The 87,358-nt window shown below is 34.6% G+C and carries 85 protein-coding genes, 3 pseudogenes and 4 other annotated features; of the genes and pseudogenes, 29 read left to right on the top strand and 59 right to left on the bottom strand.

The annotated features are described in order from the left end of the window. Nucleotides 1–17 precede the first annotated feature (17 nt). The 5 genes from DN410_RS08020 to DN410_RS08000 form a co-directional block, all read right to left on the bottom strand. On the bottom strand, nt 18–737 hold the full coding sequence (locus DN410_RS08020; protein WP_149176106.1) for a lysophospholipid acyltransferase family protein: 720 nt from the start codon (nt 735–737) through the stop codon (nt 18–20). 112 nt (nt 738–849) lie between these two features. After that, nucleotides 850–1,485: an FMN-dependent NADH-azoreductase gene (locus DN410_RS08015; RefSeq protein WP_001991934.1), complete on the bottom strand. Its 636-nt coding sequence runs from the start codon at nt 1,483–1,485 to the stop codon at nt 850–852. Between the two features lie 242 nt (nt 1,486–1,727). Next, nucleotides 1,728–3,713 (bottom strand): penicillin-binding protein 3, encoded by a 1,986-nt coding sequence (gene pbpC / locus DN410_RS08010; protein ID WP_149176105.1) that lies wholly within the window; start codon nt 3,711–3,713, stop codon nt 1,728–1,730. 157 nt (nt 3,714–3,870) lie between these two features. Further along, nucleotides 3,871–4,359 (bottom strand): dihydrofolate reductase, encoded by a 489-nt coding sequence (locus tag DN410_RS08005; RefSeq protein WP_149176104.1) that lies wholly within the window; start codon nt 4,357–4,359, stop codon nt 3,871–3,873. A 19-nt stretch (nt 4,360–4,378) separates the two neighbouring features. Next, nucleotides 4,379–5,335 (bottom strand): thymidylate synthase, encoded by a 957-nt coding sequence (locus DN410_RS08000; protein ID WP_149176103.1) that lies wholly within the window; start codon nt 5,333–5,335, stop codon nt 4,379–4,381. 198 nt (nt 5,336–5,533) lie between these two features. Between DN410_RS08000 and DN410_RS07995 the strand changes: the two genes are divergently transcribed. After that, nucleotides 5,534–6,991, top strand: coding sequence for a serine hydrolase (locus tag DN410_RS07995; RefSeq protein WP_149176102.1), 1,458 nt, complete (start codon nt 5,534–5,536; stop codon nt 6,989–6,991). Between the two features lie 52 nt (nt 6,992–7,043). Here the strand turns inward: DN410_RS07995 and DN410_RS07990 are convergent, their stop codons facing one another. The 6 genes from DN410_RS07990 to DN410_RS07965 form a co-directional block, all read right to left on the bottom strand. Continuing rightward, on the bottom strand, nt 7,044–7,976 hold the full coding sequence (locus DN410_RS07990; RefSeq protein ID WP_149176101.1) for an aminoglycoside phosphotransferase family protein: 933 nt from the start codon (nt 7,974–7,976) through the stop codon (nt 7,044–7,046). Between the two features lie 11 nt (nt 7,977–7,987). Further along, nucleotides 7,988–8,374, bottom strand: a complete 387-nt coding sequence (locus DN410_RS07985) for a VOC family protein (RefSeq protein ID WP_001094649.1) — start codon at nt 8,372–8,374, stop codon at nt 7,988–7,990. 1 nt (nt 8,375) lies between these two features. Then, a complete protein-coding gene (locus DN410_RS07980; RefSeq protein ID WP_149176100.1) occupies nt 8,376–9,011 on the bottom strand; it encodes an HAD family hydrolase in 636 nt (211 codons plus the stop codon). A gap of 107 nt (nt 9,012–9,118) precedes the next feature. After that, nucleotides 9,119–9,706 carry a YpjP family protein gene (locus DN410_RS07975; protein ID WP_149176099.1) on the bottom strand — a complete coding sequence of 196 codons (588 nt, stop codon included), beginning with the start codon at nt 9,704–9,706 and terminating at the stop codon, nt 9,119–9,121. 281 nt (nt 9,707–9,987) lie between these two features. Beyond that, nucleotides 9,988–11,187 (bottom strand): ABC transporter permease, encoded by a 1,200-nt coding sequence (locus DN410_RS07970; protein ID WP_149176098.1) that lies wholly within the window; start codon nt 11,185–11,187, stop codon nt 9,988–9,990. Beyond that, on the bottom strand, nt 11,180–11,890 hold the full coding sequence (locus DN410_RS07965; RefSeq protein ID WP_149176097.1) for an ABC transporter ATP-binding protein: 711 nt from the start codon (nt 11,888–11,890) through the stop codon (nt 11,180–11,182). The genes DN410_RS07970 and DN410_RS07965 overlap by 8 nt, the downstream gene beginning before the upstream one ends. Nucleotides 11,891–12,043: 153 nt before the next feature. Between DN410_RS07965 and DN410_RS07960 the strand changes: the two genes are divergently transcribed. Further along, nucleotides 12,044–12,475 carry a GNAT family N-acetyltransferase gene (locus DN410_RS07960; RefSeq protein ID WP_149176096.1) on the top strand — a complete coding sequence of 144 codons (432 nt, stop codon included), beginning with the start codon at nt 12,044–12,046 and terminating at the stop codon, nt 12,473–12,475. Nucleotides 12,476–12,504: 29 nt separating this feature from the next. Beyond that, nucleotides 12,505–13,032: an HAD-IIIA family hydrolase gene (locus DN410_RS07955; protein WP_149176095.1), complete on the top strand. Its 528-nt coding sequence runs from the start codon at nt 12,505–12,507 to the stop codon at nt 13,030–13,032. A 196-nt stretch (nt 13,033–13,228) separates the two neighbouring features. Here DN410_RS07955 and DN410_RS07950 read toward each other — a convergent pair whose 3' ends face one another. The 7 genes from DN410_RS07950 to DN410_RS07920 form a co-directional block, all read right to left on the bottom strand. Continuing rightward, entirely contained in the window at nt 13,229–13,714 is a 486-nt protein-coding gene (locus tag DN410_RS07950; protein WP_149176094.1) for a DUF2975 domain-containing protein, read from the bottom strand. Between the two features lie 185 nt (nt 13,715–13,899). Further along, on the bottom strand, nt 13,900–14,340 hold the full coding sequence (locus DN410_RS07945; protein WP_149176093.1) for a GNAT family N-acetyltransferase: 441 nt from the start codon (nt 14,338–14,340) through the stop codon (nt 13,900–13,902). Beyond that, complete coding sequence (locus DN410_RS07940; RefSeq protein ID WP_149176092.1) at nt 14,337–14,810, bottom strand: SAM-dependent methyltransferase; 474 nt, start codon at nt 14,808–14,810, stop codon at nt 14,337–14,339. Before DN410_RS07940 ends, DN410_RS07945 begins: the two co-directional genes overlap by 4 nt. Nucleotides 14,811–14,908: 98 nt before the next feature. After that, nucleotides 14,909–15,598, bottom strand: a complete 690-nt coding sequence (locus tag DN410_RS07935; RefSeq protein ID WP_149176091.1) for an aspartate/glutamate racemase family protein — start codon at nt 15,596–15,598, stop codon at nt 14,909–14,911. A 177-nt stretch (nt 15,599–15,775) separates the two neighbouring features. Further along, nucleotides 15,776–16,984 (bottom strand): iron-containing alcohol dehydrogenase, encoded by a 1,209-nt coding sequence (locus tag DN410_RS07930; RefSeq protein ID WP_149176110.1) that lies wholly within the window; start codon nt 16,982–16,984, stop codon nt 15,776–15,778. An 87-nt stretch (nt 16,985–17,071) separates the two neighbouring features. Then, on the bottom strand, nt 17,072–18,511 hold the full coding sequence (locus DN410_RS07925; protein ID WP_149176090.1) for a GntP family permease: 1,440 nt from the start codon (nt 18,509–18,511) through the stop codon (nt 17,072–17,074). A gap of 216 nt (nt 18,512–18,727) precedes the next feature. Next, a complete protein-coding gene (locus tag DN410_RS07920) occupies nt 18,728–19,393 on the bottom strand; it encodes an HAD family hydrolase (protein WP_149176089.1) in 666 nt (221 codons plus the stop codon). Between the two features lie 194 nt (nt 19,394–19,587). Between DN410_RS07920 and DN410_RS07915 the strand changes: the two genes are divergently transcribed. After that, nucleotides 19,588–20,385 carry a lipid II flippase Amj family protein gene (locus DN410_RS07915; protein WP_149176088.1) on the top strand — a complete coding sequence of 266 codons (798 nt, stop codon included), beginning with the start codon at nt 19,588–19,590 and terminating at the stop codon, nt 20,383–20,385. A gap of 24 nt (nt 20,386–20,409) precedes the next feature. Further along, the gene (locus DN410_RS07910; RefSeq protein ID WP_149176087.1) at nt 20,410–20,985 is read left to right on the top strand and encodes a nucleotidyltransferase family protein; all 576 of its coding nucleotides are present in this window, start codon (nt 20,410–20,412) and stop codon (nt 20,983–20,985) included. Between the two features lie 36 nt (nt 20,986–21,021). Here the strand turns inward: DN410_RS07910 and DN410_RS07905 are convergent, their stop codons facing one another. Then, nucleotides 21,022–21,933 carry an alpha/beta fold hydrolase gene (locus DN410_RS07905; RefSeq protein WP_149176086.1) on the bottom strand — a complete coding sequence of 304 codons (912 nt, stop codon included), beginning with the start codon at nt 21,931–21,933 and terminating at the stop codon, nt 21,022–21,024. A gap of 45 nt (nt 21,934–21,978) precedes the next feature. After that, nucleotides 21,979–23,319: a sodium-dependent transporter gene (locus tag DN410_RS07900; RefSeq protein ID WP_149176085.1), complete on the bottom strand. Its 1,341-nt coding sequence runs from the start codon at nt 23,317–23,319 to the stop codon at nt 21,979–21,981. Between the two features lie 116 nt (nt 23,320–23,435). After that, nucleotides 23,436–23,684, bottom strand: a binding site (T-box leader). 221 nt (nt 23,685–23,905) lie between these two features. Between DN410_RS07900 and DN410_RS07895 the strand changes: the two genes are divergently transcribed. Together DN410_RS07895 and DN410_RS07890 are read left to right on the top strand one after the other, a co-directional pair. Continuing rightward, nucleotides 23,906–24,832, top strand: a complete 927-nt coding sequence (locus DN410_RS07895; protein WP_149176084.1) for an ABC transporter permease subunit — start codon at nt 23,906–23,908, stop codon at nt 24,830–24,832. After that, complete coding sequence (locus tag DN410_RS07890) at nt 24,825–25,790, top strand: peptide ABC transporter permease (protein WP_149176083.1); 966 nt, start codon at nt 24,825–24,827, stop codon at nt 25,788–25,790. The genes DN410_RS07895 and DN410_RS07890 overlap by 8 nt, the downstream gene beginning before the upstream one ends. Nucleotides 25,791–25,825: 35 nt before the next feature. On the opposite strand, the gene aspS is transcribed toward DN410_RS07890, so the two are convergent. Continuing rightward, nucleotides 25,826–27,124 carry an aspartate--tRNA(Asn) ligase gene (gene aspS, locus DN410_RS07885; protein WP_149176082.1) on the bottom strand — a complete coding sequence of 433 codons (1,299 nt, stop codon included), beginning with the start codon at nt 27,122–27,124 and terminating at the stop codon, nt 25,826–25,828. A 105-nt stretch (nt 27,125–27,229) separates the two neighbouring features. Then, nucleotides 27,230–27,441 (bottom strand) — a binding site (T-box leader). 215 nt (nt 27,442–27,656) lie between these two features. Between aspS and DN410_RS07880 the strand changes: the two genes are divergently transcribed. Next, on the top strand, nt 27,657–28,136 hold the full coding sequence (locus DN410_RS07880) for a hypothetical protein (RefSeq protein WP_149176081.1): 480 nt from the start codon (nt 27,657–27,659) through the stop codon (nt 28,134–28,136). 107 nt (nt 28,137–28,243) lie between these two features. Here DN410_RS07880 and DN410_RS07875 read toward each other — a convergent pair whose 3' ends face one another. The 10 genes from DN410_RS07875 to DN410_RS07830 all read right to left on the bottom strand — a co-directional run bounded on the left by DN410_RS07875 (nt 28,244) and on the right by DN410_RS07830 (nt 44,733). Continuing rightward, the gene (locus DN410_RS07875; RefSeq protein WP_149176080.1) at nt 28,244–29,755 is read right to left on the bottom strand and encodes a M36 family metallopeptidase; all 1,512 of its coding nucleotides are present in this window, start codon (nt 29,753–29,755) and stop codon (nt 28,244–28,246) included. Nucleotides 29,756–30,003: 248 nt separating this feature from the next. Continuing rightward, a complete protein-coding gene (gene ileS, locus DN410_RS07870; RefSeq protein ID WP_149176079.1) occupies nt 30,004–33,105 on the bottom strand; it encodes an isoleucine--tRNA ligase in 3,102 nt (1,033 codons plus the stop codon). A 54-nt stretch (nt 33,106–33,159) separates the two neighbouring features. Continuing rightward, nucleotides 33,160–33,399, bottom strand: a binding site (T-box leader). A 99-nt stretch (nt 33,400–33,498) separates the two neighbouring features. Then, the gene (locus DN410_RS07865) at nt 33,499–37,701 is read right to left on the bottom strand and encodes a bacteriocin-processing peptidase family protein (protein ID WP_149176078.1); all 4,203 of its coding nucleotides are present in this window, start codon (nt 37,699–37,701) and stop codon (nt 33,499–33,501) included. 342 nt (nt 37,702–38,043) lie between these two features. Further along, complete coding sequence (locus DN410_RS07860; RefSeq protein ID WP_149176077.1) at nt 38,044–38,838, bottom strand: endonuclease/exonuclease/phosphatase family protein; 795 nt, start codon at nt 38,836–38,838, stop codon at nt 38,044–38,046. Then, on the bottom strand, nt 38,832–39,752 hold the full coding sequence (locus tag DN410_RS07855) for a class I SAM-dependent methyltransferase (RefSeq protein ID WP_149176076.1): 921 nt from the start codon (nt 39,750–39,752) through the stop codon (nt 38,832–38,834). Before DN410_RS07855 ends, DN410_RS07860 begins: the two co-directional genes overlap by 7 nt. A gap of 133 nt (nt 39,753–39,885) precedes the next feature. Next, nucleotides 39,886–41,574 carry an arginine--tRNA ligase gene (argS, locus tag DN410_RS07850; protein ID WP_149176075.1) on the bottom strand — a complete coding sequence of 563 codons (1,689 nt, stop codon included), beginning with the start codon at nt 41,572–41,574 and terminating at the stop codon, nt 39,886–39,888. A 45-nt stretch (nt 41,575–41,619) separates the two neighbouring features. Next, nucleotides 41,620–41,834 (bottom strand) — a binding site (T-box leader). 40 nt (nt 41,835–41,874) lie between these two features. Beyond that, nucleotides 41,875–42,651, bottom strand: a complete 777-nt coding sequence (locus tag DN410_RS07845) for a class I SAM-dependent methyltransferase (protein WP_149176074.1) — start codon at nt 42,649–42,651, stop codon at nt 41,875–41,877. A gap of 49 nt (nt 42,652–42,700) precedes the next feature. After that, complete coding sequence (locus tag DN410_RS07840) at nt 42,701–43,135, bottom strand: BrxA/BrxB family bacilliredoxin (protein ID WP_000063705.1); 435 nt, start codon at nt 43,133–43,135, stop codon at nt 42,701–42,703. 83 nt (nt 43,136–43,218) lie between these two features. Further along, the gene (locus tag DN410_RS07835) at nt 43,219–43,602 is read right to left on the bottom strand and encodes a thiol-disulfide oxidoreductase DCC family protein (RefSeq protein WP_149176073.1); all 384 of its coding nucleotides are present in this window, start codon (nt 43,600–43,602) and stop codon (nt 43,219–43,221) included. Nucleotides 43,603–43,605: 3 nt separating this feature from the next. After that, nucleotides 43,606–44,733 carry a conserved virulence factor C family protein gene (locus tag DN410_RS07830; RefSeq protein WP_149176072.1) on the bottom strand — a complete coding sequence of 376 codons (1,128 nt, stop codon included), beginning with the start codon at nt 44,731–44,733 and terminating at the stop codon, nt 43,606–43,608. Nucleotides 44,734–45,026: 293 nt separating this feature from the next. Here DN410_RS07830 and DN410_RS07825 point away from each other — a divergent pair, with 293 nt between their 5' ends. Continuing rightward, nucleotides 45,027–45,803, top strand: coding sequence for a hypothetical protein (locus tag DN410_RS07825; RefSeq protein WP_149176071.1), 777 nt, complete (start codon nt 45,027–45,029; stop codon nt 45,801–45,803). A gap of 105 nt (nt 45,804–45,908) precedes the next feature. Here the strand turns inward: DN410_RS07825 and DN410_RS07820 are convergent, their stop codons facing one another. From DN410_RS07820 to DN410_RS07800, 5 genes are all read right to left on the bottom strand, one after another. Further along, a complete protein-coding gene (locus tag DN410_RS07820) occupies nt 45,909–46,244 on the bottom strand; it encodes a single-stranded DNA-binding protein (protein ID WP_149176070.1) in 336 nt (111 codons plus the stop codon). Between the two features lie 157 nt (nt 46,245–46,401). Next, nucleotides 46,402–46,656, bottom strand: coding sequence for a DUF4318 domain-containing protein (locus DN410_RS07815; protein WP_149176069.1), 255 nt, complete (start codon nt 46,654–46,656; stop codon nt 46,402–46,404). A gap of 105 nt (nt 46,657–46,761) precedes the next feature. Beyond that, nucleotides 46,762–47,493: a Bax inhibitor-1/YccA family protein gene (locus tag DN410_RS07810; RefSeq protein ID WP_149176068.1), complete on the bottom strand. Its 732-nt coding sequence runs from the start codon at nt 47,491–47,493 to the stop codon at nt 46,762–46,764. Between the two features lie 75 nt (nt 47,494–47,568). Beyond that, entirely contained in the window at nt 47,569–49,464 is a 1,896-nt protein-coding gene (locus DN410_RS07805) for an ABC-F family ATP-binding cassette domain-containing protein (protein WP_149176067.1), read from the bottom strand. Continuing rightward, entirely contained in the window at nt 49,461–50,108 is a 648-nt protein-coding gene (locus DN410_RS07800; protein ID WP_149176066.1) for an HD domain-containing protein, read from the bottom strand. Before DN410_RS07800 ends, DN410_RS07805 begins: the two co-directional genes overlap by 4 nt. 109 nt (nt 50,109–50,217) lie before the next feature. Here DN410_RS07800 and DN410_RS07795 point away from each other — a divergent pair. The 6 genes and pseudogenes from DN410_RS07795 to DN410_RS07770 all read left to right on the top strand — a co-directional run bounded on the left by DN410_RS07795 (nt 50,218) and on the right by DN410_RS07770 (nt 54,572). Then, nucleotides 50,218–51,058: pseudogene (locus tag DN410_RS07795) on the top strand (hypothetical protein). 482 nt (nt 51,059–51,540) lie between these two features. Next, nucleotides 51,541–51,816: a TIGR04197 family type VII secretion effector gene (locus tag DN410_RS07790; RefSeq protein ID WP_149176065.1), complete on the top strand. Its 276-nt coding sequence runs from the start codon at nt 51,541–51,543 to the stop codon at nt 51,814–51,816. A 41-nt stretch (nt 51,817–51,857) separates the two neighbouring features. Further along, a complete protein-coding gene (locus tag DN410_RS07785) occupies nt 51,858–52,223 on the top strand; it encodes a DUF3958 family protein (protein WP_149176064.1) in 366 nt (121 codons plus the stop codon). Beyond that, nucleotides 52,220–52,834 (top strand): immunity protein Imm33 domain-containing protein, encoded by a 615-nt coding sequence (locus tag DN410_RS07780; RefSeq protein WP_149176063.1) that lies wholly within the window; start codon nt 52,220–52,222, stop codon nt 52,832–52,834. Before DN410_RS07785 ends, DN410_RS07780 begins: the two co-directional genes overlap by 4 nt. A 738-nt stretch (nt 52,835–53,572) precedes the next feature. Next, entirely contained in the window at nt 53,573–53,914 is a 342-nt protein-coding gene (locus DN410_RS07775) for a YolD-like family protein (RefSeq protein ID WP_149176062.1), read from the top strand. A 370-nt stretch (nt 53,915–54,284) separates the two neighbouring features. Next, nucleotides 54,285–54,572, top strand: coding sequence for a hypothetical protein (locus DN410_RS07770; protein ID WP_255446691.1), 288 nt, complete (start codon nt 54,285–54,287; stop codon nt 54,570–54,572). On the opposite strand, the gene DN410_RS07765 is transcribed toward DN410_RS07770, so the two are convergent. Beyond that, a complete protein-coding gene (locus DN410_RS07765; protein WP_149176061.1) occupies nt 54,560–54,940 on the bottom strand; it encodes a hypothetical protein in 381 nt (126 codons plus the stop codon). The two genes, DN410_RS07770 and DN410_RS07765, sit on opposite strands and share 13 nt — an antisense overlap. 897 nt (nt 54,941–55,837) lie before the next feature. On the opposite strand from DN410_RS07765, the gene DN410_RS07760 reads away from it, so the two are divergent. Continuing rightward, nucleotides 55,838–57,835 carry a YVTN family beta-propeller repeat protein gene (locus DN410_RS07760; RefSeq protein WP_149176060.1) on the top strand — a complete coding sequence of 666 codons (1,998 nt, stop codon included), beginning with the start codon at nt 55,838–55,840 and terminating at the stop codon, nt 57,833–57,835. A gap of 508 nt (nt 57,836–58,343) precedes the next feature. On the opposite strand, the gene DN410_RS07755 is transcribed toward DN410_RS07760, so the two are convergent. The 3 genes from DN410_RS07755 to tnpA all read right to left on the bottom strand — a co-directional run bounded on the left by DN410_RS07755 (nt 58,344) and on the right by tnpA (nt 60,651). Then, nucleotides 58,344–58,619 (bottom strand): stage V sporulation protein S, encoded by a 276-nt coding sequence (locus DN410_RS07755; RefSeq protein WP_000427793.1) that lies wholly within the window; start codon nt 58,617–58,619, stop codon nt 58,344–58,346. A gap of 535 nt (nt 58,620–59,154) precedes the next feature. Then, nucleotides 59,155–60,243: an IS200/IS605 family element RNA-guided endonuclease TnpB gene (gene tnpB, locus DN410_RS07745; RefSeq protein ID WP_149176059.1), complete on the bottom strand. Its 1,089-nt coding sequence runs from the start codon at nt 60,241–60,243 to the stop codon at nt 59,155–59,157. A gap of 3 nt (nt 60,244–60,246) precedes the next feature. After that, nucleotides 60,247–60,651, bottom strand: coding sequence for an IS200/IS605 family transposase (gene tnpA / locus DN410_RS07740; protein ID WP_149176058.1), 405 nt, complete (start codon nt 60,649–60,651; stop codon nt 60,247–60,249). A 188-nt stretch (nt 60,652–60,839) separates the two neighbouring features. Between tnpA and DN410_RS07735 the strand changes: the two genes are divergently transcribed. Then, nucleotides 60,840–61,388 carry a preprotein translocase gene (locus DN410_RS07735; RefSeq protein ID WP_149176057.1) on the top strand — a complete coding sequence of 183 codons (549 nt, stop codon included), beginning with the start codon at nt 60,840–60,842 and terminating at the stop codon, nt 61,386–61,388. 197 nt (nt 61,389–61,585) lie between these two features. On the opposite strand, the gene DN410_RS07730 is transcribed toward DN410_RS07735, so the two are convergent. From DN410_RS07730 to exsG, 3 genes are all read right to left on the bottom strand, one after another. Then, on the bottom strand, nt 61,586–63,139 hold the full coding sequence (locus DN410_RS07730) for an esterase/lipase family protein (protein ID WP_370456784.1): 1,554 nt from the start codon (nt 63,137–63,139) through the stop codon (nt 61,586–61,588). Nucleotides 63,140–63,419: 280 nt separating this feature from the next. Next, nucleotides 63,420–63,629, bottom strand: a complete 210-nt coding sequence (locus DN410_RS07725; protein ID WP_149176055.1) for a hypothetical protein — start codon at nt 63,627–63,629, stop codon at nt 63,420–63,422. A 215-nt stretch (nt 63,630–63,844) separates the two neighbouring features. Further along, nucleotides 63,845–63,997 (bottom strand): exosporium protein ExsG, encoded by a 153-nt coding sequence (gene exsG, locus DN410_RS07720; RefSeq protein WP_076537190.1) that lies wholly within the window; start codon nt 63,995–63,997, stop codon nt 63,845–63,847. Between the two features lie 208 nt (nt 63,998–64,205). On the opposite strand from exsG, the gene DN410_RS07715 reads away from it, so the two are divergent. Beyond that, on the top strand, nt 64,206–65,114 hold the full coding sequence (locus DN410_RS07715) for an excalibur calcium-binding domain-containing protein (RefSeq protein ID WP_149176054.1): 909 nt from the start codon (nt 64,206–64,208) through the stop codon (nt 65,112–65,114). Between the two features lie 169 nt (nt 65,115–65,283). On the opposite strand, the pseudogene DN410_RS07710 reads toward DN410_RS07715, so the two are convergent. The 4 genes and pseudogenes from DN410_RS07710 to DN410_RS07700 all read right to left on the bottom strand — a co-directional run bounded on the left by DN410_RS07710 (nt 65,284) and on the right by DN410_RS07700 (nt 67,754). Further along, a pseudogene (locus tag DN410_RS07710) lies at nt 65,284–65,705 on the bottom strand (STAS/SEC14 domain-containing protein). Nucleotides 65,706–65,874: 169 nt separating this feature from the next. Beyond that, entirely contained in the window at nt 65,875–66,012 is a 138-nt protein-coding gene (locus DN410_RS28160) for a hypothetical protein (protein WP_218947467.1), read from the bottom strand. Beyond that, nucleotides 66,009–66,926, bottom strand: coding sequence for an AEC family transporter (locus tag DN410_RS07705; protein ID WP_149176052.1), 918 nt, complete (start codon nt 66,924–66,926; stop codon nt 66,009–66,011). The genes DN410_RS28160 and DN410_RS07705 overlap by 4 nt, the downstream gene beginning before the upstream one ends. Nucleotides 66,927–67,011: 85 nt before the next feature. Continuing rightward, nucleotides 67,012–67,754: pseudogene (locus tag DN410_RS07700) on the bottom strand (amidohydrolase family protein). A gap of 464 nt (nt 67,755–68,218) precedes the next feature. Between DN410_RS07700 and DN410_RS07695 the strand changes: the two are divergent. From DN410_RS07695 to DN410_RS07685, 3 genes are read left to right on the top strand one after another with little or no spacing between them, the layout of a single operon-like run. Next, entirely contained in the window at nt 68,219–69,181 is a 963-nt protein-coding gene (locus tag DN410_RS07695; protein WP_149176051.1) for an AAA family ATPase, read from the top strand. Next, nucleotides 69,181–70,395, top strand: a complete 1,215-nt coding sequence (locus DN410_RS07690; RefSeq protein ID WP_149176050.1) for a DUF58 domain-containing protein — start codon at nt 69,181–69,183, stop codon at nt 70,393–70,395. Before DN410_RS07695 ends, DN410_RS07690 begins: the two co-directional genes overlap by 1 nt. Further along, nucleotides 70,392–72,620: a transglutaminase TgpA family protein gene (locus DN410_RS07685; RefSeq protein WP_149176049.1), complete on the top strand. Its 2,229-nt coding sequence runs from the start codon at nt 70,392–70,394 to the stop codon at nt 72,618–72,620. Before DN410_RS07690 ends, DN410_RS07685 begins: the two co-directional genes overlap by 4 nt. Before the next feature lie 83 nt (nt 72,621–72,703). Here DN410_RS07685 and bsaA read toward each other — a convergent pair whose 3' ends face one another. Further along, a complete protein-coding gene (gene bsaA, locus DN410_RS07680) occupies nt 72,704–73,186 on the bottom strand; it encodes a glutathione peroxidase (RefSeq protein ID WP_088230439.1) in 483 nt (160 codons plus the stop codon). A 223-nt stretch (nt 73,187–73,409) separates the two neighbouring features. On the opposite strand from bsaA, the gene DN410_RS07675 reads away from it, so the two are divergent. From DN410_RS07675 to DN410_RS07655, 4 genes are all read left to right on the top strand, one after another. Further along, nucleotides 73,410–73,619: a DUF3925 domain-containing protein gene (locus tag DN410_RS07675; RefSeq protein WP_000844994.1), complete on the top strand. Its 210-nt coding sequence runs from the start codon at nt 73,410–73,412 to the stop codon at nt 73,617–73,619. A gap of 96 nt (nt 73,620–73,715) precedes the next feature. After that, on the top strand, nt 73,716–74,687 hold the full coding sequence (locus DN410_RS07670) for an MBL fold metallo-hydrolase (RefSeq protein WP_149176048.1): 972 nt from the start codon (nt 73,716–73,718) through the stop codon (nt 74,685–74,687). Between the two features lie 85 nt (nt 74,688–74,772). Continuing rightward, nucleotides 74,773–75,207 carry a hypothetical protein gene (locus tag DN410_RS07665; protein WP_149176047.1) on the top strand — a complete coding sequence of 145 codons (435 nt, stop codon included), beginning with the start codon at nt 74,773–74,775 and terminating at the stop codon, nt 75,205–75,207. A 239-nt stretch (nt 75,208–75,446) separates the two neighbouring features. Then, nucleotides 75,447–75,692: a hypothetical protein gene (locus DN410_RS07655; protein WP_149176046.1), complete on the top strand. Its 246-nt coding sequence runs from the start codon at nt 75,447–75,449 to the stop codon at nt 75,690–75,692. A 54-nt stretch (nt 75,693–75,746) separates the two neighbouring features. Here DN410_RS07655 and DN410_RS07650 read toward each other — a convergent pair whose 3' ends face one another. After that, nucleotides 75,747–76,427: a DUF3600 domain-containing protein gene (locus DN410_RS07650; RefSeq protein WP_149176045.1), complete on the bottom strand. Its 681-nt coding sequence runs from the start codon at nt 76,425–76,427 to the stop codon at nt 75,747–75,749. Beyond that, nucleotides 76,424–77,002: a sigma-70 family RNA polymerase sigma factor gene (locus DN410_RS07645; protein WP_149176044.1), complete on the bottom strand. Its 579-nt coding sequence runs from the start codon at nt 77,000–77,002 to the stop codon at nt 76,424–76,426. The genes DN410_RS07650 and DN410_RS07645 overlap by 4 nt, the downstream gene beginning before the upstream one ends. Before the next feature lie 208 nt (nt 77,003–77,210). On the opposite strand from DN410_RS07645, the gene DN410_RS07640 reads away from it, so the two are divergent. Continuing rightward, entirely contained in the window at nt 77,211–78,197 is a 987-nt protein-coding gene (locus DN410_RS07640; RefSeq protein ID WP_149176043.1) for a quinone oxidoreductase family protein, read from the top strand. Between the two features lie 29 nt (nt 78,198–78,226). Beyond that, nucleotides 78,227–78,865 (top strand): zinc dependent phospholipase C family protein, encoded by a 639-nt coding sequence (locus tag DN410_RS07635; protein ID WP_149176108.1) that lies wholly within the window; start codon nt 78,227–78,229, stop codon nt 78,863–78,865. 44 nt (nt 78,866–78,909) lie between these two features. Here the strand turns inward: DN410_RS07635 and DN410_RS07630 are convergent, their stop codons facing one another. The 5 genes from DN410_RS07630 to DN410_RS07610 form a co-directional block, all read right to left on the bottom strand. Then, nucleotides 78,910–79,293 (bottom strand): VOC family protein, encoded by a 384-nt coding sequence (locus tag DN410_RS07630; RefSeq protein ID WP_149176042.1) that lies wholly within the window; start codon nt 79,291–79,293, stop codon nt 78,910–78,912. Nucleotides 79,294–79,415: 122 nt separating this feature from the next. Beyond that, entirely contained in the window at nt 79,416–80,585 is a 1,170-nt protein-coding gene (locus DN410_RS07625; RefSeq protein ID WP_149176041.1) for a DEAD/DEAH box helicase, read from the bottom strand. A 19-nt stretch (nt 80,586–80,604) separates the two neighbouring features. Further along, entirely contained in the window at nt 80,605–81,132 is a 528-nt protein-coding gene (locus tag DN410_RS07620; protein ID WP_140417337.1) for a hypothetical protein, read from the bottom strand. A gap of 90 nt (nt 81,133–81,222) precedes the next feature. Next, complete coding sequence (locus tag DN410_RS07615) at nt 81,223–82,911, bottom strand: formate--tetrahydrofolate ligase (RefSeq protein WP_149176107.1); 1,689 nt, start codon at nt 82,909–82,911, stop codon at nt 81,223–81,225. Between the two features lie 94 nt (nt 82,912–83,005). Continuing rightward, nucleotides 83,006–83,686: a class I SAM-dependent methyltransferase gene (locus DN410_RS07610; protein ID WP_000160023.1), complete on the bottom strand. Its 681-nt coding sequence runs from the start codon at nt 83,684–83,686 to the stop codon at nt 83,006–83,008. A 204-nt stretch (nt 83,687–83,890) separates the two neighbouring features. Between DN410_RS07610 and DN410_RS07605 the strand changes: the two genes are divergently transcribed. Then, nucleotides 83,891–84,229, top strand: a complete 339-nt coding sequence (locus DN410_RS07605; protein ID WP_001253194.1) for a hypothetical protein — start codon at nt 83,891–83,893, stop codon at nt 84,227–84,229. A gap of 29 nt (nt 84,230–84,258) precedes the next feature. Here the strand turns inward: DN410_RS07605 and DN410_RS07600 are convergent, their stop codons facing one another. From DN410_RS07600 to ytfJ, 4 genes are all read right to left on the bottom strand, one after another. After that, nucleotides 84,259–84,471, bottom strand: coding sequence for a hypothetical protein (locus tag DN410_RS07600; RefSeq protein WP_000711202.1), 213 nt, complete (start codon nt 84,469–84,471; stop codon nt 84,259–84,261). Between the two features lie 69 nt (nt 84,472–84,540). Beyond that, nucleotides 84,541–84,861, bottom strand: a complete 321-nt coding sequence (locus DN410_RS07595) for a hypothetical protein (protein WP_149176040.1) — start codon at nt 84,859–84,861, stop codon at nt 84,541–84,543. A 51-nt stretch (nt 84,862–84,912) separates the two neighbouring features. Further along, nucleotides 84,913–85,689: an oxalate:formate antiporter gene (locus tag DN410_RS07590; RefSeq protein WP_149176039.1), complete on the bottom strand. Its 777-nt coding sequence runs from the start codon at nt 85,687–85,689 to the stop codon at nt 84,913–84,915. A 160-nt stretch (nt 85,690–85,849) separates the two neighbouring features. After that, nucleotides 85,850–86,275, bottom strand: coding sequence for a GerW family sporulation protein (gene ytfJ, locus DN410_RS07585; RefSeq protein WP_149176038.1), 426 nt, complete (start codon nt 86,273–86,275; stop codon nt 85,850–85,852). A 132-nt stretch (nt 86,276–86,407) separates the two neighbouring features. Between ytfJ and DN410_RS07580 the strand changes: the two genes are divergently transcribed. Further along, entirely contained in the window at nt 86,408–87,193 is a 786-nt protein-coding gene (locus tag DN410_RS07580) for a GNAT family N-acetyltransferase (RefSeq protein WP_149176037.1), read from the top strand. The last annotated feature ends 165 nt before the right edge of the window (nt 87,194–87,358 follow it).

Here is an 87,358-nt window from a genome sequence, read left to right as displayed (position 1 = left end):
AGCTGAAACCTTTTTTATTACTTATGTAATTGAGATGCGATGACATCTTGAGTATGCTTTGTTAATTCTTTAATATCCATATCCGCATATTCTTCAGATGTAATTGGCTTAGAAATCGTTACTGTTGCATGCGCTCGCTTCATGCGATTTCCATTCGCTTCAAACATTTTATATGTCCCATCTAATGTTACAGGTAAGATTGCTACACCAGATTTTACAGCAAGATGAAAACTCCCAGCCTTAAACTCTCCAATTTCGCCACCCTTACTTCTCGTTCCTTCAGGGAAAATTACGATAGAATGCCCATTCTTCAATAGTTCAATTCCATCTTTAATCGCTTGAAGTGATTGGCGACGATCGCTACGGTCCATAAATACACAATTCATAAGTTCCATCCAAGTTGGTACAACTGGGAACTTTTTAATCTCTGCCTTTGAAACGAAGCCAATTGGTTTATTCAAATAACCTAGTAAAACAGGGATATCCATATTACTCTGGTGATTACTTACAACTAGTACCGGCTTGTCTTTCGGAACATTTTCAAGTCCTTTAACTTCTACTGTCCCCCCAGCTACACGTACCATTTTCTTACCAAACCAATTTGTCGTTTTGTACACAGCATTATCTTTTTCTTGTGGCAACATCGTATTTACTTGTCTTTTAAGACGCCACATTCTCGGTGTAATCGCAATTACGATTAAAATTAAATAAAAGATTTTAAAAAACGTTTGAATCATACAGAACCCCCACCTATTATCATTCCGACCTTCATTATACTAGACAAACGAAGGAAAAAGAAGAAAAAATGTCCAAACAACAAGTGTTTGGACATTTTTTAAGCATTCTATATTAGAAACGTTTTGCTAATTCACGAGCATTAGCAATTGCTGCTTCTTTAATTTCTTGTGCTTTTTCAGGGTTTGCATTCATACCTTCAACTGCAATATATTCAGTATCATTTACACCGACAAATCCTAATACAGTTTTTAAGTGATTGCGTCCGAAGTCTACAGCTGCGTATGCTCCTTCAGAATATACGCCACCTGTTGCTTGAATGTGAAGTGCTTTTTTACCTTCTAATAAGCCAACTGGACCATTTTCAGTATATTTGAATGTTTTACCTGCGATTGCTACGTTATCTAAGTATGCTTTTACTACTGGTGGGTAGCTAAAGTTCCACATTGGAGTTACGAATACATAACGATCTGCATGCATAAATGTTTCTAAGTTTGTGTTCATTGCTGCAACTTTTTGTTGTTGAGCTTCAGTTAAAGTTTCAAAGCCTTCACCTGCTGCAAATTTACCCCAAGCAGCAAATACATCTGCATCGATTGCTGGTACTGTAGTGTTGAATAAATCAATTGTTACAACTTCGTCTTGTGGATGTTCGTTTTTATAAGCTTCGATGAAAGCTTCCCCTACTGCCATTCCGAAAGAACCTTCTGCTGAATTTGGATTTGCTGTAATAAATAGTACTTTTGTCATTGTATTCTCTCCCTTTTTACACCTTATCTTCAATTCGAGATTTATAATTTATAAGTAAATAACTTACCTTATGTAAGTATAATACAAAAGGTTACACTCGATGTCAATAAAAAAATAGCTACTTTTTTTTCGTAAGTTAATGATTTATTTTGTTTCCTTAAAATTTAGTATACAGATATTAAGAATCCTTTCACACAAAAAGGCTACCTCTACAAATTATAGAGATAGCCTTCTATTACATATTATTTTTGAAATACATGTTTTACTTTTTCTGCAGGAATATTACTTCCGCCTCTACCTTTTACATCTTCTATCATCATTGTAATGACCATATCCGGCGCATTTAAATCAAATGCAGCAAACCAGCCTAGTTCTTTTCCTTCTGCCTCTTTTGATACTTTTAATTCCGCTGTACCTGTTTTTCCAGCTAGCGTCATACCATCAATTTTAGCAATTTTCCCTGTTCCATCTGGATCATTAATTACTTTAGTCAAAGCAGTTTTTAATATATCCTGATTTCCTTTCGAAATTACATTCTCTTTCCATGCTTTTGGTTGTTTATCTGTTTTAATAATATATGGAGAAGGTATGTTTCCGTCATTAACAATTGGTGCGTACGTTAATGCTAGATGGAGTGGCGTCATTAATACTTGCCCTTGTCCATAACCTGTGTCTGCCATTTGAATATCATTTTTAATACCATCATTTGCAATTTTAGAAGCTGGGAATCCATATTCAATTGGTAATTTCTCATCGAATCCGAATTTTTTCGCTTCACTCATAAATTTGTCTTTTCCAATTTTCAAAGCTTCTTGTGCGAAATAAATATTATCCGAGTATTTCATCGCCTTATCAAAGTCAATCGGATTTGCATCTTTTACGCGCGTTACATAATAATTGCCCCAAGAAGAATCTTTTGTCCATTTCAATCCTTCAATTTTCAATTCTTCTTTCGGATCAATTGTTTTCGTTTCAAGACCAATTGCACCTGTAATAGGTTTAAATACAGAACCTGGAACTGATAATTGTGTAAATCGATTTGTCATCGGTTTCTTCGGATCATTATTTACCGCATCGCGTTGCGCCTTTGACGCCCCTCTTGTAAGGGTATTTGGATTATAAGCTGGCGTGCTCACAAGTGCAAGTGTTTCTCCAGTCTTTGGATTAATTGCTGCACTTGATCCTACCTCATTTTTCATTTCATTATAAATTTCGTCTTGAACAGCACTATCAATTGTTAAAGTTACATTTTCTCCATCAACAGCATCTGTTTTTGCTAGATTTTTAATTTCTTTTCCTTGTGCATCTTCTACAAAGACACGGCCACCTTTTTTACCACGTAGCTTTTCTTCCAGTACTTGCTCCAAACCAGCTTTACCTACTGGATCATCCGCTTGATAGCCTTTCTTTTGTAGCGTTTTTAAATCTTCAGCATTCACTTTTCCGATATAACCAGTAAGATGTGCTGCTGCTTCTCCTAATGGATATGAACGAACATTTACTGGTTTTGTTGCAACACCCGGTAGATCAATGTACGTATTTTGCGTTGCCCCTTCAGGTAATATTCCAATTGGTACAAGGTAATTTGGTTTTACCCATTTAGCTGCTAGTTTTTGATCAATTTCTTCTACAGACATATTTAACAACTTTGCTACTGTTTCTTTCGTTTGCGGAGCAGCATCCCCTAATTTTTCTGGAATCATTCCAATTTCAGAAGCTTTACCATTTACCGCAAGATATTTACCGTTACGGTCATATATTTCTCCACGTTTTGGCTCTGTCGTTTGCATACGCACTTTACTATCTTTCGTCATGCCTGGGAATATAAAATCAGGAGTCCAATCTATTTTCCAAGATTCTTTATCTCCATCTTTTTCCTTCACCATTTTTGCTTCATGGCCAAAAGTGATTGTACCACCAACTGTATCCATGCTTACTTTAAAAGGAACAGGACCTTCATCTTTTTTATCTTCTTTTACTTCTCCTGTTTCTACTTTTAAGTTCTTCACTTCAATGCCAGAATAAATTTTTTCATATTTCTCAGTGAACTCTTTCTTTGAAATATCTTTTTTCGCATTTTCTGATAATTGTTCATACATATCTGCAAACTTTTGTTTATTCCATGCTTTTGCATATGTATCAAACGCTTCTTGTGGTTTTTCTTCTTTACCGCATCCGACTAACATGAATGTTAAGCAAAGAAAAAGAATCCCCCATATCTTTTTCAATCGATTCTCCTCCTCTTTCTATACTAGTGCTTTTAAAAATTTTAGCATTTTTTTACATGCTATCTTTTATTATAGCACTATCGAATCTCATCTATAAACTTATATTTATGAATACAAATAAAAAGATTGATGTGAATTTTCACATCAATCTTTTTGATTATTGTTTCTTCTCATATACATGGTAGTAATACGTATACGGATTTTTTTCATCTGTTAAACCTTTTTCCACAAAAACTTCTTCCCAATTTGTCATATCCATTTCTGGGAAGAATGTATCTCCTTCAAATGCATAATGGATTTTTGTTATATATAACTTGTCTACATAAGGTAAAAAGAGATCATAAATTTGCGCTCCGCCAAAAATAAAAATCTCTTCTTCATTTTTGCATAGCTCAAACACTTCTTCTACAGAATGTGTTACTTCACAGCCTTCAACATGATACCCTTCATTGCGAGTTACAATAATATTACGTCTTCCAGGCAGTGGTCTACCAATTGCTTCATAGTTCTTTCTTCCCATAATAAGTGGGTGACCCATCGTTGTTTTCTTTACATACTGTAATTCACTTGGTAAACGCCAAGGTAAATTATTATCTTTACCAATTACTCTATTCTCGTCCATTGCGACCATAAATGAAACTATCATCTTTTCATCTCCTCTACAATTACACTGCAACTGGTGCTTTAATTGCTGGGTGTGGATCATATCCTTCAATTGTTAAATCTTCCATTTCAAAATCAAACACAGATTTCACATCTGGATTTAATGTAAGTTTTGGGAATGGACGTGGTTCACGTGCCAATTGCTTTTCTACTTGCTCAAAATGATTCGTATAAATGTGTGCATCTCCAATTGTATGAACAAATTCTCCCACTTCAAGTCCGCATTCATGTGCAATTAAATGTGTTAGTAGTGAGTAACTTGCAATGTTAAATGGAATTCCAAGGAATATGTCACCACTTCTTTGATATAACTGACAAGAAAGCTTTCCATCTGCTACATAAAACTGGAATAGCGTATGACAAGGCGGTAAGGCCATACTTGGTACATCTTCTGGATTCCAAGCAGAAACAATTAAGCGACGTGAATCAGGCGTTTTCTTAATCATATCAATTACATCTTTTAGCTGATCAAGTGTTTCACCAGCTGTCGTTTTCCAAGCACGCCATTGTTTTCCGTATACGTCTCCTAAATATCCAAATTTCTTGGAGAATGCATCGTCTTCTAAAACGTTCTTTTTAAACAATTCCATTTGCTCATCGTATTGCACTTTAAACTCTTCATCTTGTTGTGAGCGAAGACCGAAATCAGTCATGTCAGGACCAGTATACTCGTCACTTTCTATCCAGCTCTTAAACGCCCATTCATTCCAAATGTTATTATTATGTTGCAATAAATAACGAATATTTGTATCACCTTTCATAAACCAAAGCAGTTCACTTGCTACAAGGCGAAATGGTACTCTCTTTGTCGTTAATAAAGGAAACCCTTTACTAAGATCAAAGCGCATTTGATATCCAAATACAGATACAGTTCCTGTCCCTGTACGATCTTCTTTCTTCGTACCGTTCTCCATTACATGACGGCATAAATTTAAGTATTCATATTCAGCATGTTTCATATGTAAAAAAACCTTCTTTCAATCTTATATGCAATTTATCATAACATGAAAAACCATAAATTTAATAATCCTAATTAATAAAATTTCTTGCAGTAATTCTTACAAAATTATTAACTTTCTATATTTAAAAAGGTTTTCATTTTCTATTACCGAAAGTATAGTGCGGTAGGGAAAAATTTATATTTGGAGGTTAGAAGTATGTCTAAAATTGAAACGCCTGTTATGACTTCTTTACAAACAACGGTTGAAAAAATGATGAAGGATTTAAAAGTTCCTGGCGCTGCTGTAGCAATTATAAAAGACGGTGAAGTTATTATTTCAGAAGGTTTTGGCTATCGAAATATAGAGACAAAAGAGCCTGTTACACCAAATACTTTATTCGCAATCGGTTCCTCAACGAAAGCTTTTGGTACACTCTCATTAAGCTTATTATCACAACAAAAAAAGTTTAATTGGGATACTCCTGTCCAGTCTTATATACCTAACTTCTCTTTATCTGACATACTAGCTAGTTCACAAGTTACAGGGCGTGATTTAGCTTCCCACCGCACAGGAGTAAGTCGTCACGATGCCCTCTGGTACAGTTCTTCTTTAACTCGTAAAGATTTAGTAGAAAAAATAAAACATTTATCACTTGATGCCCCGTTCCGCACAGCATTTCTATATAACAACTTAATGTATGCGACAATTAGCTATATTGTGGAAAACATTACGAATCAAACGTGGGAACAATACGCTACAGAACATATTTTAGAGCCGTTACATATGAGGCATACAAACTTCTCTATTACAGATTCACAAAATACAGCTGATTACGCATTACCTTACGCTAAAGAAAATGGTGAAATAAAAGAAATACCATTCCGAAATATCGATACAGTTGGAGCTGCCGGATGTATTAACTCTACCATTGAAGATATGGCAAAATGGGTCCAGCTCCATTTAAACGAAGGGAAAATAGAAAATCATGATTTAATTTCTACTGAACTACTCCAAGAAATGTATACACCGCATACACCAATCCCGGATCAGCCAATGCTAGCAACAAGTGAATCACCATTAAACAGCTACGGATTAGGTTGGTTTATTAGCGCTTACCGCGGTTATAAACTTATTCATCATGGTGGTAATATTGATGGATTTTCTGCACTTGCGTCATTTATGCCAAACGAAAAGATCGGTATTATTGTACTAACAAATTCCGGGCAAACTTTACTCCCTACTTACATTACAAAACATATATATGACGAACTTCTCGGACTAGAATTTATCGACTGGCATGAACGTGCTGTAGAAGATAGTGAAAAAATGAGAGAAATGATGAAGGAGACATTAGAATCACTTCCTGAAGCAATAAATGGAACTACACCTTCTCACAAATTAGAGGACTACACCGGTACTTTTGAACATCCTGCTTATGGAACATTACAAGTATACAAACGAGATGAATCCCTATATGTACAATTTATGGAGATGGAGATTCCATTGCAACATCATCACTACGACATTTTCACTGCACCAATCGACTTATTCCAAATGAAAATGAGCCTATTATTTGCTTATGAAATGAATGTAAGTGGTGAATTCCCATCCCTTCAGTTGCATGTACCTGCTATGTTAAGTACACAGCCGCTTGCATTTACGAAAGCTAAATAGTTTATTTAATAATAATCAAAAAAGTAGGTGTGAAATTACACACCTACTTTTCCTATTTTTCATTTATTATTTCACTATCAAACCAAATTGGCTTCGACAGTTCAAAATTTTTATGATCTTCTAACACAATAGTAAGACGCTCTAACATATCATCCAACATATGCGGTGCTGCTCGTAATGTCCAGACAACTGATGAGAAAACTGTCATGCCAACGTACACCGCGTATAATTTCCAGAACTCCTCTGGTATTTTCCTATTAAAGTATCCTACTATTTGTCCGATTGAATACGGAATACTAATATCCCTTGCAAACAGTGCAATCTTTACAAAATCATGAAGTGGGTCGCCCCAGTCGTAGCCATTAAAATCAACAACACCTACATATTTTCCATCCCGTACAATTATATTTTCTAAATGAAAATCATCGTGTTGAAATCGATTCGGGCGGTTCTTTAAATATATTTCATTTTCATCTATAAACTTTATGATGTTATCATCATTTTTTATGTTTATTCCGCATGTTTTGTATGCCTCTACATATTTACTATGTTTCTTCATTGCTCTTTCATACCATGGAAGTATATCCTTAGGAGCTTCATATGTATGCATTTTTGCTAAATCTTTTCCTGCCTCTATACCAATATCATATTGTTCTTTTGGTGAATACGTAGGCAATAGCTTCTTCGCATCTTCTCCTTCTAAATATGAAAAAATACTATAGCATACACCTTCTTCTTCCAATATACCTATTTCAATTGGCCTTTGTGCCTGTACGTTACGTTTTACCATTTCATTTAAAATTTGAAACTCTATTTTCTTTCTTTCATACTCTTTTATATCGCCTGTCCGAAATAAATATTTTTCATTATTTGCATTCGTAATTACATATTTCTTATCTGGAGAGAAACCTTTAGAAATTTCTTCAATATTCGCTGCATCTTTTACAATTTGTATATTGTTTTGCCGTGCTGTAATTATCTTCACATCTATTCCCCTTACATTTCTGCATTTGGTGTATAGGCAACTTCTACAATAAATCCATTCGGATCGTAAAAATCAATCGTATAGTAACCTTCCGAATAATGATTCATTTCAATTGGACCACGTATTACCTTCACTTTCGTACTTGAAAGAAAATCTGCTACTTCATCAACTACTTCTCTATGAATAGCTTGATAACAAATATGTCTAGGCCCTAACGTCCTTACGATTTCCTCATCTACTTCTTTAAAATATATTTCACTTTCTCCTGTGCTATATGCTACTTCATTTAACTTTCTCCATCCAATTATGGAAAACAACTTATTATAAAAACAAATGGACTCCTCCAAATTCGCTACCCAAAATTCAATATGATGAATACCTGCTCGAAGTGTATTCATATTAAGAATACGCCCCTTGTACTACTTGTACAATTTCCATCGGCGTATGAACCATAAAATCTGGTGCATCTTTTTTCACTGTTTCAATGACATCATATCCCCAAGATACCCAAATTACGTTCACCCCAGCCTTTTTACACGCTGCTACGTCTCGCTGTTCATCACCGACATATAACATATCTTTCTCTGTTATTTTTTTCGATTTTAAAAACCTTTTTATCATTTTATCTTTACCGAACAAATTTTTAGAACAATACACTTCTTGTATATTTTCTATATCATTATTGTGTAAAAATGCCCGAATATGCTCTTCTGAGTTCGATGATATGACTGCAATTCCGTAACCTTTTTTATGTAGTTCATCTAATACCTCTTTCATCCCATGAAACAAAATGAGATCTTTTATAGCAGGTTGATACAATTTATAAAACTCCAGCGCTAATATTGGTAGTTTATACAGCGGTACATCAAGTTGTTTACATCTTTCTGGCATCGTTAATTTACGTAAATACTCAATTTCTTCTTCTCTTACCGTTTTATATCCGTGCTTTTCAGCAAGTTGATTATAAATTGGTACAAATATATTTTGTGAATCTACTAATGTGCCATCAAAGTCAAAAACAATATATTTTTGCATTGCCATACTCCCTTTACTTCTTTTTTCTAAACCTATCTTATTCAACAACATAGTCGTCTTACCCTTCTATAAACATAAAAAAAGAACAAGATTTTCTCTCGTTCTTTTTAAGAAAGCCATTTTGGCGGCACATTCGTATTCCAATAAATATTTCCTAACTCATGATGTCCTGAGTACCCATCGTCAAAACGGTGATAGTGGAAATTAAAATAATAACCATCTTGCGGTGGATGATCTCTTCTTACGTGGAAACGCAATAAGTCATTTCCTGTTTTCGTATCGTAAACGTGAAAAATCTTTTCATTACTTCCACCAGCTGGTTTTTGAGAAATCGCTAATGATTGTAACGAATCTTCCGGTACATCATTTGCCAGTTCAGCAATTGCCTCTTCAATTTTCGGTAAAATTACATCTTTAAACTCATCTTCAATTACTGGACCAATTTTAGTACCAAACTTTTGCATCGACTGCTTCTCTGCTTCTTGCATTGCATAAGTAATAAAAGTATCGGTGGTTAACCTGTCATTCGTTTCTTCATATGTATAGGACGTACTCTCCAAATTTTGTTGCCTAGCTGTGCTTGTAGGCTTGTCCGCAGCTTTGGCATTATCAAGCAATATGGAAGGAGGCGTCACTAAACCAAATGTAAATACGGTAATTAATGCGACTAAGGTTTTTCTAAACCAATTTGGCATTTATGTTCCCTCCCCTTTCACTCATTATATTTTATATAACGGTTGTTTCTTCTATTATACAAAATGATTGTAATTTTTGCACTTTACAATTTTGTTAACGTTCACATATTTTTCACTTGAATATGAAATTGTAAGATTTCATACACTATAAATAATAACAATGAGGAGGCGACCAGATGACTTTAGATGTCATGTATTCTGCCGCAAGCATACTCGTTCTAGTATATTTTATTTATCAATGTGTTACAGACTAGAAAAAGAGCCATTTTCAGGCTCTTTTTCTATGGTAAAAATACAATCCAACCCATCAATACTATAAAAACAACCCCGGCGATTACAGCTGGCAATAAATAAAAATAAGAAAGTATTACGATTCCATACAAAAGTATGGCTGGAAGTAGTAAATAACGATCCGCCTTCCACCTTAACAAAAGTAATTTCCCTTCTTCACAATATAAATGAAGAAACATTTTTTGCGTAAACGCATTCCAATAATCACGTGCATAACGTGAAATTGCAAATAAAGCAAATACGAGAATTATAGCTGCAATCCACCTTGGAGTCATAATAATACTTACAGTGCTTATACATACAATTTGAATATAAAATATTCGTGCACTACTTGTACGGAAAAATTCTTTCAAAAAAGATTCAACAATACGAGAATCGGCTTTCTTCCTTAAAAACCTTTTAGAACGTGGAAACATCCACGGTTTTTTGTTCGAACTACTCGGCTTAACAGTATGGCCACCAACTTGTATAATACCAGTCGTCCAGCGCATGCTTTCTTCTTTTTCTTTCTCGACTTCTTTGTAAAAGTAATTTTTATAATTCATCTTCTCTTTTACTAATACAATAATTAAAGAAATTGCTAGACTGATAAATAGAATTGAATAAAATGGATTTATATAAATAAAAAATAGACTAATTACAAAAAAGGATACACTCATAGAAAATATTATATTTTTTACAACCCATAAAACCCATCGTTTCCCAACACGTACATGAATAAATCTCGTCAACAACGACAACAAAAATCGAAATACAGTAAAGAATGCCCAAAGTAATATGACTTGTATCTCTGTTGCCCCGATACTTTTCATCAACACTGGTAACATAATAACGACTACTATTACATTCGTTATCGCTATTCGAACAAATGTGTAAATCATGCCATACTGAACTAATTTTTGCATATGAGCTGGATACGAAATTAAAAATAAACTATCTGCTTGTTCAAAAAATGAGCGAACTCCTCTCGAATATGTTACAAGATAAAATGCGAGTAACCCTAATACGAAGTAAATCGTCTCTTCCATTGATAATTCATTTATCCATAGTGACCGGTAATAGATTCCCATAAATATAAATGCTGGAATAATAATATAAAACGCAACTGTCCAATCTGTTACCGAACGTATAGACTTCCATTTCCGCTCAAGTTCATGGCGCAATCTTTTATAAAACTGTTGTTTAATCATGTTGTTCACGCCTTACAATTGCATCAAAGCAGTCTAATAATGGACTCTCCGGCATTTCAGCTAATGTTTGAATCGAATGTAAGTTCCCATCTGCTATTAACGTTCCTTGCGAAATAAGCAAAAATCTCTCACAAATTCTTTCAGCAGTATCTAATACGTGCGTACAGAGTAAAATCCCTGCCCCGCGTTCTTTCTCTTTATATAGATAACTTAAAAATTCTTTTGTAGCTACTGGATCTAAGCCGATAAAAGGTTCGTCAATTATATAAAAATCTGGTTCCGTTAAAAACGCCAATATGAGCATTGATTTTTGTTTCATACCTTTTGAAAACTTTGATAAATACTCATGCTTATGCTTATCCATTCGAAATGTATGTAATAATTGCTCCGCCCGTTCTTCCCAGCTTCCAATTTCACTTCCACGAGCTGCCATTAATAATTCAATATGCTCCCAAAGCGTCAAATAATCATAATATGTTGGATGTTCTGGTACGTATGCATAAGAATTTTTCTTTTTACCAAATGATATTTCACCATTCATATTTATAAGTAATCCGAGCATCGTTTTAATCGTCGTACTTTTCCCGGCACCATTTGCGCCAATAAGAGCAACTAACTCACCCTTTTCGATGGAAAAAGCAATATCATGAATTGTTTTTTCGCCTACTTCATATCCAGCAGAGCGGATATTTACTTTTAACATACATTCCCCTTCTTTCCATTTTCAATATAATCAAGGAAAAGAATAACATACAACTATCTATATATCATTATAAAATATTTATTTTTATGGCAGGAAAAAACGTTTTTTAACAGAATATTAAATGTTTGATTACATTTTATTGGAGTGGATAGTATGTCTTTTCAAATTCGTGAAGCGACGATAGACGATATTGATGCACTTTGCTCTTTAACGAAAGAATTAAAAGGTTCCTCTATTTCCTATGAAGATATGAATAACCGATTGCACTTCGTACAAATGAGTCCTTTTGATTTTTTATATGTTTACGAGGAAGAAGAAACTATATTTGGATTACTTGGGTTTCGTATACGTGAAAATTTAGAAGATGTAACTCGGTATGGAGAAATTTCAATTATTAGCGTTGATTCAACAATAAGGCGTAAAGGCATTGGACAAGTGTTAATGGATTATGCAGAGCAATTAGCAAAGAAGCATAATTGCATTGGCACATGGCTAGTTAGTGGAACAAAAAGGGTAGAAGCTCATCCTTTTTACAAAAAATTAGGATATGAAGTAAATGGATATCGATTTGTAAAACATTTTTAAACTACTTATAAATTGAAAGGACTATAACTATGACAAACATCGAAGCTATTTTCATTGATCGTGACGGTACAATTGGCGGCGACACTACAATACATTACCCAGGCTCTTTTACATTATTTCCTTTTACAAAAGCAGCCTTACAAAAACTAAAAGCTCAAAATATAAAACTTTTCTCTTTCACAAATCAACCGGGTATCGCAGATGGAATAGCGACTGTAACTGATTTTGTACAAGAATTAGAAAGTTTCGGTTTTGATGATATTTACCTATGTCCCCACAAACACGGTGATGGTTGTGAGTGCCGTAAACCAAGTACAGGTATGCTTCTTAAAGCAGCGGAAAAACATGGACTAGATTTAACGCAATGCGCTGTAGTTGGTGATCGATGGACTGATATTGTTGCAGGAGCAAAAGTAAACGCGACAACGATTTTAGTACGAACGGGCGCTGGATATGATGCTTTACATACGTACCGAGACAAGTGGGCACATATTGAGCCACACTACATTGCAGAAAACTTTGAAGATGCCACAAACTGGATATTAAATCAACTATAAAACAATTTAAAAGAGACGTTTCACTCTGTAAAATAAAAAAATAGCAATACATATCCTCTCTTACAAAAACAAGAGAGGATATGTATTGCAGGTTTTGATTCACACGCCACAATGTAAAACATGGTTTATATTGCCTTTTGAGAAACAAACATTACAAATAACATCGATATTAACAATAATTGTCATACCTTCCATCTCAGACTGTCAAATCATTTTCTGATTTTATATTAATCGCTTCTTGTAGAAGCCTTTGGAGGATGGCAGCAAAAACAGCAATAACGAGCGCAGCAAAAATGATGATGAATCCCATTAATCCAATTGGAGGATCAACTTTCTTCGCTATAAAACGAAAGAGTGGTATAGCTACTATATACAAACCACTAATTGTAATTGCACAACACTTTATGTTCTTTAACGCCTTTACAGATAATCCCGAGAAAGCTCTGTTCCTGTCAATATATTGCAAAAGATTAAAAGCCTGATGAAGAGCAATGTAAAAAGGTACAGCCGCTCCATACATGACAATGAAAACAAAATATTTCATCAGGATAATATTTGGATACAGCTCTGTCGCGAAATTCGCCATTTTGGGCACTAAAAATATACATAAAGCAAACACTGCAATTCCAGCCAGAAAAAGAATTACTTTTAAGAAAGTAGTTGAACCTCGTTTAACATTCATTTACAATACCTCACTTATTTGATGACAATATGATTTTATCACTATTTTTATTGTTTTACAATAAATTAATATCGTTTTTTATTATAACATTATTGTTATAACCCTGTTTTTTGACAAAAATAAAAAGAATTTCTCATTACAAAGAAATTCTTTCACTTGAAAATGTCTCTTTAATTTTATATATTTTAAAACGTTAATTCATAATGGAAATAACGATTATCTCTTAAATAACCATTTTCAGCGTATAATCGCTGCGCTGATAAATTATCAATCTCTGTTTGTAATTTTACACCTTTTGCGCCATTTTCTAATGCGAATTTTTTAGCAGCCTCTAATAATTTTTTACCTGTTCCGGCTCCGCGCTTCGCCTTTTGTACAAACAGATCATTTAATATCCATAACTCTTTCATCGAAATTGAAGAAAATGATGGATATAATTGCGTGAATCCAATATATTCACCCTCTTCAACTGCCACGAAAATAACGGATTCTTTTCTCTCGATGCGATTTCGTAAAAATGCTTTTGCGCCTTCTATATCTGAATCTTGTTTATAAAACATACGATAGTTATTAAATACTGATGCTAGTCCATCTAAATCTGCAATTGTTGCCTCATATATTCTCATTTTACTCCATTCCCCTTCCAATACTGTCTCATTATATCTGTTGCCCATTTAGGCTGTTGTATGTCCTCTTTCGGCATAAACTCTTTCATTATTGGCTTTATATCCAATATAGGGGTGCCATCAATAGCATCTAATCCCTCAACAATAATTGATTTACCTTCTCTTTTTATTACTTTTACAATTGTCACACCTATGCGATTCGGACGATTTTTTCCACGCTGTGCAAAAATACCTACTTTAGGATAAGCATTATTATTTCTAGGATGTCTAGCTAAATATTGAATTTGTTCAGCAGTTACCTTATGAAAATAAAAAACAATTTCAATATGAGAAAAATCTTCAATTCCCTGTATACTTTCTTCTGTATACATATCAGTTAAAGTAATGCAGGATCTAACTTCTCCCCACTCATCATCTTTTATTTCCTTTCTTTCATTATGTACAAATGCGATTGGTTGAACTGAAAACATACGCATTCCCCCTTAAATGTAACCACTTACATTATAAAATATTTTCTGAATGTTTTCCAGATAGATGCACTAAGTTTACATAACATAATTATAATCTATTATTCTAAAGAGACATTTACAGCTTCTATTGCATGTATATGAGTAGTATCAAATACTGGGACTGGTACGTCTTCTTGCTTTATTAATAACCCTATTTCTGTACAACCTAATATGATTCCCTGTGCTCCTTTTTCCACTAACTCTTCTATGACTTTTTTATAACATTCTCTAGATTGAGATACTATTTTTCCTAAACATAATTCTGTATATATTACTTCGTTTACTTTTTCTCTATTTTTTTCTGATGGTACTAATACTTTTATATCGTTCTCTTCTATTCGTGACTTATAGAAATCTTGCTCCATTGTATATCTCGTTCCAAGTAGACCGACTGTTTGAATGCCTTTTCTTTTAATTTCTTTTGCAGTTGCATCAGCAATATGCAAGACTGGAATATTAATATTTTCCTTTATTTTGTCAACTACCTTGTGCATTGTATTTGTACAAATGATTATAAAGTCTGCTCCTCCTATCTGCAGTGAATATGCCGCCTTCCCTAATACTTCTCCTGCGCCATTCCAATCTCCGTTAGACTGGAATCGTTCAATCTCTTCAAAGTCAACGCTACTAATCATACATTTTGCTGAATGTAATCCTCCTAATCTCTCTTTTATTTCTTCATTAATAATTCGATAATATTCAGAAGTTGATTCCCAACTCATACCACCTATAAGACCTATCGTTTTCATATAAACACCTACCTAAACTATTTTTATAAAACTAATAACAACATTTTATTGTGTATATTATACATAATAAAACAAGACTTTAAGTTTATAATATAAAGTCTTGTTTTAACTAAATTTAAGATGTCAATAATGAAAGTTAATTCTATATTCATTTCCAAGGAAATTTTTATAGAATATTCAGAAATTATTTTCCGATGTTTTTATAGAATCTTCATATTTGTAATTAAAACATTCTCGATACAACTGTTCGATTTCATCATAAGAAGGTACTCGTGGATTATTACCCGGGCTACCACTTACAATTGCATCTTTCGCCATTTTAGTAATAGCATTTTCAAATTCAACTTCATTAATTCCGTATTCTTTTAAATTTGGAATACGAAGATTAAAACAAAGTTTCTTTATCTCAGCAAGCGTGTAATTCGCTACTTCTTCATCAGAATATGAGTGCAAATCTTTGTTTAAACTACGTCCAATCTCTGCTAACCTTTTCACTGCACTTGTTTTTGTAAACTCTAAAACTGTAGGTAATAGTATGGCATTCGATATACCATGTGGTACATGAAATAATGCCCCCACTGGCCGAGACATTCCATGAACTAATGTAACGGATGCATTGGAAAATGCGATTCCAGCTTGTAATGAGGCAATCATCATCGCTTCTCTTGCTTCCATATTATCTCCATCTTCATATGCAATACGTAAATATCTCATAATACTTTCAATAGCTGAAAGAGCAAGTACATCTGTAAGTGGCTGTGAAACTTTAGAAATATATGCTTCTATTGCATGGCACAATGCATCTATTCCTGTTGCTGCCGTAATCTGGGGTGGTACCGAACATGTTAATATAGGGTCTATAATTGCTACTTGTGGTATAAAACTCGGATGCTTCATCATCATTTTCACATCTGTTTTTTTATTCGTAATTACTGCTACACTTGTTACTTCTGATCCAGTACCAGAAGTTGTTGGAATTGCAATAAGTGGTAGTGGATCATTTTCTATTTCGATATTCTTTTGAACGTAATATTCAATTTCTCCACCATTAGTATATAACACTGCTACCGCTTTCGCAGCATCAATACAACTCCCACCACCAATACCGATAATAAAATCACACTTTCCTTCTTTACAAATAGTTAACGCTTCTAATACGTGTATATTTGTAGGCTCAGCATTCACTTTATTATATGTAATAACAGTAATACCTTTCTTATTTAGTTGTTTTATACACCTTTCAACATAACCTAATTTCTCCATAATTGTATCAGTAACTATAAAAGCTCTTTTCCCTAACTTTTTCGATTGTTCTCCCAGTTTTTCAAGCGAATTTCTTCCATATAATACAGACTTCGGCATACGAAACTCAGCAACTTCTTGCAAGTATTCCACCCCTTCTTACCCTAATTAATATTTTATGAAATAAACTATCGATTTGATGAATCTTTACTATTGTAATTCCAAATATTTTTAATAGATTCCTGTTAAAGTATAGAATGCGATGACTGCAAATACAGCAACCGTTTTCAAAATTGTAATAGCAAATATATCTTTATATGACTGTTTATGTGTTAATCCTGTTACTGTCAGAATAGTAATAATTGCACCGTTATGCGGTAATGTATCCATACCTCCTGATGCCATTGATACAATACGATGCATAACTTCTAATGGAATATCAAATTGATTGGCTGCTGCAATAAATTTATCTCCCATAGCACTCAAAACAATTCCCATTCCTCCTGATGCGGATCCTGTAATACCTGCTAGTATATTCGTCGTTACCGCTCCATTCACTAAAGGATTCGTGAACGTTGCAGAAATACTATCTCTCATTATCGCAAAACCAGGAAGTGCTGCAATCACACCACCAAAGCCAAATTCAGCCCCTGTATTCATTGTTGCAAGTAGTGCTCCCCCAATACTTGTATTTAATCCAGCCTGAAAACCAGTTACTACTCGTTTCCAATATAATAAAAGTGTTGAAACTATCCCAATAATAAGCGCCAACTCTACTGACCAAATCCCTACTACTGCACTTAATTCTACCTTTCCAAATGCTTTCATACCAATTGCAGAAAAATCAAAACCGTTCGGATACCACTTCGGTATCATGATTGTGAAAACTTTATTCATTACACCTACTAAAATAAGTGGTACAAACGCAATTACTTGCTGTACTTTCGTAATTTCAATACCGCTCATTACTGGCATAGCTTTTTGTTCTAATTGTAAAGATGACGCCATTTCATTATTCCCATCATTAAATCCGAAATACCCTTCTCCTGCTGCCTTAGCCTTTTTACGTCTACTCTCTAAATATAGTAAACCTAACGTTAAAACAAAGATTGCTCCTAAAATACCTAGTATCGGTGCTGCATAAATATCAGTTTTAAAAAAAGTTGTAGGTATTACATTTTGAATTTGTGGTGAGCCAGGAAGTGCATCCATTGTAAACGTCACTGCTCCAAGAACAATCGTTCCAGGGATTAAACGCTTTGGAATATCCGCTTGTCGAAACAACTTAGCCGCAAACGGGAATATAGCGAATACCACTACATACACACTAACACCGCTATATGTTAAAATAGCTCCCATTAAAACAATCGCTAAAATTGTACGTTTTTCCCCAACTAACTCTACAATTGTCTTTGCGATTGAATCAGCAATTCCTGACATTTCTACTACTTTCCCAAATATTGCTCCTAGTAAAAATACTGGAAAATATAACTTAATAAATCCTACCATTTTCTCCATAAAAATATTAGAAAAGAAAGGTAATACAAAACTAGGTTCTGTCAAAAATACTGCAAATAATGCAAAAATCGGTGCAAATAAAATAACAGAGAACCCTCTATATGCTACAAACATAAGTAAGCTAAGTGCTAATAAAATAATAACTAGCTCCAATTATACCCCTCCTTTAAACTGAAAATTCAATCTTTTATTGATAAACTTCTGTAACCTTGTCACACTCTATTCTTTCATGACAAACCTCCTCTATTTGTTACAAATTTTTCATGCTAAAAATGTCTAATTATACATATTCGATTACATATGAAAAATCCCTTTAAACAATAACGATTTCATCGTCATACGTTATAAAGGGACTGTTAGTGTTTATATTTATTGCTTTATCAAGCTATTTTCTATACAAAAATGATATAATCCTTCTACATCATTCGCGATATGGGTCACACCAACTTCTGTCAACTCTTTTTTACTTCCATAACCATACAAAACTCCAATTGAAGCAATTCCATTATGATTCGCACCAATTATATCGTGCTTCCTATCTCCAATCATAACAATTTCTTCTTTATTAAGTTCATCATTTGTCTGTAGAATATGAGCAATGATTTCTTCTTTTTTTATTCTCGTACCATCTAAATTACTCCCGACGATATCTTCAAAATAATTCGTTAATTGAAAATAATCTAGTACTTGTTTCGCAAATACCGTAGGCTTTGATGTTGCTACAAATAAACGATTTCCCGATTTTTTTAATTGTTGCAATATATCTGGAATACCCTCGTATACATTATTTTCAAACAATCCACTTTGCTTTAAATACTCACGAAAATAGAAAACAGCTCGTTCAACTTCTCCTTCACTCATATTATATCTTTCTATGAATGATTGTTGAATGGGAGGACCAATAAATGAATCTAACTCGTTTGCATGCAATTCTTCAATTCCTACTTTTTTTAACGCGTACAAAACTGCATTCACAATGCCTTCTTTCGGATCCGTTAATGTTCCATCTAAATCAAATAAAAATGTTTTATACATGTTTCCTTCCTCCACTCACTTCATTGTATATGTAAACGAAAAATATCTTTTACCTACCTCTCTCCTATTATACTATTATTATCCATTTTTCTGATAAATTACTTTTCCTATGTCACGTACTTTCAGTTACAAAATACGATAGATATGATAAAGTGAAACAGTTACAATTATTTTAATAGAAATTGGTGAAACAAATGTCAATTACGTTAATTTTTATAATGGCTTTCACAATTATCATCCACGCAGTCGAAACAAGTTCTTATAGTATTCGATTAGCGGGGGTTCGTTTAAAAAAGATTGCAGTTGCTTTATCTGTCGTAGGAATGGTACTGCTTATTTCCAGAACATCTAACTTACTACAAGCCTTTTTAATCGGTGGTATTGTCGATGAAGCAAAGCTAGATTCTTCTATTGATTTAGAGCATATTATACGACTCGTACTATTATCTGCTTCTATCGGTACATTACTTGCAATTATACTTTATCCGACTTTGACAAAGCTATTTGGGTATGTCATTCAAAACTTTGAAACAGATGGTTCATTCATTCGAATGATGAAAACAAATAACATTCAAAAATTAAAGTACACAAAAAAATATGTACGCTTTCCAAAGCTAGAAATGATTCATCGGATGAGGATCGGTGGTATCCCAAAACGTATTATGCTTATCAACATGTTTGCTACTGCAATTTATACAGCGGGTGTTCTGTCAGCCCTTTATGCTTCTTTTCTAAATCCAGATTATGCTACGAACGCAAGTACAGCTTCCGGTCTTGTGAATGGTTTTGCTACCATTTTATTAACGGTGCTACTCGATCCACGCATTGCTCTTTTAACAGAGCGTGCTTTACAATCAGAAAATGGTGCTGAATCTATGGGTAAAATGTATGGTTGGCTAATGATATCTAGACTTTTCGGTACTTTATTGGCACAGCTCCTATTTGTACCAGGTGCTTACTGGATTTTATGGATTATTGAACTAATGCATTAATTTACTAGAAAGGTGAATATATCAATGAAGATACAAACAGAGCAAGATATAATTCGCTCAATAGAAAACGATGAATGGATGATGAATGTATTACAAATCGCAAAATCACTAGGGCTACCTGATTGGTGGATTTGCGCCGGATTTGTCCGTTCTAAAATTTGGGATACTTTACATAACTACGAAGTAAGAACAACTACACCAGACGTGGATGTCATTTATTTTGATCCTTTTCATAAAGATGAGGCATACGAACAATTATTAGAAAAGAAGCTGATAAATTTGGATGCTTCTATACCTTGGTCAGTTAAGAATCAAGCTCGTATGCATGTAGTGAATAACATGCCACCATACTCTTCTTCCATTGATGCTATTTCTAAATTCCCTGAAACTGCAACCGCTTTAGGCGTTACACTTGACGAACAAAATAATGTCATATTAACGTCTCCATGTGGAATAGAAGATGTACTTTCATTACAAGTGAAGCCTACAGCTTACTTCCTTGAAACGAAAGTACGGATACATATGTACAATAAAAGAGTTACTAAAAAGAATTGGCAAAGCAAATGGCCTAACATAACTATCACTTATCCAGAAATTTAGAAAGGGTGCTTCTTATTTGTAGAAGCACCCTTTTCTTCATTTCAAAAAATGAATGACTGTTTCTGCGAATCGATTTGCTTCCTCATAATGAGGTGTATGACCACTCTCTTCAAACATAATATACGTACCGTTTCGAGCATCTTTATTAAATGTGTCAATTTGTTTTTCACACGTTACTACATCATGTTTTCCTACTATTAATAACATTGGACTCTGTACATCTTTTATTTTAGTTAATAATGACGTAAAACATGCTCCTTCTGACTTTAATCTATCAAAATGGATGTTGGAACGATTTGAAAATGCATCCCACTCTTCGTCACTATATAAACTATCATCAGTTTCATCTTCTTTATAATTGTAAATCTCCATTCTTTTTTCTTCTAATTTAGCGCTTAAACTTATATAAGCTTCGAGCAACTCTTCTGAACTAGCATTTGCATTACTAGATGAATAAGCAAAGCATTCTGCTGCCGCTAATTCTTTTCCATACTTTTTTAATAAAATTCCTGTCTTTTGTAGTAATGCTCTACTTGTTAATGCAAAATCGAAAGTTGGCCCTTCAAATATGATTTTCTCTATTGAATTTGGATATATCGACGCATATAACAATGCTAAATATCCACCGAAAGAGTGTCCAACTATAGACCACTTCTCAATTTGTAATACTTTTTTTAATTCCTCACAGTCTTCAATCAAATCTTTTAATCCAAAAGTTTCGTCTTCAGTAATTTCTTCTGAGCGGCAAACACCTCTTTGATCTATCATAATTACATATAAATAATCTTTTAAACGTTCCGCTTGATGAAATGAAAAATCATAGCAACTTTCTCCTGGTCCACCATGCAAGTATAGGACTGGTTTATTTTTAGGATCTCCATGCGTTTCAACATATAGCTTTTTCCCTCTAATATTCATGTATTTCCCTGTTTCTATCAAATTCGCCATAAAAATCATCACCTTATTTTTTACTGAATATTATAACATTTAAACTTAAATAATCCCTACTACATTTAAAAAGACGATGATTATTGCAAGTGGTGCTACAAATCGAAGTAAAAATGCCCAACAAGTAAATACTTTCTTTCCGTAATTTCCACCTACAAAAAACTCTGCTTCTAGCACCTTCTTTTCCATTTTGAATGAAACGAAAATACTAATAAATAGTGCTCCAAGTGGCATTAATATATTACTAGATAAGAAGTCTACTGCATCAAAAATATTCTTTCCAAAAATCGTAATATCACCCCATACTCCAAATGATAACGCAGATGGTATACCTACTATGAAAATGCAGAAACCGATCATCCATGATAATTTTGTTCTTCTTTCTTGTTCACCATTTGCTAATGCTGAAACAACTGTCTCTAATAGGGAAAATGCCGATGTTAATGTCGCAAATGTAAATAATGCAAGAAATACTGTTAAGAAAAACCCACCGAATGGAATTTGACTAAATACAGATGGTAGTACGATAAATAGTAGTCCAGGCCCTTCTGTCGGCTCCATGCCTAATGAAAATACGGCCGGAAAAATAGCAAGACCCGCAAATAAAGAAACAAATAAATTCAATCCAACAATTGTAACTGCTGATTTTGGTAAACTTTCTTTTTTATTTAAATAGGAACTATACGTAACCATAATTGAAATCCCTATACTAATCGCAAAAAATGATTGGCCCATTGCGAACAAAATACTTTCTGAAGTAATCTTTGAAAAATCTGGTTGTAAGAAAAACTTCACACCTTCCATTGCATTATCAAGTGTTAGTGAGCGAACAATAAGAGCGACAAATAAAACAAACAATGCTGGCAACATATATTTACTCGCTTTTTCAATTCCGTTTTGTACACCTTTTGATACAACCCAAATCGTAATGAACATAAAGGCGAAATGACCGATAATGGCCCAAGCGGGATTCCCAATTGTTTCAGTGAATAATGTACTATAGTTTTGTCCTGGAGTAATAAGCTGTCCTGTTACTCCCCTGAATAAATAAATTAATACCCATCCACCTACAACACTATAAAATGAAAGTAATATAAAACATGTTCCAACCCCAAGACGTCCAATCCAATGCCATCCTGTATTTGGCGCGATACTTTTAAATGCTCCAACTGCTTGTTTCTGTGTACTGCGTCCAATCATAAATTCAGCTATTAGTAATGGTAGTCCAATTAATACAGTAAATAATATAAAGATTAAAAAGAATGCTCCTCCACCGCTCTTCCCAGCGATATAAGGAAACTTCCATATTGCACCTAGTCCAATTGCTGATCCTGCTGCCGCCATTATAAATCCTAATTTCGAAGTCCATTGCTCCGTCTGTTTCATCTTGTTTTCCTCCTTTTTAAATCTTTTTATATAAATAATTAAATTTTATGAACTTATCCGAATAAACCCTCCATTTCTATTTCTATAAAATAAAAAAATGGCTTAGCGTCTCTATATAAAGAGACGCTAAGCCATTTACTTAACGCGGTACCACCCTTATTGATTCCATTATGAATCCACCTTAGTAGTAATCGTTTGATTACAAACCTAATATCGAAGGTTAACCGTTAAGATTTACTAAGAATGTAATTCCGTTCCACCTTACTGCTCCTAGGCGAGTTCAGGACGTCATTTGACTATGTCGCACCAGCCCATAGCTCTCTGTACAAATACATGACCTTACTACTCCTATTCAACACATTTTAATATTTAGAATATATTTTCTTTTGAAATTAATATGAAGTATATCGGTTATATGTATAACTGTCAAGGCATAGATTAATTTTTTTGTCGAAAAGGATTTTTCTATAAATTTATAGAAAATATTTACATAAAAGTGTAACTTTATTCCAGCGGGTGTTTTGTCCATCCCCTACTGTTTATTAGCCTTCCAAATCAGACATTTACAAAAGGAGATTAAAACGTTATGTCACTATTAAAGAATGGTTGTTTTTTTGTTATCCGCTCATTTTTCATCATTCTTGGTATTATTGCGATTTGTTCCTTACCACAATTGTTTTTCGGTGCACCTCCAAATTCAGCAAAATCGCTAGCTATTCCGCCTACACCAACTTTACAATTTAATTTTAGTAACTATTTAGATTCGATATCAAATGTTATTTCTTCTTTGTTTCACCCTACAAGTATTACTTATAGAATTAACAATGCTGGCACTCTATCGCCCGACCGCGACTTGTTTCCATACTTACTAGAATCATATACGCATACATTAACGATTATGATTTGTGCCTTCCTTATCGCCGTGCTTCTTTCTACTACTTTTACTATACTGACATTTTACTTCCCTAGACGTATTCAATCTCTTATTCTTAAAACTTTACACGTACTAGAATCATTGCCTGACTTATTTTTTGTCGTTAGCGTACAGTTATTTGTCATTTGGATTTATAAAAATACAAATTTACTCGTTACCGTTCCCTTTTCTACTATGCAAGAAAAAACATATTTGTTACCGATAGTAACGTTAAGTATATTACCAATTATTTTCTTATACAAAATCAGCCTACTAAACTATAAAGATGAACTACAAAAGGATTACGTAAACGTTGCGGTCGCAAAAGGATTAAAGCCATTTTACATTTTATATAAACACGTACTCATTAACGCCTTACTCTCCATCTTTTATAATGCAAAATCTATTTTTTTATTTATGATTTCCAATATGATCGTACTGGAGTATTTATTTAATTCATACGGCTTATTTAAATTTTTAATTACGCACCAAACACCGGAAATTATTACTGTAAGCATATTAATTTTAACAATTCCATTCTATCTCTCCTTTGAACTATTAAAACGCATTTTACCAGGAAGAAGGGATTTACATGCTTAAAAAGATAGTTTTTAACATACGATTTTTAATCGGACTCTTGATTTTAGTATCCATTATTATTTCAAGTTATATTACAAAAGAGAAAGTAGACACAGGAAAAATCAAACCTATCCCTGAATATCAATACATCGAAGATAAAATAACTCGTACAGCCCCAGCACCACCATCTTTTGCTCATCCTTTCGGGGTAGATATGCACGGGAATGATGTGTTAATTCGGACTCTTTACAATGCAAAAACACCCATTTTTCATGCAATAATTATTAGCTTTTTCCGTATAACCTTTTCACTTATATTTGGTGTTCTTCATGCATACTTTTATCGATACGTACGCTTTTTAGATGTTCTATTTGAAACATTCCAATACGTCCCTAGCACCTTATTAGCGATATTTTTACTATCACCTGTAATGTTCGTATCTCCAGAAGATGAACACCTTTGGCTTACTTATACGATTTCGGTTTTAATTTTTATTAGTGTACCTAATTTATTACAACTTTTCAGCAATGAAATTCGTTTATTACTACAAAATGAATTTGTGACAAGTTCTAAAACATTAGGTGGTGGTTTTTTTCATATTTGTAAGTTACATCTTAAACCCTTCCTTACACCAAAAATTTTCATTTGGATAAATCAACAAATGCTGCAAACTTTAGTATTATTATTGCATTTAGCACTGTTTCAATCCATTTCATTTAACATTGCGGGTACACTTGTTTTACTTGGTCATAATCACCAGTTTTTAAATGTTTTACCTTGGGTAGCGTTCGGCCCCGTTTTATTTTTCACTATCGTTATTTTAGCTGTGTACATGATGTTATCTGGATTGCAACATGCATTAAAAGATGAAATGGTTCATATCGATAATTCACTTTTAATAAGTGTATTAGCAAAAGAAAAAAGAGAAAGTCAATATTTTTCCTTTTTTAGACCAACTGCAAAAATAAAAGAGCATTAAAAAAGAATCTTCGCGATAATCGCGAAGATTCTTTTTTACGGTATAAGACGAGTACAATCTCTCGGAAAAGCACTCGCTTCTCGCACATTCGATAATTGTAAAAGCTTATACACAACTCGTTCTAGTCCAATTCCAAAGCCACCATGCGGCGGACATCCGTAGCGAAATGTATCTACATACGATTGGAATTTCTCTGAATGTAATCCTTTTTCTTTAAAAGAAGTGAGTAACATATTATAATCATGGATTCTCTGTGCGCCTGACGTTATTTCTAATCCTTTATATAATAAGTCAAAAGAATCCGTTACAGCTGCATTCTCCTTATTTGGCATCGTATACATCGGTCTGGCTTCTTTCGGGTAATGTGTAATGAAAACAAATTCACTATTATATGTTTCTTTTACATATTTACCTAATAACTTTTCACCTTCTGTATCTAAATCCCCTACAGGAGATTCTTTACGATACTTACTTTTCAAGATTTCTTGTGCTTCTAACAATGTGATTTCCGGTATTTCTGTAATGACAGGTACTTCTATTTGTAATAGTTTTAGTTCTTTTTCACAGTTTTTTACTACTTGTTGAAACATATGTCGTAAAACATCCGTTTCCAATTGCATCACTTCATGAAAATCATTTATAAAGCCAATCTCCAAGTCTAACGATATATATTCATTTAAATGCCGTGAAGAGTTATGATGTTCAGCTCGGTACACTGGAGCAATTTCAAAAACACGTTCGAGTCCACCAGCTACCATCATTTGTTTATAGAACTGTGGTGATTGAGCTAAATACGCTTCTTTTTGGAAATACGGAAGCTTAAAAACATTCGCTCCTCCTTCTGCTCCTTGCGAGACAATTTTCGGCGTAAATATACGTGTGAAATCGTTCTCCGTTAAATATTCACTAAAGCTTTGAGCGAGTGTAGCTTTCACTTTAAAAATCGCCGCGGTCCGCTCATGTCTTAAAGATAATACTCGCTCATTCAACAGTTGATCTAAGCCAACTTGTAACTTCTTTTTATTTATTTCAAATGGAAGTGGTTCTGCACCATTTAATACTTTCACTTCATGAGCAAGTACCTCAACACCTACTTCTGTTTTCGATGTCTCAACTATTTCACCTGTTACTTGGACAACACTTTCCATCTCAAGTTTGTATCCTGCTAACTCGTTTTCTAATACACATTGGATAACTCCCGTTCGGTCCCTTAATAATAAAAAACTAACATTTCCTAAATGACGAATCTTTTTTACCCATCCTTGTAGTAATACAACCTTCCCGCTATACTCCGTACATTCTCGTGTGAGTGAACGCTTCATTATTTGACCCATTACATTTCCCTCCAGTATTTTTATTTACGTTATTGTTGTCGTTGTCGTCGCCATCATCCACGGTCACTCACCTCCTTTCAAAGAATACAAAAATCCGCCCCTATAAATAGGGACGGATTTTTCCGCGGTACCACCCAAATTGTCTTACTGACCATCTTAGTCCTGATAACGGTAGGTACCGTTTGCTTTTACTAATTATCACGTTCAAAGCAACACTCACAGGTGTCTTTCCATCATGCGGTATCGCAACCTTTCCAGCAATCGGCTGCTCTCTGTAGACCTTTGCATCATATACTTTTCCTGATCATCACTTTTTATATTTACAGAGTATTCTAACTCTTTATTTTATAAAATGCAAGCCTTTTTATTAAATTCTCTTCCTCTATAGTTATTTAGTAATTATTTTTTACGTTGTATTATTATTTATCCATTTAGATTTGCATTAGCCTTTTCAATAATAATTACCATTTTATTACATAAATTCCATATTTACCACACATATTAATATCAAAATTGTAACGGAGGTATACATATGAGAAAAGCAATTAGTTTCTTTCTCCTGTTGTTATGCTTAATTGTAGTGAATGAAACGTACGCCTATTCACCAAAATCTTTACCAATCTCCCAACACTCTGATCAATGGCAAGTGAATATTGATGAAGCGAAAAAAATAAGCAAAAAGATGCTTCAAGCTAAAAAAGATGAATTTCTAACCTATCAATTTTCAGTAAAAAATGTTGGCGAAAACGAAGTATATAACGTACAAGTTGAAGTCTTTCGCAATGAACCAAATATGAAAACAAAATACGAACTCTTTTCACGAAAAGAAAGTCGTCTCGCAAGCGGGAAAACCGGATTTAAACATGCCAACTTCCCTGTTTCTACAAAAGCAGATGAGGTTGATGTAATCATTACTTGGCAAGAACACCCTTTCCGCTCAATGAGAAACGGTCAAAAAATTGAGTCTAGAAAATTTAAAGAGCATTTTGTTTTTAAAGACGAAAAAAAATAAATGGAATGCGGATAAATTCACACTATCATTCACATAGCTTAATTTACTAGTACCAGTTCTTAAGCAAATTAAAAAGTCGTGGCTTATAAATGCCACGACTTTTTATATTAATTCGTACTAATTCCTCTCGCTGCCCAAATACGATCGATATCAGCGGCATGTTGTCCGCCATATAAAAGAGCATCCGCTTGCTTGATCGCTTTTGCTCCATCACTGAATTTAGAATTTGGTGTTAATGACCAGTGCGATTGTAAAATAATTTTTGTTGCTACATCACGACCAAATGCTTGCGCCATCTCATATTGCCCTTGAGCCCAAATTTCTCCATCATCATGTACTTCATTCGTAATATCTTTCGGATACACTTTATTATTATCTAATCGGCGTAAGCACGTTGGATCTGAACTAGAATAAGCAGTCGCATCCCATTCTCCAACACATGCTTTCCCGTAACCTGTTGTCGATACAGCATCTTCATACGTAGCACCTAAGAAGTCACCAAATCCTTCTCCCATCGCTCCGCCTTCTGCAGAACTACCGAAGCCAGGAACTTGATTATCTTGAATCGAATGTCCATATTCATGTGCGATAATCCCCGCATCTTCTGCATCATCTACTCCGCCAGTACCAAAGGTTAAAGCTTTCGTTGTCGGAGAATAAAATGAGTTGTCAGCTGTCGTTCCATTCACATTCACTTTAATGGAACGATTGTTAATGTTTTGAAACCCTAAACTTTGAATGTAGCGTTGCAATGTATCAATATGATAATACGACATCACATCTTCAAAGCTATCATTTGCGCGTGTATAGTTAAATTGTAAGTTTGTAGATTTCGTTTTTGCTTTTGAAGAAATCGTTACATACTCTCCAATTAAAAATCCTGTCCCATCTAAACCTTTTAATGTAACAGTCTTTAATTGGTTCGTTAACGCTGTTGAATCGGCATCATTATTATCTTTTAAACCTACTTTACTACCGCTAGATACGACTGGATTAGGTAAAAATACTTTTCCTGATCCTTCAGCTTTTCGGTTTATATCAACCTTTTTAATTAACTTTCCATTTTCTGCATCAATAAAAGTTTCCCATGCACCAAATGGATTATTAGAATGGACTACAACTTTGTATACTGGACGAGCAACTCCCTCTTCAACAATATATCCGAATTCTTTCTCTGTAGGAGCCCATAAGTTTTGTTCACTTGCTTCTCCAACATACGCCATTGATTTTTGAATTGCATCTTTTTCACTAATTTTTGTCGTTACTTCCTTCACACCTTTAACGGATTGATAATCAGAAACAGCAAGTACTCCCTTTCCCTCTCCGTTAAGAGTAACTGTAATTTGTTTTGAAAATACAGGCGCACCATTCACAACTTGTTGGAATCTAACATATGAAGCTACTGACGTTTCTGTTGTAGAAATATATTGCAAGTCTGAAAGGTCTGTTTTTAATCCATACTGCGCAGCATTTTCTTTTAAATATTCAGTTGCTTTCTTCTGTGGTGAATACGCTTCTAGCTTTACTTGCTGTTGTTTTTCCAATGCCGAAACCGTAGAAATCGTCCCCATTACTAACGGCACAGTCATTGCCATTGCCACCATTTTTTTATTAAACATAGAACCACTCTCCCTAATAAAGTAGCTCAACCTTATCCCATTACCACTAGGCAATCATTCCCCACAAAATGGGGGGATAAAAATTGAATCTACGAGTAATTCTCTAAGAACGATTCTATTACCTTTCCATTTAGAGTGAGTGAAATTTTCTCAATATTTATGTGTAAAGTGAAAACAATACTTTAGAAATATATTTCTTTCCCCTCCATACAAAAAAGGAAGTTGGAATCATTCCAACTTCCTTTTCTTTAATTAGCTGAACTTAATTTAATGCGGAATTTTGTCTCACCTAAAGATAGTTCATCGTCTTCATTCGTTAAGCGATCAAATGTAAATTGCTTAACGAGTAAGTTTTCTTCCAACAACTCTTTATGATTCGTTAACGTTTGCTGTAGTTCTTCCTCTGTATCAAGAATAACATCTACTCGTAAATTAACTGGTAAATTCAGCTGCTTACGATATTCTTGAACGGCGCGAATAAACTCACGTGCTACTCCTTCTTGTAGCAACTCTTCCGTTACATTCGTATCTAACATAACTGTATATTGTCCGTTAGTCGTATTGGAGAAGCCTGATTTTGCAACTTTCTCAACCAATACATCTTCCGCTGTTACAACTACTTCTTCTCCTGACGTAGCTTGGTATATCGCTTTTTCAGTTGAAACGAAATTCTGTACTTCTTCTTGTGACAATTGTTTTAACCAACCATTTACTGCATTCACATTTTTACCGAACTTCGGCCCAGCCGTTTTAAAATTCAGCTTTAATTGATAGGACGTGTATTTCGTTTCATCGAGTTCAACATGGAATGCTTTCACATTTAGCTCATCCATGACGATATCACGATAAGATTCCCAATCCATATCATTCTCTCTATGCTCAAGTAATACAAGTTCCGCTAATGGCTGTTTTACTTTTAAAGAATGCTGATTACGATTACTTCTTCCAAGTTCAACAACTTGTAAAACTGCATCCATTTCTGCTTCTAATTTCAGCTGAAGTAGTGATTCATTTACAACTGGATAATCTTCTAAATGCACACTACTTCCAGTTAAATTTAAATGAATATCTTCAGCAACAAACGGTGTAAATGGTGCAATTAATTTACTAATTGTCACAAGCACTTCATGAAGTGTGTCATACGCAGCTGCTTTCTCAGCATTCATACCAGATTCCCAGAATCGATTGCGTGAACGTCTTACGTACCAGTTACTTACTTCATCTACAAGCGCCGCAATTTCACGAGCTGCATTCGTAAATTGATAATCATCAAGTGCTGTTCTCACCTTTTTCGTTGTACTATGCAATCTTGATAATACCCACTCATCCAATTTCGTCCGTTTTACATCATACGTTTCATTCGGATTATAATCATCTAAATTTGCATATAAAACGTAGAAACTATACACATTGACTAGTGTATCTACAAATTTAGATTTGGCTTCTAGTACTGTTCTTTCAGAAAAACGCTTCGCATTCCACGGAGCACTATCAACAAGTAAAGCCCATCTTAAAGCATCTGCACCAAACTTATTTACTAAATCAACTGGATCTAGTGCATTTCCTTTACTTTTAGACATTTTCTGTCCTTCTTCATCTAGAACATGCCCTAATGATAACACTCGTTTATACGGTACTTTTCCTGTATATAGTGCTGATACTGCTAATAAACTATAAAACCAGCCGCGTGTTTGATCGATGCCTTCTGCAATAACATCTGCCGGAAACTGTTCTTCAAATAACTCTTTATTTTCAAATGGATAATGATATTGTGCAAATGGCATGGAACCACTATCAAACCAAACATCAATTACTTCAGGTGTACGATTCATTGTCCCTCCGCATTTTTCACAGCAAACTTGCACTTCATCTACATATGGCTTATGCAATTCTAAATCTTCAGGTGCCTCTTTCGTACTATGCTCTCTTAAATCAGCAATGCTTTTCGGTGCGAATTGATGATCGCAACTTTCACATTCCCATACGTTTAATGGTGTTCCCCAATATCTATTTCGGCTAATATTCCAGTCCACCATATTTTCTAAAAACTTACCAAAGCGTCCATGTTTCATATGATCCGGATACCAAGTAACAGAATCGTTATTTTTTAAAAATGTATCTTTAATTGCAGTTGTTCGAATTAACCAACTTTCTCCTGCATAATACAGTAATGGTGAATCACAACGCCAGCAATGTGGATAGCTATGTTCATACTTTTCTTTATGATATAGTAACCCTTCCTTCGCTAAATAACGAACGATATATACGTCACAATCTTTTACAAATTTACCTTTCAAGAATGGTACAGCTTCTGTATACTCACCTTTTTCATCTACAACATGTAAGAATGACAATCCTTCACTTTGAACGACTCTATAATCGTCTTCCCCATATGCTGGAGCTATATGAACGAGTCCTGTACCACTATCTGCCGTTACAAAATCTGCTGCGATGACGCGATAACCATTTGTAACTTCTTTCATCGGAAACGGTGCTGTATAAGAAGTATTTACTAATTCTTCTCCTTTATGAACAGATAATACTTCATAGTTTTCTTTTAATACATCTTGTACACGTTCTTTCGCAACAATGTATACATGACCTTCTTGTTTCGCTTTAACGTATTCCATATTTGGATGTACAGCGAGTGCAACATTTGCTGGAAGTGTCCAAGGTGTTGTCGTCCAACCTAGGAAATATTCATTTTCACTATCTTTCACTTTAAATTTAACTGTTGCACTTAAATCTTTTACTGTTTTATACCCTTGGGCAACCTCATGTGAACTTAGTGAAGTTTGACAACTTGGGCAATACGGTGAAACTCTATGCCCTTTATACAATAATCCTTTTTCATGAATCGTCCCTAAAACATGCCATACACTTTCGATATATGGATTCTCTAACGTAACATATGGATCATCCATATCTACCCAATAACCGATGCTTTCAGTGAATTCACGCCACTGCTTCTCATATGTGAATACACTCTCTTTACACTTCTTAATAAATGGCTCAATGCCATATTCTTCGATTTCATGTTTACCAGAAATACCGAGTTGCTTCTCAACACCTAATTCTACAGGTAAGCCGTGTGTATCCCATCCCGCTTTTCTTAATACTTTATAACCAGCCATCGTTTTATATCTTGCTACTACATCTTTAATTGTTCGTCCAAGTGCATGACCTACATGTGGTAGTCCGTTCGCCGTTGGTGGTCCTTCATAAAACACAAAAGATTGTGCGTCTTCTCGATTTTGAATTGATTGCTCGAAAATGCTTTGCTCGTTCCACTGTTTACGAATACGTGTTTCTCTCCCTACAGCTGACTCTTTTACATCTACTTTCTTCATCTACAATCACTCCTTTTGAATGTTTTAAAGCACACAAAAAACCCGTCCCTATAAAGTAGGGACGGGTTTACCCGCGATACCACCCTAATTCTATTAGCTCTTCACTAATAGCACTTAGCAACGTACTATCATACGTGTTCTTTGTAACGGTAGACATCCGTCCGGGCTTACTTATTTTCAGCCTCGGCTCCTCGGAGATGATTTTCAAATAACGTCTGCACACCGGCTTTCAGCAACATACCGGCTCTCTGGGGAACAGTACACTATTTTACTCTTTCTCGTCTTCAGATTTGTATACTTTGTTAAAAGCTATTTTATGCCATTTGGTAACAAATTGTCAACCAATTCGAAATATATATTTAATTATACCCTTTTTTCGCTATTCCTATACAGCTATTTCTCAAATTCTTGTATTCCAGCCAAGTCTTCATTTTCTTCAATAAGCTCCGCAAAGAATCCCGATTCATCCTCACGAAGGACGAGTTCAAGCTCTTCCTTCGCCTCTTCAGTTCTGTTTAACTGTGCTAAATAACATGCATGATCGTACCTTGCTAATAAATCACTTGCATCTATTGTTAATACTTCGCTCGTTATTTTTTCTGCCTTTATCGTTTGTCCAGCCCCATGATATGAAGATGCTAAAGAAAGAAGAATTGCCGTATCATTTGGATGATGTATAGAAGCGCCTTCTAATAAGTGAATTGCCTCTTCAAATCTCTCCTGACTTTCGTACATTTCCCCTAAAGCAAGGAATCCTCTATTTACAAACGGTGTTTTCTCCGTTAATTGTAAGTATATCTTTTCTGCTTTTCTTTCTTCTCCGGCTTCAAAGAAAACTTGTGCTTGTAAAAAAAGAGTATCATAATCATCTGGTAACTCTCGAACCATTTGCTTCGTTAGTTCCAAAGCATCTTGTAATCTATCTTGTTCCTCACACTCGATGAAAAGATTTACTAGTTGTTTCGCTACATCATAATCCCATTTATTTTCTAACGACGTTTCCAAAACTTCTATCGCTTCTTTATTCATCGCTGCATTCTCGTAAAATAGTGCAAATCGCTGAGCTGCCATACTATTTTTCGGATTTAACTTTAACGAAATTTCATATAAATCAATGATTGTTGTTATCATTGAAATTTCTTTCGCACGGTTTTTCATACGATAAAACGTTCTCGTAAATATAGACTTTTTCGGTTGTTCATTTTGCTGGCGTTCAATCCACATTTCAGTAACCGCAGCTGCTGCATACATAAATGCCGCACTTCTTTCTGCTTTTTTCACTTTCAATATATGCAAGAAATCACGTATGTTAGACAATTTCTTCTGTTGTTCTACCGCTCTTACATAAACATCAAAAATACGTTCATTACCTATATCTTGTTGCATGACTTTCATTGCAACTTCCATTGCTTTTTCATCTCTTTTTTTCACCAATACATTCGCATAATGATATAGAACTTCCGTATGTTCACCATCTAATTGTATCGCTTGCTCAATTTGTTCTTTTTCCTTATCGATTTCATTCATTGCTCCATACACATATGCGATTGCATCTAATCGCCATATTTCAGGTACTTCTCCAGCTAACCGTTCTAATTCCGCTAGCAACTCTTCTTGTAATTCTACTTTTACTGAAAGCTGCGCCAAGTATTCCATATTTATATGCAATGGTTCCTCTTTCATCGCCTGAACCATATGACTTTGTTCCTTTGAATTGTTTTCTTCTTTTTCATATATTTCTGCAAGTTGTAAATGTATACCTACGAAATTTCCATCAAGCTCTAAACATGTTTCATACGCTTGCTTTGCTTCCGTCAATTGCCCTAATGCCATAAGTGTTTCGCCAATTCGGTAATAAGGTAATGCCGTTTTCTTTTGTTCTATTGCCTTATTATATCTTTTCATTGCTTGGCCATACTGTCCAATAGATTCATATAAAATACCTATATAACAACCGTATTCACTTACTTCATTTCTTTCTTTTTTTAACGTTCTTAAAAACGCTATACCTCGTTGCACAAACACAGTTCCTTTAATTCGATTTACATATTCATCTAATGCACTTGCTACACTATAATCTCCCTGCTTTATACCACTCTCTAATTTAGCCAATGCTACTTTTAGTTCTTCTTCATTCCCGCCCAGTTCGATTTCCGCATCCCATAAAACCATCCCAGCATTCATAAGGAAATCTTGACTCTTTTCAATCTGTTTTTCGATACCGAGAATATATTGTTTCGCTTCTTTATATTGCTCTTTTGCCATATACACTTGAGTAAGTCCGAAATGAGAATAAACATCTTCATCATTTTCTTCTAAAGCACGCTTATATAGTACTTCTGCTTCTTCCAAACTATCATTCTGAAAATGATAGTCACCTAACCTTACGTAAAGAGGTGCTTTATCATCACAATTCTCAATGCCTTCTAGTAATATTTCCTTCGTACTTTCTTCATCCTTCAAATCTGATTCGTATATTTCCGAAAGTTTCGTATAAATGTAAGGTGCATTGCTATCCAACTGAATCGCTACTTTAAGCCCTTTTATCGCTAAATGTAATTTCCCTAATTGATGTGCACATCTCGCTCGCTCATACCATACATGCGCCTCATTTTTATACTCTTTTAACAAATCATTAAAGATTTCATACGCTTCTTCATATCTTTCTAAATCGATTAATATTAAACCGTGATTCGTTAACGTGAATCTTTCAGGACTACGCTCTAAAGCAACTTGAGAAAACTGCAACGCATTTTCACATTGATCGATATACATATAGGATAAAGCGAGAAAACTCCAAGCAATCGGCTGATCTGCATCCAATTGTAACGACGAACGAAAACTTGAAATTGCTTCTATATAATTTTCCTGTTCAAATGCATATCTTCCATTTATCAAATGATATAAAGCACGATTATTTTTCTTCTCAACACTTGTCAGCATTTGCCCAGCTTTCTCCATTTCTTGAAGACGAATAAAGCACTGTGCACCATGTAATTTAACAAAATCCGAGTTCGGAAACTTTTCCGTTAACTTTTCTATACAATTAAGAATAAACTCTTTATCTACTTCAACATCTAAGTGTTTAATCGTATATAACCACGTATTCGGATTATCACTCGTCTCTTTTAAGAAGTGTACTAAATGACTGATTCCCTCTTTATCGTGTTCATCTAAATGATCCGTAAGAGAAAAAATGGATTTAAAATACTGATTTTCTTCTTCACTTAAAAATGCCAATTGTTCCTTCTGTTTTTTCGGAACAAACGTGATTGCCAAACAACCTGTATAGCGATATTTCTCTTGCAATTTACTATATTCCACAAAAACTGGTTCTATAAAGTTTGGATCTTGAACATAAAAAGCTTGTAACGTATCATCGTATCCAGATAGTACTTGCACATGCGAAGCATGCTCAATATCTATACTTAATAAAACGGGAATTCCTCGGTCAAGTAGTCTCTTATAATTTTCCTCATTCCCTTTAAAATAACGATATTCATAACCTAATCCTTCTAAATACGAAACAGTATCCGAAAACTTCGAACCTGTCATATCAAAAATAAACTCTGCAATTTCATCTTGTGTACGTTTCTCTCCCCAAATTTGCAACATCATTTCTAAACTTGTGGGAACACAATAATTATCCTTTTGTACAATAGGTACTATCGGCAGGTGAACCTTTTTTCCATCTGGATTTTTTGCTAAATTATGATATAAAGAACCTTTTAAGCTTTTTTCTTCTTTTAATAACTGTTGTAAATCTACAAGTTTATTCATTTTGTACAGCGCCTCGGCGCGTAAATGTATAAAGTAAGCTTCATACGCATGATAAGGAAGCTGATTATTTATGTTATCTATTACCGATAACATCTCTTCATACTTCCCTAAATCTAATAAATATTTTACCCTTTCAAAATGAAAATATGGTACTTGCGGGAACTTTACAATCGCATCATCAATTAGCTGTAATGCACGTTTTTGTTCTCCTTTATTCGCATATAACTGTGATAATAAATAGGTAGATAATTCTTCACAATCTTTATGCTGCATGCCGGCTATAAATTGTTCTTCCGCTTTCTCCCATTCACCTGTATGCATATAGACGTAGCCCCATTTATCAAATACAGCACGTGTACTGTACTCCTCTGCTTTTTGCATATAGATTAGCGCTTCTTCATTTCGTTTCATTTCTAACAGACATCTTACTAAAGTAAAATATGTTTTCGCTAAAAAATCGGCATCTATTTCTTCTTTATTGCTCTCTTCTAAAGAGTCTTTTAACAACTGTTCTGCTTCAAGAATTTTCCGCTCATCAATTAACTCATCACAATATAAAGAGAGCGTTCTCATATTTGGGAATTTTTTATAAGCGTAGCGAATGAGGAATGAACTGTATTGGTGCATAAGCCCTTCATCAGTAAGGCGAATTAATATATCAAACTCCTCATGTGAAGAAATATTAGCAAGCCACTTTTTCACATAAGATAAAGTATTCGTTTCTTTTATATATGAAATTTCTTTATTTATTTCCTGTAATCCATCTACAAATCTCTTGTCTTTTAAACAAGTTTCTAACTGCTTAAAATCTAGCATGCATTCACCTCGAATTTATATTTATACTGCTACTTGCTTAGATTTTACACATCATATTGTAGGTATTCAACTATAATCTCTTATAATGAATGGTATTATTTAATATTATTCTAATTCATAACAGAATATAGTAAAAATGTTTGTTTTTCTCTGTATTTTGTTTGATTTTATGAAATAACGTAACATGTGGTTCTTATCTTTCAAAAGGTGAACGCTGTATATAAAATTATATCGGCGATAATTCAAATATATCAGCGATTCTTAAAATATATCGGCGATTTTCAAGATATATCAGCGATTATACGGTGAATATCGACTTATCGACAAAAAATGACATTTTTCTCACTCATTAAATTTCAAATCTACAAAAACACCGTAATGATCACTAGGAAACACACCAGTTGAAGTTAGTGCCGAATCCCCAAATATAGATACGTTTTCAATCGTAGGAAATTCAAATGCGGCATTTTCTTGTATCATAATCCAATCATATCTTTTTTCTTGCTTTACATCGTCTTTTAAATTCGGATTCTTTCTATAATCTAAAGTTGGTTGAGCTATCATGTTCTCTTCGATTTCTTTAAACTGAGCTACATCTATCCAATGCTTCCGAATTAAGTATTGATGCACCATTGAAAATGGATCATCATTAAAATCGCCACATAATAATTCATAATCACTGGCTCTGTTTTCAATCCAATTATTCACAGTGTTCATTTGTTCTTGTCTTATCCTACTAGATTTCCAATTTAAATGAACATTCGTAACTCCGAACTTGCAACCTTTATATGTAAACGTGATTCGAATAGCACAATAATTTGATTCCTCTATATCAGTTTCCCAAATTGCTTCTTCAGCTATAATAGGTATTTTACTTAAAAAGGCTAAGCCTTCATCTGGAGAATCAGGGTACTCCTTAAATATACAAAACGGATACCCTATTTGATCCGCTATATACTGTGCAACATTTTTCTTTGAATTCAAATTAACACAACTTCTAACCTCCTGTAGAGCAAGAATATGTGGAGAAATAGTTCGAATCTCCTCACAAATAGCTTCTAATCTCTCCAACCAAAGACTATCATGGTTCCATATATTGAAGGTAGCAATCCTTAATAAATTGCTATCTTTCAACATTCTATTTCACCAAATGTAATTTTCATATTCGGAGCATATACTAAAGAAGAATGTATATGAAATGCTTTAAAAAATCGTAGTTCAGCTTCATATTGAGCTAGCGCATCATCATATGTTAATTCCCTGGCCATTAGACGTTCTATAAATTGCTGTTTATCTCCTGGATTGCCCGCTATTCCCTCTTCTTTTAAAGAATGATACAAATCGTTTTTATCTTTGTGATGTATATTAGAGTCTAAAAAATTCACCTTATCGCTCACTCGACACTCAATATTTTTCACGCCTAATTCACTTAAATACATCGGTATTTTCATGCCGATATTGCCATCTTTACCGTTTCTCTTCGTATCACTTTCAAATAATTTTTGTAAAATACCTAGCTGAATAATTTTTGATTGCTCCTCCCCATCTAACACGTATGAAGACATATTTGAAATCCAGTGTGGTTCAAAACAGATTATTTTACCACCATCCTTAATTGACTGTATCATTTTTTCTAGCATCGTTTTTGGTGAACTCATATGTAACAAGAAGGCATGACAGATTGCTATATCATATTTATCGTTCAATTTAATTTCTGTAGCATCTCCTTCAAAAAATTCTGAATCATACGGAAGTAAACGAAACAACTCTCTCGCTTCAGCTAGTAATGTTTCTCCACTATCAATGCCTGTATACTTTGAACCTTCTGGGAGTAATGGCATTAATACTAATCCTAAATAACCATATCCACAACCGTAATCAACGATATGTACGGGCTTAGTAATCTTCCAAACTGTATTTACTAAAAAGCTTACATAATCGTCATTATAATATAAATCTCTCGTGTTTTTTAAATATGTTAGTTTACTGTTCCAGTCGTATGTTGCCAATTGTAATGCCCCCTTTTTATATATGACATTACAATTCTCCATTTAATAAAGACATTCCTACACCTGAAACAATTCCAAAAAAATTTAGATTTAATAAAATAAAACTGCTACTTACATATTTTCTATAAAAATAAATAGGCATACATATCTAATATGATACGTATACCTATTTATTTTACATCTCCTCAGGTGCCTCCACCCCAAGTAAACGTAATCCCTCTTTTAATACAACCGTCACAGCATACACTAATGCCAGTCTACTGTCTTTTTCGGCATTTTCATCTAATATACGCACATTTCCATAATATTTATTAAACGATTGTGCCACATCTAATACGTATTTCGAAATAACCGATGGCTCATTTTTGTTACATGCTGCTTCAATTACTTCCGGGAATTTGTTTAGTAATTTTACGACACTCCAGCTATGATCATCTTTTAATGCAAACGTACATGTTTCAAATTCCACACTTTCTTTTCTTAAAATAGAGCAAGCACGTGCATGTGTGTACTGTACGTACGGGCCTGTTTCACCTTCAAATTTCAGCATGTTTTCTAATGAAAATTCGATATTGTGCATACGCTCATTTTTTAAATCGTGGAAGATGACTGCCCCTACACCGACTTGCTTTGCTACTTCCTCTTTCTGTTTTAAGTTTGGATTTTTCTCTTCAATATTTTGTTTTGCAAGTTCGATTGCTTCCTCAAGTACTTCTTCGAGTAAAATAACTCTTCCTTTACGTGTCGACATTTTCTTACCATCTTTTAAAATGAACCCAAACGGTACATGTTCCATGCCGTCAACCCAAGTATAGCCAAGCTTTTTTAATACAGTGAAAAATTGATTGAAGTGTAGACTTTGTTCTGGGCCAACTACATATAACGCTTTATCAAATCCATAAGTGTTTTGACGATATAAAGCTGCCGTTAAGTCACGCGTTGCGTAAATCGTCGCACCATCTGATTTTCTAATTAAGCAAGGTGGCATTCCTTCTTCTTCTAAATTAACGACTAATGCGCCTTCAGACTCTTCAAGCAAATTATGCTCCTCTAAAATCCCAATAAAGTCTTCCATTAAATTATTATAAAAAGCTTCTCCTTGAAAATTAGTAAATTCAACACCGAGAAGTTCATAAATACGAGAAAATTCTTTTAAGGATTCGTGACGGAACCAATTCCAAAGCTCAACTGCTTCTTCATCACCTTCTTCTAATTTCTTAAACCAAGCGCGTCCATCTTCTTCTAGTTCTTCGTCTTCTTTTACCTCTTCATGGAATTGAACATATAACTTAAATAGTTCACGTATTGGATCCTCTTTAACTACTGCTTCATTTCCCCATTTTTTATAAGCTGTAATTAACTTTCCAAACTGTGTTCCCCAATCCCCTATATAATTAATCCCTACAACTTCATAGCCACATTTTTCGGCGATATGTTTCAATGAATTTCCAATCATTGTAGAACGTAAATGCCCCATTGAAAAAGGTTTCGCTATATTAGGAGAGGAATAATCGATAACTACCGTTTTTTCACATCCAAAGCTATTATGACCGTACTCTTCTTTCTCTGCTAAAATCGTTTTTAATACATCATCACTTACAGTTTCACGATTAAAAAATACATTTACATAAGGACCAACGGCCTCTACTTTCGTAAAAAATGGATCGCTTAATTTCTCTGCAATTTCCTTCGCGATAAGAGCTGGTGATTTTTTATATTGCTTCGCTAATGAAAAACATGGGAACGCTGCATCTCCGAAGTCATCTTGTTTCGGTGTTTCAATTAAATCTAAAATTTGGTTTTGCGTTAATTCATTCGTAAAAATATCAGATAAACTTTTCGCAAACTGCGTTTTATAATCCATGATATAACCTCCTTATTTTTTAAAACACAAAAAACTCGTCTCTAAAAAAGAGACGAGTTTGAACCCGTGGTACCACCCTTGTTGTTCATTATGAACCACTTTCCCGTTTATAACGAGGACAGGGGGCCTCGGCTTACTCTACTATTCGTTCAAGAAGCGTCTCCGAAGTGCGCTTCATCTTTTTCTTCCGCACTAGGCTCACACCATCCCTAGCTCGCTTTCCTTCTAAAAAAGACTACTCTCTTCATCACAGACAATATATTTAATTAATTATTGCTTATTATACATCTTTTCAAACAATTAGCAAGGGTCAATTACGCCAAAGTGAAACTTAGCACTTTTTCTTTTGTATACGTGAAAATTATGTTTTTCAAATCTAGAACTACGGAAGTGATCTTTCAGAACGACACGCTTTCTCGCCACACGCTTCGCTTCCGCAATTGTTTCATCAGTAATATCATGATACAAAGCGAAGTGTTTTAACCCTTTAATTCCATCTGATTCTATGACAGTTTCTTCAAACATTGGATCAAGGTAAACGACATCATAACTATTATCTTCACATTGTTTTAAAAATGCGAAATGCTCTGTTTGCTTTACATTGATTCGTTGCATTGCTTTATCAATTTCAGAAACGGATGAAGACCATGTTTTTAAACCATTTTCCATGATATAGGCCATATATTCATTACCTTCAAGTCCGGTTACTCTTCCACTTTCACCAACAATATAACTGGCTACAATACTATCTGATGCCATACCGAGCGTACAATCTAATACTGTCATTCCACTCTCTAATTTAGCAGCTTGTACAAACGGATCGTGTTCTCCGCGCATTAATCTTTTCACACGAAACATCGCTGAGTTTGGATGAAAGAAAAACGATTCTTCCGTTCCTTTTGGATAAATAGCTAATCGGTTCTTCCCTACGACAAGCACATCTTGTTCATACTGCTCATGCAGCTTATGTACTGGTATGTCATTACGTTTAACGAAAGAACTATTTAATTCTGCTGCTACCTTATTTGCATAATCTGTCATTTTTTTGTTCGTTCTTCCTGCTGTTGTTACTATCATTTTTTCACCTCTATATAAAGAAAAGAGGGAGATTTACTCTCCCCCTTCTTTAGCAATTCTTTTCGAAAGCTTGTTCTAAGTTCGTAATAATTTCGTCCATAGTTGCACCTTCAATTTCATGACGGTGAATGAAGTGAACAACTTCTTTCCCTTTTAATAATGCCATAGATGGTGAAGATGGAGGAATTTCTCCGAAGTATTCACGCATTTTTGCAGTAGCATCTTTATCTTGACCTGCAAATACAGTTACAAGATGATCAGGTTGTTTTTCAGCACGAACAACCGCTTGACCTGCTGATGGACGTGCTAAACCAGCTGCACAACCACAAACAGAGTTTACAACTACTAAAGTTGTACCTGCCGTATTTTCCATAAATTCTGTTACAGCTTCTTCTGTAGTTAACTCTTCAAACCCAGAACGCACTAATTCTTGACGCATTGGGATTACCATTTGGCGCATGTATTCTTCATAAGCATTTGACATCTTGTAATCTCTCCTTCAACTTTCATTCCAAATTCATCATATCACGCTCTATTAATAGGTGCAAAAGAAAGATAACAATGATTTCATTTTTTTGTAGGGATTTCACAAACCCCTTCACGGCAATGTCCAACTGGGACAAGTTTTCTATTGTTAGCGATATAATCGTATACTTTACTTCCAAATCCAAGTACGATAGATAACTTTATAAAAGGAACGACAAACCAATAAGATGGAACGGCCTTTGCTAATACATGTATGCTATGAATTCCGTCATACCACTTATTATTTTTTAAAATATACAACCTTTGTTCCATCTTACTTTGTAGTTCTTGAGAAAGTTCATACTTCTCAACTACATCCTCATCTCGAAATGAAACAAATTTCATCTTACCCTTTTTATCTAATTTTTTCGTACGTTCTGCAACTGCCGTACACACCGGACACCAACTATCATAGAAAACAATCATACATTATTCCCCTTTACGAGATTCCGTCATTTGTTTCCATACAGAACCTTTTGCTTCTTCTCCACCTTCAATACGCTCTAATGCTAGGCGTGCTTGCATCGCTACTTCAAACTCTGGATCATCTTGCGCTGCTTTTAATGCTGGAATTGCACTTTCATCTCCAAGTTCAAATAAGAACATCGCTGCACGCCAGCGTACTAATTTACTTGAATCTTTCAGAGATTTAATCATAACAAACATCGCTGCCGGATCACCTACATCTGATAAACAATCTCCTGCAGTACGACGAACACTTACAGAGCGATCTAATAAAGCTTTATATAATAACGGTAATACTTCATCACCTTTTACCATACCTAAATACGCTGTTGCTAAACGGCGGATTGAAACTTTTTCATCATCTAACGCCATTTTCAGCACTGGAATATCTTCTTCAGTAGGATCCATTTGTTCTAATGCTGCAAAACGTTTTTTCCAATCAGCATCTTTCATCATTTCTTCTGTTACTTTATATGGCTCACGCTTTTGAATCGTTACTTCAACAGCACCTGCCTGATTTAATAATTCTTTAACCGTTTCATTTACACGTTCTTCTGAATAAGCAGCAACAATCTCTTCTACTACTTCTTTCCCGATTTCTTCAAAATTACCGTAACGTGTACTTTGTTCCACCCATTTACGTTCTTTTACAACGTTTGGTGCAGACATTTGAACTTTCATAATTGATTCTTTAAAACGGTCAGGTAAACCAACACGTTCTTCCGTCGTTCCATCTGTTAACTTCACTTGCATTGGAATTGTAAAGAACATTTGAACAAACACTTTCACTTCTCCAAAATGAGCAAGTTGTTGTTCTTCACTTTCTCCCACTACTTCTTCACCGAAAACAGCACGAACTTGTTGTAATAAAACTTTCCAGTCGTACTTTGCATTTCGCTCCACTGCTAAAAAGTCAGCTACATGATATACACCTTTAATGCCTTCAATTTTTAAAATTTCTTGCACTTGCATTGGTGCTTGTTCTTTATTTTCATTTGTATAATTATTACGCGCTCCTGATGGTAATACTTCATTCAAAATAACTTTCATTGTATTTGGACTTGGCGTCGGTTCAATTGCTTTAATCTTCACGTAAAAAACTCTCCTTTATTGCATGTTCTTAGCTGTATTGTAACATGTTATCACTCTATACTCCTACTCGGATGCTTAATCTTGCTACTTTCTTCCCGCTACCATACTATTTCATTCTTTCTTGGCATTTCAAATTAGGAATGAAATTTTAAAACCTGTCATTTTCGATTGTTTTTTATTTATGGAGGGAATTTGTTTTCTTTGTCGTACATTAAAAGAGTCAACTGTATAAGCAACATGAAATTCGGTTTATAGGAAACTTTATAAGTAGAAGAGGTCTTGGAGGATATTACATGGAAAAAGAGAGACTTTTAAAAAATGTAAAAACACTGATAAAAATGCACTCTCAAGGGCTTATAGGTGGAGAAACAATGCCTGAAGACGTTTTGATCGGTGTTATTCCAGAGGATGAATTAATGGATGTTTTAACACTAACTATGGCATTGAATTATCAACGAAATTCCTATACATTATGGGAATCCGCTGTAAAAGCGTATCAAGATGAAGAAACAAAATGGATTTTCAATCTGCACGCTGCTGCAAATAGCGATATTAATCTTCTCCGAAGTTCGTTACTTTTTCATCGCGTAGGATTACAACCTAACCGTCATCCAGAGATTTGGAAACGTGTAGCAAATGGCATAGTAAAATCTTCAGCAAAAGGAAATGTACAAAGCCTTATTGAATCTGTTCAATTTGATATTTCTTTCTTAAAGAAAATAATACAAGGAACGCGAAAATCTGATTTCCCTTATCTTTCTGGACCAAAAATCTTCAATTACTGGTTATATACCTTGGAGAATTATGCAAATGTCACTTGGAATTCTCGTGAACTTATTACTATAGCCCCGGATACACATATTTTGAAAGCTACGGTAAAGTTAGGACTATGTTCTTCCAAGGTATTAGTTGGAACTGCTGAGGACCGACAGACAGTAGCTGAAATATGGGAGAATGTACTGACTGGTAGTGGTTTGACCCCAATTGATATCCATACTCCATTATGGTTGTGGAGTCGTGCAGGTTTCCCGCCACTTTCAAGCTTGGAAACATTACGAAGCGACACCTAATAAAAATGGATAAAAAATAAATCTATATTTTTTATCCATTCCTTAAAGTTTTTCAAAATACTTTCATAAAATTCTACCGAACCTATTGTTTAAAGCCCCTTTTTATTACGATGCGCCCTCCCGTTTTTTCTCCAAAAATGTAATACTCTCAATCACAACTTCCGTTCTATATATTCTCTTTCCTTGTTCATCATCGTAATTACTCGTATGAATACGCCCGGTAATCCCAACAAGTGACCCCTTTGTACAATATTCAGTTACATTCTCAGCCAATCTTCGCCAAACGACACAATTAATAAAATCGACTTGTTGCTCACCTAAACTATTTCGAAAACCTCTATTCACCGCAACACATATTCGTGCATAAGCGACGCCTTGTTTTGTGTAGTATAATTCTGGTTCCTTTGTCAATCTACCGATTAATACAACTCTATTCATCATAAGTTATACCACCTCACATATTTTTCTTCATTGTAAAGAAAAATGTTTGAAGAGTAAAAAATGTAAAAAAAATATTTTATAGTAAAAAATAGTTTTTTTTATCATATAAAAACAAAAAAGAAACCTTACATACTTTAAACATGTAAGGTTTCAAAATTTATACTTCACTGCAGGATATGTAATAGCCTCCACGAGCCATCTTTATTTCAACACGGTACATTACATTTTCTAAGTAAAAAGTAATCGGTTTTACTTTGCTTTCAAATTTAAGTTGTTCATTACAATCAATCGCATACTCTTCGATAGCTGAAGTAATAACTTCTGATGATGGATATGTTAAAGCATCATCTAGTTCTATGAAAAAACTTTTAGAAAATAGTTTTTTTATAATCCCTTTTTTCTCTTTCATCATATCCCATCCTCTTCAATTTAAGGTTACCAACATCCATATTATACCATATCATCAATTTATCTTTGAAAATAAAAAAATCCTGCATTTTTCATGCAGGATTTTTTATTAGTCATTTTTCGTAAAGTAAGAAACGAAACGAAGAATTTCTAAGTATAACCAAACTAATGTAAGCATTAGTCCCATTGCAGTGTACCACTCCATATATTTCGGAGCTTGACTACGTACACCATTTTCGATTAAATCGAAATCTAGTAATAAGTTTAATGCAGCAACTACAATAACAACTGCACTAATAATAATACCGATTGTACCACCTTGGTGAATATATGGAACAGTAACACCAAACATGTTTAATAGGAATACGATTAAATACATAACCATAATTCCAAGTGTTGCTGCCATAACACCTGTACGGAATTTATCCGTTACTTTTACTACGCGTGTTGCATATAACACTAACATTGCAAATAGAATTGAGATTGTTAGTAATACAGCATTTAAAACGATAGAATCGCCAAATTTCATTGTATAAACTGCTGAAATACTTCCTAACACAACCCCTTCTACCGCTGCATAGATTGGTGCACCAAAAGGTGAAATACGTGGGAAGAACATAGATGCAAATGCGATGATTGCCGCAACGATTAAAGCACCAATTAATACTGGCATCTTCATCGTCCCCTGCATCATCTGTATGTATGAATAGACAGACGTTGCAAGTAGCAAGATAAGCATAATGAACGTTTTGCCTACTGTTCCGCCAATTGTCATCGCAGAAGCACTTGCTCCCTCTTTACGGAATGCCTCTTTTTTCAACATTGGATTAGATGTTCTCATTTTTTCCCTCCTAAAATAGGTTCTACCAATAGTGTAAAGTTTTTCTCTTTACTTTTCAATATATGCAGCTTGTTTTTATTTTAAACCTTCAACGATGTCTGATAGTTCACTCCATCGTTCCATCGTTTTTTCTAACTCTTCTTCTGTTTGTTGCTGTGCTTCAGACAATTCTTGTGCTTTCGTAAAATCTGAACCAACATTCGCTAGTTCTTCTCCAATTGATTCTAATTTTTCTTCAAGCCCTGCAATGGTGTCTTCAATTGTTTCCCATTCACGCTGCTCGTTATAGGAAAGTTTACGTTTACGTTGTTGTTTCGGTGCTTCCTCTACTACCTTCTTCTCTTTCTGCACTTCTGCTTTCTCAATAAGTTCTCTCGTTTTTTCCATCTCTAAATAATCTGTATAACTACCTAGAAATTCACGCACTTCGCCCTCGCCAGTAAAGATGAACAATTCATCAACTACTTTATCTAAGAAGTAACGATCATGCGATACAGTTAAAACGACACCTGGGAAATCTTCTAAATAATCTTCTAGTACTGTTAATGTTTGCGTATCTAGATCATTCGTAGGCTCATCAAGTAATAGTACGTTCGGTTCTCCCATTAATATACGTAATAAGTATAAACGTCTTCTTTCACCACCAGATAATTTCCCAAGCGGTGTACCATGTGAATGTGGCGGGAATAAGAAACGTTCTAACATTTGGGATGCACCAATTACTTTGCCATCTGTCGTATGAATGACTTCTGCAATTTCTTTAATATATTCAATCATACGTTGATTTAAATTCATCTCTTCATTTTCTTGCGTATAATAAGCAATTTTCACTGTTTGCCCAACTTCAACTTCACCACTATCAGGTGATAACTTCCCTGCAAGCATATTTAATAGTGAAGATTTCCCGCTTCCATTCGCTCCAATAATCCCAATACGATCGCCTGGTTTTACAATATGATTAAAGTTATGTAGTACCGTTTTATCACCAAATTTTTTCGTTACATCTTTCAACTCAAGTACTTTTTTCCCAAGACGGCTTCCGCTAAGTGCAATATCAACTGACTGTTTTGCAGCTGGTCCTTCTTGCCCTTTTAATTCGTCAAAACGCTGAATACGTGCTTTTTGTTTTGTTGAACGAGCTTTTGCCCCGCGGCGAATCCATGCTAGTTCACGGCGATATAAGTTTTGACGTTTTGATTCTTGCGCAATTTCTTGTTCTTCACGAAGTGCTTTCGCTTCTAGAAACGTACTATAGTTACCTTCATAACTATATAGCTTTCCGTTGTCTAATTCGAAAATACGATTCGTCACACGGTCTAAGAAATAACGATCATGGGTTACTAGTAATACAGCACCCGTATATCTTGCTAAATATTCTTCTAGCCATTCAACTGTCTCATGGTCAAGATGGTTCGTAGGCTCATCTAAAATTAATAAATCCGGCGTTTCAATAAAGCATTGTGCCATCGCAATACGTTTTTTCTGTCCACCAGATAAATTTCCAACAGTTGCTGTAAAATCTGTAATTCCTAACTTTGTTAATAACGATTTTGCATTCGCATTTGCTTCCCATGCACTCATCGCATCCATACGCTGTTGAACTGCGAATAATCGCTCTTGAACTTTCTCATTGCTTGGATCTTTTTCAATATGTAATAGCGCTTCTTCATATTCACGAAGCAAACGAATTAACGGTGTGTCACCATGAAATACTTGCTCGAGTACTGTTAAGTCCTCATCAAAATCCGGTTGCTGCGATAAATAACTAATTGTATATCCACGTGTATGCGTCATATCACCAGTATCTGGAATTTCAACCCCTGCGATAATTTTCAATAACGTCGATTTACCAGTACCGTTCACACCGATAATCCCGGCACGGTGTCCTTCTGCAATACTAAATGATAATCCATCAAATAACGGTTTTTCTCCATATGATTTCGATAAATTCTCCACAGTTAACATTTTCATATTTGTGCATTCCACTCTTTCATAAATTGTTCAATAAACTGTTCCATATAACGATGACGAACTTCAGCCTCTTGTTTTGCTGCGTTCGTATTCATTAAGTCTTTTAGTTTTAAAAGTTTTTCATAAAAATGATTTAAAGATGGATCGTTATTTTTTCTATATTCATCTTTCGTCATCACTTCTCGCGGCGGAATAGTTGGATCGTACATTAATCTCCCTTTCGCTCCGCCATACGCAAATGTGCGAGCTATGCCAATTGCACCAAGAGCGTCTAAGCGATCTGCATCTTGAACAATCTTCCCTTCAAGTGACTCCACTTTACCCCCATGACCACCTTTATAGGACATATTGGCGATGATATGAAGGATGTGTTTACTTTCTTCTTCTTCAATATGTAACTCTTCTAACCAATCAGAAACTTTTTTCATTCCTGCTTCTTCACTTTCATTTAACTTTTCATCTGCTACATCGTGAAGCAATGCTGCCATTTCAATTATAAAACGATTTCCACCTTCTTGCTCAAATAAAGAAATCGCCAGTTTATGTACGCGCTCAATATGATACCAATCATGCCCACTCGCATCTTTTTCTAAAATATGTTTTACAAAAGTAATTGTTTTTTGAATTTTTTCTTGTTTTGTCATTTTATCTTCACCCAGTTACTTATTGTAACACGCCCGCATTTTTTCATCACATATTTTCTTGTCCGCCCATACACTGGGTGGTAGGCATCATCATGAAGGAGGAATAAACATGTTCTATAATAATCAACCGCCTTACCCACAACAACCATTTTACCCTCAGCAACAGGAACAAGAACAAAGATATACAGAACAATATGAAGAACAAGAGTTACAACAGCAAGAGCAACAATATGAACAAAATCCATATGCAACACCACAGAACCAAGGACCTGGATACCCTCAAAACCCTTATGACACACGTCCAAATTTGGAATATCCTCAAAATCCATATGCAGAATCGCAAACTCAAGAACAACAATTTCAACAAAATCCATATGCAGAATCGCAAACTCAAGAACAACAATTTCAACAAAATCCATATGCAGTACCGCAAACTCAAGAACAACAATTTCAACAAAATCACTATAAACCCAAGAACAACAATTTCAACGAAATCCATATGTAGCACCCAAGAACAACAATTTCAACAAAATCCATATCCAACTCAGTCACAACAACCTCAATACCAACAACAAATGTATCAACCAAACTATGACGCACGTGTTTCACCACCTAAACCACCAACAATTGATCCAACTCAACCACAAATTTTACCACCAGGACCAACATTAGATATTACACAGCCACAAATTTTACCACCTGGCCCTATAACAGAACCTACGCAACAACAAATCCAGCAAGTTGTCGGTACACAGTTCTTACCTTTTAAAAAGCCTGTGCTAGATTTCGTAAAACCTTGGGTAGATTACGGTTTAAATGAAGCAAAACATACATCACATAAACACGCTTTAACTGAAGTTGCTGCAATTATGTTTTTAGTTGGGAAAGGATTTAATCCGACGATTGCGCATTATATTGTAGAATCTTGGGAGAAGAATGAACAGTTTTAAGCTTGTTCATTTTATGTTTTATAAAACGATAAAAGTGTCACAAATGCCTGTTATACAAGCATTTGTGACACTTTTCATTTGTTATATTATATTCTGCTTTTAAAAAAGAATTTCATATTTTTTCATGTATTTTTATATTATTTGTGAGCAAAATGTGAGCAAATAATAGCCTTTTAATTAAACCGTACTAGGGCGATTTTCATTTTAAAAACCATTCATTCAACATAAATTCCCACAATAAATTTTGTATTACAATCACCTTGATAAATAGGTATTATCGTGGATTACCTATTGAGAACTATAACAAACACATATGTTGTAAAATACATTTTTTTGAGGATACTTTAACCATTTATTGTTATAATTATATCTGCAATATTTTCCCAGGAGAGTTCCTATAAAGAACAATAGGATAATGGACATACATACTAGGCACTCCCCTTCTTTAATACGTTCATAGAAATATAGAAAGGGTTTATACGATGGGACAATTTCAAAGTAATTTTCAATCGGCACAACAAATAGCTACGCAGATGAGAGCAGCGTCGGATACCATCCAAAGTGCAACAAATCGCTCTATAAAAAAGGCGACGCGTACTACGCTTTCTGTTAATTCAAAAGTACAAGAAGCGAACCAACAATTTTTAGATTTGACAAAACAATTTTCCGCCGCCTTTCAACAAGCGGTCGATAACATTCATTCGGTAGCTAAAGAGTTTGAGAGAATGGATCACGAACTTCACAACACTTTTCGCTAATGTGACCACCTTCGTAAAAGCAAAACGGTAGGAGGTAAAAGATGAGTCAAGATATTGAAAAACAAATCAATCAATTGAATCAAAAATTACAAAATGTATTCAAAGAACAGGATCGGAATCAATCTGCAATTCAAACTCAAGAACACGTGGAAGCAGATTTTCACGAATGGAGAAATCGAAGTAATCGTTTATTTAACCGAATTCTAGAAACTTGGCACGGCGATAGAGAATTATCTCATTTTTTTATGAATATGCGTCAAGAAGCACAACACATCGAACGAAAACTTACATTCGAATTGGAAAACCAAAAAGAAACATTGCTTAAAGAAAGACGAGACCTTAGTGATTTAGAAGACGACCTATCCTACCAGCAACAACAATTAGCAAGAGAGGTTGCAGTCCATTGAAAACAATAGTTAAAAATATAGGTGGTAAAAATATATTAGCTACAGCAGAAGAACATTTAAGCCCTCAAATAGAAAAATTATTGTATTTGCTAACTAAAGTAGCAGATAACAAATTAGTTGATGGATTTTCTATACAAGTTGGTTGGTCTATTTTTGTTCTATCCAAACGTGAAGATGGGTATCACATTATTGCCCCAGATTATACAAAAAATCCATTTAAGGATACTACAGAAGATTTAACAATTGCTTTATGGGTGCAATTAGAACAAGTACACTGTTTACGTCAGTTAAATATTGATGGTGAAGTGATAAAGTTTAGTGATAAAATAGTGACTGCAAAAAATGTGTTACAACTAGATGAGATTTATTTACAAAGGGCTGGGGATTGTGAAAAAGGTGATTCTGGTTGGTATATCGGTCCTGTCGATGAAACAGAAGAAACAGAAGGTGAATTAGAAGCATTTTACGCATATCAGCTACTAAAAATTAGACCTTCAATTATTCAAGTTTTAGCCTTACCTTATGAATATCTGGTAGTCTTTGAGAAAAATAAAATCAAGGTAATTTTAGATGATAACGATGTCGATGTTTGGAATGGAGTTACAAACTGAGATTGGTTAAGTTCTAAAATAATTGATAGGAGTTAACCGCATGGACGCAAAAGCTTCGGAAATTCTAGGAGAAGAATGAGCAGTTTTAGGGTTGTTTATTTTATGTTTTATAAAACGATAAAAGTGTCACAAGTGCCTGTTATTCAAGCATTTGTGACACTTTTTATTTGTTATATTATGTTCTATTTTAAAAAGAATTTCATATTTTTTTATGTGTTTTTATATTATTTGTGAGCAAATAATGGCCTTTTAATTAAACCGTATTAGATCGAATTTTATTTAAAAAAACAATTCATTTAACATAAATTTCTATGATAAATCTTGAATTACAATCACCTTGATAAATAGGTATTACCGTTCTCATTGTTGAACTTGTATGCGGAAGATATATTTTTGTTTTAATACCGTTTCATCTTATTTCATACCGTGCATTAAATCTAAGTTTGTTTAATAACGTTTTTCTGTGATATCACTACTTATTATTAATTCGTGGTTGTTTTTATTGAAGCAAAAATTCGAGTAAAACATGTGGTTTTGTCTATCCATATTTTAGACAAAATGGTAATGACAAAAGAGTGATTTTTCAATTTACAATTTAGTTGGATTAAACAAAGAGTGGGGTTCTACATTTTATAAGAACCCTATTAGAGATACACTATATTTTTATAAACAATACCAACATCTCGAAAGTTTGATATAATCATACAGTTATTAATAGCAACTAGGGAGATATACAGCATGAACTATACAAATATGCCAAAAGAAATAGAAACGGCTAAGCGGACGCCATTCGCTTCGATACCGAAGAAGTTCATCGGTACTGGTAAGATTATAAAAACACAAACAAAAGTGGAGCGCCCTACATTAACCCAAGACGAACAAGAAATGATTGAAAACAAGTTATTATGTGCATACCTTTCTGAAGAGAAGATATCGATTACTTATTATAGAAATGGTCATTTGCTAACTAGATGTATGACTGTAACTGACATAAATCCGATAAAGAATTTAATAACTTGCACTGACGCATCCTATAACAGAATTTTTCTTGATTTTATAGATATAATTGATTTAAGCTAAAAAACATAAAGTTTTCCAAATATAGCCAGAATATCAGACTTTGAAATAGAAAATCTGAAATTAGGAGACAATACTATGAAGGTTATGAGGTCTATTTTCAGAGCATTTCGTTTGTTGAGTAAAATCATAAACCCTATATTAAAAGCATTATCTAAAAGTAAATTCTAAGTTTAATAGAAATAAAAAACCGTCATTTAAATAGGCGGTTTTTCTATTTCCATCTCTCTTTCCCCTATCCTTCACATAACATGTACTAAAAAGGCGGTGCGTGATTTTCATGTCAAATTATTATTACGACCGTTCACATAAGTGCTATCGGAAGAAGCGTAAAAAATGCGACTGTGAATGCCATTGCCACCCACGATATCAAATGTTAACATCTGGACCTTTATTCCGTAATGCGGACACGGACTTCATTCAAGTTCCTGCGCTTAATCAAACAGACGAACCACAAACTGTAACTATAGCGGTACAAAATTACCAAGAGACTTGTGATGGTGATGTATTCCCTTCATATGGCTATCTTTGTAGAGAGTTAATTAACGATGACAATGGCGGTTCGGATGATGAAGTAAGCAATGGGAATGGCAACGGAGGATGTATCTATTGTGAGCCTGAGGGAGTAAATTTCTTATTAGAAAAGGATTATTTTATATAGATTACTATAAGCATCCATAAGGCCAAGGCACCAACGATACCGAGCGCTATACGTGTAGATAGTACCCTTACTTCAAAGTCTGTTTTCTTGGAGGGTTCAGGATATGCAATTATGTAAATACCCTTTAATAATGCAAGCCATGCAATAACCGTTAGGAACCCCTGCCAGTTGAATACCCATACATTATGTAGAATTACAGTACCTAATCCTAGGAAAATCGATAGAAAACCATACATAATACCAAATCCTCTGTCTTCAACCACTAATTTTTTTAAGTCACGTAGCACCGACGGACGGACGAAAAGTATTCCCGATACGATAACCGTCATCCATCCCCAGAACAGCCCTAAAAAAGTACTAGTTTCCATCATTATTTCACTCCTCTCAATCATATTTATATTTCAGATATTCCCTCCTTTAGAACAATTCCAGCACTTTTATGTATAGACTAAAGTCTGCTCTTTTTTAATACAAACATTCCCTATTCAATGCCCATCCTTACTCACCTCATTTCTCTACAAAATGAAATTTTTACCATAAAAGTAATTGTTAAATATTTTGCGCTTATACATTATAATGGAATAGTTATTGTATATTGGCATTAAGAGAAGCGCCCTGATTAAGCGCTTCTCTTTTTTATAAAATAGAGTTTTTGTTCAGTTATCATTTTCACTTCTTCTACTTTTACAATTCGATATGCAATATTTCGTATTTTATTATTGCGATATCACTTTATTAACTATAGCTTTATATAAATGAGTTTCTATAATGCATTAAATCAAAATTTGTAATTTAATTCCTTATTTAAAACATCTAGAATTTACTTTTAAATACTATATCGGAATAGTTATATTAGAATTTCCTGTTCTACATATCTATATACGTTTTGTGTATTATGTAGCAGAAGGGTAATTAAAAGACTTACTCTTTGACTCTTTGCTATTGAGGGAAGAGCCTGAGAGCCATATCAGGCTCTTCTTTGTTTATATACCATGTAATCAAATAACTATTTTGTTAAATTTTTAAAATACAATCCCTCGTCTATTCACTTTGTAACTTTCATTTCCTTTCCTATGATTACAATATCCTACTAGTAACTAAGTATTGCTTATATATCCCATATGAACGCCTCAATTTTTTTGACATATACTTTGAAGGAAAAAACATTTCACATTAAACATATTCCCACAAATACTTTAAACTCAGTTGCTAATATATTTTATCAAAACATACCTAAAATTTGATTTTTTTAAAAGGAGGTATTTATGAGATATAATCGAAAATCAAACTCACCAAATTCGTGTGATAAGTTTCAGCAATCCTGCTTTATTTCTATATCCCCTTGTGATCAAAGTAATTGCTGTACACCTGTTTTTTTCTCAAACTCTCAACAGCAAGAATTATTAATCTTAATTAACCAATTAAACCAAGCTATCCTTTCTTTCTTCACTACACCAAATCCAACAAACACACAAATACTTCAATCTGCATTACAAGCATTACATGATTTATTAATTGCAGTACAACCAAATACTCCAAATAGAAATTTAGTTATACGAACTATAAATCAATTAATCAATTCCTTACCTACTGCATCTCTCACCCAAATCTCAGCATTATTCCAATTTCTATTCCAAAACTTGTCTTCACTGATTAGTTGTTCAAATATACCGGACCCCTTGTTACAGCAGACATTTAACTTAATTTTGCAAGGAGTCTTGAATAGCTCACTATTAAACATTACTGGAACAACCGGGCCGACGGGGCCTGAAGGGCCTACGGGACCTCAAGGTGTGCAAGGCATTCAGGGACCCGAAGGGCCTGAAGGGCCTACGGGACCTCAAGGCGTGCAAGGCATTCAAGGAACTGAAGGGCCTGAAGGACCTACGGGACCTCAAGGCGTGCAAGGCATTCAAGGAACTGAAGGGCCTGAAGGACCTACTGGACCTCAAGGTGTGCAAGGTATTCAAGGCATTCAAGGACCACCAGGGCCTACTGGTTCAGGGACAGGAACAGGGGTTCCCGGGCCACCAGGACCTACGGGACCTCAAGGCGTGCAAGGCATTCAAGGGCCTGAAGGGCCTGAAGGACCTACTGGACCTCAAGGCGTGCAAGGCATTCAAGGAACTGAAGGGCCTAAAGGACCTACTGGACCCCAAGGCTTGCAGGGCATTCAAGGAACTGAAGGGCCTGAAGGACCTACGGGACCTCAAGGCGTGCAAGGTATTCAAGGGCCTGAAGGACCACCGGGACCTACTGGACCATCGGGAGATTGTGATTGCCCACCGGGGCCTACTGGGCCGACGGGACCTACTGGGCCAACAGGACCTACTGGGCCGACGGGACCTAGATGTAATTTCCTTGTTTATGCTACAAACGCAGGAGTCATAGATGACCCTACAGATGATACAGTCTCTGTAATCAACACTGGAACAAATACTGTAGTCGATACAATTATGGTAGGTAATGCACCTCTTGAAGTAACAGTTTCACCAAATGGTGCTCGTGCTTATGTTACTAATATTTTTTCTGATACTGTTTCTGTTATTGATACTGCTACCAATACAGTTAGCGCTACCATTCCTGTTGGAACTGATCCGATCGGCGTAGCTGTTTCTCCAAATAACACAACTGTTTATGTTGGAAATCATGGGAATAATACAGTTTCTGTTATTAATGCTGCTACTAACTCCGTTAGCGCTACCATTCCTGTTGGCAACGCTCCGCAAGGAATCACTGTTTCTCCAAATGGAGCCTTTGCATATGTTGCAAACGAATTAAGCAATACAATTTCTGTTATTAATACCGCTACAAATACAGTTAGCGCTACCATTCCTGTTGGTATTCGTCCTAGAATAATCGTCTTCACACTAGATGGCACTCGTGCTTATGTCACAAATCAAAACAGCGATACTGTCTCTGTTATTAACACCGCTACAAATGCAGTTATTGATACAATTAACGTAGGTACCGAACCCGTTGGTATAGATATTACACCAGATGGCACTCTTATTTATGTTGTAAATAAAGTTAGCAATAATGTATCGGTAATAAACGTGGCGACAAATACTGTAATCGATACAATTCCTGTTGCCTTATCCCCTGATCAAGTAACTATCATACCAGATGGCACTCTCGCCTATGTTACAAACCAAGCTAGTAATACTGTTTCTGTCATCAATACTGCTACAAATACGGTTATTGATACGGTCCCAGTAGGTGTTGCTCCAACTGGAATAGCAACCGGATTTATTTGTGAATAATATAAAAGGGACAGAGAGACGCTAATCACGTTTCTCTGTTCTTTCATTATTTTCATGAAACAAACAAATGTTTACATAGACAAAACATAGATTTTATATAGACATGTACAATTTTTGTTCATGTTTTTTAATTGAAACATACAAATAAAATGGTGGTAAGTAATTATCTTTATCATTGAATAATTTTTATTTCGGCACCTATACTGGGTGCTCTTTTTTGATACTGACAAAATAACGATTTTGTTGAAAAATAAAATTAAAATAACGAACATTCATTTTGAAATCCAGCTGACAAACCCCTATAACACACGAATATTTTATATTATATAAAACTACAAAAGTGTCACAGATGCCTGTTATATAAGCATTTGTGACACTTTTCATTTATTATATTCATGTTTATTACTAAGAATGCGACTTTACAACATTATGCATAGACTTATTAATAAAAAAGGAAAAGGCCGATTTCTATCGTCCCTTTCAAACTACATCTTATTAACACTCTTTACTAAGACCTTTTCTTTCTAGGACCTACAATTAATTTGATTGCTGTTCTTTCTTGATCATTGATAGAAATCTCTTGAAATGCTGGAACAAAAGTCAAATCAATACCACTTGGAGCGACAAATCCTCTTGCAATCGCAATTGCTTTAATTGCTTGATTTAAAGAACCAGCCCCAATCACCTGGATTTCCACATTGCCATTTGCTCTTAGTACACCTGCTATTGCGCCTGCAACTGAATTAGGACTCGATTTTGAAGATACCTTTAATATATTTTCCATATAAATTGCTCCCTCTATTATTTAATCACTCTTTCGTTACGAATTAAAATATTTCAACGTATCTTTAACTACTATTCACACCAAAAGCAAACAATGCTATATAACTACATTCATTCGATACTTTTCGTCTTCTTCCTGCCCAGCTGCACAAATAAAAAAGCAATGACTAAGAGCTCTAATATACAAACATTAAAATGTTAGAAGTTCACTTTACGATAACATGCGTGCAATTAAGATTAGTAAATGTTTCTTTTTCAGGTGGAATTAATATACAAAGCGTTTCTTCTATACGTAAATCTATGAAAAACTTCATCCCTGGAGCACTTTATACTCCAAATCTATTTCCTTTTATAGTACAAGCATACACGCCAATTATGGTTCATTTGCATAAACTACTATGTGTCGTGAACTACTCACCACTTAACGTCCTTACGGACTGTTTGAAGTGGAAGCTTCTTGGGAAGTAGATACTTTTATTAGCTATCTATATTTACCAAGCTATAAGGGTAGTACCTACCCCTAAAGAAAATACCAATTACATGGCTAATTTTAGTAAGTTTATACTTGCGTTTACATCTCTATCATGATGGCTATTGCATTCAGGGCAAGTCCACTCTCTAAGGCTTAGATTCTTGACTTCCTTATTTTTATAACCACAGCAAGAACACAATTGGCTACTCGCATAATTCTTAGGTGCGATTATCAAATCACGACCTTTCCATATTGCTTTATAGTCAAGGTGCTCTCTGAATTTAGCCCAAGATACTTCACTGATTGCTTTTGCTAATTTGTGATTCTTTTGCATGTTCTTCACTTTCAAGTCCTCAATCACAATTACTTGGTTTTCGTTTGTGATTTCATTGCTTATCTTGTGAAGAAAATCATTGCGTTGATTCGCAATCTTCTCATGAAGTTTTGCAACTTGTAACCTGGCCTTGTTTCTATTGTTTGAACCTTTCTTCTTACGCGACAAAGAGCGCTGCAGAAGAGCTAATCTTCTTTCGGCTTTTCTCAACCATTTAGGGTTCTCATATTTCTTGCCATTAGACAATATTGCAAAGTCTTTTAGCCCAACATCAATACCCACTTTTGTATCAACTTTAGGAAATAATTGCTCATTTTCTTCTACTAAAATCGATACAAAGTATTTACCAGTAGGTGTTTGAGACACTGTAGTAGACTTAATTAATCCAAAGAATTGTCTGTGCTGTTTAATCTTTACCAAGGTCTTTAGTTTTGGCAGCTTGATATAACCACCCTCGATGTAAACCGTGCCTTTTTGGTTATTTGTTGTATAACTACGATGGTTATCTTTCTTACTTTTGAATTTCGGGAATCCAACAGATTTATCACGGAAAAAGTTAACGTATGCTTTATTCAAATTCATTTGAGCATTCGCCAACGCAAGACTATCAACTTCCTTTAGGAATGGAAATTCAGCCTTATATTGTGCAGGCGTAGGATATTTAACAGATTTATCAAGTTTATCCTGTGATTCTTGATAAGATTTGATTCTATCTGCAAGCATTTTGTTGTATACAAATCGAACACATCCAAATGTTTTTGAGAAAAACATTTGTTGTTCTTTATTTGGATAGATACGATATTTGTATGATTTTAACATTTCCTACACCTCACTTTTCCCTTGATTTTCAATATATTTCTTTACTACATCTATCGGTGAACCACCCGTAGTAATCAAGCAAAAGCTTCTTGACCAAAACATTTCTTTCCAAAGTTTCTTTCTCACATGGGGAAAGTCTCTCTTGATGAGTCGAGAACTTGCACTTTTATAAGCATTAATGAACTTTGTCATTTCTGTATTCGGATGTGCCTTGAATAAGGTATGCACATGGTCTACATCATGATTCCAGTCAACTAATGTGATGTTATAGTTTTCAGATAATCGGACAAACATGTCTTTTGCATAGTCCAACATATCATCATCAAATACATTTCTTCTGTATTTCACGACCAATACAAGGTGATAATACAACAAGAATACTGAATGATTATTACTATCTAACTTCATTGATATACCAACCTTTACCCTTTATAATACTGATTATATCGGAGGTGAAAATAAAAGACAAAGCCTTTTGGCTACGCCAAACCGAAATTCATCTCCCACCTATCGTTGGGCTACGTCCTTCACACGCCCCAGGAAGGAGAATTCTTTCGGGAAATTCGTTAAATTTATTAATAATAGGAGGTAATATATTGGGTTCATACTATCATTCTTCAAACTCGTATAATAAATGTTCATGCAAATCTTCTTCTAGTTCATATAAAAAATGTTCATGCCACGATTCACATAAACCAGCTAAGCCAGCTTACGGAACTTTTTGGCAGACTGAATTTATAACTGTCCCTTTCGGCAGTTCTTTTCCATTTAATCACGTTGGGCCAAAGGCAGGAGGAGTTTCTTTACTAAATCCAACTACTCTACAAATTAGTCAAGCTGGTGACTATAGAGTTTCTTTCATTTCCAGTATTAACACTACTTTAAATCCTGTATTTCCACATATTCCAGTCATAACTATATTTTTAAACAACAATCCACTTGCTAATAGCCAGGGTGATTTCGCTTTTCAAATGAATACCTCAACAAATAATGAATGCCTTCAACTAGTTGGTGAAACTATCGTTACGGTTCCAGCTAATGCAACTCTGCAACTTAGAAATAATAGCGGCTTTAATCATCAAAGTATTGTAACTTGTGATAATGGTATAAATTCACTTGAATTAACAGTTACAAAACTAGGTTAATAGTATTCCGTCACATTCAGATGCTATTTCAGCATCTTTTTTTTATTGAATAATGTTCTTTTGATTCCCATCATCTCCTTCATAGAACATAAATTTTCATCGTACTTTTCTGTTAATTTAATAAACATGAAAAAAGTACCGAACCCTTCTCCTACAAAAGTTCGGTACTTTTTATATTAAAAACGTCCCATTCTTTTTTACTTCTCCACATAAACCGACTTAACAATTGTACGGTTATATGGTTGTCCTTCTTTATTCAACCCTTTTATATCCATCGTAACGTTATATACTCCTGGTTGTTTTATGTCCTTCAAAGCACCAGTAAATGTATTATTATTAACATTTTGTATTTCATTAAATTCAGAGACTAGTTTGCCTTCTTTATTCACGACTCTTACGGTTATGGAAAGGTCCCCTTTCATTTCAGGTGCCACAGGTGATTTTTTTAATTTATACTCAGATTTATTCGCTTTAACTTTTGTAGGCATTTGAAGAACAAATGGCGCGTCACTATTATAATCGCTTATAACAAAATATGCATCTTTCGACTGCTTCGCCATCATTTTAACTTTCCATTCTCCTACATCCATTTTATTAAATTTAAATGTTCTAATTGTCGCCCCACCAAAGAAAGATTCACCTTCGCCAGTAGTTATAACGCTATCCTTATTTGTATACATTTTTCCTTTTGGAGATATCATTTGCACGTCTACTTCAGAAGAAGCTGTTAATATTGAAACTATCCCTTCAGCCTTTTGATCAACCGTAACAGTTTGTTCAATCCACTGATTTTGTGGCAATTCTCCTCCTAAAATATTTTGATTTGAAGTTGTATTTAATTGTTCGATATTTTCATTTGAACTAGCGCTAGACACTAATGTTGGCATAGTTACACTTGCTGTACGTAAATATGGTTCAATTCGTGAGAAAACGGCTGACCCTTTTCGTATATTGTCATGATCAAACTTTGAATCTGTAAATAAATGCGTTCCATATGGTAACTTAGCACTCCACTCATTTACTAACCCATCATTCGAACCGTACGATGACAAATACAAACCGCCCATAGATAATGCAGAAAATACTGGCCCCCAGCTTGTACCAGTAGCTGTATAATAACGGTTTAATTTAACTGCAGGATTATTATCTATTGTAGAACGAAATTTTGCCATTTCTCCTATTTGTAATGAGTACGTACCATCATCTTTTTGACCTAATATAGAAGCAAGCCACCCTGCCCACCAGCTATATGATAAATCTGCTAAATTTGATCCGTGATGTGGCGTCGCAAGCGTAATAACATTTCCAACAAATCGATTCGCTCCATACCCAACTAATGCAGCTTGTGTATCGATACCACCTTTACTATGCGCTACAATATTAACTTTTTTACCGAAATGATTATATATTTCTTCAAGTTTTTGTGCTAACAATTTTCCGTTGTCCCACTGACTAGCCGAGCCTTTCCCCGCAGCATCATATAATTGTATAAATACGGTTTGATAACCTGCTTTCAAAGCGTAGTCATACATATCATTTATATCGTGATATACTGTCTTTCCATACCAACTATCCGCATTACCATTCCTTCCTTGGACAAAAAGGATTGGAGGCTTACTCTCATCATAATTAATTGGCTTTTGACCTAAAAACCATTCTCCAGGTGTAAATACTTCTTGATCAGGAAATCCTGTTTTAAGCTCTTTTACTCCCTCAGCCTCTACTTTCGTACTAACAACCAATGGAGCCATAATAATAAATGCGAGAAATAGTATCATACACCTTTTCAAAATCCTCATTAACATTCCCCCTTTTTTGAAAGGAAGCACTATTTTCATTCTAGTTATTTATTTCTAGCTTTCTTTTGCATATACAATAAATAGTAACTGCCCTTTCTTATAAATCGTTATTCTCGCAACATTTACTCATTCCTTTTCTTAATAAGCGCATTAAAAATTTCTCAATACAGTTCTAACAAAAAAGCTGCGTATAAAAGGTCTTGTTCATAACCTTTTATACGCAGCTTCTTTATTATAAATCAATGATATACTCATTATCATATTTATCGTATTGGAGCCCTGACCCTATTTTTGATTCCGTAACTTGATCTCTTAAAAACGGTGCAGCTTCCATTTTGCTAGTTGCAATTTCAATTCCATATTTTTTCGTTAAATGGGCTAATTCCATTAAAAACCACTCTCTTCGCAATACAACTGGAATATCAAATGTTCGTCTTTTCATATATAATAGCACCTCTTTTATTTTCATAACTTAAAAGAATTTCACTCCATACATTTCTTAAAACTAGCGTTCATCAATAACGGCAAATGAAACATTATAGTATATGCATGTCCCTTTTAAACGTGCTATTACAAAAATAATATTTGAGTTAACATAATATAATTATGTATAAGTAGAAAGGGCTTGTCCTCCCCTTTCTACTATAGGGATTTAAATTAAGAACATCTTGGTACACCAAAAGCTAAAAACAATGCTGCAACTCCCGCTGTAATCGGTACTTTTAACGTAATAACATCGTCCACCTTCGTTACTAAAAAGTACGCATTACCTTCTTGTAATACACAATTTACTAACAATTGAAATTCCATTCAGCTCTCCTCCTCTCAATCGATATACTATACTTTATGAATATCCTTTCAAAAAGTAATAGGAATTATATCTATTTTTCTTTATATACAGAATAAATGTTTATTAGTCTATTAAAAATATTAATTTTCTGAATTTATATAAAACGTGTAATATCCAATAAGTCCCTATATAATCAATAGTAAAAATCTTACAAATAGAGGTATGAAAATGGCTATTTTGAGTAATATTGGTGTAGCTTTATTTTTAATTGCTATCATTCTTTTAATCTTATGTATCATTTCATTCTTTAAGAAAAATGGAAAAGCAAAACAATATGGGCGTCCTACAGTTATTCTTTTTATGATTTCAATCATGTTAATAATGACCGGCACAACAAACTCGGAACACCCAGTCGCCGAGTTTGTTTCTACTTTAAGTTTCATTCTATTTATTTTCTTCCTTGTTCTTGCAATATTATCTGTTATTAAGAAAACAGGTGTAGCAAAAAAACAATTTATCATTACAGCTGTTTTATTTGTCCTGTTTGTTACGTTCTCAAGTATTTCAGCTCCTTCTTCTGAAAAAACAGCAGCAACTAGCCAAAAAGTTGCCTCAAACAATGAAGAACAAAAAAATAGCGAAAAGAAAAAAGAACTAGAAAAGAAAGAAGCAGAAGAAAAAACTCGTAAGCAAGAAGACGAAAGACGTCAAGCCGAGGAACTAGCTCGTAAGCAAGAAGATGAGAAACGTCAAGCTGAGGAATTAGCTCGTAAGCAAGAAGATAAGAAACGTCTGGCTGATGAACAGGCTCGTAAACAGCAAGAAGAACAGCAGCGTCTGGCTGATGAACAGGCTCGTAAACAACAAGAGGAACAAAAGCGTCTGGCTGATGAACAGGCTCGTAAACAACAAGAGGAACAAAAGCGTCTGGCTGATGAACTAGCTCGTAAACAACAAGAAGAACAGCAAAAAGCACAGCAAGCTCAAACACAACCAACTGCAAATAACAATAGGAATGTAACTTACAAAAATTGTACTGAAGTAAAAAATGCTGGAAAAGCTCCATTATATAGAGATCAACCAGGTTATAGCTCTAAACTTGATCGTGATGGCGATGGAGTTGCATGTGAAAAATAGTAATTACCTTTGGACAAACGTTTTTTAGAAGCGTTTGTCCTTTTAGTTTTGATTCCTTTTTTTGAAATTCCACAGGCAATCTGCAAAGAAAATGAATGGTGTTGGCAACTTGTAAACAAGTAAATTTTATGGCATGTGCAACATTACGAACAACTCGTTCAATTCAATTTTATATTGGGTATTCATTCAACCAAATTAGTGCTTGTTCATAATCATCGAAAAATTTCACAGATTCTTTTGCATTGGATTGTTGCAAATAGTTCAGTATCTCCCCTTCTTCAAGAAGAAATGCAATCGCCTTACTATGATTCAAAATGGTTTCATTGAAGAACTTATCTTTCCATACTTTTTGAACAGAAAAATGATTTGGCGTGTATCCCTTTCTATCTACCAATAATTTGTATTTCCGCCCCTCAGAAATAAATTGCTGACAAACCTGCTCAAATTCATTAAACCATTCATACACGTCCTCTGTTTTAATCTGGCCAATTAGATGGGTAACAATTAAATCTCCAGAAACTGTTGTGCTGATATTCTTTTTACTCAACTTGGAATCATCCCCTTAGTTACAATTATGCGGAAAAACCGCATAAAATCAATAAAGATAAAATTCTTACTTGAAACTTCCACGCCATCGCTATCTACCTAAGCTCATGTAACTTCAATTATAAGCGGGATTGTGTCTTTTTTCGCAAGTCTATATGTAGATGCTTTAAAGATTTGCATACGAAATAACCCCTAATGAGTTTCCTTTTTTGAATTAAACCGCTTGATTATCAGACATGGTACAATTGTAAACGACACCTAATATATCAAAGACTGTTTTCTTCTCATATCGATGGGATTTCCATCCATCATTTACCGCCTCAAATCTATTCGTTTTTGCACGTATATTCAAAACAAAATATATGACAAATAAATAACGACAGTTACTGTAACAATGCTGAAAAGTGTTGAAAATAAAACGATTTGTGCATGTAATTCAGGCTCTATTTGATACTCCATAGCAATGGTTGATGTATTTCTTGAAGTAGGAAAAGAACTTGCAATAAATAATGATTGTGCAACAATACCATCAATGTTTAGTAGGTATATCATGGCAAGTGCTAATAATGGTCCCATCAGTAACCTTCCAATTAAAGCCCATGTTATGACTCGATGGAAAAAATTAAGCTTAATGTTGGATAATTGTGCCCCTAGCAATATGAGTGCTATTGCAACAAAACCATTCGCAAGCTGATTAAGAGGTAGCAAGATAGAATTAGGTATTTGAATTCTAAAAGATTGAAAGAGAACCCCTAATACGAGCGCATGAAATACAGGTAGTCTTAGAAATGATTGAATAATACCTCCGATTGTTTTTGTTGCTGATAGTAAGTTATATATCCCATACGAATAAGTTAAAAGATTCTGGAAAATCACAATGAAAATCTGAATAGAAACCCCCACTGGATTGTGACTGAAAATCAATTGACTTACTGGTAATCCATAATTACCGGAATTCATTAACGAAATGCTATTTTTTAGAGCTGCACTTTCTCCCTTTTCTAACTTTAATGTTTTTGAAATGAAATGACTTACTATCATCAGACTCAGACTATAAAGCATTAAATAATATATTATCTGAAGCAACAAACCTGTTTCTATACGAATATCATATATATTCACAAATACAGCCGCTGGCATCAAGCAATAAGTAATAAGTGTAGATAACTGCTTTAAGTTAAATTGGAACTTTCTTTGTAAGATTGCACCAATTAGCATCAATATTAATATTGGTAATATTACGTCTAATATAATAAAAACAAACATTTAAAACCTCATTCTAAATATATTTTAGTTGGATTAAACGCTTTACTAAATATGGACACATTTAATTCAAATGTAGCCTCTGACGCTACCCAAAATACCATTTAAAAGCATTCGTATACAGGATGTTATCGGTAGCTTGTTCATCAAATAGCTGTTGAATCAATTTGATATCTCCATACTCAAAAGGTCTTTTTGCTCTTGTAGATGGTAAATCTGTTCCAAACATAAGTGCATCTGGGTTAACTTCATAAATCGAATTTAAGACATTCTCAACATCTAATTCGACACGACCAAAACCAATAGCTTTCACATGTACCCCTTTATCAACTATTTTTAATAAATGTGGTAAACCTTCTTCTGATAACCCTAAATGGTCAATTGATATAGCTGGTAACTTTTCTATAGTGGATGCAATTTCGGGCAACTCTATTGCATCAATATAAAGCTCACTATGACATCCTACTAAATCATGAACTCTTCTAGCAAAGTAATCCAGCTTCGATAAATCTTCTGAACCACCTCTTTTAATATTAAAGCGTAATGCTTTTATCCCATTTTCATTTAAATTTAGTATTTCTTCGTCCGTCACTGTAAAAGGTAATTGTGTTATGCCACAAAATGTTGAACCCAATTGTCTTATTGCCTTTAATAAATATTCTTGATCAAATCCTTGGAAAGAACCAGATACAATTGCTCCACCAATTACATTCAAATCAGGAGTTTCATTCTGATAATCTTCTACAACAAAGTTGGGCGGAAACCACCTTAATTCTAAATAACAAGAAAATTAAAATCGATAATATGAAAATGTTTATCAAAAAATCTCATTTCCCTTCCTTCTCTTTTCTTTAACATATCAAATATGACTCATAAAGAAAATTATGGATTATTTATACAAATTCATAATTTTATCTTATCGACCTAAACTGTATTCTTTAGTTTAAATGTACTATTTCACAATATCTATTAGCCTTACTAAAGAATCTGGGCCTAAAAAATATGAGGATTTTTCTTCCACTGTTCCCATGCTTCAAAAATCTTTTTATTTCTGTATATAAGGATTTTTTAATTTAACAATGCTATTTTATCAAGACATATTTCATATAAAACTAGAAATCATTATTTACCGTATTGCCCTTAGTTACGGAAACAATTATACTAGATATAATCGGAATAAATAATCTGAATATTCTTAGAATTAAAGATGAAATCTTTCCTGTCCGCAATTAGAGTGATACATTCTATTTCCACTAAATAGATTAGAAAATGATATTAAAATTAGGAGGATTACGATGCCCCAGCTTGATTCATTACATCCCATTATAGAAAAAATAATCAACAATATTGAAAAATTAATAGTCGGAAAACGAAAAGAAACGCTCTTAGCCTTAACAGCTCTCTTAGCTGAAGGTCATGTACTATTAGAAGATGTTCCCGGTGTCGGGAAAACGATGCTAGTACGTGCTCTTTCTAAATCCATTGATGCTGATTACAAGCGAATTCAATTCACACCTGATTTACTACCGTCAGATGTAACAGGTGTTTCTATTTATAATCCGAAAGAGCTCCAATTTGAGTTCAAGCCTGGACCAATTATGGCGAATTTTGTACTTGCTGATGAAATTAATCGTACATCGCCAAAAACACAATCTGCCTTACTTGAAAGTATGGAAGAAGGCAATATCACAATAGATGGTATTACAAGACCGCTACCAAAACCGTTCTTTGTAATGGCTACACAAAATCCGGTCGAATATGAGGGAACATATCCTTTACCAGAAGCTCAGCTTGATCGTTTCTTGTTGAAGCTAAAAATGGGATATCCTACACCAGAAGAAGAATTTGAAATTTTAAACCGGATGGAAAAAACAAGCCCACTCTCCCATTTAAAAGCTATTACTACAATTGAAGAATTACTTTATCTACAACAAAGTGTACGGGAAGTAAGCATGGACAAAGGGATTAAGCATTACATTGTAAAGCTTGTTAATCAGACTCGTTCTTATAGTTCTATACAGCTAGGTGCAAGTCCACGCGGCTCAATTGCGTTAATGAAAGCTTCACAGGCTTATGCATTCATCCATGGCAGAAATTATGTTATTCCAGACGATGTTAAATTTTTAGCTCCTTACGTTTTAGCTCACAGACTCATTCTAAAAATGGAGGCAAAATTTGAAGGAATAACAGGAGAACAAGTTATCGCAAAAATCGTTGCACGAACTGCCGTGCCGAATCAAAGGACGATGAACCTTTGATGAAACGACTACTACGAGTACTCTATCACGTTACCAAGTTATTACTAATCCCTTTATGCCTATTCTTAACATTTGTGTACGCTATGCTTCAAGGAGGATTTGTAAGTTGGTTTTTGTTTTACAGTACGATTCCTATTGGCCTTTACTCACTACTACTCCCCTTCTACGCTTTACGAGATGCTGAAGTAAAACGAATAACAAACCAAAACGAGTATGTAGCAGGAGAAGCATTTTTAAGCACGATTACAATAAAAAGAAAATTTCCTTTTCCCTTACTTTATTTAGTTATAGAAGATGAACTACCACCACAATTTACAAGTTGTAGACAAACAAAAATGAATAAAGTAATACTCTTTCCAGGATTCAAACGAAATATTTCGTTTCAATATGTTATTGAGACAATCCCTAGAGGAGAACACACTTTTTCAAGCGTACGTGTCAAAACTGGCGATCTATTCGGCACAATGGAGAAAGAAGTAACTTTTTCAGCTCCAGATACATTTTTAGTCTATCCTCAGTATGTAGATATAACGTATCGACAATTGGAAAATCATTTCGAACAAGGAGCGCTTTCAGCAAATATAAATTTAGCCAAAAACTCTACAGTCTCTGTCGGTGTTAGAGACTATAAACCTGGTGACCGCTTTTCATGGATTGATTGGAAAGCAACTGCACGAACAAACAATATTATGACGAAAGAGTTTGAACAACAGCGCAGCCATAATATCATGATATTCATGGACAGAACTGAGTCCCCTCTATTCGAATCAGTCGTAACGTTTACTGCCTCTATTGTGAGGTCTGTCTTAAAGCAAAATTCAACAGCGTCATTTGTGTCTGTCGGAAAAGAACGAACTATTTTCCCTTTAGACAATGGAGATATGCAGTTGCAACAAATCTTTTTTCATTTAGCGAAAGTACAAGCAGACAGTGTATTCCCGCTCTCCCAGAGTGTAGAAATGGAATTAAGAAAAATGTATCAGCCCGTAACGATTATACTCGTGACAAGCGACCTTTCACCCGATATTCAAAAGGCGGCTGAATGTGCTGCTATAAAAAATAGAAAGTTAATGGTGTTTGTCGTGAAAGAAAAAGCGAACCAACTCTCTTATCGAGAACTAAGTATACTAGAAACTCTACAAAAACGAAAAATATTTGTAAACGTGGTTTATGAAAACCAGTATACAAACGTGTTTTTTGAGGTGAGCAAATGATAACATTACAAACAAAATACAAACGGGATATGAACAGATTCTTCATGCATGTATGTGTATTTCTTCTTTTACTAGAATGGTTAAGACCCCTTATAGGTATTACAAACGTAGGTAGATTAGATATTTTTGTACTATTTATTGGACTTTGCTCCACTCTCTCTTTTCTTCAAACAAGGTGGCAGATTCTAATAAAGATCGTCACGATTTTATTCATCATTCATTCCTTATATTATAAAAAATCTTTTATAAATCCATCTTGGCTAACAACATTTTTTTCTGATATGTCTCGAAATTTCTCCCTATTTTTTCAGGGGAATTTACTAGATATTTCGCCAGTTTTTCCAACAGTTTTATTTTTTCTATCATTTTGGTTGTTCAGTTCTTTCACCTCTTTTTGGATAATTCATAAAAAGCGTGGATTGTTATTTCTTGTATTAACTATTATTTATATCGTAACTTTTCATAACTTACATTTATACAATGCAAACTACGCTATTATTCGTACGGTTGTCATCGGCTTTTTTATGCTTAGTCTTCTTCAAATTGAACGAATAAAAGAGATGGAACACTTACAAAATTATGCTAGAGAAATCTCAAAATTACTTAAACCTCTTACACTATTTATTGTATTGTCAGCAACCATCGCATACTTCGCTCCAAAATTTGGCCCTCAATGGCTAAACCCAATGGATTTTTTAAGATTCAACACTTCCGAAACAAGTAAAGAAGAAGAAGTTTCTACAGTTGGGTATGGTTTAGATGACTCGCAATTAGGTGGTCCCTTTAAGGCAGATAATACAATTGTTTTTACAGCACAAACGCAAAATAAACAATATTGGAGAGTAGAAACGAAAGATTTTTATACAGGAAAAGGCTGGGAAGTTTCTGAGAATCCGAAGAAGGTTTCTTTTAAAAATAAAAACGACGTCGTGAGCTGGTACGAACAAAATACAAAAACAGAGACAACCGAAGCAACAATCACTATGCAAAAAAGTACTCCTCACCTTACCTATCCAACGGGATTGGTATCAGTTGAGGCTTCTTCTGATGTATCATACAGCGTTGACCCATTTTCAGAAAAAATCTATACGATGCACGGAGGCTCTTCTACTACTTTAAATTCGTATAAAGTAACATATGAGATCCCGGAGTTTCCCATAGAAAACCTGAAAGCTGTAAAAACGAATGAAGGGCATGAAACAAGTTCTTATTTCATGGCAAAGTACACACAACTTCCCGAATCGTTACCACAGCGAGTAAAAGACTTGGCTGCCAATCTTACAAATGATAAAGACAACCGGTATGATAAAGTATTAGCTATTGAAAAGTACTTCACAGACAACTCTTTTGTATACGAAACAACGAATGTCTTATTTCCTGCCAAAAACCAAGATTATGTAGATCAATTCCTTTTCGATACGAAAAGCGGCTACTGTAATAATTTTTCGACGTCTATGATTGTACTACTTCGCTCTGCTGGGATTCCTGCTCGCTGGGTAAAAGGATTTACAGAAGGAACTCCCCAGAATACAATTACCAGTGCTGAAGATGCAAATGTTTATAAAATCGCGAACAATAACGCACACTCTTGGGTCGAAGTATATTTTCCAGGATACGGCTGGATTCCATTCGAGCCAACAAAAGGATTTACAAATCCCTATAATTTCACAAATAATACTCCTGCTCCTGCTTCACAAAATAGCGAAGAAACTAATTCTCAAAACGCGCAAATGCAAGAGCGGAATAATGAAGCAAAACTCAAAAGTTTAATAGAAAATACAGAGGAAGCCTCTACTAAAAAGATTACAAATTCTAAAACTAGTTTTTCTTGGTGGTACGTATTCCTCACTATGATACCGGTTAGTATTATTGGATACATTCTCTTCATTACTAGAATGAAATGGATTACTTTTTTTATTATTCATTTCTATAAATACCGAAAAGATGATGCTGTTTATCCAAAAGCTTACGGTGCACTTTTAAAACAATTTGCGAGAATTGGCATACCACGAGGTGAAAGTCAAACATTCCGAGAATACGCACTCCACATCGATACACTTTACAACTCGGCCGATATGCAACAACTTACTTTCAGTTATGAGAACGCGATGTATCAAAAGGGGCAGGCCGCAGTCGAATGGAAGAAATCCGTACACTTATGGGAAGTGCTTATGAAAAAAGCAGCTTCTCCGCCTAAATCAAATGATTTCAATACAGTGATTTAATCTTGATAATGTGAGTTGAAAGAAAACGCCTCAAAGAACTACATTGTTCTTTGAGGCGTTTTTTAATAAAGTGAAACTTCTAGTTATTCCCCAAGTACCTTTTCAATTTCAACCTCTAAATCCACCGGCTTCGTCTGTGGCGCAAAACGCCCTACTACTTTCCCGTCTTTTCCAATTAAAAACTTCGTAAAGTTCCATTTTACTGCTTTCATACCGAGTAAGCCTGGTGCTTGTTCTGTCATGTATGTATATAGTGGGTGAGCCTTATCACCTTTCACATCAATCTTTGCAAACATCGGGAAATTTACACCATAGTTTAACTCACAAAAACTAGTAATATCTGCTTCTGTTCCTGGTTCTTGCCCTCCGAATTGGTTACAAGGGAAACCGAGTATTTCTAGTCCTTGATCTTTATATTTATCATATACTTCTTGTAATCCTTTATATTGCGGTGTAAAACCACACTTGCTAGCTACATTTACAATAAGAAGTGCTTTTCCTTCGTAATCTTTTAACGATTTTTCTTCACCTGTAATTGTTTTAGCTGAAAAATCATAAATTGTCATTGTTCCTGCCCCTCTCTACACTATCATTCTATGTTTATACTATACTACATTCGTGAATATACGGCTCTTATTACGTATTTATACGCTAAAATGATAGCCTTTATTTCTGTTCAAAAATTCGACACAAATTACTAGACTTTTATGATGGAAAGTTTTACAATTAAAATGTGAACAAAATGTGACAGTTTATATTCCATTATAAAAGAAAAGGATGGTGTTCATTATGAAAACTGCACAACGTGAAACGATTTCAAATCGCGAGTTTTATTTCGTACTATATATGATGTTATTGTATGTTACTGGTTGGGTAATCGATGTGAACGGCTTATTTTTAAGCTCCTACTTTAATTTAGCAGGAGAGATTATGCTTCCAATCGTTGGTGGCATTGTTGGACTGTTCGTTATGTCTATCAATAAAGAACAAACGAAATAACAACATTACAAAAAGGCAGAAGACGAGCTTTCGTTTTCTGCCTTTCTTCTTTTTTAGCGTATAATAGAAACATGTAGTATATAAGGAGTGGTAAATATGAAAAAAGTAGAGCAACTATCTTCTCACCTATATCTTATTGATGATTTCGATTTACAACATAATGAACGAACAGGTACGTATGTTTTATTAGGTGACGATATTACTTTGATTGAAACTTGTGCAGCCCCTTCTCTTCCGTATATTTTAGACGGCTTACAACAATTACATATTGACTTAAACGATGTAAAAAACATTATCGTTACACATGTACATTTAGATCATGCTGGGGCAGCTGGTTTAATGATGGAAAAGTGCCCAAATGCTACTTTATATGTACATTCTCGCGGTGCTCGTCATATGATTGATCCAACAAAACTCATTGTAGGCGCTAAAGCTGTGTACAAAGAAGATTTCGATAAACTTTTTGATCCAATTCTTCCTATAGAAGAAGAACGTGTTCATATTGTACAAAATGGTGATACGTTAAAAATTGCAGAAGACCGCACCCTTACATTTTATGATACACCGGGACATGCAAAACACCATATTAGCATTCACGATTCATTAACAAACGGCATTTTTACTGGCGATACAATTGGAATTTATTATAGAGAACTTGCAGATCTTAATGTAGAGTTATATCTACCGTCAACGTCTCCTTCACAATTTCAGCCAGATGCGATGATTGCTTCTAAAAATCACATTCAAAGTATGAATGTAGACACTATTTATTTCGGTCATTACGGCGCTTCATCAAATGTTACAGAAGTATATAACCAGCTTGAACATTGGTTACCTATTTTCGTCCATACTGGTAAAGAGATCTTTGAACAGTATAATGACTTCGATGAAGCGACTAAGGCTTTACAAACTGTATTAATGGATAACATCTCTTCTCACCTTACAAAATTAAACGTCCCATCCGATCATTCCGTTTATAACATTTTACATCTAGATATAGAAATTAGCGCGATGGGCATTATTGATTATTTCACGAAGCAAGAAAGCTCGAACTCCACTATTAAATAACAGTAAAAGAAGAGACATACAACAGTAGTTATTGTATATCTCTTCTTTTTTTGAATATATTTTGAGTAAAGGATGGTGGAATGCAATGCAAAAAGTGATACTATACCTCTGCTTTACATTATTTATCGTCTTATTATTATTTGTCGGAGTGAAAATTCAATTTTATTTAGATACAGACGCGCAAGTGAACTTTAACGTTTACCCAAGGCTATTCTTCTATACACTCTTTCCTCTTGTAGTTGGCATTTTATTACGATTCCTTCAATCCATTAATCGTGAAACGAGTAAACAAAACTGGAGCTTTCAGCCGGATAAATTTATTGCGATTACAGTTCCTACAATATTAATTTCCTTTTCCCCAGCACTACTCTTTTCACCAGTTGGCAAATACCTACCTTATTTAACTAATATTATTCTTATAAATACAACTTTTGTTACGATAATTAGTTTAATAGCTGGTTATTCACTTTTAGATTGTTTTATACAAAAGGATACTGCAAATATGAAAAAATATAATTGATGACCAATTTTTTTATAGTAGTTGGTTACGGCGCTTTATTTAAAAGTACATTATTACTTGTAAGAGTCGGCATACATGCAGTAAGGAAATTTAATGAATAGCAAAAACGAGTATGAAATCACTTAGATTTTTTACTCGTTTTTATTATTTATATATTTAATGTATAAAAGGGAATTTATGTTAAACTAAAGAATATCGTACATTAGATTAAATTACATTTTAGCCAAGGGAGACTTACTATGTATAGATTAGGGGCTTTCTCATTTCTAACTTTTATCGGGAGTGTATGTTCTTTCTTTATTTTAAGAGGACCTAATGCGAATTTGACGTTAATTATTGCTATACTAAGTTTACTTTCGTTACTCGGAATTATTTTTGCACTAGCATCAAAAAATTGGTTATTCAGAATAGTTGGTACTGCATTAAATGGCGTAATACTAGTAGTTGTATATTTTCTATTGCTAGCAAAAGGAATAGGTGGTTAATATAATTACATTTCAATAAAGAAAGCTCAAAGCTAAAGCTATGAGCTTTCTTACTTATCGTACCTTTTCGTCTACATACTCCATAAACTGCTCCGCTTTAATAAATCTTTCTTTGTATGCCTCAGGTACTTCGTTTACTGTTATCCCACCACTTGATTTCGTTTTTACTAATACGGTTTGATATAACATTAATGCTTCCATATATTGTTCATACTCTTCAGGAGTTAATACTTCTTTACTAGATTTATGGCCATTTAATTTATCAAAATACGGCTGAAGCTCCATCTCTATTTTTTTCATTTCTTCTTTTTTAGCTGGTGATAATTGATCGTAATCAATATTACCGTTCGGATCTCCGTACTCAAGCTTAGCATTTGTTAATTTTTTTAGTTCTTTTGTAAACTCTTCATATTCCTTTGCACCCATTTCATCTTTCGCTTCTGATAACTTCGCATTAAAACGCATATAGGCTTCTAATGTCATCGCGCCAGCATGTTTTTTTAGGTTTTCAAAAGATCCGTATATACCATCTGCCATAATAGATTGATAAGCAAAACCAGTCGTAGGGATTAAAAATGCTGCTGTAAGAACTCCTGCGATAAGACGTTTCTTCACCTTACTTCCCCCGCGCTTCATTTTTATTTGAACGATTACTTTTTCTTTTAACTCCGGCGGGGCTACAATCCCCTTCGCTTCTTCTTGTATAGATTCTCTAACTCTACAATCTAAACTCATTTCACATTCCCTACCTCTCCTAAAAAGATTTCTTCTACTTGCTCTTTTTGACGTAGTTTCTTTAATGCCGCATGAATTCTAGATTTCACAGTACCAAGTGGAATATGTAATATTTGTGCTACTTCTTCTTGTGAATATTCGTGTAAATATCTTAAAATAATAACTTGTTTCAATTTATACGGTAATTTATGAATGAGTTCAATTAGTTTTTGGTTTGATATTTTACTTACAACATCGTTAGAAAAATCAATTTGCACTGGCTTTCTTTGCTCTTCTGCTTTTTTTACAATTCGTAGTCGCATCCACCTCTTTCTTCTATAAGAATGAATTTGTTTAATCGCAAGTCCAATTAACCAAGGGCGAAATAGCTTCTCGCTATCATACTTACGAAGCGATTCGTATAGCTGTATGTATATTTCTTGAACGACATCATCTACATCCGTTTTATCATCTATTAAGAAATGCGCCGTTTTATATACTTCTTGAATCGTTTTATCATACAATTCGCTATACGCTTCTTTATTGCCCGATAAAGTTAATTGGATTAAATCCATATACACTGTTTCATCCTTCATATACCATCCCTCCTTTGTCTTACACTATATATTGGCAAGTAATTGATATTTCGTTCGATTTTTTCAAAAAAGTTTTTTATATAAATTAATATAATAATTCAATGAGTTCATAAGCTTTACTTATAACCATGCATAACAATTATATAATTTTCCAATTCCTAATGAAGATTTAAAATGATTTATATAGTCAAATTTAGGAGGATATATGATGAAAGCTATCGTTGTAACGTCGTTCGGTGGTCCTGAAGTGATGAAATATACAGATGTAGATATGCCGGCTATTTCAGACAATCAAGTTTTAATTCGTGTTGTTGCTACTAGTGTAAATTTCGCTGACATTAAATCTCGGTATGGTAAAAAAGGAAATAAAGCATTTCCCTTTATTCCAGGGATAGATGCTGCTGGTATTGTAGAACGTGTAGGTTCTCAAGTTACGCATATTCATCCTGGACAGCGTGTCATCGCTTTTCCTCAAAATGGATCTTACGCTGAATATGTAGTTGCAAATGAAAATCTTACTTTCGTATTACCTGATGAAGTTGACTTTCAAACTGCAGCTGCTTGTCCTGTCGTATCTTTTACAAGCTATAATTTACTCGCAAATGTTGCAAGGCTTCAACAAGGTGAATCTGTACTCATTCATGCGGCTGCTGGCGGAATTGGCACTACAGCTATTCAACTTGCAAAACTATTAGGAGCTGGAAAAATTATCGGTACTGTCGGAAGTGAAGCAAAAAAAGAAATTGCTTTATATGCTGGAGCTGATTATGTAATTTGTCATCAAGATGAAGATTTTGTAGAGAAAGTCAATGAGCTGACAAGCGGCGAAGGAGTGAATATCATTTTGGACTCTATTTCTGGAACTGTTTCGGAAAGAAGTTTAAACTGTCTCACTTATTATGGTCGCCTCGTTCATTTCGGTAATGCTAGTGGTGAAATTGGCAATTTCCAAACGAAAGATTTACATGCAAGCTGCCGTTCTATACTCGGTTTTAGCTTTGGCACTACACGAAAAAAACGTCCTGAACTACTCCAAGAAACTGCATATGAAGTTTTCCGTTATTTGCGTCACGGACGTTTGCAAATCAAGGCTACGAAATCTTTTCCACTCCAAGATGCAGGGAAAGCACATGAATGGGTCGAAAGTAGAAAAAGTACAGGGAAAGTAATACTAACTGTTCAGTCCTCTTCCTGAAATGAATACTTGAAACCGAGGTGTCATTTATGGGATCACGAATTATGCATGCTATTATAGCTAACGGTATTGCCGAAAAACTATGTATTCAAGATAAAACTTCTTTCATCCTTGGAAGTGTGGCCCCTGATGCTGTTCATTCAAAAGAAGAAAAAGGAGCCTCACACTTTTACGCTGGTACAACGAAAAACTATACGAGAAGGATAGATTTCAATTCTTTTTTTCAAAAATATAAAGCTCAAATGGATTCCCCTTTTCTCTTAGGCTATTACACCCACCTCATTGCCGATGATAATTGGCTAAGTGGCTTTTTTCTACCTTGGCTAAAAAATAGAATAGAAAATGACGAAACCATCGCACCTATGTACTATAACGATTTTAAATTGTTAAATGCAAAGTTGCTTCATCATTACGATAAAGAACAACAGCTCTTCTCTCTTCTCAATCAAGAGGCTCACATTGTGGATATTGAAGAGGTTTCTAAAGAAAACGTTTTAGCTTTTCGAAAGTATCTTTTTGAAGATATGTTGTATCCAAAGCAACATTTGCATGAAGACTTAAAGGTGTTTACGTTTAATCAAATTGTCGGTTATATTGAAACTGCTATTGAAAAAGGTGCATTTTTTATTAAACAACTCTCTCATGAAAAATTCATTTCAAAGATTTAATCCCCCTCAATATATATGAGGGGGATTTTCACATAGCAATATTATTATTGGTTCTTTTCCATAACCGCAAAATAATTCCCTTCACTATCAGCAAAGTTAAACACTTTACCAGCAGGCATAGTTACCATTTCTCCAACAGTAACATTTTTATTTTTTAAATCTGTATATAATTGATCAAGATTTTCTGAGAAGAACATTAAAGACGGTGTACCGAGATTCAATTCTGGGCTCATTTTAGAAATCACTTCTTTATTATGTAGTATAATGCTCGTTTCAGCACCGTTAGTTGGAGCAATTTCAATCCATCTCATTCCTTGTTTGTTATCTTCCTCTGCAACTACATGAAATCCTACCTTTTCCGTCCAAAAATTTACTGCCTCATCTTGATTATTTACATATAACATAATTTGTCCAACTTTATGGATCATTGCATTTCCCCCTAATGGTTTTTATATTCTATGTAGCTTTCTACATGTACTATTATTATTCCTTTTTCATTTAATTACAAACAAAAAGACGTAACTACAAATAGTTACGCCTTCCCCATTATTTATCTAGGCTTTTTCTTCCCAGTAAACGCTGGTTTCTTTTTCTTTGGTGCTTTCGGTTTCGTTTCTACAAATGATCCTTTGAACATTTCTTGCTTCGTAAATACGATACCTAGTTTTTTCGCAAATTGTAGTAATTTACGCTCTTCTTGTGGTGTTACAAGAGATACGACCGTTCCTTCTTTGCCCATACGTCCAGTACGTCCTGAGCGGTGAATATATTGGTCTACTGTGTCTGGTAATTCTAAGTGAATTACATGTGTTAAATCGTCAATATCGATTCCACGTGCCGCAATATCTGTAGCAAGTAGGATTTCTAATTTCCCTCCGCGGAATGCACGCATCGTTGCTTCACGTTCTTGCTTGCTTGCCTCTGCGTGAAGAGCTGCTGCTTTCATTTTACGGAATTTCAATTTCTCTGTAATTTCATCTAAACGGAATGGGTCGTTTAAGAAAGCAACTGCTTTTACATCGCCAATATGCATAATTCTTCTTACGTAATCATTTTTTTCGCGTCGCTCACAAATGATATACGTATGCTCAACTAAGCTTTTTGACTCAGCACGTGTTACACGTACTAATTGTGGTTCCACTGCTAAATCACGTGCTGCATCTTCTGCTGCTTTTGTCATTGTCGCTGAGAAGAATACTAATTGACGGTCGCGCATCGTTGATTTAATTACATCTTGTACAGCACCCATCATTTTTTGTTTTACAATTTGATCGAACTCATCAAATACAATTGTTTTCACTTCATGCATTTTTAGTTTTTTCATACGAATTAATTCTAAAATACGTCCTGGTGAACCGACAATTACTCGCGGGTGTTTCTTTAATTTTTCAACTTGGCGCTTAATATCTGCACCACCAATTAAAGATGCCCCTGAAATTTCAGTTCCTGCTGTAAACTTTTGAACCTCTTCATGAATTTGCATTACAAGTTCACGTGTTGGTGCTAAAACAACAACTTGTGGCTGTTTTACTTCAGGATTAATTTTATGTAAAAGGGGTAATAAGTACGCTAATGTTTTTCCTGTTCCAGTTGGAGATTCAGCTATAACGTCTTGTCCTTCTAAAATAGTTGGAATCGCTTGTTTTTGAATTTCAGTTAATTCTTTAAAACCAGCCTTCTCCCAAGCTTGTTGTAAAAATGGTTGCATATCTTTTATCATTTGTTTTTCTCCTTTATCTCTATTTTTGAAGAAAATGTTGTATTGTTCGCACCGTTTCTATCATGTGTGAAATAACAGCTATTAAATCATCAACATGGTCTTCTGTAATCGCTTTTTGAAATAGAACCTCTACCTTATTATGATATGAAATCGCTTGCTTATTATATTCGTATGAAAGTTTCTGCATAATCATTCTTTCTTTTCCCCATATAGAATGCATTAAAGTTTCAATTTCTTCGCACACTACCTCTGGCTTTTCTATCGGGAATGAAAATGCTAACTTCATTTCACAACCTGGTGTAAACTGTGGTACTTCTAATATTTCACCAGACAAGTTCTTTGCATCCACAGATAGTGAAAATGTTGCTTCTACTAACGGTTCGAATGGTTCTGTTAATTGAAATGAAATATGATATATACGACTTAATGAAGCAAGGTCCATCATATCCTTTCGATCTGTTACAAGAATGTCTCCGTGTAAATCAAAATCATAAACAGCACCTTCTACGATTACTTTTAAATTGTCAAAAGCAGTTGGATCAAACATAATTTCCTCCAAAAAACAGGCGCCTTTCGATGGAAAGGCGCCACTTGATGTATATATAGTTTACAGATAAACGAGATGAATTACAACCTTTTAGAATAAACCTACTGCTTTTCCATCTTCATTTACATCCATTTGTAGTGCTGCTGGTTGTTTTGGAAGACCTGGCATTGTTAACATTGTTCCTGTTAACGCAACGATAAACCCTGCACCGATAGATGGTTTTAGTTCACGAATTGTTACGATGAAGTCAGATGGACGCCCTAATTTCGTTGCATCGTCAGAAAGAGAGTATTGTGTTTTCGCCATACAAACTGGTAGGTTGCTCCAACCTTCTCCTTCATATTGAGCCAATTGCTTACGTGCTTTCGGAGCAAATTCAATATCTTTTGCGCCGTATACTTTTTGAGCAATTGTACGAATTTTTTCTTCTAATGGCAATTCTAATTCATAAAGTGGTGCGTAGTTGTTTTCACCTTTTTCGATTTCTTTTAATACTTTCTCAGCAAGGTCAACTCCGCCTTGGCCACCTTTCTCCCAAACTTCTGTTAAGGATACTGCATAGCCACGCTCATTACACCACTCTTGTAAGTAAGCAACTTCTGCATCTGTATCTGTAATGAATTTATTAATTGCAATTACGAAAGGCACACCGAAGCTTTGAATTGTTTCAACATGCTTCTGTAAATTTTCCATACCTTTTGCTAATGCATCTACATTTTCTTCTTTTAATTGATCTTTTGCTACGCCACCATGCATTTTAAGCGCACGAATAGTCGCAACAATAACAACTGCTTCTGGTTTAATGCCAGCTGCACGAGCTTTAATATCTAAAAACTTCTCTGCACCTAAATCTGCGCCGAATCCAGCTTCTGTAATAACATAATCACCTAATTTTGCTGCCATTGTAGTAGCGATAACACTGTTACAACCGTGAGCGATATTCGCAAATGGTCCGCCATGAATGATAGCTGGTGTATTTTCTAACGTTTGTACTAAGTTCGGTTTTAATGCGTCTTTTAATAATAATGTTAACGCACCTTCTACACCTAAATCTTTAACCGTTACAGGTTGATTTGCAAAGTTATAAGCAACTACGATGCGAGATAGACGTGCTTTTAAATCTTGAATATCTGTTGCAAGGCAGAATACGGCCATAATTTCAGATGCTACTGTAATATCAAAACCGTCTTCACGTGGTACACCTTGAACTGGTCCACCAAGACCAATTACTACGTTACGTAGGGCACGATCATTTAAGTCAACACAGCGTTTCCAAACGATTTTACGCGTATCAATTCCAAGTGTGTTTCCTTGTTGGATATGATTATCAATAAACGCCGCTAACGCGTTATTGGCAGTTGTAATCGCATGAATATCTCCAGTAAAGTGAAGGTTAATATCTTCCATTGGTACGACTTGTGAAAAACCGCCACCTGCTGCTCCGCCTTTTAGTCCCATCGTTGGTCCAAGAGATGGTTCACGAAGTGCAATTACTGTTTTCTTACCAATTTTATTAAAAGCTTGACCTAAACCAACTGTTACTGTTGATTTACCTTCTCCAGCTGGAGTTGGGTTAATTGCTGTTACTAAAACAACTTTACCGTCTTTCTCATCTTGTAAGCGCTTAAAAATATCAAGAGATAACTTACCTTTATAATGCCCGTATGGCTCTAATTCATCTTCTAAAATATTTAAATCAGCTGCAATTTCTTGAATTTTTTTCATACTTGCTTCTTGTGCGATTTCAATATCAGATTTAACTGTTGTAGTAGTTGTCATATACCCTAGTCCCCCTTTAATTGGTTCTGATGATATTGTATCAGTTTTTTGTATTTTCTGCACTTATTTACCTCCTAAAAATTCTTTCTTTTCTTTATACGTTTTTTAACATAAATACCCATAAGAATGTTAATGATTGTTGTAACTCTGTAGGTAGTTGACCTAACATCTTCTCATTTACTCCGCGCTTATACACACCGATGCCATCTACAACTTCAAAACCTTGTTCTTTCGCTAATTGTTCAAATTCCCAAGGCATCATCGTATTACAAACAACGTCTTTGCCGTATAAACGAGGATAACTGTTCTCTCGAGGCTTTGCTGTCGGTCCTAAAATCGCAATACATGCATAACCCTCTTTCTTTAAAACACGCTTTATTTCATTCAATGCTAATAATGGATTCTCGGTCCATTCTAATGAGTTAATCGCCATAATCGCTTCAAATTGTTCATTTTCAAAAGGTAAGGAAGAAAGATCCCCTTTCACAAAAGATAAATTTGGGCCTTCTCCGCGTTCTTTACCTTTTTGAATCATTACTTCCGATAAATCTACTCCGACTGCCTTATAACCCGAGCCACTTAATTTATATGTACCGTATCCATCACCACAACCAACATCGAGTACTTGAGCTTCTTTTTCCACGTACTGCTCAAAAAATGGAATAATTGTACTTCTGCTACCACTGTCCCACATCTCTTGACTATTTTGATTCCAAAACTCTGCGCTACTATCCCATTTCTTTTCCGCTGATTCGTGCCAATTAAATTTCGTCATACATTCCCCTACCTTCACGTATTATCATTCATTTCATTCTACATCATTTTCCAAAATTCCTGTTTATCTTCATAGGGAGATGTACAAGCTAAAGTTAAAATCTTTATTCTCCAATTTTTGCTTTACTTGGGTTTAACTCATACTCATGTTCTTCTCCTGATGACAGATACTATAGGTACACCCAATTGAAAGAGAGGGATGTACATGCGAAGAAAGAGAAATCATCATTTTAAAAGTGGTGAAAAACACGAAGAGTATGCAGCTGAAATATCACCAGCTGGCATTCCAATTAGACATAAGCGGAAAGAAATTGCAAATGAAATAGAAGGTACAAATACCGGTGCAATGGTTGGCTATGTCGCTTTATTTCTTTCGTTATTCTCCATCGCTTTTTATCCTGTTACACTCGGTTCGCTTGCGATTTTAATTGGCTTATTAGCTGTCAATTTCGGAGCGAGAACACTCGGGTATACAGCAATTGGTTTTGGTAGTTTTTCTGTTTTATTTACTTTACTTTATCCGCTTGCTTTATCAGCGTTTTAAAAAAACACACCAAGTTATACTTGGTGTGTTCATTCATGATACAACATAATATGACCGCATCCACAACAATGCTTCGCTGTAATTTCTTGAAAGACTGGATAATTTTCTTCATCCCGATGCTCAATAAACACTTTTTCAAATCGATACATGTTAGGTGCATATGCCCAATCTTGTTTCGTACGTGCATATAACGTTGAAGAGAAAAACTCTTCTCCACCACAAACAATACATTCTTTTTTCATCGATATCCCTCCTATGCTTGTCTTACTCCATCTATATGAACATAAGCATAAAAAAAAGACCTTCTATTACTAGAAAGTCTTCTCTGAAACAAAAAGAAATGTACCAAACATCCCTACTCCGCTGTATTCTTTCGTAACACCAGCTTCAGTTTTATATGTTTGCTTTACAGTCATAAAGAAAACACCATTTCGTGTATCAATACCGTCAAACTGTAATTTCTCTTTTTTTCCCTCTACATTTTGCGTGCATTCAAAGCTACCCTCATCACATTTCAATGCATACTTATCTTCTAGATACAATTTGAAATCTGATTCTTTCGGACAAGTAATAAGTAATATCGCTACGAGAATAATACTTACAATACCCACAATTGTATAATATTTCTTCATTTGTTCTCCTTTCAAAAGACAAGAAAACTTGACTTCATGCGCCAAGTTTTCTTAGTCCACAACCCATTGCCACTCTTGTTCTTTCTTATCAAAAATGAGCCAACCTGTCTCTGTTGCTTCTTCTTTCAATTCATCAATATTATCTAGCACCTCATCCGTACTTTCATACGAACCAACTACATATACCGGAATTTCAAGACCTCTTCTTGACTCAATCTTCCCTGCCAGATCAATATAAAGACCATCTTCCATTAATGGAAGAAGCCCCATGATCACTTCTTTCGAAATTGCTGGGAAAATTTTTGATTTTTGGAAGAAAGAAAAACGTTTCTTACCGAAAGCACCGATTTTATAAGGAATGACTTTACTTAACATTCCTACAAAATCAGCAATTCTACGATAGTACACTTTGTTGTACCACCCGTCATCATGTGAAAAATAAACAAATCTATTTTTCAATAGCGGAAAGAATGTTCTAGCAAGTGGTTCTTTTTTGTGAGCCAAATATAAAAGCTCTGCAATTTCTTTTGGCTCTAATTCATCTAAATCGCTTGCATCATCAAAATCTACCCAACAAAATTCATCAAATTCATCAATCTCTGCTTGAATTAACTTATGTATATTTTCTTCCTCAACATATTCAAATAAAGTATGATAATGAAAATCTGTCCATTCAAAATTATGCTTCAAAAGCAACACTTGATGAAGTGGTGAAGGGATGTTACTCGCAAACTCTTTAAACGTAATTCCTGATGTAATAAAACAATGACCCCGACGATTACCATTAATATATATCATATTCTTTACTTGGTCAGATCCTCCAGACAAAGCACCTAGCCACCTTCGTTTTGTATGTTTCAATTCTATAGCATATTTTAACATGAAAAATTTTAGAAACATAGAAAAAACTTCAAAAACTATTTACAATTTCATGTGTTTTATTACATAGTGATTACAAGAAAAAACACCTGCTCATAAGCAGGTGTTTTTAAAGGATATCATCTGGGTTTTGAGGATGATGATTTCCCTCTTTCTTATCATCTTTTTGGAACATCGATTGAATTTTATCAATTGTTTGTGGAGCTAATTCAATCATTTTTTCTGCTAAATGTGTCGCATTTTGTAAATGAAGAATATTTACCCCGTCTTTATTCACCACAAGAAATGCTACTGGTGTAATAGAAACACCACCCGCGCTCCCTCCGCCAAATGCAGGGGTACCATTCGCTCTTTGACCATCATTCGTCTGGAAATCAGAACCTCCTGCTCCAAAACCGAACGCGACTTTAGAAACCGTTAACACCACACCACCGTCAGCCGTTTGAACAGGCTCTCCAACAATCGTATTCACATCGACCATTTCTTTTAAATTTTCCATTGCCGCTTTCATTAACCCTTGAATTGGATGATCCACCGTTCATAACCTCCTTTGTCATATCTTTCCTAGTTTTTCCGAAAGTTGGTGAACTAAACATAAAATTTTATATTGATTTCAAAAAACTTAAGTTGTAATATTTAGAAAAAACAAAAAAAGGGCCAATTCGTTATGATGCGAAAATTAACAAAGAAAGATCATGAACAAGTATTCGCTTACCTAAAAGAAGAAGCCGCCCTTAACTTGTTTATTATTGGGGATATAGAAGCTTTCGGTTATGAAGCAGACTTTCAAGAATTATGGGGTGTATTTAAAGAGAATGGAACATTAAAATCGATTTTACTTCGCTTCCATGATGCATTTATACCGTATAGCAAAGAAGAGTTTGTAGTAACTGACTATGAGTCATTTCTTTCCGCATATAAGCCGCTGAAACTCTCTGGCAAGTCAACTATTGTTGAACGATTTGAAACCGTTTCAAGTATACATCTAGGTACGAAAAATGAAATGTATTTTTGCGAATGTCTAAATGCCGACAACTTACCTAGTACGCCTGCCCAAGAAACAATTAAACTTGCCACACTAGATGATGTAGTGCGAATTATGCAATTACGAAGTAACATCGCTGAATTCCCGACTGCTAATGAATCAGAGAAAATATTAAGACAAGCTCTCGAAACAAATACAGGACGTACGTATTATATTGAAAAAGATGGCGCAATCATCGCATCCGCCTCTACTTCCGCTGAAAATTCATTATCCGCTATGGTTGTTGGCGTATGTACACAACCGAATTACCGCGGAAATGGATATGCTTCACTCATATTACAAAAAATGATTCAAGAATTTACGAAAGAAGGCCGAACACTTTGTTTATTCTATAACAATCCAGCTGCTGGACGAATTTATAAACGGCTAGGGTTTAAAGACATCGGGATGTGGACGATGTATCGATAATAAGAGGTACACTATAAGCGGAAATAGTTGTAACTTAGCAATACAAGCAGATTATACAAAAACTTCACACCGTTATTATGAAGAGGAAAAAACTACTTGCGAAGCGATGACTCTAACTAAAAAATGTTATGCATTCAAACTAAATATAAACAGGTAGCCCCAATT

Origin of the sequence: Bacillus sp. SH5-2, assembly GCF_008368905.1 — a bacterium.
Classification (GTDB): Bacteria; Bacillota; Bacilli; order Bacillales; family Bacillaceae_G; genus Bacillus_A; species Bacillus_A luti.
This window is presented reverse-complemented; position numbering and strand designations above follow the sequence as displayed.

Bases quoted from the DNA above. Each gene is read 5' to 3' on its own strand.
- DN410_RS08020 (WP_149176106.1), bottom strand. From the start codon at position 737: ATGATTCAAACGTTTTTTAAAATCTTTTATTTAATTTTAATCGTAATT.
- DN410_RS08015 (WP_001991934.1), bottom strand. From the start codon at position 1,485: ATGACAAAAGTACTATTTATTACAGCAAATCCAAATTCAGCAGAAGGT.
- DN410_RS08005 (WP_149176104.1), bottom strand. From the start codon at position 4,359: ATGATAGTTTCATTTATGGTCGCAATGGACGAGAATAGAGTAATTGGT.
- DN410_RS08000 (WP_149176103.1), bottom strand. From the start codon at position 5,335: ATGAAACATGCTGAATATGAATACTTAAATTTATGCCGTCATGTAATG.
- DN410_RS07995 (WP_149176102.1), top strand. From the start codon at position 5,534: ATGTCTAAAATTGAAACGCCTGTTATGACTTCTTTACAAACAACGGTT.
- DN410_RS07985 (WP_001094649.1), bottom strand. From the start codon at position 8,374: ATGAATACACTTCGAGCAGGTATTCATCATATTGAATTTTGGGTAGCG.
- DN410_RS07980 (WP_149176100.1), bottom strand. From the start codon at position 9,011: ATGCAAAAATATATTGTTTTTGACTTTGATGGCACATTAGTAGATTCA.
- DN410_RS07975 (WP_149176099.1), bottom strand. From the start codon at position 9,706: ATGCCAAATTGGTTTAGAAAAACCTTAGTCGCATTAATTACCGTATTT.
- DN410_RS07970 (WP_149176098.1), bottom strand. From the start codon at position 11,187: ATGATTAAACAACAGTTTTATAAAAGATTGCGCCATGAACTTGAGCGG.
- DN410_RS07965 (WP_149176097.1), bottom strand. From the start codon at position 11,890: ATGTTAAAAGTAAATATCCGCTCTGCTGGATATGAAGTAGGCGAAAAA.
- DN410_RS07960 (WP_149176096.1), top strand. From the start codon at position 12,044: ATGTCTTTTCAAATTCGTGAAGCGACGATAGACGATATTGATGCACTT.
- DN410_RS07955 (WP_149176095.1), top strand. From the start codon at position 12,505: ATGACAAACATCGAAGCTATTTTCATTGATCGTGACGGTACAATTGGC.
- DN410_RS07950 (WP_149176094.1), bottom strand. From the start codon at position 13,714: ATGAATGTTAAACGAGGTTCAACTACTTTCTTAAAAGTAATTCTTTTT.
- DN410_RS07945 (WP_149176093.1), bottom strand. From the start codon at position 14,340: ATGAGAATATATGAGGCAACAATTGCAGATTTAGATGGACTAGCATCA.
- DN410_RS07940 (WP_149176092.1), bottom strand. From the start codon at position 14,810: ATGTTTTCAGTTCAACCAATCGCATTTGTACATAATGAAAGAAAGGAA.
- DN410_RS07935 (WP_149176091.1), bottom strand. From the start codon at position 15,598: ATGAAAACGATAGGTCTTATAGGTGGTATGAGTTGGGAATCAACTTCT.
- DN410_RS07920 (WP_149176089.1), bottom strand. From the start codon at position 19,393: ATGTATAAAACATTTTTATTTGATTTAGATGGAACATTAACGGATCCG.
- DN410_RS07915 (WP_149176088.1), top strand. From the start codon at position 19,588: ATGTCAATTACGTTAATTTTTATAATGGCTTTCACAATTATCATCCAC.
- DN410_RS07910 (WP_149176087.1), top strand. From the start codon at position 20,410: ATGAAGATACAAACAGAGCAAGATATAATTCGCTCAATAGAAAACGAT.
- DN410_RS07905 (WP_149176086.1), bottom strand. From the start codon at position 21,933: ATGGCGAATTTGATAGAAACAGGGAAATACATGAATATTAGAGGGAAA.
- DN410_RS07900 (WP_149176085.1), bottom strand. From the start codon at position 23,319: ATGAAACAGACGGAGCAATGGACTTCGAAATTAGGATTTATAATGGCG.
- DN410_RS07895 (WP_149176084.1), top strand. From the start codon at position 23,906: ATGTCACTATTAAAGAATGGTTGTTTTTTTGTTATCCGCTCATTTTTC.
- DN410_RS07890 (WP_149176083.1), top strand. From the start codon at position 24,825: ATGCTTAAAAAGATAGTTTTTAACATACGATTTTTAATCGGACTCTTG.
- aspS (WP_149176082.1), bottom strand. From the start codon at position 27,124: ATGGGTCAAATAATGAAGCGTTCACTCACACGAGAATGTACGGAGTAT.
- DN410_RS07880 (WP_149176081.1), top strand. From the start codon at position 27,657: ATGAGAAAAGCAATTAGTTTCTTTCTCCTGTTGTTATGCTTAATTGTA.
- DN410_RS07875 (WP_149176080.1), bottom strand. From the start codon at position 29,755: ATGTTTAATAAAAAAATGGTGGCAATGGCAATGACTGTGCCGTTAGTA.
- ileS (WP_149176079.1), bottom strand. From the start codon at position 33,105: ATGAAGAAAGTAGATGTAAAAGAGTCAGCTGTAGGGAGAGAAACACGT.
- DN410_RS07865 (WP_149176078.1), bottom strand. From the start codon at position 37,701: ATGCTAGATTTTAAGCAGTTAGAAACTTGTTTAAAAGACAAGAGATTT.
- DN410_RS07860 (WP_149176077.1), bottom strand. From the start codon at position 38,838: ATGTTGAAAGATAGCAATTTATTAAGGATTGCTACCTTCAATATATGG.
- DN410_RS07855 (WP_149176076.1), bottom strand. From the start codon at position 39,752: ATGGAGAATTGTAATGTCATATATAAAAAGGGGGCATTACAATTGGCA.
- argS (WP_149176075.1), bottom strand. From the start codon at position 41,574: ATGGATTATAAAACGCAGTTTGCGAAAAGTTTATCTGATATTTTTACG.
- DN410_RS07845 (WP_149176074.1), bottom strand. From the start codon at position 42,651: ATGATAGTAACAACAGCAGGAAGAACGAACAAAAAAATGACAGATTAT.
- DN410_RS07840 (WP_000063705.1), bottom strand. From the start codon at position 43,135: ATGTCAAATGCTTATGAAGAATACATGCGCCAAATGGTAATCCCAATG.
- DN410_RS07835 (WP_149176073.1), bottom strand. From the start codon at position 43,602: ATGATTGTTTTCTATGATAGTTGGTGTCCGGTGTGTACGGCAGTTGCA.
- DN410_RS07825 (WP_149176071.1), top strand. From the start codon at position 45,027: ATGGAAAAAGAGAGACTTTTAAAAAATGTAAAAACACTGATAAAAATG.
- DN410_RS07820 (WP_149176070.1), bottom strand. From the start codon at position 46,244: ATGATGAATAGAGTTGTATTAATCGGTAGATTGACAAAGGAACCAGAA.
- DN410_RS07815 (WP_149176069.1), bottom strand. From the start codon at position 46,656: ATGATGAAAGAGAAAAAAGGGATTATAAAAAAACTATTTTCTAAAAGT.
- DN410_RS07810 (WP_149176068.1), bottom strand. From the start codon at position 47,493: ATGAGAACATCTAATCCAATGTTGAAAAAAGAGGCATTCCGTAAAGAG.
- DN410_RS07805 (WP_149176067.1), bottom strand. From the start codon at position 49,464: ATGAAAATGTTAACTGTGGAGAATTTATCGAAATCATATGGAGAAAAA.
- DN410_RS07800 (WP_149176066.1), bottom strand. From the start codon at position 50,108: ATGACAAAACAAGAAAAAATTCAAAAAACAATTACTTTTGTAAAACAT.
- DN410_RS07790 (WP_149176065.1), top strand. From the start codon at position 51,541: ATGGGACAATTTCAAAGTAATTTTCAATCGGCACAACAAATAGCTACG.
- DN410_RS07785 (WP_149176064.1), top strand. From the start codon at position 51,858: ATGAGTCAAGATATTGAAAAACAAATCAATCAATTGAATCAAAAATTA.
- DN410_RS07775 (WP_149176062.1), top strand. From the start codon at position 53,573: ATGAACTATACAAATATGCCAAAAGAAATAGAAACGGCTAAGCGGACG.
- DN410_RS07770 (WP_255446691.1), top strand. From the start codon at position 54,285: ATGTTAACATCTGGACCTTTATTCCGTAATGCGGACACGGACTTCATT.
- DN410_RS07765 (WP_149176061.1), bottom strand. From the start codon at position 54,940: ATGGAAACTAGTACTTTTTTAGGGCTGTTCTGGGGATGGATGACGGTT.
- DN410_RS07760 (WP_149176060.1), top strand. From the start codon at position 55,838: ATGAGATATAATCGAAAATCAAACTCACCAAATTCGTGTGATAAGTTT.
- DN410_RS07755 (WP_000427793.1), bottom strand. From the start codon at position 58,619: ATGGAAAATATATTAAAGGTATCTTCAAAATCGAGTCCTAATTCAGTT.
- tnpB (WP_149176059.1), bottom strand. From the start codon at position 60,243: ATGTTAAAATCATACAAATATCGTATCTATCCAAATAAAGAACAACAA.
- tnpA (WP_149176058.1), bottom strand. From the start codon at position 60,651: ATGAAGTTAGATAGTAATAATCATTCAGTATTCTTGTTGTATTATCAC.
- DN410_RS07730 (WP_370456784.1), bottom strand. From the start codon at position 63,139: ATGGCTCCATTGGTTGTTAGTACGAAAGTAGAGGCTGAGGGAGTAAAA.
- DN410_RS07725 (WP_149176055.1), bottom strand. From the start codon at position 63,629: ATGAAAAGACGAACATTTGATATTCCAGTTGTATTGCGAAGAGAGTGG.
- exsG (WP_076537190.1), bottom strand. From the start codon at position 63,997: ATGGAATTTCAATTGTTAGTAAATTGTGTATTACAAGAAGGTAATGCG.
- DN410_RS07715 (WP_149176054.1), top strand. From the start codon at position 64,206: ATGGCTATTTTGAGTAATATTGGTGTAGCTTTATTTTTAATTGCTATC.
- DN410_RS07705 (WP_149176052.1), bottom strand. From the start codon at position 66,926: ATGTTTGTTTTTATTATATTAGACGTAATATTACCAATATTAATATTG.
- DN410_RS07695 (WP_149176051.1), top strand. From the start codon at position 68,219: ATGCCCCAGCTTGATTCATTACATCCCATTATAGAAAAAATAATCAAC.
- DN410_RS07690 (WP_149176050.1), top strand. From the start codon at position 69,181: ATGAAACGACTACTACGAGTACTCTATCACGTTACCAAGTTATTACTA.
- DN410_RS07685 (WP_149176049.1), top strand. From the start codon at position 70,392: ATGATAACATTACAAACAAAATACAAACGGGATATGAACAGATTCTTC.
- bsaA (WP_088230439.1), bottom strand. From the start codon at position 73,186: ATGACAATTTATGATTTTTCAGCTAAAACAATTACAGGTGAAGAAAAA.
- DN410_RS07675 (WP_000844994.1), top strand. From the start codon at position 73,410: ATGAAAACTGCACAACGTGAAACGATTTCAAATCGCGAGTTTTATTTC.
- DN410_RS07670 (WP_149176048.1), top strand. From the start codon at position 73,716: ATGAAAAAAGTAGAGCAACTATCTTCTCACCTATATCTTATTGATGAT.
- DN410_RS07665 (WP_149176047.1), top strand. From the start codon at position 74,773: ATGCAAAAAGTGATACTATACCTCTGCTTTACATTATTTATCGTCTTA.
- DN410_RS07655 (WP_149176046.1), top strand. From the start codon at position 75,447: ATGTATAGATTAGGGGCTTTCTCATTTCTAACTTTTATCGGGAGTGTA.
- DN410_RS07650 (WP_149176045.1), bottom strand. From the start codon at position 76,427: ATGAGTTTAGATTGTAGAGTTAGAGAATCTATACAAGAAGAAGCGAAG.
- DN410_RS07645 (WP_149176044.1), bottom strand. From the start codon at position 77,002: ATGAAGGATGAAACAGTGTATATGGATTTAATCCAATTAACTTTATCG.
- DN410_RS07640 (WP_149176043.1), top strand. From the start codon at position 77,211: ATGAAAGCTATCGTTGTAACGTCGTTCGGTGGTCCTGAAGTGATGAAA.
- DN410_RS07635 (WP_149176108.1), top strand. From the start codon at position 78,227: ATGGGATCACGAATTATGCATGCTATTATAGCTAACGGTATTGCCGAA.
- DN410_RS07630 (WP_149176042.1), bottom strand. From the start codon at position 79,293: ATGATCCATAAAGTTGGACAAATTATGTTATATGTAAATAATCAAGAT.
- DN410_RS07625 (WP_149176041.1), bottom strand. From the start codon at position 80,585: ATGATAAAAGATATGCAACCATTTTTACAACAAGCTTGGGAGAAGGCT.
- DN410_RS07620 (WP_140417337.1), bottom strand. From the start codon at position 81,132: ATGTTTGATCCAACTGCTTTTGACAATTTAAAAGTAATCGTAGAAGGT.
- DN410_RS07615 (WP_149176107.1), bottom strand. From the start codon at position 82,911: ATGACAACTACTACAACAGTTAAATCTGATATTGAAATCGCACAAGAA.
- DN410_RS07610 (WP_000160023.1), bottom strand. From the start codon at position 83,686: ATGACGAAATTTAATTGGCACGAATCAGCGGAAAAGAAATGGGATAGT.
- DN410_RS07605 (WP_001253194.1), top strand. From the start codon at position 83,891: ATGCGAAGAAAGAGAAATCATCATTTTAAAAGTGGTGAAAAACACGAA.
- DN410_RS07600 (WP_000711202.1), bottom strand. From the start codon at position 84,471: ATGAAAAAAGAATGTATTGTTTGTGGTGGAGAAGAGTTTTTCTCTTCA.
- DN410_RS07595 (WP_149176040.1), bottom strand. From the start codon at position 84,861: ATGAAGAAATATTATACAATTGTGGGTATTGTAAGTATTATTCTCGTA.
- DN410_RS07580 (WP_149176037.1), top strand. From the start codon at position 86,408: ATGATGCGAAAATTAACAAAGAAAGATCATGAACAAGTATTCGCTTAC.